The organism is Egicoccus sp. AB-alg2 (assembly GCF_041821065.1).
Taxonomy (GTDB): Bacteria; Actinomycetota; Nitriliruptoria; order Nitriliruptorales; family Nitriliruptoraceae; genus Egicoccus.
Genome location: NZ_JBGUAX010000003.1, coordinates 115,344 through 229,661, shown reverse-complemented (window position 1 = coordinate 229,661; position 114,318 = coordinate 115,344). Strand labels below are relative to the sequence as shown.

Annotated in this window: 110 protein-coding genes and 1 pseudogene (1 of these 111 cut by a window edge); 41 read left to right on the top strand and 70 right to left on the bottom strand. The window is 72.3% G+C overall.

Translation table 11 applies throughout. From position 1 onward, the window contains the following. Positions 1-584: the 3' portion of a TMEM175 family protein gene (locus ACERM0_RS06340; RefSeq protein ID WP_373677705.1), read on the top strand. Its footprint begins 70 nt before the window's first position; only the last 584 of its 654 coding nucleotides appear in the window; its start codon lies beyond the left edge, outside the window; it ends in the stop codon at positions 582-584. On the opposite strand, the gene ACERM0_RS06335 is transcribed toward ACERM0_RS06340, so the two are convergent. From ACERM0_RS06335 to ACERM0_RS06315, 5 genes are all read right to left on the bottom strand, one after another. Continuing rightward, positions 566-847, bottom strand: coding sequence for an MGMT family protein (locus tag ACERM0_RS06335; protein ID WP_373677955.1), 282 nt, complete (start codon positions 845-847; stop codon positions 566-568). The two genes, ACERM0_RS06340 and ACERM0_RS06335, sit on opposite strands and share 19 nt — an antisense overlap. 53 nt (positions 848-900) lie before the next feature. Then, positions 901-1,272: a nitroreductase/quinone reductase family protein gene (locus ACERM0_RS06330; RefSeq protein WP_373677704.1), complete on the bottom strand. Its 372-nt coding sequence runs from the start codon at positions 1,270-1,272 to the stop codon at positions 901-903. A 4-nt stretch (positions 1,273-1,276) separates the two neighbouring features. Continuing rightward, complete coding sequence (locus ACERM0_RS06325; protein WP_373677703.1) at positions 1,277-2,350, bottom strand: endonuclease/exonuclease/phosphatase family protein; 1,074 nt, start codon at positions 2,348-2,350, stop codon at positions 1,277-1,279. A gap of 4 nt (positions 2,351-2,354) precedes the next feature. After that, positions 2,355-3,791 carry a pyruvate kinase gene (gene pyk, locus ACERM0_RS06320; RefSeq protein WP_373677702.1) on the bottom strand — a complete coding sequence of 479 codons (1,437 nt, stop codon included), beginning with the start codon at positions 3,789-3,791 and terminating at the stop codon, positions 2,355-2,357. Positions 3,792-3,900: 109 nt separating this feature from the next. Next, positions 3,901-4,911: a hypothetical protein gene (locus ACERM0_RS06315; RefSeq protein ID WP_373677700.1), complete on the bottom strand. Its 1,011-nt coding sequence runs from the start codon at positions 4,909-4,911 to the stop codon at positions 3,901-3,903. A gap of 113 nt (positions 4,912-5,024) precedes the next feature. Between ACERM0_RS06315 and upp the strand changes: the two genes are divergently transcribed. From upp to ACERM0_RS06295, 4 genes are read left to right on the top strand one after another with little or no spacing between them, the layout of a single operon-like run. Then, positions 5,025-5,651 carry a uracil phosphoribosyltransferase gene (upp, locus tag ACERM0_RS06310; RefSeq protein WP_373677699.1) on the top strand — a complete coding sequence of 209 codons (627 nt, stop codon included), beginning with the start codon at positions 5,025-5,027 and terminating at the stop codon, positions 5,649-5,651. Between the two features lie 29 nt (positions 5,652-5,680). Then, positions 5,681-5,818: a hypothetical protein gene (locus ACERM0_RS06305; RefSeq protein ID WP_373677698.1), complete on the top strand. Its 138-nt coding sequence runs from the start codon at positions 5,681-5,683 to the stop codon at positions 5,816-5,818. 12 nt (positions 5,819-5,830) lie between these two features. After that, positions 5,831-7,339 (top strand): TrkH family potassium uptake protein, encoded by a 1,509-nt coding sequence (locus ACERM0_RS06300; RefSeq protein WP_373677697.1) that lies wholly within the window; start codon positions 5,831-5,833, stop codon positions 7,337-7,339. Further along, the gene (locus ACERM0_RS06295) at positions 7,339-8,031 is read left to right on the top strand and encodes a hypothetical protein (RefSeq protein WP_373677696.1); all 693 of its coding nucleotides are present in this window, start codon (positions 7,339-7,341) and stop codon (positions 8,029-8,031) included. Before ACERM0_RS06300 ends, ACERM0_RS06295 begins: the two co-directional genes overlap by 1 nt. 5 nt (positions 8,032-8,036) lie before the next feature. Here ACERM0_RS06295 and ACERM0_RS06290 read toward each other — a convergent pair whose 3' ends face one another. The 3 genes from ACERM0_RS06290 to mshB are packed head-to-tail and all read right to left on the bottom strand — an operon-like array spanning position 8,037 to position 9,879. After that, positions 8,037-8,441, bottom strand: a complete 405-nt coding sequence (locus ACERM0_RS06290) for a secondary thiamine-phosphate synthase enzyme YjbQ (protein WP_373677695.1) — start codon at positions 8,439-8,441, stop codon at positions 8,037-8,039. A gap of 5 nt (positions 8,442-8,446) precedes the next feature. Continuing rightward, the gene (locus tag ACERM0_RS06285) at positions 8,447-8,962 is read right to left on the bottom strand and encodes a flavin reductase family protein (RefSeq protein WP_373677694.1); all 516 of its coding nucleotides are present in this window, start codon (positions 8,960-8,962) and stop codon (positions 8,447-8,449) included. 41 nt (positions 8,963-9,003) lie between these two features. Next, positions 9,004-9,879, bottom strand: a complete 876-nt coding sequence (mshB, locus tag ACERM0_RS06280; protein ID WP_373677693.1) for an N-acetyl-1-D-myo-inositol-2-amino-2-deoxy-alpha-D-glucopyranoside deacetylase — start codon at positions 9,877-9,879, stop codon at positions 9,004-9,006. A gap of 146 nt (positions 9,880-10,025) precedes the next feature. On the opposite strand from mshB, the gene ACERM0_RS06275 reads away from it, so the two are divergent. After that, positions 10,026-11,192: a ribonuclease D gene (locus ACERM0_RS06275; RefSeq protein ID WP_373677692.1), complete on the top strand. Its 1,167-nt coding sequence runs from the start codon at positions 10,026-10,028 to the stop codon at positions 11,190-11,192. 22 nt (positions 11,193-11,214) lie between these two features. On the opposite strand, the gene ACERM0_RS06270 is transcribed toward ACERM0_RS06275, so the two are convergent. Continuing rightward, positions 11,215-12,168: a 4-hydroxy-3-methylbut-2-enyl diphosphate reductase gene (locus ACERM0_RS06270; protein ID WP_373677691.1), complete on the bottom strand. Its 954-nt coding sequence runs from the start codon at positions 12,166-12,168 to the stop codon at positions 11,215-11,217. A gap of 157 nt (positions 12,169-12,325) precedes the next feature. On the opposite strand from ACERM0_RS06270, the gene ACERM0_RS06265 reads away from it, so the two are divergent. Genes ACERM0_RS06265 through ACERM0_RS06245 form a run of 5 tightly spaced genes read left to right on the top strand, consistent with a single transcriptional unit; the run spans position 12,326 to position 16,074 of the window. After that, a complete protein-coding gene (locus ACERM0_RS06265) occupies positions 12,326-13,045 on the top strand; it encodes a TrkA family potassium uptake protein (protein ID WP_373677690.1) in 720 nt (239 codons plus the stop codon). Positions 13,046-13,049: 4 nt separating this feature from the next. After that, positions 13,050-13,712: a TrkA family potassium uptake protein gene (locus ACERM0_RS06260; protein ID WP_373677689.1), complete on the top strand. Its 663-nt coding sequence runs from the start codon at positions 13,050-13,052 to the stop codon at positions 13,710-13,712. Beyond that, positions 13,709-13,840, top strand: coding sequence for a hypothetical protein (locus ACERM0_RS06255; protein ID WP_373677688.1), 132 nt, complete (start codon positions 13,709-13,711; stop codon positions 13,838-13,840). The genes ACERM0_RS06260 and ACERM0_RS06255 overlap by 4 nt, the downstream gene beginning before the upstream one ends. A 3-nt stretch (positions 13,841-13,843) precedes the next feature. Continuing rightward, positions 13,844-15,358: a TrkH family potassium uptake protein gene (locus ACERM0_RS06250; protein ID WP_373677687.1), complete on the top strand. Its 1,515-nt coding sequence runs from the start codon at positions 13,844-13,846 to the stop codon at positions 15,356-15,358. Then, complete coding sequence (locus tag ACERM0_RS06245; RefSeq protein WP_373677686.1) at positions 15,355-16,074, top strand: hypothetical protein; 720 nt, start codon at positions 15,355-15,357, stop codon at positions 16,072-16,074. The genes ACERM0_RS06250 and ACERM0_RS06245 overlap by 4 nt, the downstream gene beginning before the upstream one ends. Positions 16,075-16,084: 10 nt before the next feature. Here the strand turns inward: ACERM0_RS06245 and nth are convergent, their stop codons facing one another. After that, positions 16,085-16,777: an endonuclease III gene (nth, locus tag ACERM0_RS06240; protein ID WP_373677685.1), complete on the bottom strand. Its 693-nt coding sequence runs from the start codon at positions 16,775-16,777 to the stop codon at positions 16,085-16,087. Positions 16,778-16,941: 164 nt separating this feature from the next. On the opposite strand from nth, the gene ACERM0_RS06235 reads away from it, so the two are divergent. Continuing rightward, on the top strand, positions 16,942-17,790 hold the full coding sequence (locus tag ACERM0_RS06235) for a hypothetical protein (RefSeq protein WP_373677684.1): 849 nt from the start codon (positions 16,942-16,944) through the stop codon (positions 17,788-17,790). Positions 17,791-17,812: 22 nt separating this feature from the next. Here ACERM0_RS06235 and ACERM0_RS06230 read toward each other — a convergent pair whose 3' ends face one another. Then, positions 17,813-19,117 (bottom strand): sensor histidine kinase, encoded by a 1,305-nt coding sequence (locus ACERM0_RS06230; protein ID WP_373677683.1) that lies wholly within the window; start codon positions 19,115-19,117, stop codon positions 17,813-17,815. After that, a complete protein-coding gene (locus ACERM0_RS06225; RefSeq protein WP_373677682.1) occupies positions 19,114-19,800 on the bottom strand; it encodes a response regulator in 687 nt (228 codons plus the stop codon). Before ACERM0_RS06225 ends, ACERM0_RS06230 begins: the two co-directional genes overlap by 4 nt. A 72-nt stretch (positions 19,801-19,872) precedes the next feature. On the opposite strand from ACERM0_RS06225, the gene phoU reads away from it, so the two are divergent. Beyond that, complete coding sequence (gene phoU / locus ACERM0_RS06220) at positions 19,873-20,541, top strand: phosphate signaling complex protein PhoU (RefSeq protein WP_373677681.1); 669 nt, start codon at positions 19,873-19,875, stop codon at positions 20,539-20,541. A 32-nt stretch (positions 20,542-20,573) separates the two neighbouring features. On the opposite strand, the gene ACERM0_RS06215 is transcribed toward phoU, so the two are convergent. The 5 genes from ACERM0_RS06215 to pstB (ACERM0_RS06195) form a co-directional block, all read right to left on the bottom strand. Next, the gene (locus ACERM0_RS06215) at positions 20,574-21,275 is read right to left on the bottom strand and encodes a phosphate uptake regulator PhoU (RefSeq protein WP_373677680.1); all 702 of its coding nucleotides are present in this window, start codon (positions 21,273-21,275) and stop codon (positions 20,574-20,576) included. Positions 21,276-21,295: 20 nt separating this feature from the next. Beyond that, the gene (gene pstA / locus ACERM0_RS06210; protein ID WP_373677679.1) at positions 21,296-22,300 is read right to left on the bottom strand and encodes a phosphate ABC transporter permease PstA; all 1,005 of its coding nucleotides are present in this window, start codon (positions 22,298-22,300) and stop codon (positions 21,296-21,298) included. Then, positions 22,300-23,226 carry a phosphate ABC transporter permease subunit PstC gene (gene pstC / locus ACERM0_RS06205; protein ID WP_373677678.1) on the bottom strand — a complete coding sequence of 309 codons (927 nt, stop codon included), beginning with the start codon at positions 23,224-23,226 and terminating at the stop codon, positions 22,300-22,302. The genes pstA (ACERM0_RS06210) and pstC (ACERM0_RS06205) overlap by 1 nt, the downstream gene beginning before the upstream one ends. A 129-nt stretch (positions 23,227-23,355) precedes the next feature. Beyond that, positions 23,356-24,447 carry a PstS family phosphate ABC transporter substrate-binding protein gene (locus ACERM0_RS06200; protein WP_373677677.1) on the bottom strand — a complete coding sequence of 364 codons (1,092 nt, stop codon included), beginning with the start codon at positions 24,445-24,447 and terminating at the stop codon, positions 23,356-23,358. A gap of 160 nt (positions 24,448-24,607) precedes the next feature. Further along, positions 24,608-25,498 carry a phosphate ABC transporter ATP-binding protein PstB gene (gene pstB / locus ACERM0_RS06195; protein ID WP_373677676.1) on the bottom strand — a complete coding sequence of 297 codons (891 nt, stop codon included), beginning with the start codon at positions 25,496-25,498 and terminating at the stop codon, positions 24,608-24,610. A 199-nt stretch (positions 25,499-25,697) separates the two neighbouring features. On the opposite strand from pstB (ACERM0_RS06195), the gene ACERM0_RS06190 reads away from it, so the two are divergent. Beyond that, positions 25,698-26,726, top strand: coding sequence for an alpha/beta fold hydrolase (locus tag ACERM0_RS06190; RefSeq protein WP_373677675.1), 1,029 nt, complete (start codon positions 25,698-25,700; stop codon positions 26,724-26,726). Positions 26,727-26,730: 4 nt separating this feature from the next. Here ACERM0_RS06190 and ACERM0_RS06185 read toward each other — a convergent pair whose 3' ends face one another. Continuing rightward, positions 26,731-26,916, bottom strand: coding sequence for a hypothetical protein (locus ACERM0_RS06185; RefSeq protein ID WP_373677674.1), 186 nt, complete (start codon positions 26,914-26,916; stop codon positions 26,731-26,733). A gap of 66 nt (positions 26,917-26,982) precedes the next feature. Continuing rightward, complete coding sequence (locus ACERM0_RS06180; RefSeq protein WP_373677673.1) at positions 26,983-27,405, bottom strand: ArsI/CadI family heavy metal resistance metalloenzyme; 423 nt, start codon at positions 27,403-27,405, stop codon at positions 26,983-26,985. A 178-nt stretch (positions 27,406-27,583) separates the two neighbouring features. Between ACERM0_RS06180 and ACERM0_RS06175 the strand changes: the two genes are divergently transcribed. From ACERM0_RS06175 to ACERM0_RS06150, 6 genes and pseudogenes are all read left to right on the top strand, one after another. Next, positions 27,584-27,928: an ArsR/SmtB family transcription factor gene (locus tag ACERM0_RS06175; protein ID WP_373677672.1), complete on the top strand. Its 345-nt coding sequence runs from the start codon at positions 27,584-27,586 to the stop codon at positions 27,926-27,928. Positions 27,929-28,097: 169 nt separating this feature from the next. Further along, complete coding sequence (gene pstS / locus ACERM0_RS06170; RefSeq protein WP_373677671.1) at positions 28,098-29,255, top strand: phosphate ABC transporter substrate-binding protein PstS; 1,158 nt, start codon at positions 28,098-28,100, stop codon at positions 29,253-29,255. 101 nt (positions 29,256-29,356) lie between these two features. Further along, on the top strand, positions 29,357-30,361 hold the full coding sequence (pstC, locus tag ACERM0_RS06165) for a phosphate ABC transporter permease subunit PstC (protein ID WP_373677670.1): 1,005 nt from the start codon (positions 29,357-29,359) through the stop codon (positions 30,359-30,361). Continuing rightward, a complete protein-coding gene (pstA, locus tag ACERM0_RS06160; RefSeq protein WP_373677669.1) occupies positions 30,358-31,254 on the top strand; it encodes a phosphate ABC transporter permease PstA in 897 nt (298 codons plus the stop codon). Before pstC (ACERM0_RS06165) ends, pstA (ACERM0_RS06160) begins: the two co-directional genes overlap by 4 nt. Positions 31,255-31,279: 25 nt before the next feature. After that, positions 31,280-32,177 (top strand): annotated as a pseudogene (gene pstB, locus ACERM0_RS06155) (phosphate ABC transporter ATP-binding protein PstB). A gap of 117 nt (positions 32,178-32,294) precedes the next feature. Then, positions 32,295-33,803: an HD domain-containing protein gene (locus ACERM0_RS06150; protein ID WP_373677668.1), complete on the top strand. Its 1,509-nt coding sequence runs from the start codon at positions 32,295-32,297 to the stop codon at positions 33,801-33,803. A 7-nt stretch (positions 33,804-33,810) separates the two neighbouring features. On the opposite strand, the gene glpX is transcribed toward ACERM0_RS06150, so the two are convergent. Both glpX and ACERM0_RS06140 read right to left on the bottom strand, forming a co-directional pair. Beyond that, positions 33,811-34,800 carry a class II fructose-bisphosphatase gene (glpX, locus tag ACERM0_RS06145; RefSeq protein ID WP_373677667.1) on the bottom strand — a complete coding sequence of 330 codons (990 nt, stop codon included), beginning with the start codon at positions 34,798-34,800 and terminating at the stop codon, positions 33,811-33,813. A 78-nt stretch (positions 34,801-34,878) separates the two neighbouring features. Beyond that, a complete protein-coding gene (locus ACERM0_RS06140; RefSeq protein ID WP_373677665.1) occupies positions 34,879-35,640 on the bottom strand; it encodes an enoyl-CoA hydratase/isomerase family protein in 762 nt (253 codons plus the stop codon). 110 nt (positions 35,641-35,750) lie between these two features. Here ACERM0_RS06140 and ACERM0_RS06135 point away from each other — a divergent pair, with 110 nt between their 5' ends. Beyond that, positions 35,751-36,566: a tetratricopeptide repeat protein gene (locus tag ACERM0_RS06135; protein ID WP_373677664.1), complete on the top strand. Its 816-nt coding sequence runs from the start codon at positions 35,751-35,753 to the stop codon at positions 36,564-36,566. 28 nt (positions 36,567-36,594) lie between these two features. On the opposite strand, the gene ACERM0_RS06130 is transcribed toward ACERM0_RS06135, so the two are convergent. From ACERM0_RS06130 to ACERM0_RS06120, 3 genes are all read right to left on the bottom strand, one after another. Next, entirely contained in the window at positions 36,595-37,440 is an 846-nt protein-coding gene (locus ACERM0_RS06130; RefSeq protein WP_373677663.1) for an ABC transporter permease, read from the bottom strand. After that, positions 37,437-38,456, bottom strand: coding sequence for an ATP-binding cassette domain-containing protein (locus tag ACERM0_RS06125; RefSeq protein WP_373677662.1), 1,020 nt, complete (start codon positions 38,454-38,456; stop codon positions 37,437-37,439). Before ACERM0_RS06125 ends, ACERM0_RS06130 begins: the two co-directional genes overlap by 4 nt. Before the next feature lie 99 nt (positions 38,457-38,555). Continuing rightward, positions 38,556-39,146, bottom strand: coding sequence for a TetR/AcrR family transcriptional regulator (locus ACERM0_RS06120; RefSeq protein ID WP_373677661.1), 591 nt, complete (start codon positions 39,144-39,146; stop codon positions 38,556-38,558). 512 nt (positions 39,147-39,658) lie between these two features. Between ACERM0_RS06120 and ACERM0_RS06115 the strand changes: the two genes are divergently transcribed. After that, on the top strand, positions 39,659-40,054 hold the full coding sequence (locus tag ACERM0_RS06115) for a hypothetical protein (RefSeq protein WP_373677660.1): 396 nt from the start codon (positions 39,659-39,661) through the stop codon (positions 40,052-40,054). Here the strand turns inward: ACERM0_RS06115 and ACERM0_RS06110 are convergent. Beyond that, positions 40,051-41,454: a PhoH family protein gene (locus tag ACERM0_RS06110; RefSeq protein ID WP_373677659.1), complete on the bottom strand. Its 1,404-nt coding sequence runs from the start codon at positions 41,452-41,454 to the stop codon at positions 40,051-40,053. The two genes, ACERM0_RS06115 and ACERM0_RS06110, sit on opposite strands and share 4 nt — an antisense overlap. A gap of 427 nt (positions 41,455-41,881) precedes the next feature. On the opposite strand from ACERM0_RS06110, the gene ACERM0_RS06105 reads away from it, so the two are divergent. Continuing rightward, a complete protein-coding gene (locus tag ACERM0_RS06105; protein ID WP_373677658.1) occupies positions 41,882-42,295 on the top strand; it encodes an arsenate reductase ArsC in 414 nt (137 codons plus the stop codon). Continuing rightward, positions 42,292-43,545 (top strand): APC family permease, encoded by a 1,254-nt coding sequence (locus ACERM0_RS06100; RefSeq protein WP_373677657.1) that lies wholly within the window; start codon positions 42,292-42,294, stop codon positions 43,543-43,545. The genes ACERM0_RS06105 and ACERM0_RS06100 overlap by 4 nt, the downstream gene beginning before the upstream one ends. 76 nt (positions 43,546-43,621) lie before the next feature. On the opposite strand, the gene ACERM0_RS06095 is transcribed toward ACERM0_RS06100, so the two are convergent. Beyond that, complete coding sequence (locus ACERM0_RS06095; RefSeq protein ID WP_373677656.1) at positions 43,622-44,389, bottom strand: isoprenyl transferase; 768 nt, start codon at positions 44,387-44,389, stop codon at positions 43,622-43,624. Between the two features lie 165 nt (positions 44,390-44,554). Between ACERM0_RS06095 and greA the strand changes: the two genes are divergently transcribed. Beyond that, the gene (gene greA, locus ACERM0_RS06090) at positions 44,555-45,055 is read left to right on the top strand and encodes a transcription elongation factor GreA (protein ID WP_373677655.1); all 501 of its coding nucleotides are present in this window, start codon (positions 44,555-44,557) and stop codon (positions 45,053-45,055) included. Between the two features lie 182 nt (positions 45,056-45,237). Further along, a complete protein-coding gene (locus tag ACERM0_RS06085; RefSeq protein ID WP_373677654.1) occupies positions 45,238-45,978 on the top strand; it encodes a DNA-binding response regulator in 741 nt (246 codons plus the stop codon). Here the strand turns inward: ACERM0_RS06085 and ACERM0_RS06080 are convergent. The 5 genes from ACERM0_RS06080 to ACERM0_RS06060 form a co-directional block, all read right to left on the bottom strand. Further along, a complete protein-coding gene (locus ACERM0_RS06080) occupies positions 45,975-46,442 on the bottom strand; it encodes a DUF6027 family protein (RefSeq protein WP_373677653.1) in 468 nt (155 codons plus the stop codon). The two genes, ACERM0_RS06085 and ACERM0_RS06080, sit on opposite strands and share 4 nt — an antisense overlap. Before the next feature lie 17 nt (positions 46,443-46,459). Further along, positions 46,460-47,668 carry an acetyl-CoA C-acetyltransferase gene (locus tag ACERM0_RS06075; protein WP_373677652.1) on the bottom strand — a complete coding sequence of 403 codons (1,209 nt, stop codon included), beginning with the start codon at positions 47,666-47,668 and terminating at the stop codon, positions 46,460-46,462. 75 nt (positions 47,669-47,743) lie between these two features. Continuing rightward, a complete protein-coding gene (bfr, locus tag ACERM0_RS06070) occupies positions 47,744-48,229 on the bottom strand; it encodes a bacterioferritin (protein WP_373677651.1) in 486 nt (161 codons plus the stop codon). A gap of 98 nt (positions 48,230-48,327) precedes the next feature. Beyond that, positions 48,328-48,600 (bottom strand): bacterioferritin-associated ferredoxin, encoded by a 273-nt coding sequence (locus ACERM0_RS06065; protein WP_373677650.1) that lies wholly within the window; start codon positions 48,598-48,600, stop codon positions 48,328-48,330. 87 nt (positions 48,601-48,687) lie between these two features. Continuing rightward, positions 48,688-49,500, bottom strand: a complete 813-nt coding sequence (locus ACERM0_RS06060; RefSeq protein WP_373677649.1) for an ABC transporter ATP-binding protein — start codon at positions 49,498-49,500, stop codon at positions 48,688-48,690. Between the two features lie 262 nt (positions 49,501-49,762). Between ACERM0_RS06060 and ACERM0_RS06055 the strand changes: the two genes are divergently transcribed. Both ACERM0_RS06055 and ACERM0_RS06050 read left to right on the top strand, forming a co-directional pair. Continuing rightward, positions 49,763-51,298: a phosphoenolpyruvate carboxykinase gene (locus ACERM0_RS06055; RefSeq protein ID WP_373677648.1), complete on the top strand. Its 1,536-nt coding sequence runs from the start codon at positions 49,763-49,765 to the stop codon at positions 51,296-51,298. A gap of 110 nt (positions 51,299-51,408) precedes the next feature. Beyond that, positions 51,409-52,452, top strand: coding sequence for a LacI family DNA-binding transcriptional regulator (locus ACERM0_RS06050; RefSeq protein WP_373677647.1), 1,044 nt, complete (start codon positions 51,409-51,411; stop codon positions 52,450-52,452). Between the two features lie 24 nt (positions 52,453-52,476). Here ACERM0_RS06050 and ACERM0_RS06045 read toward each other — a convergent pair whose 3' ends face one another. Both ACERM0_RS06045 and ACERM0_RS06040 read right to left on the bottom strand, forming a co-directional pair. Beyond that, positions 52,477-53,697, bottom strand: coding sequence for an arginine deiminase (locus tag ACERM0_RS06045; protein ID WP_373677646.1), 1,221 nt, complete (start codon positions 53,695-53,697; stop codon positions 52,477-52,479). Between the two features lie 2 nt (positions 53,698-53,699). Continuing rightward, positions 53,700-54,305 carry an NYN domain-containing protein gene (locus ACERM0_RS06040; protein ID WP_373677645.1) on the bottom strand — a complete coding sequence of 202 codons (606 nt, stop codon included), beginning with the start codon at positions 54,303-54,305 and terminating at the stop codon, positions 53,700-53,702. A 156-nt stretch (positions 54,306-54,461) separates the two neighbouring features. On the opposite strand from ACERM0_RS06040, the gene ACERM0_RS06035 reads away from it, so the two are divergent. Continuing rightward, positions 54,462-55,124 carry an O-methyltransferase gene (locus tag ACERM0_RS06035; RefSeq protein ID WP_373677644.1) on the top strand — a complete coding sequence of 221 codons (663 nt, stop codon included), beginning with the start codon at positions 54,462-54,464 and terminating at the stop codon, positions 55,122-55,124. A 59-nt stretch (positions 55,125-55,183) separates the two neighbouring features. Here ACERM0_RS06035 and ACERM0_RS06030 read toward each other — a convergent pair whose 3' ends face one another. Both ACERM0_RS06030 and ACERM0_RS06025 read right to left on the bottom strand, forming a co-directional pair. Next, on the bottom strand, positions 55,184-56,059 hold the full coding sequence (locus tag ACERM0_RS06030) for an META domain-containing protein (protein WP_373677643.1): 876 nt from the start codon (positions 56,057-56,059) through the stop codon (positions 55,184-55,186). Between the two features lie 5 nt (positions 56,060-56,064). Further along, a complete protein-coding gene (locus ACERM0_RS06025; protein WP_373677642.1) occupies positions 56,065-56,499 on the bottom strand; it encodes a DMT family transporter in 435 nt (144 codons plus the stop codon). Between the two features lie 360 nt (positions 56,500-56,859). Here ACERM0_RS06025 and ACERM0_RS06020 point away from each other — a divergent pair, with 360 nt between their 5' ends. Then, on the top strand, positions 56,860-58,806 hold the full coding sequence (locus ACERM0_RS06020; protein ID WP_373677954.1) for a protein meaA: 1,947 nt from the start codon (positions 56,860-56,862) through the stop codon (positions 58,804-58,806). A 72-nt stretch (positions 58,807-58,878) separates the two neighbouring features. On the opposite strand, the gene ACERM0_RS06015 is transcribed toward ACERM0_RS06020, so the two are convergent. Both ACERM0_RS06015 and ACERM0_RS06010 read right to left on the bottom strand, forming a co-directional pair. After that, positions 58,879-59,478, bottom strand: a complete 600-nt coding sequence (locus ACERM0_RS06015; protein WP_373677641.1) for a hypothetical protein — start codon at positions 59,476-59,478, stop codon at positions 58,879-58,881. Positions 59,479-59,933: 455 nt separating this feature from the next. Next, positions 59,934-61,364 (bottom strand): hypothetical protein, encoded by a 1,431-nt coding sequence (locus ACERM0_RS06010; RefSeq protein ID WP_373677640.1) that lies wholly within the window; start codon positions 61,362-61,364, stop codon positions 59,934-59,936. Between the two features lie 241 nt (positions 61,365-61,605). Here ACERM0_RS06010 and ACERM0_RS06005 point away from each other — a divergent pair, with 241 nt between their 5' ends. Beyond that, positions 61,606-63,441, top strand: a complete 1,836-nt coding sequence (locus ACERM0_RS06005) for a S8 family serine peptidase (protein WP_373677639.1) — start codon at positions 61,606-61,608, stop codon at positions 63,439-63,441. A gap of 13 nt (positions 63,442-63,454) precedes the next feature. Here the strand turns inward: ACERM0_RS06005 and ACERM0_RS06000 are convergent, their stop codons facing one another. Further along, positions 63,455-64,279: a hypothetical protein gene (locus ACERM0_RS06000; RefSeq protein ID WP_373677638.1), complete on the bottom strand. Its 825-nt coding sequence runs from the start codon at positions 64,277-64,279 to the stop codon at positions 63,455-63,457. Between the two features lie 89 nt (positions 64,280-64,368). Next, positions 64,369-65,583 carry a threonine ammonia-lyase gene (gene ilvA, locus ACERM0_RS05995; RefSeq protein ID WP_373677637.1) on the bottom strand — a complete coding sequence of 405 codons (1,215 nt, stop codon included), beginning with the start codon at positions 65,581-65,583 and terminating at the stop codon, positions 64,369-64,371. A gap of 232 nt (positions 65,584-65,815) precedes the next feature. Between ilvA and ACERM0_RS05990 the strand changes: the two genes are divergently transcribed. Together ACERM0_RS05990 and ACERM0_RS05985 are read left to right on the top strand one after the other, a co-directional pair. Further along, positions 65,816-67,210: a class II fumarate hydratase gene (locus tag ACERM0_RS05990; protein ID WP_373677636.1), complete on the top strand. Its 1,395-nt coding sequence runs from the start codon at positions 65,816-65,818 to the stop codon at positions 67,208-67,210. 191 nt (positions 67,211-67,401) lie between these two features. Continuing rightward, positions 67,402-68,034, top strand: coding sequence for a dihydrofolate reductase family protein (locus ACERM0_RS05985; RefSeq protein WP_373677635.1), 633 nt, complete (start codon positions 67,402-67,404; stop codon positions 68,032-68,034). 31 nt (positions 68,035-68,065) lie between these two features. Here ACERM0_RS05985 and ACERM0_RS05980 read toward each other — a convergent pair whose 3' ends face one another. From ACERM0_RS05980 to ACERM0_RS05955, 6 genes are all read right to left on the bottom strand, one after another. After that, the gene (locus ACERM0_RS05980; RefSeq protein ID WP_373677634.1) at positions 68,066-68,302 is read right to left on the bottom strand and encodes a hypothetical protein; all 237 of its coding nucleotides are present in this window, start codon (positions 68,300-68,302) and stop codon (positions 68,066-68,068) included. A gap of 201 nt (positions 68,303-68,503) precedes the next feature. Further along, a complete protein-coding gene (locus tag ACERM0_RS05975) occupies positions 68,504-69,424 on the bottom strand; it encodes a type IV toxin-antitoxin system AbiEi family antitoxin domain-containing protein (RefSeq protein WP_373677633.1) in 921 nt (306 codons plus the stop codon). A gap of 241 nt (positions 69,425-69,665) precedes the next feature. Continuing rightward, complete coding sequence (locus tag ACERM0_RS05970; protein ID WP_373677632.1) at positions 69,666-71,036, bottom strand: inositol-3-phosphate synthase; 1,371 nt, start codon at positions 71,034-71,036, stop codon at positions 69,666-69,668. A 151-nt stretch (positions 71,037-71,187) separates the two neighbouring features. After that, positions 71,188-73,890, bottom strand: a complete 2,703-nt coding sequence (gene glnD / locus ACERM0_RS05965) for a [protein-PII] uridylyltransferase (protein ID WP_373677631.1) — start codon at positions 73,888-73,890, stop codon at positions 71,188-71,190. 2 nt (positions 73,891-73,892) lie between these two features. Then, the gene (locus ACERM0_RS05960; protein ID WP_373677630.1) at positions 73,893-74,231 is read right to left on the bottom strand and encodes a P-II family nitrogen regulator; all 339 of its coding nucleotides are present in this window, start codon (positions 74,229-74,231) and stop codon (positions 73,893-73,895) included. A gap of 148 nt (positions 74,232-74,379) precedes the next feature. Continuing rightward, on the bottom strand, positions 74,380-75,537 hold the full coding sequence (locus tag ACERM0_RS05955; RefSeq protein WP_373677629.1) for an FIST N-terminal domain-containing protein: 1,158 nt from the start codon (positions 75,535-75,537) through the stop codon (positions 74,380-74,382). Between the two features lie 515 nt (positions 75,538-76,052). Between ACERM0_RS05955 and ACERM0_RS05950 the strand changes: the two genes are divergently transcribed. Beyond that, positions 76,053-77,279 (top strand): hypothetical protein, encoded by a 1,227-nt coding sequence (locus ACERM0_RS05950; RefSeq protein ID WP_373677628.1) that lies wholly within the window; start codon positions 76,053-76,055, stop codon positions 77,277-77,279. Then, the gene (locus ACERM0_RS05945; RefSeq protein WP_373677627.1) at positions 77,260-78,972 is read left to right on the top strand and encodes a diguanylate cyclase; all 1,713 of its coding nucleotides are present in this window, start codon (positions 77,260-77,262) and stop codon (positions 78,970-78,972) included. The genes ACERM0_RS05950 and ACERM0_RS05945 overlap by 20 nt, the downstream gene beginning before the upstream one ends. 66 nt (positions 78,973-79,038) lie before the next feature. On the opposite strand, the gene sucD is transcribed toward ACERM0_RS05945, so the two are convergent. The 3 genes from sucD to ACERM0_RS05930 form a co-directional block, all read right to left on the bottom strand. Next, complete coding sequence (gene sucD / locus ACERM0_RS05940; RefSeq protein ID WP_373677626.1) at positions 79,039-79,929, bottom strand: succinate--CoA ligase subunit alpha; 891 nt, start codon at positions 79,927-79,929, stop codon at positions 79,039-79,041. Between the two features lie 69 nt (positions 79,930-79,998). Then, the gene (gene sucC / locus ACERM0_RS05935; protein ID WP_373677625.1) at positions 79,999-81,180 is read right to left on the bottom strand and encodes an ADP-forming succinate--CoA ligase subunit beta; all 1,182 of its coding nucleotides are present in this window, start codon (positions 81,178-81,180) and stop codon (positions 79,999-80,001) included. Between the two features lie 85 nt (positions 81,181-81,265). After that, positions 81,266-81,661, bottom strand: coding sequence for a cobalamin B12-binding domain-containing protein (locus ACERM0_RS05930; protein ID WP_373677624.1), 396 nt, complete (start codon positions 81,659-81,661; stop codon positions 81,266-81,268). A 204-nt stretch (positions 81,662-81,865) separates the two neighbouring features. Here ACERM0_RS05930 and ACERM0_RS05925 point away from each other — a divergent pair, with 204 nt between their 5' ends. Then, entirely contained in the window at positions 81,866-82,381 is a 516-nt protein-coding gene (locus ACERM0_RS05925) for a hypothetical protein (RefSeq protein ID WP_373677623.1), read from the top strand. 46 nt (positions 82,382-82,427) lie between these two features. Here ACERM0_RS05925 and ACERM0_RS05920 read toward each other — a convergent pair whose 3' ends face one another. The 3 genes from ACERM0_RS05920 to ACERM0_RS05910 all read right to left on the bottom strand — a co-directional run bounded on the left by ACERM0_RS05920 (position 82,428) and on the right by ACERM0_RS05910 (position 87,860). Continuing rightward, positions 82,428-82,889, bottom strand: a complete 462-nt coding sequence (locus tag ACERM0_RS05920) for an SRPBCC family protein (protein WP_373677622.1) — start codon at positions 82,887-82,889, stop codon at positions 82,428-82,430. A gap of 104 nt (positions 82,890-82,993) precedes the next feature. After that, positions 82,994-86,257, bottom strand: coding sequence for a UvrD-helicase domain-containing protein (locus ACERM0_RS05915; RefSeq protein WP_373677621.1), 3,264 nt, complete (start codon positions 86,255-86,257; stop codon positions 82,994-82,996). Between the two features lie 226 nt (positions 86,258-86,483). Beyond that, positions 86,484-87,860: a S8 family serine peptidase gene (locus tag ACERM0_RS05910; protein ID WP_373677620.1), complete on the bottom strand. Its 1,377-nt coding sequence runs from the start codon at positions 87,858-87,860 to the stop codon at positions 86,484-86,486. A gap of 273 nt (positions 87,861-88,133) precedes the next feature. Here ACERM0_RS05910 and ACERM0_RS05905 point away from each other — a divergent pair, with 273 nt between their 5' ends. Next, positions 88,134-88,847, top strand: a complete 714-nt coding sequence (locus tag ACERM0_RS05905; protein ID WP_373677619.1) for a hypothetical protein — start codon at positions 88,134-88,136, stop codon at positions 88,845-88,847. 64 nt (positions 88,848-88,911) lie between these two features. Here ACERM0_RS05905 and ACERM0_RS05900 read toward each other — a convergent pair whose 3' ends face one another. From ACERM0_RS05900 to ACERM0_RS05870, 7 genes are all read right to left on the bottom strand, one after another. Continuing rightward, entirely contained in the window at positions 88,912-89,538 is a 627-nt protein-coding gene (locus ACERM0_RS05900) for a DUF4870 domain-containing protein (protein WP_373677618.1), read from the bottom strand. Between the two features lie 239 nt (positions 89,539-89,777). Further along, a complete protein-coding gene (locus ACERM0_RS05895; RefSeq protein ID WP_373677617.1) occupies positions 89,778-91,151 on the bottom strand; it encodes an ABC transporter substrate-binding protein in 1,374 nt (457 codons plus the stop codon). 185 nt (positions 91,152-91,336) lie between these two features. Next, a complete protein-coding gene (locus tag ACERM0_RS05890; protein ID WP_373677616.1) occupies positions 91,337-92,503 on the bottom strand; it encodes a branched-chain amino acid ABC transporter permease in 1,167 nt (388 codons plus the stop codon). Between the two features lie 40 nt (positions 92,504-92,543). Further along, positions 92,544-93,443 carry a branched-chain amino acid ABC transporter permease gene (locus ACERM0_RS05885; RefSeq protein ID WP_373677615.1) on the bottom strand — a complete coding sequence of 300 codons (900 nt, stop codon included), beginning with the start codon at positions 93,441-93,443 and terminating at the stop codon, positions 92,544-92,546. Continuing rightward, positions 93,443-95,434: a long-chain fatty acid--CoA ligase gene (locus ACERM0_RS05880; RefSeq protein ID WP_373677614.1), complete on the bottom strand. Its 1,992-nt coding sequence runs from the start codon at positions 95,432-95,434 to the stop codon at positions 93,443-93,445. The genes ACERM0_RS05885 and ACERM0_RS05880 overlap by 1 nt, the downstream gene beginning before the upstream one ends. Continuing rightward, positions 95,431-96,315 (bottom strand): ABC transporter ATP-binding protein, encoded by an 885-nt coding sequence (locus tag ACERM0_RS05875; protein WP_373677953.1) that lies wholly within the window; start codon positions 96,313-96,315, stop codon positions 95,431-95,433. The genes ACERM0_RS05880 and ACERM0_RS05875 overlap by 4 nt, the downstream gene beginning before the upstream one ends. Positions 96,316-96,363: 48 nt before the next feature. Next, positions 96,364-97,146, bottom strand: a complete 783-nt coding sequence (locus ACERM0_RS05870; RefSeq protein ID WP_373677613.1) for an ABC transporter ATP-binding protein — start codon at positions 97,144-97,146, stop codon at positions 96,364-96,366. A 374-nt stretch (positions 97,147-97,520) separates the two neighbouring features. On the opposite strand from ACERM0_RS05870, the gene ACERM0_RS05865 reads away from it, so the two are divergent. Next, positions 97,521-98,825 carry a PucR family transcriptional regulator gene (locus tag ACERM0_RS05865; protein ID WP_373677612.1) on the top strand — a complete coding sequence of 435 codons (1,305 nt, stop codon included), beginning with the start codon at positions 97,521-97,523 and terminating at the stop codon, positions 98,823-98,825. An 86-nt stretch (positions 98,826-98,911) separates the two neighbouring features. Here ACERM0_RS05865 and ACERM0_RS05860 read toward each other — a convergent pair whose 3' ends face one another. The 7 genes from ACERM0_RS05860 to ACERM0_RS05830 form a co-directional block, all read right to left on the bottom strand. Next, positions 98,912-99,484: a hypothetical protein gene (locus tag ACERM0_RS05860; protein WP_373677611.1), complete on the bottom strand. Its 573-nt coding sequence runs from the start codon at positions 99,482-99,484 to the stop codon at positions 98,912-98,914. Beyond that, positions 99,481-99,888 (bottom strand): hypothetical protein, encoded by a 408-nt coding sequence (locus ACERM0_RS05855; protein ID WP_373677610.1) that lies wholly within the window; start codon positions 99,886-99,888, stop codon positions 99,481-99,483. The genes ACERM0_RS05860 and ACERM0_RS05855 overlap by 4 nt, the downstream gene beginning before the upstream one ends. Then, on the bottom strand, positions 99,888-100,454 hold the full coding sequence (locus tag ACERM0_RS05850; protein WP_373677609.1) for a hypothetical protein: 567 nt from the start codon (positions 100,452-100,454) through the stop codon (positions 99,888-99,890). Before ACERM0_RS05850 ends, ACERM0_RS05855 begins: the two co-directional genes overlap by 1 nt. Positions 100,455-100,482: 28 nt before the next feature. Further along, entirely contained in the window at positions 100,483-101,919 is a 1,437-nt protein-coding gene (locus ACERM0_RS05845) for a hypothetical protein (RefSeq protein WP_373677608.1), read from the bottom strand. 263 nt (positions 101,920-102,182) lie between these two features. Then, a complete protein-coding gene (locus ACERM0_RS05840; RefSeq protein ID WP_373677607.1) occupies positions 102,183-103,358 on the bottom strand; it encodes an ATP-grasp fold amidoligase family protein in 1,176 nt (391 codons plus the stop codon). Next, complete coding sequence (locus ACERM0_RS05835; protein ID WP_373677606.1) at positions 103,358-104,536, bottom strand: M48 family metalloprotease; 1,179 nt, start codon at positions 104,534-104,536, stop codon at positions 103,358-103,360. Before ACERM0_RS05835 ends, ACERM0_RS05840 begins: the two co-directional genes overlap by 1 nt. Beyond that, the gene (locus tag ACERM0_RS05830) at positions 104,536-105,090 is read right to left on the bottom strand and encodes a LemA family protein (protein ID WP_373677605.1); all 555 of its coding nucleotides are present in this window, start codon (positions 105,088-105,090) and stop codon (positions 104,536-104,538) included. Before ACERM0_RS05830 ends, ACERM0_RS05835 begins: the two co-directional genes overlap by 1 nt. Before the next feature lie 225 nt (positions 105,091-105,315). On the opposite strand from ACERM0_RS05830, the gene ACERM0_RS05825 reads away from it, so the two are divergent. Next, positions 105,316-106,566: an S-layer homology domain-containing protein gene (locus ACERM0_RS05825; protein WP_373677603.1), complete on the top strand. Its 1,251-nt coding sequence runs from the start codon at positions 105,316-105,318 to the stop codon at positions 106,564-106,566. A 299-nt stretch (positions 106,567-106,865) separates the two neighbouring features. Further along, complete coding sequence (locus tag ACERM0_RS05820) at positions 106,866-107,384, top strand: DUF6328 family protein (RefSeq protein ID WP_373677602.1); 519 nt, start codon at positions 106,866-106,868, stop codon at positions 107,382-107,384. Between the two features lie 32 nt (positions 107,385-107,416). Here the strand turns inward: ACERM0_RS05820 and ACERM0_RS05815 are convergent, their stop codons facing one another. From ACERM0_RS05815 to ACERM0_RS05800, 4 genes are all read right to left on the bottom strand, one after another. Beyond that, on the bottom strand, positions 107,417-108,331 hold the full coding sequence (locus tag ACERM0_RS05815) for a hypothetical protein (RefSeq protein WP_373677601.1): 915 nt from the start codon (positions 108,329-108,331) through the stop codon (positions 107,417-107,419). Between the two features lie 540 nt (positions 108,332-108,871). Then, entirely contained in the window at positions 108,872-110,446 is a 1,575-nt protein-coding gene (gene guaA / locus ACERM0_RS05810; RefSeq protein ID WP_373677600.1) for a glutamine-hydrolyzing GMP synthase, read from the bottom strand. Positions 110,447-110,513: 67 nt separating this feature from the next. Further along, a complete protein-coding gene (locus ACERM0_RS05805) occupies positions 110,514-111,671 on the bottom strand; it encodes an O-antigen ligase family protein (protein WP_373677599.1) in 1,158 nt (385 codons plus the stop codon). Between the two features lie 209 nt (positions 111,672-111,880). Further along, positions 111,881-113,002, bottom strand: coding sequence for a GuaB3 family IMP dehydrogenase-related protein (locus ACERM0_RS05800; protein WP_373677598.1), 1,122 nt, complete (start codon positions 113,000-113,002; stop codon positions 111,881-111,883). Positions 113,003-113,223: 221 nt separating this feature from the next. On the opposite strand from ACERM0_RS05800, the gene ACERM0_RS05795 reads away from it, so the two are divergent. Then, positions 113,224-113,781, top strand: coding sequence for a DUF5319 family protein (locus tag ACERM0_RS05795; protein ID WP_373677597.1), 558 nt, complete (start codon positions 113,224-113,226; stop codon positions 113,779-113,781). A 9-nt stretch (positions 113,782-113,790) separates the two neighbouring features. On the opposite strand, the gene ACERM0_RS05790 is transcribed toward ACERM0_RS05795, so the two are convergent. Next, positions 113,791-114,027 carry a hypothetical protein gene (locus ACERM0_RS05790; RefSeq protein ID WP_373677596.1) on the bottom strand — a complete coding sequence of 79 codons (237 nt, stop codon included), beginning with the start codon at positions 114,025-114,027 and terminating at the stop codon, positions 113,791-113,793. Positions 114,028-114,318 lie beyond the last annotated feature (291 nt).

Sequence of the window (114,318 nt, the reverse complement as noted above, 5' to 3'; positions counted from 1 at the left end):
GGGTGGTCAACCTCAGCGATGCCGTCTTCGCCATCGCGATGACCCTGCTGGTCCTGGGCATCGAGGTGCCCGACGTCCCCGCCGAACGCCTGGGGGCGGAACTCGCCTCGCTCGCACCCCGGATCGCCGTCTTCTTCCTCGCCTTCGCCCTGGTCGCCAACGTCTGGTGGCAGCATCACAAGCTCTTCGCCAGGCTGGCGGCCACGGACCGGACCCTCGTGGCCCTCGACCTCGCGCTGCTGGGCGTCGTCGCACTGGTGCCATTCCCGACCGGCCTGCTCGGTCGCCATCCGACGAACCGGGCGGCCGTGCTGCTGTTCGTGGCCGCGTTCGTCGCGCTCCTCGCCCTGTTCCTGGCGCTGGTCGGCCACGCCCAGCGGGCGCAGCGCTGGCGCCGCCCGCCGCCGCCCGGCCTGTTCCGCTGGGTGGTGGCCGGCTACCTCGTCACCATCGCCGCGATGCTCGGGGCGGGACTGGCGGCGTGGGGCTCGCCGACGGCCGGGCTGGTGGTGCTGGCGACCAGCAACCTGCCAGAGCTGGCCCTCGCCCGTCGGGCGCCGGCCGGTTACCGCGACTGGTCGTGACTCGGGCGGACGCGGCGGTCGTCGACGTCGACCCCCTCGGCCCGGAGCAGGGGCGCCTGGACGGGCGCGTGGGTGCGGTACAGCCGGCCGGTGGATGGCACGACCCGCCACCACGGCAGGCCGGGGACGCGGCGCAGCACGTTGGCGACGGCCTGTGCGCTGCCGGGCCGCCCCACCTCCGCCGCGACATCCGCGTAGGTCAGCACCTCGCCGGGAGCCAGGTGGCGCACGAGCTCGACGACCGCCTGCTGGAACGGCGTCAGCGCCGCGGGCGGCTCGGGGTGTCCGCCCGGCGGCAGCGGCGGCGGGGCGCCGGTCAGGGTTCCAGCTGCCGGGTGAGCACCAGCGTGAGCACGGTGGCGTTGCGCATCCAGGGCTCGAAGCGGTCCTTGCCCGGCGGGTCGTACTTGTCGTGGAACGCGCGCAGGGCCCGCTCGCGCCGCTCGTCGTCACGCTGCAGGAACGACGCGCGGCCGAGCCAGGCGTGGTCGTCGATGCGCAGCACCCCCTGCTCCTCCGACTGCAGGTTGAGACACCACTGGGTCAGGCCGCCGGAGCCGGACATGAGGTAGACGCCGCCTTCGGCCGGGACGAACCACAGCTCGGCCGTGTGCCGCCGGGCGGTCACCCGGCCCTGGGTCGACAGCAGGCAGTAGTGCTCGTCTACCAGTTGGGACGGCACATCCACCGGATCAGTCCTCCTGTGCCGGGAAGGCGACGTCGACGACGACGGGCCGGTGGTCCGAGCCGCGCCCCTCGCCGACCCACGCGGCCACCGGTTCCAGGTCACGTACCAGTATCCAGTCGATGCGAAGCACCGCGGGCACGCTCCGGTCGGCCGGCCAGGTGAACCCCATGCCCTCCCCGACCTCCCGTTGGGGGTCGCGGAAATCGGCCGCGGCCAGACGGCGGTAGGCGACCGACCGCTCGTTGGAGTTGAGGTCGCCGGCCAGCACCACCGGGACGTCGTCGGCCAAGGCGTCCAGGACGTTGCCGATCTCCGCGCGGCGTACGTCGCCCTCCAGCTCCAGACGTTCGAGGATCGAGGCGCCACAGCGCGGGCACGGCGAGATCAGGTGGGCGGGCACGACCTGGACCGGCTCCCCGGCGACGTCCAGCGTCACCACGAAGGTCGTGCGCGACACCTCCGACGCCTCGTCGACCAGGCGGACGTCGGTGATCGGGTGCCGCGACCACACTCCCACCCCGCCGACGCCCGGGCTCTGTTCGACGTGATGGTGGGGCAGCACGTCCGCCAGCGCCTGCTCCAGCACCACCTGTCGCGGCGGGAAGACCTCCTGCAGCACCAGCACGTCGGGGTCCGCTTCCGCGACGAGGTCGAGCACGTGCTGCTCGCCATCGACGTGGACGAACGTGTTGAAGCTCGCGATCCGCAGGTCGGCGGCCAGGTCCGGCGACGCCGAGACGAACGCGGTGCCGTAGGCCCAAACCCACAGTCCCGCGGGTACCGCCAGCCACAGCAACGCCCGCAGGTCGCGCGACACCAGCGCGATCAGCAGCAATCCCACGGCCGGCAGCGCCCACCAGAACGTCGCCAGGTTGACCAGCGCCGTCCACGGGGTGTCACCGACGACGAGCCAGAGGGCGAGCGCGGCGAGCGTGAACAGCGCATAGACCCCGGCCGCGGCGCGCAGCGCCGGGCGACGCCGCGTCCACGACCTCCTGCCGGCGTCGGCCCGCGTGGCAGGCGAGGTCGGCCCCGCGGCCGGGGCTCGGGACGGCGACCCCGGGCCAGGCTTCCCCACCGTGCTAGTCGGGCGCCTGGCCGATGCGGTGGACCATGACGCGGTTGGTGCCCCCGTGACCACCGGGGATGCCGGACACGATCACGATCGTGTCCCCGCGCACGCCGTAGCCGCGTTCCAGGCAGATCTCCTCGGCGGCGAGGATCAGGTCCCGGGAGTGGTCCTTCATCGGCACGACCGCGCCACTGGTGCCCCACATGAGCGCGAGGCGCCGCACCGTCGCATCCTCGGTCGTCAACCCGATGATGGGCTGGGTAGGCCGGAACTTGGAGACCAGCTGCACGGACTGGCCGGAGAAGCTGAACACCAGGATCGCGGTGGCGTCGACGTCGTCCGCGACCTGCTTGGCGGCCTTGGCGACGACGCGGCCCAGCACCTGGCCGGTCACCGGTTCGATGGGGTGCAGCCGCTCGGACGCGGCCTCGGCGACCTCGATGATGCGGGCCATGGTGCGTACCGCCTCGACCGGGAAGCGGCCGGCCGCGGTCTCGCCCGACAGCATCACCGCGTCCGTGCCGTCGAAGATGGCGTTGGCGACGTCCGAGGCCTCCGCACGGGTCGGCCGCGGGTTGCGGATCATGGAGTCGAGCATCTCCGTCGCCGTGATCACCGGCTTGCTGTACCGGTTGGCGAGGTCGATCATCTCCTTCTGGATCGCCGGCACCCGCTCCGGCCCGACCTCCACGCCGAGGTCGCCGCGGGCGACCATGACGGCGTCGGTCTCCTTGATGATGTCCTCGAGGTTGTCGAGCGCCTCGGGACGCTCGAGCTTGGCCACGATCGGCTGCTGGCCGCCGTGACGGCGGATCAGTTCGCGGACCTCGCGGACGTCCTCGGGTCGGCGCACGAACGACAGGGCGACCCAGTCGACGCCGATCTCGACCATGGTCGCGACGTCCTCACGGTCCTTGTCGGTGAGCGACTTCGCCGACACGGCCACGCCCGGCAGGTTCACGCCCTTGCGTGACTTGGCCGGACCGCCGGCCACGACCCGGGCGTGGACCCGGTCGCCGTCGACGCGCGAGACGACCAGGCGCAGCAGGCCGTCGTCCATCAGGATCAGCGCCCCGGGGTCGACGTCCTCGGCGAGGTGCTCGTACACGACCGGCAGGACCGGGGTGCCGTCGCCGTCGTCGTAGCGCTCCAGCGTCTCCACACCGCTGACCAGGACGACCTCGCCGCCGTCGTCGAGCAGGACGCCGTCGTCCGGGACGATGCCCAGCCGGATCTTCGGGCCCTGCAGGTCGCCGAGGCTGCCCACGTTGCGGCCCACCTCGGCCGCCAGCGCGTGGACGCGGTCGAGGCGACGCTGGTGGTCCTCCTTGGTCCCGTGGGAGAAGTTGAGTCGGACCACGTCGACGCCGGCCGCGAGGGCGGCACGCAGACGGTCGGGGTCGTCCAGGGCGGGACCCAGGGTGGCGACGATCTTGGCACGACGCACGAGAGCCTCTAAGAGGTGGGAAGGTGACAGCGGGGAGGCGCATCGTAGAGCCGATCCGGAGTGGCGTCCCCGTGCCCCGGCGGCCAAGGCTCCTCCCCGCGCCGGTTCCTCACTCCTCGCGCGGTGGGACCGCCTGGCGGTCACCGTCCCGCAGCTCCGCGACCGCGCGGTCCAGCGGCCCGCGTGCCCCCTGTGGGCCGGGCGTCAGCACGAAGGCCTCGTCGGCCAGCCCCACGGCGTCCGGCACCTCGACGTCGTCGTCGGCCAGCCGCTGCACGACCGGCCCGAGCGCCAGCTCCCACCGCACGGACCAGGCCAGCACGGTGGCGGCCTGCAGACGGTCGCCGGCCAGGGCGGGCAGGGGTGCCGCCAGCGCCAGACCGGCGTCCTGGGCGACCTCGAGGAGTTCGGCGGGCCGCCAGCCGACGTCCAGCACGAGCACCTCGGCACCCTCGTCGATCGCCGCGGCGACGGCGGCCTGCGCCTCCTCGCTCGACTTCGGGTACGCCTCGAGCAGCTCGGTGTCACCGGCGCCGGCGCGTAGCCCGTCGCGGAAGCGCTGGTAGCCCAGTCGGTCGGGCGCCAGCACGAGCGCGACCGGAGCGTCGCCGGCCGCTTCGGCGGCCGCCACGCCGACCACGTGGCCGAGCTCCTCGAGCCGCACGTCGACGATGCGGACGTTGTCGGGCACCTCGTTGCCCCCGGTGGGGACGGCGCAGAAACGCAGCTCCGGATGCCGTGCGGCCAGCTGGTTGGTGACGCGCACCCCGTCGCTACCGACCACGCAGACCAGGTCGGTGCCACGATCGACGAGCAACCGGGCGACGTCACCGACGAACTCGGGACCGTCGGGCGTGATCGGCCGCAGTTGCGTCACCAGGTCGGGCAGTGCCGCCTGCAGCGGACGCATGGCCGCGGTGATCTGAGCGAGCTGGGGATCGCTGGCGTCACCGGCCGGAGGCAGGACGATCCCGGCCCGGACGCCGGACGGGCCGGTGGCGGCCACCGACGGCTCCGGCGCCGGGGTGGGTGCGGGCGCCGGTTCCTCGGCGGTGCAACCCGCCAGCACGAGCAGCAGGGCGAACACGATCCGCCAGGCGCCCCGAGGCCGCAGCGACATCGACCCCTCCGCGGCAGGTTGGCAGTGCCTCGCGCATGCGTAGGCTACCGCCGGCCGGCGCGCCACCCGCGGCGCACTCCTCCCGGCCGAGCCGTTCGACAAGGAAGTGCGCCGTGTCCGCAGTCACCGTCCTCGACGACCCGGTCGCCGGCATCCAGCTGGCGTCCTTGCGCGACGAACGCACGACGCCCGAACACTTCCGTCACCACGCCCAGCGGCTGGGCTCCATGCTGGCGCTGCGGGCCGTCGCCGACCTGCCGGGGGCCACCTCGACGGTGCAGACCCCGCTCGGCCCGTCCCCCGCGGTCGGGCCGGGGCGCACGATCGTGGCCGTGCCGGTCCTCCGCGCCGGCCTGGGCCTGCTCGCCGGCGTGCACGACGTCCTGCCGACCGCGCTGGTCGGCATGATCGGCCTCGAACGCGACGCCTCGACGCTCCAGGCTCGCCGCTACTACTTCAAGGTGCCACCGCTGGACGGCGCCTGGGTACTGGTGCTCGAGCCGATGCTGGCCACCGGCGGTTCCGCGTCCGACGCGGTCAAGGCCCTGGACGCCGAGGGCGCCGAGCAGGTGACGGTGCTGTCGGTCGTCGCCACCCAACAGGGCGTCGACCGCATCCTCGACGAGAACCCGGGCGTGCGGATCGTGACCGCCGCGATCGACCCGGAACTCGACGACAACGGCTACATCAACCCCGGCCTCGGCGATTTCGGCGACCGGCTGTTCGGTACGCCACACTGACCCCCGTCGTCGCCACCGGGGGTCCGGCCGTGCATCCCGCCACGTCGCGCAACGAGCCGCCCGGCTGGCGGGAGGCGCTGCTCGGCATGGGTCTGGTGGTGGCGGCGACGGCCGTGATCGCGCTCGCCGGCCTGGTGCTGGCGGGGGCGGCGTCCCTGCTGCTCTGACGGGGCGGCCCGATGTTCCTCCGTCCCGACGGCCGCGACCTCAGGATCATCGGCTTCTACCTCGGCAAGGTCGCGATGGCCCTGGCGCTGATGATGGCGCTGCCGCTCGCGGTCGCGGTCCCACTGGGCGAGTGGGACTCGGCGACGGCGCTGCTGACCGGCGCCGGCGTCGCGGCCGCGGTGTGGCAGGCGGCCGAGTGGCGCCTGCGCACGCGCGCCCACCTGACGTGGGCGCACGGAACCGTCGTCGTCGCGCTGGCCTGGCTGCTGGGGTCGGTCCTGGCGGCGGTGCCGCTGTTCCTGTCGGGCCACTTCAGCGACTTCCTCGACGCCTGGTTCGAGGCGATGTCGGGCCTGACCACGTCGGGGCTGTCGGTCGTGCAGGACCTCGACCACCTGTCCTACTCGATGAACCTCTACCGGCATCTCACGCACTTCGCGGGCGGGCAGGGCATCGTCATCGTGGCGCTGTCGCTGTTCTCCGCCGGCGGCGCGAGCATCGGCACCCTCTACGTCGCCGAGGGCCGCGACGAGCGCATCGTCCCCAGCGTGGTGCGTACGGCCCGGTTCATCTACCTCATCGCGACCGCGTACCTCGTGGCCGGGACCGTGGCGCTGCTGGCCAGTCTGTGGGCCTCCGGGATCGGCGGCTGGCGCGGCCTGTGGCATGCCGTCAACCTGTTCTTCGCCGCCTTCGACACCGGCGGCTTCACGCCCATGTCGCCCTCGATCGCGTACTACCACGCGGCGAGCGTCGAGCTGGTGCTGGTCGTGCTGATGGTGGCCGGCACGATGTCGTTCGCGCTGCACTACGCGCTGTGGACCGGGCGCCGCAACGAACTCGTGAAGAACCTCGAGGTCCGCACGCTGATCGCCACCACGGTCGCGCTGACGGCCCTCGCCGTCTACGGGTTGACCCGTTCGGGTGCCTACAGCGGCACGGACGAGCTGTTCCGTAAGGGCTTCTTCACGCTGGTGTCTGCCCATTCCGGGACCGGCTTCGCGGTCAACAACGGGCTCCTCTACGTCACCGACTGGGGTGTGCTGGCGCCCGGGGCGGTCGTCGTCGCCATGGCACTGGGCGGGATGGCCGGGTCCACCGCCGGCGGGATCAAGGCGCTGCGCATCGGGCTCACGGCAAAGGGCCTGCTGCGCGAGGTGCGTCGGCTGCTGCAGCCGGAGTCGGCCGTCACCGTCGCGACCTACCACTCCGGCAAGCGCCGCATCCTGAAACCCCCGGCGCTGATCGCGGCCACCACCATCCTGCTGCTGTACGTGCTGACCTACCTCGGGGGCGCGCTCGTCGGCCTGCTCTACGGGGAGTGGGACGTCACGGAGACGATCTTCGAGTCCGTCTCCGCCACCGCCAACGTCGGCCTGTCCGTCGGGATCACCGGTCCCGACATGCCGAAGCTGCTGCAGGTCGTGTTCATCCTGCAGATGTGGCTCGGCCGCCTCGAGTTCATGGCCGCGTTCGCGTTCGTCGGCTACGGCATCTCCCTGCTGGGACGGCGGCGCTGATGGCCGCCCCTCGCGGCCCGGCCGCCCGCCTGCTGATAGCCCCGGCGATCCTCCTCGCGGTACTGGTCGCCGGGCTGCACGCGCTGCATGCCGCGAGCCTGCGCGACACGGACCCGGCCCTGCTGCTGGACGACCTGCCGCTGATCGCGGGCGAACCGGTCCGGTGCGAGCGCGAACGCGAGGACACCGACCCGGGCGAGGACCTGGCCGAGCGGTTCGACCCCGCCGGCCGGGTGTCGTCCGCGATGATCGTCGCCTGCCCCCGCGCCTTCGACGGCCGGCGCGTGCGCTACGTCGGCGAGCTCGTCGGGGACGTCCTGCACCGTGACGGCGGCGCCTGGACGCAGGTCAACGACGACGACTACGCCCTGGAGGTCGGTCCGCTACCGGCCCACGGCGACCATCGCGGCGCGAACAGCGGCCTGGCGGTCTGGATCCCCGACGCGTTCCTCGACGGCCTGGAGCCGGGGCGCCACGGCCGCCGCGGTGACGTGGTCGAGATCCAGGGCGTCGTGCTGCGCGCCGACCCGGACGACGGCGGCGGGCTGACGGTGCGCACCAACGACCTGCACGTCCTGGCCGAGGCGACCGACGTGCCGATCCCTGTCGACCTGCCACAGGCGGTGCTGGCGGCGGTCGTGTGCCTGCTCGCCGGCGGCATCTGGCTGCTGCGCTGGCGCGAGTCCCGCTGACGCAGTCAGCCGGACAGGAAGGACAGGCGCAGGGTGCGGTCGGGGTTGTCGGCGTTGGTGTCCACCACGACGATCGACTGCCAGGTCCCGAGGGCGAGGCGGCCGTCGTCGACCGGGACGACCAGCGAGGGGCTGACCAACGCCGGCAGGACGTGATCGGCGCCGTGGCCGGGCGAGCCGTGGGCGTGACGCCAGCGGTCGTCGCGTGGCAGCAGGGCGTCGAGGTGTTCGGCCAGGTCGCGGTCGGAGCCGGCGCCGGTCTCCAGCAGGGCGAGTCCGGCGGTCGCGTGCGGGAGGAACACGTGCAGCAGGCCGTCGCCGCCGACCTCGGCCACGAACGCGGCGCAGGTGCCGGTGACGTCGGTGATCCGGCGCTCGCCGGTGCGGAGGGGGACGGTCCGGGTGTGCACGACGATCAGCCCTGCAGGCGGCGGTAGGCCGACGCGTAGTACAGCAACGGGTCGTCGAGTCCGCCCACGCCGAGGTCCAGCACCTCGCCGATGACGACGTCGTGGTCGCCGGCCTCGTGGATCGCGTGGACGCGGCAGTCGAGCCAGGCGACGTTGCGCTCCAGCACGGGTGCCCCCGACGCCTCGGTGCGGCAGGGCACGTCGGCGAACTGGCGTGCGTCCGACGGACGGTCGGGGTCGGCGAACCAGGCCGACAGCGCGGCCTGGTCGGCGGCCAGGAAGCTGAGCGCGAAGACCCCGGAGGTGCGCACCCGCTGCGACATCACCGTCGCCCGCTCGACGCACACGAGCACCAGGTGCGGGTGCAGCGACACCGACGAGACGGCGTTGGCGGTCATGCCGTGCGGGACCCCGTCCGCCACGGTCGTCATGACGCTCACGCCGGTGGCGAAGCGGCCGAGCACCGCCCGGAAGGTGTCGTCGTCCGGGCCCGATGGCGTGAGCGCAGGCGACTCGGCCACCTGGTGACGTCCTTGCCTCGCGTGCGGGTCGGGCACCCACCCTACCCAGCGGCCGGGTGCGCCTCGGCCGCCGTGATACCGGCGAACAGGTCGGTCTCCGGCAGGTCACCGGCCGCCGCGCCGTCCTCGAGGACGAACTGTTCGACCGCGAAGGCCGTCGACGCGATCGCCGGCGGCACGTTGAGGAAGAAGCTGTCCTCGCCGATCTGGCTGCGGTGGGCGGCCATCGCCGCCCGCTTGCGGGGCAGCCAGTCGGCGATGTCGAGGTGTGCGGTGATCGACGCGTCGTCGACACCGAAGGGCAGGTCCGCGGCGGCGACGTCGTCGTCACCGAAGGGCGAGGCGAGCCCGGCGTCGATCAGCGCGTGGTGCATCGCGGCCAGGCGGGAACGGCCGATGACGTTGACGTAGCGCTTCACGACCCGCCACGGCTCGCCCGGCACGTCGGCGCGCGGGTCGGCCGCCAGTGCGACCGCCCGCACCGTGACGTGGTGGGCCTTGACGTGGTCGGGGTGCCCGTAGGTCCCGGTGGCATCGTCGGAGACGACCACGTGTGGCCGCACCCGCCGGACCACGGCCGCCAGCCGCCCGGCCGCTTCCTCGATGTCGGCGCCGTGGAAGCTGTCGGGGTGGTGGTTGGTGGGGCTGCCGACCATGCCGCTGTCGCGGTAGCCGAGGTACTCGTGCTCGGTGACTCCCAGTGCCGCCAGGGCGTCGGCCAGTTCCCGGCGGCGGTGCGTGACCAGGTCGTCGGCGCCCAGGTCGATGCCGGCGAGGTTCTCGCCCTCCTCGCCGCCCGTGCAGGTCACCACGACCGCGCGGCGCCCGGCCGCGACCGTGCTGGCCAGCAGCCCGCCGCAGGCGATCGACTCGTCGTCGGGATGCGGGTGGACGCAGAGCAGGGTCGGGACGGTCATGTCACGCCTCCTGGCGGAGCAGCGGCGGCGGGTTCCGGCGGGTGCGGTCAGCGCGCCGGGCCGTACGTCGGCGACCGCGCATCGTGCCACAGGATGACCTTCCCGGGACACGGGCTAGCCTTGCGGGCTGGCACGCGGGAGGACGCATGGGAAGCGCGGCAGCAGCGCCGACACCCGCCCACGATCAGTTCACGGTGCGTTTCGTCGAGCGCGACGAGGACGTCGTCGGCGCCCTGGACGCCCTGGACGCCGAGGTGGTCGGGGTCGACGTGGAACGGGCCGACGCCGACCGCTACTTCCGGCGCGCCGCGCTGGTGCAGATCGGCGTGGCCGGACACTGCCTGCTGCTGGACGGCGTGACCCTGCACGCCCTGCCGGACGTGGCGGACTTCCTCGACCGGCGGCGCCTGACGGTCCTGCACGCGGTGGAGAACGACCTCGAGCCGTTGGCCGCCAAGGGCGTGGTCCCCCGGCACATGGCGGACACCGCCGTCGCGGCGGCGTTGCTGGGGCTGCCGACCGGGCTGGGCAGCCTGCTCGCCGAGGTGCTCGGCGTCAGCCTGAGCGTCGACAAGGAGGCCTACCAGCGCGCCGACTGGGAGGCCCGGCCGCTGTCGGAGGGGATGGCCGCCTACGCGGCCGGCGACGTCGTCCACCTCCCGGCGCTGTGGCGGGAGCTCGCGGCCCGCCTGGAGGCGACCGGCCGCCGCCACTGGTACGACCAGGAACTCGCGGCGACGATCGAGCGGGCGGGCGAGGACTCGCGCGACTGGACGCGGGTGAAGGGTGCCGGCCGGCTCGCGCCCCACCAGCGCGCCGTGCTGCGTGCCGTCTGGCAGGAGCGCGAACGGCTGGCGCGCGAGCACGACATCGCACCAAACCGGCTGCTGCACGACGACGTGCTCCGTTCGATCGCGACCGAGCCGCCACGCACGGAGGCGCAGCTGGTCCGGCGCAGCCAGCGTCGCCGCAACCTGCTGCGCCGGCACGCCGGCGAGCTGTTCGCCGCCGTCGAGCGTGGCATGGCCGCGCCGCCGGTGCCGCGCGAGACGGCCGGCCGGCGCTGGACCGACGGCGACCGCAACGTCTACGACGAGTTGCGGCGCGCCCGCGCCGAGGTGGCCGAGGACCTCGGGATCGACGCCGGGGTGCTGTGCCCGTCGCGGCCCCTGTGGCGGGCGGTGGCCGGCGAACCGGACGACGGCGCGGAGCTGTGCGCGCTGGTCGAGCTGCGGCCCTGGCAGACCGAGGTGCTGGCCGAGCCGCTGTGGGAGGCCTACGTCAAGGCCCGCCGCAACGGCGGACGCGGCTGACACGGCCGATGCAGCTGATGCGTCAGGCGGGGCGCTCCTGCAGCCGGCGCGCGAGCACCGACGGCATCGCGAAGTGGACGTCCTCGTCGACGACCGTGACGGTGCGCACCTTCTGCAGGCCGCGGTCCCGGAACCAGTCGATGACGCCGTCCACGAGCACTTCCGGGGCCGACGCGCCCGAGGTGAGGCCGACCGTGTCCGCCTCGGCGACCCAGGCGGGATCGATGTCGTCCACCGAGTCGATCAGGTACGCCGGCGTGCCGCGGTCGCGGGACACCTCGACGAGCCGCTTGCTGTTGGACGACGTCTGCGAGCCGACGACGAGGATGACGTCGCAGGCGTCCGCGAGCTCCTTGACCGCGTCCTGGCGGTTCTGGGTCGCGTAGCAGATGTCGTCCTTCTTGGGCTGGTGCAGCAGCGGGAACCGCTGGCGCAACCGGTCCACGACCGCGGACGTCTCGTCCATCGACAGGGTCGTCTGGGTGATGTAGGCGACGTTGGCGTCGTCGCCGTACTCCAGCGCGTCGACGTCGTCGGGCGTCTCCACCAGCCGGATCGAGCGGGGCGCCTGCCCCATCGTGCCGACGACCTCCTGGTGTCCCTCGTGGCCGATCAGCACGATGTCCATCGCCGCGTCGGCGTACCGGCGGGCCTCGTTGTGGACCTTCGTGACGAGTGGGCAGGTCGCGTCGATCAGGGTGTGCCCGAGCCGTTTCGAGTTGGCGAACGCCTCTGGGGGCGACCCGTGCGCGGAGAAGACGATCACCGCGCCTTCGGGGACCTCGGTCTCGTCCTCGACGAAGACCGCGCCCTCACGCCGAAGCGATTCCACCACATGGGTGTTGTGGACGATCTCGTGCCGGACGTAGACGGGCGCGCCGTAGGCCTCGAGGGCCTTCTCGACGATCAGGACGGCGCGGTCGACACCGGCGCAGAAACCGCGCGGTGCCGCGAGCAGGAGCGTGGTGGGAGGCATGCCAGGAGGGTAGCGACGAGGTCCGGGCACGTCCGGGGCCGCCATGCGCCGGCGCGGGCTGCCGCCGACCCGTCGGTTGGCATACTGTGGCCTGGCCCGGTCACCGAGGACCGGGCTGTGGCATGCCCTCGTCGCGCGGGCCCGTCGAGTGAAGAAGGTGGCCGTGCACATCATCATCGGTGGCTGCGGCCGACTGGGAGCGGAGATCGCCGACCGCCTCTCCGAGGACGCCGACACGGACGTCGTCGTCTGTGACGTCGACCCGTTGGCCTTCGACCGGCTCGGCAGTGCGTTCAACGGCGAGACCGTGGTCGGCGACTGCACCGACCGCGACGTGCTGGAACAGGCCGGCGTCCAGCGCGCCGACGGGCTGATCGCCGTGACGCGTTTCGACAACGCGAACCTCATGGCGGTGGAGATCGCGACCCACCTCTACGACGTGCCCCGCACGATCGCACGGCTGTTCAACCCGGAACGCGAAGACGTGTACCGCAAGCTCGGGGTCCGCTACGTGTCGGGCACGGGGCTGATCGCGAAGCTGTTCCTCAACGAGTTCCGTGACGAGAGCTATCCGCTGCACGTCGCCTTCACCGACACGGACGTGTCCGTGGTCGAACTGGAGATCGACACCCGCGGGCACGGCACGACCGTCGAGGAGTTCGAGATCGACGGCCAACTGCGGATCGCCGCCGTCCGCCGGGGCACCCGGGTCTTCATTCCCGACCGCCGCGACCGACTGGAACGCGACGACGTCGTCACGGCCGCGATGAAGCCGGCCGCGCACCGGCGCATCCAGGAACTGGTGCGAGACCCGTTCGACCGCGGGCGCGTGGAGGCGCTGCGGGGTGGACGGGGCCTCACGACGGAAGTGGAGTGAGCACGTGTACGTCGTGATCGCCGGCGGCGGCAAGATCGGCCGCTACATCGCCCGGGACATGGTCGACAAGGGCCACGAGGTGACCGTGGTCGAGCGCATCGGCGCCCGCTGCGAACAGCTGGTCGCGGAGACCGACGTGCTGGTGATCGAGGGTGACGCGTGCGACGTGCGCTACCTCGAGCAGGCACACACCGATCGCGCCGACGTCTTCGTCGCCACGACCCACGAGGACGACGACAACCTCGTGGCCTGCCAGCTCGCCAAGATCGAGTTCGGCGTCAAGCGCGCGATCAGCCGCGTCAACACGCCGAAGAACGTGGAGATCTTCGACCGTCTGGGCATCGAGCCGGTGTCGTCGACGCGCCTGATCTCCGAACTGTTGGAGAACGAGTTCTCCATCGGCGAGCTCATCCACCTCACCAGCCTGAAGGGTGGACGGGTCAGCCTCGTGGAGTTGCGCATCCCCGACGGTCCGGGTGCCCCGAAGCCGCGGCCCATCGAGAAGCTCGACCTGCCGCACGAGGCCGTGCTGGTGGCCATCTTCCGTGGGGACGAGACCGTCATCCCGCGCGGCGGCGCACAGCTGCTGCCGGGCGACGAGGTCGTCATGCTGACCAGCCCGGAGCTGGAGGCGCGGATCACCTCGACGCTGCTGGGTCGACGGTGAGGCCGACGGCCGACCGCAGGCGATCCGGCGGCGCGGCGAAGGGCATCGGCCTGCTGCTGGTGATCTTCCTCGTGGCGATCGGTGGTGCTGCGGCGATCGCCGCCGTCACGCTGCTCCTGGTGGGCTGAGCCGTGCTGCTGCGTCCCGGCGCCGACGACCTGCGCCTGATCGGGTTCTACCTCGGCAAGGTGCTGCTCGGCCTGGGCCTGGTCATGGCCCTGGCGGCCGTCGTCGCCCTCGCCCTACGCGAGTGGAACACCCTCACCGCGTTCGTCATCGGCGCGTCGTTGTGCGGCATCGTCGGTGGCGCGACCGAGGCCAAGCTCGCCACTCGTCAGCAGCTGACCTGGGCCCACGGCATGGTCACCGTCGCGTTGGCCTGGCTGATCGGGGCGGTCTTCGCGGCCGTGCCCTTCCACCTGTCCGGGCACTACGAGGACTGGCTGTCCGCCGTCTTCGAGAGCATGTCGGCGCTGACCACCACCGGCCTGTCCGTCATCAGCGACCTGGACCACACGACGCTCTCGATGGACTTCTATCGCCACCTGCTGCACTTCGCGGGCGGTCAGGGGATCATCATCGTCGTGCTCTCGCTGTTCGCCGCCGGCGGCGGACGGATCGGCACCCTGTACGTCGCCGAGGCCCGCGACGAGCGCATCCTGCCCAACTTCATCCGGACGGCGCGGTTCATCTTCCGGGTCGCGGCGACCTTCCTGGTGGTGGGCACGGCCGCGCTGTTCGTCGCGTTGCTGGTGGCCGGCTTCACCCCCGGGCGGGCGATCTACCACGCGCTGCTGCTGTTCTTCGCCGCCTTCGACACCGGCGGCTTCGCGCCCATGCAGGCGTCCGTGGCGTACTACCACTCGTTCGCGGTGGAGAGCGTCGTCATGGTGCTGCTCCTGGCCGGTTCGTTGTCGTTCGGGCTGCACTTCGCGCTCTGGCACGCCGACTGGCGGCAGGTCCTGCGCCACATCGAGACGAAGACGCTGGCGCTGTCCTCGTCGTTCCTCTTCGCCGTGATCTGCTTCGGCCTCGTGCGCTCGGGCGTCTACGACGGCCTGGAACCGCTCGTGCGCAAGGGCTTCTTCACGCTCCTGTCCGCCGTGTCCAGTGCGGGCGCGCAGGTCAACACCGACGTCACCTACCTCACCGACTGGGGCGTGCTGGCGCCTGCCGCCATCGTGGCCGCCATGGCCGTGGGCGGCATGGCGTCCTCCACGGCGGGCGGCATCAAGGCCCTCCGCGTCGGGATCGCCGCGAAGACCCTGCTGCACGACGTCCGCAAGCTGCTCAACCCGGAGTCCGCCGTCGTGGTGACCACGTACCACGCCGGCCGGCGGCACATCCTGCGCGACCAGACCGCACGGGCCGCCACCTCGGTCCTGCTGCTGTTCGTCGTCACGTACCTGGTCGGCGCGATGATCGGCCTCGCCTACGGCGAGTACGACATCACCCAGACCCTCTTCGAGTCCGTCTCGGCCGCGTCCAACATCGGCCTGTCCATCGGCGTGACCGATCCCGGGATGCCGCGGGGCCTCATGGCGGTCTACCTCGTGCAGATGTGGCTCGGCCGCCTGGAGTTCGTCGCCGTCTTCGCAATGCTGGGCTACCTCGTCTCGCTGGCGCGCGGAAGGGCGTCCGCATGAGCCGCGGCGTCACGACCCCTCCCCGCCGGCGCCCGACCCGCTGGATCCTCGTGGTCGCCGTCGGGCTGCTGGTCGCCGTCCTCGGCGGGACGGAACTGCTGCTTCGCGCCAAGCCGCTCATCGACACCGAGCCGTTCATCGTCGAGGACCTGCCGCTCGTGGCGCTCGAGGCCGACCCAGCCCTGTGCCGCCGCGGCACCGACGACGAGACGCTGGAGACGGCGCGGATGGGGCTGCTCGAAGGTGGCCGCATCACCTCCGAGCACGTCTACGCCTGCCCCGAGGCGTTCGACGGCCTGCGGGTCACGTTCGTCGGCGAGGCCGTCGGCGAGCTCATCCAGCGGCGTGGTGGTGTCTGGGTCCAGGTCAACGACGACGACTACGCGCTCTCGGTCGGACCGATGGGCGCACATCGCCAGCACCGCGGCTTCAACACCGGCCTGGCCGTCTGGCTGCCGGACGGACTGCACGAGCAGATCGACGGCGTCGGCCGCCCCGGGCGCCGCGGCGACATCCTGCTGCTGGAAGGCGTCCTGCTGCGAGCCGATCCCGACGACGGCGGCGGCATCACGTTGCGCGCCGACCGTTTGGAGATCATCGCCCCGACGGTCGCGATCGACGAGCCGCTGCACACGCCACAGGCCGTCGTCGCGGCGATCCTCGCCGTCGCCGCCGGCGCCGCCCTGACCTGGTCACGGGTGGCCAGCCGGCGCTGAGGCCCCGGACCTACCGCTTGTCGGTGAGGCCGGCCTCCTGCGACGAGGGGCACAGCGGCTCGATCACACAGTCCTCGCACCGGGGGCGCCGGGCGAGGCAGGTCCGTCGCCCGTGGTGGATCAGCAGGTCGGAGACGTCGAGCCAGCGCTCGCGGGGGAACAGCCGCATCAGGTCCCGCTCGATCTTCTTCGGGTCCTCCTCGCGCGTGAAGCGCAGCCGGCGGGCGAGGCGGGCGACGTGGGTGTCCACGACGACGCCGACGTGGGTCCCGAAGCCGTTGGACAGCACGACGTTGGCGGTCTTGCGCGCGACGCCGGGCAGCGCCAGGAGCTCCTCCATCGTCCCGGGCACCTCGCCGTCGTGGTGCTCGAGCAGCAGTCGGGCCGTCGCCTGGACGTTCTTGGCCTTCTGTCGGAACAGGCCCAGCGCGCCGACGAGTTCCTCGATGCGCGCCAGCGGCGCCTCCGCGACGGCCTTCGGGTCGGGCAGTTCGCGGAACAGCACCCGGGTGACCTCGTTGACCTTCACGTCGGTCGACTGTGCGGAGAGCATGGTCGCGACGAGCAGCTCCCAACGGTTGGAGAACTCCAGCGCGATGGTCGCGTCCGGCAGTTCCCGCGCGAGCAGGTCGAGGATCACCGGGGCCCGCAGCGTCTTGCCACGGTCGCGGGTCAGGTCGGCGGGGATGTCGGTGCGGCTCATGGCCGCGACCGTAGCCGCCGGATGCGGACCGCCGTGCGCCGCCAGGTCCGGGCCGGGTGGCCGGTAGCGGACCGCAGGACGCACGGTCGGGCTCAAGTGCGCACATCGCCGGTGCCGATACCTCGACGATGTCGTGTTGGGGCCGTGACGCGGAGGGGACGTCCATGCGCAAGACCGCACCCAGTTTCGCCCTGGCCACCGTGCTGGCCGTCACCCTGGCCCTGCCGGTCTCGGCCACCGAGTCCGACGGTTCCACGCTGGGCGGGCTGCTGATCCGCCAGGTGCTCGGTGACACCGATGCCGGCGACCCGTCGGACGAGCCGGACGACGCCGCCCTCGACGAGGGTGACGTCGAAGGCCACGACGAGGACGCGGAGGCGGTCGAGGGTCGCGACGAGGACGGCAGCGCCGAGACCTCGGAAGGCGAGGACGTCGAGGATGCCGATCGCGCCGAGGACCGCGACGACGGCGAGGACGGCGACGACGGCGGGGACGCCGACGAGCGCGAGGACGGTGAGCACGCCGAGGACGACAGGGAGTCGGCGGGCGAGGGCCGTGGCGCCCTGGTGTCGCAGGTGGCCCGGTGTGCGCCGCGTGGCCGGCCCGTCGCGGGACTGCCCAACCACGGCGCCTTCGTGCGCACGGCCGCGCACGGCGGCGTGCTCGACCTCGGTGAGCTCGGCAGCTTCGACCTCGCGGATTCGGCCGGTGTCGAGGCCCTGTGCGCGGCGGTGGCCGACCTGGCACCGTCGCCCGAGGACCACGACGCGTCGGGCGAGGCGACCGGCCGCGGTCGGCCCGAGCACGCCGGTCGGCCCGAGCACGCCGGTCGGCCCGAGCACGCCGGTCGGCCCAGCCACGCCGGTCGGCCCGACCACGCCGGTCGGCCCGACCACGCCGGCAGGCCCACGCACGCCGGCGGGCGGAACGGCGCTGCGAAGGCCGAGAGGCCCGCGAAGGCCGAGCGGTCGGGCAAGCCCGTGAAGCCCGCGAAGGACGACCGCCGCGGCTGACCCCCCGCACAATCGCCGAACCTCAGTCGCGCGGCTCGACCGGCAGCGTCACGGTGAAGGTCGTGCCCTCCCCCAGCAGGCTCTCCACCCGGACCGTCCCACCGTGGCGTTCCACGGCGTGCCGGACGATGGACAGCCCCAGGCCCGTGCCGCCCGTCTCGCGCGAGCGGGCCGTGTCGACCCGGTAGAAGCGCTCGAAGACGCGCGAGAGGTCCTGCTGCGGGATACCGATGCCCGTGTCGTGCACCTTCAGCACGTACGCGCCGTCCGACGAGCCGAGGTGCACCTCGACGAACCCGCCGGGCCGGTTGTACTGCACCGCGTTGCCGACCAGGTTCTTGACGATGACCTCGAGGTCGCCCGGCACGCCGGCGACGTAGGCGCGGTCGGGTGCCTCGACGCCGATCTCGACCTGCCGCTCCTCGGCACGCGGGAGCTGCCCGACGACGACCTGACGGACGAGTTCGGCGAGGTCGACGGGCACGCGCTCGAGCGGTCCGCGCTCCTCGAGGCGGCGCAGGTCGAGCAGGTCGTGGACGAGCCGGGCGAGTCGTTCGGCCTCGTCGCCGAGCTGCTTCACCAGCGACGGCACCCGGTCGGGGTCCTTCTCGATGGTGACGCGCAGGGCCTCGGCCAGCGTCTGGATCCCGGTCACCGGGGTCTTGAGCTCGTGGGAGGCGTTGACGACGAAGTTGCGGCGCAGTTCCTCGACGCGGCGCTCGCGGGTGCGGTCGGTGATGATCATCAGCGTCTCGTCGCCCACCAACGACACCACGGAGCGCAGCTCGTGCTCGCCGTGTTCGGCGTCGACCGTGATCGGCACCCGGGACGACCGCGCCTCGCGCACGGCGCCGGCCAGCGCGGCGCTGCCGACGGCCTGCACGACCGTGATGTCACCGGCGTCGACCGGGATGCCGAGCAGCTCGCGGGCGGTGTCGTTGGCGGCCAGCAGGCGTCCCTCGCCGGAGAACAGCAGCGAGGGCTGGACCAGCGAGTCCACCAGCTCGCGGCGCCAGGGCCGCTCGCGGGCGATCCGCTCGCCGCGCCGCTGGTACGCGGCGCCGAGCGCGTTCAGCACGATGCCCAGCTGCCGCCAGGCGTGGCTGCCGCCGACCTGCACCGGCCGGTGCTCGGCCGCGCTCATCCACGCGTTCACGCGCTCCGCCAGGCGGCTGACCTTGCGGGACTCCGCGGCGTCCACGATCACACCGACCACGACGGCCAGGGCGAGCGTCAGCGCGAGGCCGAGACCGCCGGGCGCGACCCGCGCGAACGCGTAGGCCGCGAGCCCGAGCCCGAGTGCGGCCAGCAGCGGGCGCGCGCTCACGAGTCGGCGAAGCGGTATCCGACGCCTCGTACGGTCTGGATGCGCGAGGGGGTCTCGGGCTCCTTCTCGATCCGGGTCCGCAGACGCCGGATGTGCACGTCGAGCGTCTTGGTGTCACCCACGTAGTCGCTCCCCCAGATCTCGTCGATGAGCTGGCCGCGGGTCAGTACCCGTCCCGCGTGCTCGACGAGGTAGGCAAGCAGCTCGAACTCCTTCGGCGGAAGATCGACCAGCTCCCCATCGACCCTGACCTCGTGACGGACGCGGTCGACCCGCACACCGGAAGCCTCGACCGGTGCCACGTCACCGGCGAGGTCCTGCAGTGGCGCCCGGCGCAGGACCGCCTTGATCCGCGCGACCAGCTCGCGGGTCGAGAACGGCTTGGTGACGTAGTCGTCGGCGCCCAGCTCGAGGCCGACGACGCGGTCGACCTCGGCCTCGCGGGCGGTGAGCATGATGATCGGGACGTCCGAGCGGGCGCGGATGGTCCGGCAGATCTCCGTGCCCGACATCCCGGGCAACATCAGGTCGAGCACGACCAGATCGGGGCGGACCCGCTCCCAGGCGGGGATCGCGTCGAGGCCGTCCTTCACCCACGCGACCTGGAAGCCCTCGGCCTCCAGCGTGATGGCCAGGCCCTCGGCGATCGACTTCTCGTCCTCGACGAGCAGCAGCTTCGGCATGTCTCGGTTCCGTCCTCGTGCGTGTGGGTGGGGCTGACGGTGGGGTTACGCTGCCGCGGCAGGGGGTGCCGCGTGAGAAACGATCTCCAACACCAGCTCGACCAGCTGCTGACGCGCGTGGTCGCCATGGCCGAGCGGGCGGATGCGATGCTGGGCGAGGCGCTGCAGGCGTTCGAGCTCGGCGACCTCCAGGCCGCCCGGCGCGTGGCCGAGGCCGACGCCGAGGTCGACCGTGGCTACGAGCAGGTCCAGCACGGCGTGCTGGCCGCGGTCGCCCTGCACGGCCCGGTCGCGGGTGACCTGCGGCTGCTGACCGCGCTGATCCACGTGAGCCTGCACGTCGAGCGGATGGGTGACTACGCGGTCGGTGTGGCACGCACCGTCGAGCGAGTCAGCGACCTGCCGGCGGACGCGGCGCTGACCGGGCAGCTGCTGGAGATGGGGGCACGGGCCCGCGAGGTCGCGCGGGGCTCCCTGCAGGCATTCGTGCACCGCGACGTCGACGCCGCGAAGGCCTGCTCCCGCCTGGACGACGACGTCGACCGGCTGTACCTCGGCATCTTCCACCGGCTGGTGCGCCTGGCCGCCGAGGACGAGCACCGGTTGCAGTGGGCGACGCACATGATCCAGCTCGTCCGGCAGCTCGAGCGCTACGCCGACCACGGCGTCGACGTGGCCGAGCAGGCCGTCTTCGCCGTCACGGGACAGACCATCGAGCTGTCGTCGTTCGATGCGGGCTGACGCCCCCACGTCGCTGCCCTCCCCGGTCCGGCTCATCGCCCGACGTCGACGCGCTCACCCGTGACCGCGAAGGTCGCGTGCTGGGCGAACGACACCCCGTGGTCCGCGATGCGCTCGTAGTAGCGCGCCAGCAGTCCGAGCACCAGCAGCTCGGCCGCCCCGTCGACCTGCCGCTGCGAGGCGTCGAGCAGGTGCTCCTGGAGGCGGTCGACGGACTCGTCCAGCCGGTCCACCTCGTGCACGGCGAGCCCGTCGCGCTGTCGCCAGGCGTCCACACCGCGCCGGAAGACCTCGGCCGTGTAGGCAGCCAGCTCCTCGATGGTGGTACGGATCTCCGCCGGCAGCATCGGTGCGTCGACCCGTTCGACGGCCTCGCCCACGTGGCGCAAGAGCGCGGCGGAGCGTTCGACGGCCGTCACGAGGCGGAGGATGCCCACCAGGCGGCGCAGGTCACCGGCCACGGGCGACTCGCGGGCGAGGAGCAGGAACCCCTGCTCCTCGACCCGGCGGCAGCGGTCGTTGACGTCCGAGGCCATCGCACGGACCTCGTCCACGACGGTCAGGTCCCGGCCGAGGAAGGCGCGCGCCGAGCGTGGCAGCGCTTCGGCCACCAGCAGCGCACCCCCGATCAGTTCGTCGTCGATCTCGTCGAGCCACTGCTGGAACGCCACCCGGACCGGGGCCTGCGGTTCGTGGATGGGTGGCAGGTCCTGTCGGCGGATCGGGTCGCTCACGCTCGCTCCCTCGGTCGGCGTCATCGTGCCCGCCCCTTGTCGTAGCGGTTGCGCAGCACGATCGCCACCGCGTTCGCCGTCAACGTCACCAGGAGCAGGACCACGATGGCCGCTGCCGACAGTTCGTTGCGGAACGCGGCCTGGGGTTGCCGCGCCAGCGTGTAGATCTGGGCGGGCAACGCCGTGTAGGGACCGTAGAGGCGCTCGAGGAAGCCGCCCTGCGAGACGAGGAAGCCGGTGGTCACGCCGACCACGATCAGCGGGGCGGTCTCACCGATCGCCCGGGAGAGGGAGAGGATCGTGCCCGTGAGGATGCCGGGCATCGCCGACGGGAGCACGAGGCGGCTGGTGACCTGCCACTTGGTGCCGCCGATGCCGTACCCGCCCTCACGCAGGGTGTTCGGGACGGCGCGGATGGACTCGGCCGCCGTGATGATCACGATCGGCAGCACCAGGATCGCGATGGTCAGACCAGCGCTGACGGCGCTGCGACCGCCGGTCATGTTGAGCAGCGAGTCGGTGGTGGCCGTCGACGGGCCGAGCAACCGGACGAACACCGCGAGGCCGAGCAACCCGTAGACGACCGACGGCACGCCCGCGAGGTTGCGGATGTTGACGTCGATGAAGCGGGTGAACCGGTTGTCCGGCGCGTACTCCTCGAGGTAGACGGCCGTCGCGATGCCGATCGGGAACGACAGCAGGATCGTGAAGGCGGCGATCCAGAACGTGCCCCGCAGGCCCTGCCGAATGCCGTACACCTCGGCGTTGGACGACTGCCCACCGGTGAGGAACTCCACCGGGCGTCCCGTGAGCACCGGCAGTGCCTTGGTGGCCACGTCGAAGAGCAGGATCGCCAGCACCGCCAGCGAGATCAGCAGCGTGAGCGACAGGAGCGCCTTGCCCACCCGGTCGTAGACCTTCACCCGTCGGGCGAGACCGGAGGCCTGGCCGACCAGCGGGCGTGGCGCCGTCGCAGCCGCGGAGACGCCGGGCGTTTCGCGTCCGGGGTTCGTGACGACAGCCATCAGTACGCCTTGCGGAAGCGGCGGACGAACCGGTCGCCCGCGACGTTGAGCAGCAGGGTGAAGACGAAGAGCAGCAGGCCGACGAAGAAGAGGGACTCGAAGCTGTAGGTCCCGCCGGCGACCTGGTCGGTACCGGCGGCCAGCGACGCGATCGCGCCCGTGAGCGTCTGACCGCCCCGAAGCGGGTTCAGGCCGAACAGCGCACCGGCCGCGGCGCCGGCGGCCAGGGCGATGACCATCGTCTCGCCGATCGCCCGGGAGACCGAGACGATCGCGGCCGCGACGATGCCGGACACCGCGGCCGGCACCACGACCCGGAACGTGGTGGTGATTCGCCGCGCCCCGAGGCCGGCCGCGGCCTCGCGCAGGCTCATCGGCACCGCCCGCAGCGCGTCCTCGGAGATGGACGCCATCAGCGGCGTGACGAGGATGCCGACGCCGATCCCGGCCGAGACGAGGTTGAACTGCGGCGTGCCGGGCACCACGCTCTGGACGAGGTTCGGGTTGATCCAGGTCAGGGCGAAGTACCCCAGCACGATCGAGGGAACCCCCGCGAGGATCTCCAGGATGGGCTTGAGCAGACGACGCGCGCGCGGCTGGGCGTACTCGGCGAGGTAGATGGCGGCACCGAGGCCGAGGGGCCCGGCGATCGCCATCGCGATCACCGACACCAGCACCGAGCCGACCACCAGCGTCCGCACGTCGAACAGGTCGCGGCGCGGGAACCACCCGGTCGTGAACAGCAGCCCGAGGTCGACCTGACGCAGGAAGCTGAACGCGCCACCGAACAGCGAGTACAGGATCCCGACGCTGACGAGGATCGACACCAGCGCGGCAGCGAACAGGCTGCGGGCGATCACCCGCTCGCGTCGCCGCCGGCCGGGATCCCCGGTCAGCGACGGCGGCACCGTGGTCTGGGCGGCCACAGGACTCCTCCTTCTCGGTCCCGGCGGCTCCCCGCGACGCGGGAAGCGCATGCCGCGTGGCGGGACCGGCCGGGGCCGGTCCCGCCACGACGGCGGGGTGGTGCGATGGTGCTCAGCGGTCGTTCCTCGTCAGCGGTCGTTCCACGCCGCGCCCGCGGCGGCCCACTCTTCGTCGGGCAGCTGGACGTAGCCGGCGTCGGCGACGGCCTGGTTGCCGGCGTCGCTGACGTAGAAGTCCACGAAGGCCTCCAGCGCCGGATTGTCCTCGAGCCGGTTTTGCGACACGTAGATGAACAGCGGGCGCGACAGCGGGTACTCGCCGGACGCGATCGTCTCGTCCGTGGGCGCCACACAGCCCTCGCCGCCGTCGACCTCGAGGGCCTTCAGCGCGTCCTGGTTCTCCTCGTAGAAGGCGTAGCCCACCCAGCCCAGCGAGGTCGGCGAACCGGAGATGCCGTCCACGATGACGTTGTCGTTCGGCGACGCGGTGTAGTCCGGGCGGGCCTCGGCCTCCTGCCCGCGCTCCTCCGCGATGCCGGCGAAGACCAGCTCGACGAAGGTGTCGTAGGTGCCGGATTCCTCACCCGGCGCCGTGACCTGCAGCGGCGCGTCCGGGTAGGGCGAGTTGGTGCCGTCGATCTCACCCGCGAGGTCGTTCGCGTCGCTCCAGTTGGCGAAACCGGTCGACTCGGGGCCGAGCAGGGCGTACAGGTCGCCGTAGGAGACGCACCCCACGGCGTCGTTCTCCGGGCTGGTCAGCACCGACAGGCCGTCGATGGCGATCTTGAGTTCGACGTACTCGATGCCGTTGGACTCACAGGTGGCGGCCTCCTCGTCCTTGATCGGTCGAGAGGCGTCCTGGAGGTCGGTCTCGCCGTTGCAGAAGGCGGCGAACCCGTCGCCCGTTCCGGGGCCGGAGATGTCGAAGCCGACGCCCGGGTTGTCGGTCGCGAAGGCTTCCGCGGCGAGGTTCGTGATCGGTTCCACGGTCGACGAACCGGAGGCCACGATGGTGCCGGACAACTCGCCGCCGGCCGAGGCGTCCTCGTCCGCCGGCTCCGCGGTCGGTTCCTCCTCGGTGCCGGCGTCGCCGCCGGCGGTGGCTTCGTTGGCGGCGGGATCGGTCGAGTCGTCCTGGACCGCGCCCGCGCAGGCGGACAAGAGCAGTGCCGCGGCCAGGACCGGTGCGGTCCGCCGGGCGGCGCGCAGGGAAACACGCACGAATGGATCTCCTCGGGAGTGTGAGCGGCACTCCTACGACTGACGTAGGAGCTGCGGATCACGCTACGAAGCCCGTGGTTACGGCCGTTGAATCGCAGGTGACCGGATCATGAACGCCAACCGAAGCTTTCAGTCGGGACTCAGCTGCCCGTCACCCGGGTCACCCGAACCGCCCCGTGATGTACGCCTCCGTGCGGGGGTCCGACGCCTGCGTGAACAGCTTCTCCGTGCGGTCGAACTCGACCAGTGCGCCGGTGCGGTCGCCCGACGTGTCGTCGATGTCGACCGACAGGAACGCGGTCCAGTCCGAGACGCGGGCGGCCTGCTGCATGTTGTGGGTCACGATGACGATCGTGTAGTCCTCGCGTAGCTGGCGCATGAGGTCCTCGATCTTCAACGTGGCGATCGGGTCCAGTGCCGAGCACGGCTCGTCCATCAGGATCACGTCGGGCGACGTCGCGATGGCGCGGGCGATGCACAGGCGCTGCTGCTGCCCGCCGGACAACGCCAGCCCGGACTGACCCAGCGAGTTCTTGACCTCGTCCCAGAGCGCGGCGCCGCGCAGGGCCTGCTCCACGGTGTCGTCCAGGTTCTTGGTCCGTCCCATCAGTCGCGGGCCGAACGCCACGTTGTCGTAGATCGACTTCGGGAAGGGGTTCGGCTTCTGGAACACCATGCCGATGCGACGCCGCACCTCTACCGGATCCACCTCGGGGGCGTAGAGGTCCTGGCCGTGGTAGGCGACCCGGCCCTCGACCCGCGCACCGTCGATGAGGTCGTTCATCCGGTTCAGGGCCCGCAACAGCGTGGACTTCCCGCAGCCCGAGGGACCGATCAGGGCGGTGATCTCCCGCTCTGGGACGGCGAAGGAGATGTCGGACACCGCGCGGAAGCGGCCGTAGAAGACCTCCACGCCCTCGAGGCGGAAGACCGGGTCCTTGACCGCCGCGGTGGCGCCCGTGCCGTGTCGGCGGAGCACCTCGGCATCGAGGGGTGACGATTCGCTCACGTGGGTTTCCTGGGAGGTGCCGACGCGGATCTCAGGGCTCATGCGCGACTCGAGGAGGACGAGCGACGTCTCGTGTCCCACGGTGGGCGCGCCGAGGACGTCGAGGTGGACGACTCGATGAGGCGAGTGTGCGCCCCTTTGGTGAACGGCGGTTGAACGCCAGGAGAATGCTCGGGTGCGCACGGTGAGCAACGTGCGTGCAACCATGTCGGCTCCGAGGCCGGACCCGACGGAGGGATCGGTGACGAAGCACGAGACCCGCTGGAACGGCGACCGCGGCGGCCACGCGTGGCCCAAGGACCGCGAGGCCGTGACCCCCGACGACGTGCGCATCCGTTACACGGTGCTCGGCGAGGAGCATCGACGGGCCCGGCCGCTGGTGCTGTGCGCGGGGTATCTGTGCCCGGACAACCACTGGGCACCCGTCGCCGAGGCCCTGGCCGAACGCCAGCGCGTGGTCGTGCTGAACTACCGCGGCGTCGGCGCCTCCACCTGCCCGGCAGGGCGCCCCTCCGGGCTGCGGGCCGCCCGTCCCGAGGACTACACGATCGAGCGTCTCGCGGACGACGTGACGGCCGTGATCGAGGCCGAGGGCCTCCGCGACGTCGTCCTGCTCGGCCACTCGATGGGCTGCGAGGTGGCCCTCGCCGTCTGGCGGGCGCGAACCGACCTGGTCGGCGGCCTCGTGCTCGTCACCGGACCGTTCAGTTCCCCGATGCAGACCTTCTACGGGAGCCGGATCGGCGCGCACCTGTTCCCGCTCCTCTACCACGGGCTTCCGCTGGTGCCGGGACCGCTGCGGCGGGCGGCGGCCCGGGCACCCCGGCTGCCCCTGGCGATGCCGGTGGCGCGCGCCATCCGGGCCCTGGGCCCCTACACCCCGGCCGAGGGCATGGACGCCTACTTCCGCCACCTCGGCGCCTGCGACCCGGCCGTCGCGCTGGAGGTGGCTCGCGGGATGCACGAGTTCGACGCCGGTCCGTGGTTGCACGAGGTCGACGTCCCCACGCAGATCCTGGTCGGCTCGGCCGACCCGTGGTCGCCGCCGTCGGTCGGCGAGCAGATGCTGGCGTCGATGCCCGACGCGGAGTTGTCGGTCGTCGCCGACGCCACCCACGGCGCCCTGCTCGAGTTCCCGGACGAGATCGCCGACGCCATCGCCGACTTCCTGCACCGACGGCTGGGCGCCACGCCAGCGGTCCGGCGTGGCGCCCCGGGGCGGGTGTCGCCGCCCCGTCGTCGCGAGGACGGCGAAGCCGGGGCGGCCTGAGACGTCAGCAGGTGGTGCAGGCCGCACGGGCGCCCGGAGCCCGGCGCGCGGTGAACCGGCTGGTCAGTGCCTGCCAGCGTCGGGACCGATGGTCGCGCCGCCGTCGCACCGCGGCGTTGTGGAACGCGGCCCGTTCGCGGGCGATGCCCTGTTCGACGTGGCTGATCCGTAGCAGCGTGATGGGGTCCATGGGACGTCTTCCTCGTGGCGTGGGGGCGGGTCACAGGTGTGGCACCGGGTGCCGGCTTCCACGTTCTCAGTTGCAGCAGGCGGCGGCCGTCGCCCCGTCCGGGCCCTCGCCTTCGGCGAAGAAGGTCGGGGTGTCCCCCAGCACGTTGTAGACCTCCCAGCGCGCGCCGTCGGGGTCGGCGACCCAGACCTTGTCCTGCGTCGCGTAGCAGCAGGTCTCGCTTCGGCGCTCGTCGGTCGCGAGGCCGGCCGCGTCCAACCGTGCGGTCGCGGACGCGACCTCGTCCGAATCCGTGACCTCGATGCCGAGGTGGTTGAGGGTCCCGCCGCGCTCACCCTCGAAGAGCACCAGCTTCAACGGCGGGTCCTCCACGGCGAAGTTGGCGTAGCCGGGCTTGCGCTTGGCCGGCGAGACGCCCAGCAGCGCGCTGTAGAAGTCGACGGCGGCGTCGAGGTCGGTCACGTCGAGAGCCAGTTGCACACGGGACATCGTTTTCTCCTTCGGGCCTCAGCTGGCCGGGTACGTATCGATGGTCATCGATACGGAGAACCGTAGACATCGCATCGACCATTGTCGATGGGTAACGTCACCGTGTGCGCTGAACGCATTGACGCTTATCGATGTGTCGGGCACCCTCTTCCCACACCAGCCGCGACAGGAAGCCTGCATGGACGTCCAGACCATCGAGCCGTGCTGCGCCCCGGTCCTCCAGGAGGCGCTGTCCGTGGACGAGGCCGGGCAGCTGGCCGCCGCCTTCAAACTCCTCGCCGACCCGATCCGGCTGCGGTTGCTCTCGCTCGTCGCCAACAGCCCCGACGGCGAGGCCTGCGTCTGCGACCTGACCGCCCCGCTGGGCCGCTCCCAGCCAACGGTCAGCCACCACCTGTCGGCGCTCACGGCCGCCGGCCTCCTCGAGCGCGAGCAACGCGGGCGCTGGGCCTACTTCCGCGTCGCCGAGCCACGCGTCGCCGTCCTGCGTGACGCCCTGGACCTTCGCGGCGCCGGTCGCTGACCCGACCGTCCGCACGCCCCGTCGGGCAACCGGCCCGTCACCTTCGTACGGAAGCTTTCGCGCCCCGTTCACCCTGCGTTCTGCGTATCCCCAGGGAAGCTCCAGACGGCCTCCGTAGCGTCGGCGGCGTTCGTTTCCCGCTTCCCGCTCCCGCAGGAGTGACATCTCCATGCATACGTTCTCCCGGCGCGCCGCCGCACTGGTGGCCGCCTCCCTGCTCGCCACGGCGTGTGGCGGCGACGCCGACGCCGGCGACCCGACGGCCCAAGGCGCGGTCGACGAGGGCGCGACCGGCACGTCCGACGAGCCCGCGGCCGAGGCCGCCGACGAGCCGGCCACCGAGGACGACGGCGAGGCCGGTGGCGGCCCCTCCGGATCCCTGGACGGCGCCGGCGCGACGTTCCCGACGCCGGTCTTCGAGGAATGGATCTTCGACTACGCCGAGGTCAACCCGGGCGCCAGCATCAACTACCAGTCGATCGGCTCGGGCGGCGGCATCGAGCAGTTCCTGAGCCAGACCGTCGACTTCGGCTCGTCCGAGCGGGTGCTGTCCGAGGACGACCTGCAACTGGCCGCCGACGAGCGCGGCTGCGACCCCATCGAGATCCCCGTCGTGTTCGGCGCCGTCACCATCGCGTACGACGAACCCGAGCTCGAGGAGCTCGTGCTCAGCGGCGAGGTGATCGCCGACATCTTCGAGCGCCGCATCACGATGTGGAACGACCCCGCCATCGCCGAGCTCAACCCGGACGCCGAGTTGCCGGAGAAGGAACTCATCCCGGTCCACCGCTCCGACGGTTCCGGCACCACCTCGGTGTTCACCAAGTACCTCGACGCCGACACCGACACCTGGACCCTCGGCGAGGGCACCGAGGTGCAGTGGCCGTCGGGCACCGTCGGCGGCGAGGGCAACGAGGGCGTCTCGGCCGGCATCACGCAGAACGACGGCGGTATCGGCTACATCAACCAGGCCTACGCGCTCGAATTGGGGCTGCAGACCGCGTCGGTGATCAACGAGGACGGCAACGCGGTCCAACCCACGCTCGAGGCGACCTCCGCGGCACTGGCCACCATCGACATCCCGGACGACTTCCGCTTCGACATCCTCGGCGTCGGCGGCGACGGCTACCCGATCGCCGGCACCAACTGGATCTTCGCCTGGGAGTGCGGCTACGACGTCCAGACCGCCGACCTGCTCAAGGACTTCTGGACCTGGGCGGTCGAGAACGGTGACGACCTGGCCCTGGAGCTCGGGTACGCGCCGCTCGACGAGTCCGTGAAGCCGGACGTGCGCGCCGCCATCGAGCGGATCAACTCGCAGAACTGAGCCACTGCGGCTCGCCCGCGCCCAGCGTGGCGGTGGGTGCTGCCCGGCAGCACCCACCGCCGTGCGTCTCAGCCCGGACGGCCCTCACGAGGAGGCCACCGTTGCAGACGACGTCGACGTCGCCCGACCGGCGCCCGGACCTTCGCGCCACCGGCTCGGGCCGGTGGGCCGACCCCGTGTTCCGCAGCATCACCTGGACCGCCGGGATCTCCGTCCTGGTGATCCTCGGGCTGATGATCGGCTCCACCACCCGCGACGCGTGGCCGGTGTTCCAGTACCAGGGCTTCCTGGACTTCTTCACGAGCGCCGAGTGGAATTCCGGTTTCAGTCGCAGTGAGTACACCGGCGAGTACGGCGCCTTCGCCTTCATCTACGGCACGTTGATCAGTTCCGCGATCGCCATCGCCATCGCGCTGCCGCTGGCGATCGCCATCTCGCTGTACATCAACCGCCTCGCTCCCAAACGCATCCGGCGAACGCTGACCTACACGGTCGAACTCCTCGCGGCCATCCCCTCCGTGGTGTACGGGTTGTGGGGCCTGCTGTTCTTCTCGCCCGCCGTGCTGCAGCCGATCTCGCGCTTCCTCATCTCGACCTTCGGGAACGTCCCGTTCGTCGGTGCCTTCTTCGAGGGACCGACCCGCAACGTCAACTACTTCATCGCCGGCAACGTGCTCGCGATCATGATCCTGCCCATCATCACCGCGATCGCCCGGGAAGTGATGGCCCAGACCCCGGAGGACCAGATCCAGGCCGCCTACGGGATGGGCGCCACGGACTGGGAGGTCATGCGGCGCGTCATCCTCAAGCGCTCGTTCGCCGGCATCGTCGGCGCCACGATGCTGGGCCTCGGTCGCGCGCTCGGCGAGACCATCGCGGTCGCCATGCTGATCGGCGGCCAACAGCGCTGGGGTGCCAGCCTCTTCTTCGCCGGCCAGTCGATGGCCGGCCACATCGCCAGCACGTTCCAGGACGCGGCGCCGGAGACCGTCGACGCACTGATCGCCGTCGGCGTCGGCCTCTTCGTCATCACCGTGATCGTGAACGTCCTCGCCCGTCTGCTGGTCTGGCGGATCGGGCGCGTCGCAGGAGACGCCGCGCTGTGAGCGAGACCCTGACCCGCCCCGAGCGCCACCGGACGAGCCTGCGGGAGATCGACGGCCACACCCGCCGGCGCCGGGCCCGCGGCCGCATCGCGCGTGCGACGCTGACCCTCGGGATGGTCGTCGCCGTCGTCCCGTTGGCGCTCATCCTGCTGGAGGTCACGCGACGCGGCCTGCCCGCCCTCGACTGGGAGTTCCTGACGTCGATCCAGCCGGGTGCGCGGCGACCCGGCGGTGGGTACGTGCACGGACTCATCGGCTCGGCCTACATGGTCACGTTCGCGACCCTCTTCTCCGTGCCGGTCGGCATCCTGGCCGCCGTCTACCTCGTCGAGTACGGCAAGGGCCCGCTGGCCGGGGTGATCCGGTTCTTCACCGACGTCATGACGGGCGTGCCCAGCGTGTTCGTCGGTCTGTTCATCTACGCGCTACTGGTCCGCGGCGGCCTGGGGTTCGGTGCGATCACGGGCGCGGCCGGCCTGGCGGTCCTCATGCTGCCGATCATCGTGCGCTCCAGCGAGGAGATGCTGAAACTGGTTCCCGAGGACCAGCGTGCAGCATCGATCGGGCTCGGGGCGCGCAAGTGGCAGACCATCCTGCGCGTCGTGCTGCCCAGCGCGGCGCCGGGCCTGGTGACGGGATCCATGCTGGCAGTCGCGCGCGCCGCCGGGGAGACGGCTGTGCTTCTGCTGACCGCACTGGGCTCGCTGCAGATCGTGAGTCAACTGCAGGGCACGCCGATCGCCTCCCTGACGCTGCTGATCTACCGGGGCGCCCGCCAGCCGTTCGAGGCCGGCCAGCAGCGCGCCTGGGCTGGGGCGCTGCTGCTGATGATCATCGTGCTGGTGCTCACGCTCGCGGCGCGCCTCGTCTCCGCCCGCTGGGGCCGCCGCTGACGCCCCCGACCGACGAGGTTGCCCCATGACCGAACACTCGCTGCCGGCCGACACCGCCACCTCGCAGCGCGACACGAAGGCAAAGGTCGTCGCCGCCGCGAGCGGCAAGCCCTCGCTGGACGATCGTCAGCAGCCGCCGGTCACGCCCGAGATCCGCGAGGCCGTCTTCGAGATCGAGGGCGTGACGGTCCGCTACGGCGGCAACGCCGCCGTGGCGGACATCGACCTGCGCATACCCACCGGCGAGATCACCGCGCTGATCGGACCGTCCGGCTGCGGCAAGTCGACCCTGCTTCGCACCCTGAACCCTCATCGACGGCTGCACCGTCGAGGGTGCGGTCCGCTACCACGGCGAGAACGTCTACGACGCCGGGATCGACGCGGCCGAGGTGCGTCGTCGCATCGGCATGGTGTTCCAGAAGCCGAACCCGTTCGCCATGTCGATCTACGACAACGTGGCCTTCGGGCCACGCCTCCACGGGATGACGAAGGGACTCGGCGACCGGGTCGAGCGCGCGCTGCGCGGCGCCGCCATCTGGGACGAGGTCAAGGACAAGCTCAACGAGCCGGGCACGTCCCTGTCCGGCGGCCAGCAGCAGCGTCTGTGCATCGCGCGTGCCATCGCCCTGGAGCCCGACGTCATCCTCATGGACGAACCGTGTTCGGCGCTCGACCCGATCGCCACACTGAAGATCGAGGACCTCATGCGCGAACTGCGCGGGGAGTACTCGATCGTCATCGTCACCCACAACATGCAACAGGCGGCCAGGGTGTCGGATCGCACCGCGTTCCTCACGGTCGACGTCGACGACGGGGTCGGGCAGCGCACTGGCCAACTCGTCGAGTTCGACCGGACGGAGACGCTGTTCACCGAGGCTGCCGACCCCCGCACCGAGGCCTACATCACCGGACGCTTCGGCTGAGGGCATGAGCGAACCCCTCCGGGAGCGGTCCACGCGCGCGCCAGCGTTGTCCGCGGCGCTCATCGACGTTCACCTGCAGGACACCGCCGCGTCGCTCGGTCGCCGTAGCGTCCGGCCATGCGCACCGCGGTGATCGAGATCGGCGGCACCACCACGCGAGCCGTGGTCGCCGAGCCGACCCCCGGCGGCTGGTACCGCACCCACCTCGATCGCCGCATCGTGCTCCGGCTCCAGCGTGCCGTCGCGCGTGACGGGGTCGTCGGCGAGGGTCTGCGACTGCTCGTCGCCGAGACGCTGCGGCGCCTGCGGGGCGAGTGCTTCCGTGCTGGCGCGTCGCGCACCGTCGCGGTCGTGGACGCCGCGGTCGCCGGGGCCGGCGACCTGCACGAACTAGTCCGCACGGCCGCCCGCGAACTGGGCGCATCCGTACAGGTGCGCGATGACCACGACGAGGCACGACTGCTGTTGCGCGTGACCCGCCCGCTGCACGGCGGCGAGGCCCCGGTGGTCGTGGCCGAACCCGGTGAACGGGTCACCCGACTGGTCACCCGCCACGTCGACGGCGTGCGGCTCGCGCAGGTGCCGGGCGTGGTCGCCGTGATCGGCGACCCGGCGTGCGTCCCGTCCACGCGCGCCACGCTGGTCGACGCGCTGCACGGCGTACCGCCGCGCTGTCCGGACGGGGCGCCGCCGGTGGTCGTGGGTGAGATCGCCGAGGCCGTGGGCCGGACCCTGCTGCAGCGTCGCTACGGCCCCGTGACGCCACCGGCCGAGCGACTCGAGGTGGGCGTCGACGAACTGGCCCTGCTCGACCGCGAGCTCGCCACGGTCTCGCCGACCCAGCTGCTGCTCCTGCCGGCCGTCGCCCCGGAGGAGGCGGACGTCATCGCGCGTGGGGCGGCGTATCTGGTGGCCCTCGCGACGCGCTGGAACGCCGACCGGCTGGTGCTCTCGCGTGACTCGGCGACCGACGGGCAGCTGCTGGAGGCCCTGCGGCTCGACCCGGCCCCCGACACCCGACGCACCTCCGGCGTCGAAGAGCTCTGCCGCGGCGCCCACGCCCGGACCACCGCACACCTCGCCGCCGACCTGGCACGGGGCCTTGCACCGACCTACCGGTGGGACGACGACGAGGTGGCGCTGGTACGCGACGCCGCACTCCTGCACGACGTGGCCGTCGACCGGGTCGCGGGCGCCGCACACCGGGAAGGCGCCCTGGAGGTGCTGCGGGCGGGCGTGCCGGGCTGCACGCCCCAGCAGGTGGTCGAACTGGCGAGCCTCGTGCGCTTCCACCGCGGCCGCCCGCCCGGGCAGCATTTCCCGCCGTTCGGACGGTTGCCGGCGGCCCGCCGCCGCGTCGTGACGGAGCTCACCGGCATCCTGCGGCTGGCGTGCGCGCTCGACCGCGGCGAGGACGCCAGTGTCGTCGCGGTCGCGGTCGACGTCGATCCGGAGTTGATCTGCGTGCACGCGTTCGGTGCCGTCCCCCTCGACCTGCCGTTGCACGCGGCGCATGCCGATCGCGCCGTCGTGGCGGCGACGCTCGGCCGCCAGGTCGTGGTACGCGACGCCGGACCGGTCCCCCGCTCGTCCGAGGTCCGCGACGTCCGCGTCCTGGGCGGGTGAGCCGGGGTCAGTACTCGACGGAGGCGTAGCGCCGCAGCTTCTCGAAGCGGTGGCGGGCGGTGATCAGGCGCACCGTGCCGGACTTGCCGCGCATCACCAGCGACTGCGTGATGGCACCGTTGCCGCGGAACTGCACGCCGTTGACGAGCTGTCCGGGCGTGATGCCGGTCGCGGAGAAGAAGCAGTCCTCGCTGCGCACCAGGTCGTCGGCGGTCAGGACCGCGTCGAGGTCGTAGCCGCCCTCCAGCGCGGCGCGCTTCTCGTCGTCGTTGCGTGGCCACAGCCGGCCGAGGATCTGCCCGTCCAGGGCCTTGACGGCGCAGGCGGTGACGACGCCCTCCGGCGTACCGCCGATGCCGTAGAGCACGTCGACCTCGGGCCGCTCGTCCCACGCGGCCAGGATGCCGCCGGCGACGTCGCCGTCGGTGATGAGCTGCAGGCGGGCGCCCGCCTCACGGATCTGGCGCTTGGCCTCCTCGTGGCGGTCGCGGTCGAGCATGATCACGGTCAGGTCGCGCATCTCCTTGCCGGAGGCCTTCGCGACGGCCCGCAGGTTGTCGATCAGCGGCCGTTCGAGGTCGACCGTGCCGGCGGCCTCCGACCCGACGACCAGCTTCTCCATGTAGACGCACGGACCCGGGTCGAACATCGTGCCGGTCGGCGCCGCGGCGAGCACCGCCAGCGAGCCGGGTCGGCCCTCGGCGAGCAGCCGGGTGCCGTCGATCGGGTCCACGGCGATGTCGACCTGCGGCAGCGAGCCCGTGCCGACCGACTCCCCGTTGAACAGCATCGGGGCCTCGTCCTTCTCCCCCTCGCCGATGACGACGGTGCCGTCCATCTCGATGGTCTCGAGCATCTTGCGCATGGCGTCGACGGCGGCCTGGTCGCCGTCCTCCTTGCGCCCGAGCCCCTGCCAGCGGGCGGCCGCGAGCGCGGCGGCCTCGGTCACACGCACGATCTCGATCGCGAGGTTGCGATCCGGCTTCTCGGGGTTCACCGCTCCGCCTCCCACTCTCCCCCGCGCGGGGGTCTCCAGCAGCCCGCCGGCGACTCTAGTGAGGACGCGCTCGGCGGGTCACACCCGCCGCGGCCGCACGGTCCGTGGCAGGTCGCGGTCCAGCCCGGGCGGCAGCCCACCGGTCTCCGCGTGGGCGCGCAGGGCGTCGTTCTCGTAGGCGACGCGGTTGCGCAGCCCCCCGTGGTCGTTGAAGAACCGCTTGAGCAGCGCGACCGTGTCCGCGTCCCGGTCGGCCACCTGCGTCAACCAGGCGCGCGCCGCCGCGGCGGTCTCGCCAGGCGGGACCAGCCGCTGGACGAACCCGGCGGCCAGCGCCTCGGCCGCGGTCACGTCCCGGCTCGACAACACCCAGTCCTTCGCCACCGACAGGCCGACCTGGCCGACCGTGCGGGCCGTGCCGACGGGAACACCGTGGATGGCACCCGGGAACCGGAAGACGGCGTCCTCGGCGGCAACCCTCAGGTCGCAGGCCGCGGCCACCTCGGCGCCGCCGCCGACGGCGTACCCCTCGACCGCCGCGGCGGTCGGGGCGCGGAACAGGCTCAGCTGCTCGTAGACGCCGGTGAACAGCTCCATCCGACGGCGGCCGCCGTCCGTCAGCGACTCGCGGACGTCGGCGCCGGCGGAGAACGTGCCGTCGGCACCGGCGACCAGCAGCCCGCGCAGGTCCGGGTCGGCGTCCGCGTCGTGCAGGGCGTCGGACAGCGCGACCAGCAGGCCGGTGTCCATGGCGTTGCGCACGGCCGGACGCGACAGCGTGAGGAGCCGCAGCGTGCCGGTCGGCAGGGTGACGATCTCGACCTCGACGGGTCCGGACACGACAGGCGGCTCCTGGAACGGCGGCGCGGCGGCGACGGTCGCGAGCCTACGACCTCACCAGCCGGGGTCGCCTGCGGGTCGGAAGCTCCCGCGCTCAGTAGCCTCGGCACATGCCGCAGCACACGCGTCGCCGCCTCGTCTCGCTGGTCCGTCGCCACGACGCGGACCTGGCCGAGGCCGCGCTGCTGGTCGGCGCCGAGGCCGACCCGCACCTGGACGTCGACCGTGGGCTGCTGCGGCTGGACGCGCTCGCCGACGGCTTGCGCTCGCAGGGGTTCGCGGCGGGAACTCCCGAAGCCGATGCGCGGGCCCTGGCCGCCTACCTCGCGCAGGAGCAGGGGTTCGGCGCGGCCGACGAGCGCGCCCCGGAGACGGTGCTGCTGCCCGAGGTGCTCGACGGCAAGCGCGGCGTGCCCGTGACGCTGACGATGCTGTACGTGTCGATCGCCCGCCGCCTGCGCGTGCAGGCGTACCCGATCGCCCTGCCGGGCCTGGTGGTGGTGGGCATCGCGGCCGGGGAGCGCCCGCTGGTGCTCGATCCGTCACGCGGCGGGGCCCGGCTCGAGCACGAGCACCTGGCCGAGCACGTGGAGGCGGCGACGGGTGGGCAGCTGGGCTTCCGGCGCTCGATGCTCCGGCCATCGCCCGCCGTCAACGTCGTGCGACGCCAACTCAACGACCTCACCCAGGCCTACCTCGCCGAGCAGCGGCCGTTCGACGCCCGGTGGGTCGTGGAACTCAAGCTGCTGCTGCCCAATCGGATGCCCGACGACCACCGTGTCCACGGCGATCTGCTCACCCAGGTCGGCCAGTTCCACCTCGCCGCGCAGGCCTACGAGACCTACCTCGAGCTGGTCGGCCCCGACGCCCCCGACGCCGAGGAGGTCCGCCGCGCCGCCGTGCGCGCCCGCGCACGCCTGAACTGAAGCACGGCGCGGGCGCGTCGGGCGCCGGTCAGGTGCTCTGCACGCGGCGGTAGACCCGGACCGCGAGCAGCGCGAACACGATCGTGATGCCGGCGATCCATCCGAGCGCGGCGACGACCTCGCCGGCCACGGTCTGGCCCGGCAGCAGCGCCTCCTGGCCCAGCATCAGGCCGCGCAGCGCGTTGGCGACCACGGTGATCGGCTGGTTGTCGGCGAACACGCGCAGCCAGTCCGGCATCGTCTGCGTCGGCAGGAACACCGAGGAGGCGAACACCAGCGGGAAGACCGGCAGGAACACCGCCGACTGCGCGGCCTCGGGGTTGCGCACGAGCAGACCGATGGTGGCCATCACCCACGACAGCGCGTAGCCGAACAGCAGGGCGATGCCGAACCCGGCGAGGAAGCCGAGCAAGCTCGTCTCCCACCGGAATCCGATCAGGAACCCGACGAGCAGCATCAGCGTGAGCACGGCGGCGTTGCGGCCGAGGTCGGCGAACGTCCGGCCCGCCAGCACGGCGGAGCGCGCCATCGGCAGCGACCGGAACCGGTCGATCACGCCCTTGGACAGATCCTCGGTCAGCCCCAGTGCGGTCTGGCCGGCACCGAACGTGGCGATCTGGATGAGCAGGCCCGGCATCAGCCACTGGATGTACTCGTAGCCGGCGGGCAGGGCCCCGCCGATCGCGCCGCCGAACACGTAGTTGAACAGCAGCAGGAACATCACCGGCTGGATCGTGGAGAACAGCAGCAACTGCGGCAGCCGGACGTTGCGCAGCAGATTGCGCCGGGTCAGGACCACCGTGTCGGTGACGACGCGGCGAAGGCCGATGTGGCCTGTAGGGGCGTCGGGGGCAGGGGCAGCGGCGGCGGTCATCGGTGGACCTCCTGTGGCGTGCGGGCGGCGTCGGACGCGGCCGGGTCGACGCTGGCGGGACGGTCACCGGTCAGGGCGAGGAACACGTCGTCGAGGCTGGGCTTGAGCAGCGACACGTCGGTCGGCTCGACGCCCGCCTCGTCGAGCCGGCGGACGGCCTCGAGCAGCGTCTTGGTGCCGGCCCGGGCCGGGACGCGCAGGTGGCCGCGCGACGCGTCGGCCGTCGGCGTCTCGCCGGTGAGCTCCTCGAGCACCCGGGCCACGGCCGTGCGGTCGTCCGGGGCGGCGCCGATCTCCAGCACGGCGGTCTCCAGCGTGTCCTTGAGCTCGTCGGCGGTGCCCTCGGTCACGATCCGACCGCGGTCGATCACGCCGATGCGATTGGCGAGCTGGTCGGCCTCCTCGAGGTACTGCGTGGTCAGCAGCACCGTCGTGCCGTCGCGGACCAGCCCCTCGATCAGCTCCCACAGGTCGAGCCGGTTCCGCGGGTCGATCCCGGTCGTCGGCTCGTCGAGGAACATGACCTGCGGCCGGCCCACGAGCGACGCGGCGAGGTCGAGCCGGCGGCGCATCCCGCCCGAGTACGTGCGGACCAGCCGGCCGGCGTCGTCGGCCAGGCCGACACCCTCGAGCACCTCGCTGGTCCGGCGGCGCGACTCGCGCGCCGACAGACCGTAGAGCCGCCCGACCATCTCGACGTTCTCGCGACCGCTGAGGTACTCGTCGACGGCCGCGAACTGCCCGGCCAGGCCGATGCGGGTGCGGGCCGTCACGGGATCGGCCAGCACGTCCACGCCGGCGACGTGGATCTGGCCCGACGTGGGGCGCAGCAGGGTGGCCAGCACCCGGATGAGCGTGGTCTTGCCGGCACCGTTCGGGCCGAGCAGGCCGTAGACGATGCCGGGCTCGAAGGCGAGGTCGACGCCATCGAGGGCGTGGACGTCCTTGCCGAAGGTGTGGTGCAGACCACGGACGTCGACGATGACGTCGCGCCGGTCCGGCGGTTCGGCGGTCATGGCGGGTTCCTTCGCGGACAGGCGCCGGCGCGGCTCGCGTCGGGCGCGGGTGTCGGGGACGGGGTGGCGGGACAGGGCGCAGGGCCGGCGTCGATCCGGTCAGCCGGCCGGCGCGAGGCCGTGCCAGACGGCGGCCACGGCGCGGTCGACGGCGACCTCGTCGTCGGGCGCACCGAACTCGGCGCCCCAGGTCGCGGAGGTGATGGCGTGGAAGAGCATGGCGCCCAGCAGGGCGGTGACCGCGGCGACGGGATTTGCGCCCGGGTCGACCAGGCCGAGGTCCTGCTCCGCGCGCAGCCAGCGGCTGAGGTCGTCCACGGTGCGCCATGGGCCTCCGCCACGGGCATGGACCTCGCGCACGTGCTGCTGCATGGCGTCGGGGTTGTTGATCATCGCGACGAGGTGGCCGGTCCCTCGGCGGTAGAACGCGAGCGCGAGTTCGGCGATCTCGCGCAGTCGCTCGCGCACGTCGTCGGTGCCGGGCGAGTCCGGGAACTCGGCCGCCCGGGCCGGGAAGGCCGACATGCGCGCCTTCACGACCTCGGCCAGCAGGTCCTCCTTGCTGCCGAAGTGGTTGTAGATCGAACCCTCCGAGCAGCCCGCCTCCTGCGCGATGCGCTTGGTGGTGATGCCCGGCAGGCCGTCGCGTTCGAGCACGCGGGTGGCCGCGTCCAGCAACCGTTCCTCCAACGTCGCCACCTCGCCCCGCCCTTCCTCGACGTCCCCCGGCGGCCAGCGGCCCGGACACGCCTCCGCGGTCCGACCGGCGTTGCTCGGGGTGCTGTCTTGGCCCCGAGTGAGCACTCACTCACCGATGAGTGTGCGCTCACTCAACGCGACCGTCAAGACCCTCGAGGAAGGTTTCCGTCACCCGTGACGGAAACCGCTCTCGATGCGCTGCCGGCCGCGGCCGTGAAGTCAGACTTTTCGTCGCCCGCGACGGAAACCAGTTCGATCCCTTGCCGGGCGCAGTTGCCGCTGCGGGTTCCCGTCACCGGTGACGGAAGACGCTCCCGCTGCGTTGCCGGCCGCGGCCGTGGCGCCGGGGTCTCCTCGCCCGCGAAGGAAACCGCTGGATCGCGCGCGACGGACGGGGCGAGCGTGGCCCGCGCGACTCCCGTCACCTGAAGGCAGCTGAAGGTCGGCGCGGCACGATGCGGGGACGTCCACCTCTCCCCTACTGATCCCGAGGTTCGTCGCCCATGGCCCGCCAGAAGAGCAACGTCGAGCGGATCCGCCAGCCCGTCCCGTGGCGACTCCCGCTGCGCATCGCGCTCGTGCTGGGCGGCGTCGCCGCCGGCATCGCCCTCGCACTCGCGCTGACGCCGCGCGGCGACACGCTCGCCTTCGACGTCGGCCTGGTGCGCGGCGCGCTTCTGGGTCTGCTGCTGGGGGCGGTCGCGGCCGGACTCGTCCCCAACCGCGGCGCCCGTCCGCCGTCGGCGCCGCCCAAGATCCGCCCGAGCGGCTTCGACGCGCTGCGCGTCGAGATGGAGCAACAGCGCGCCACCACCCCCGTCGGCGACGCTGCTGAGGTGCGTGCCGACGGGCGGGCCGTCGCCAAGGACGACGGCCGCGTCCCCGGTGAAGCCGGTTAGAAGATCGTGGCGGCGTGCTCGGCCAGCGGGCTGCGAACGCCCTTGGCGAGCGTGACGTGCCCGAACAACGGGCTGCCCTTCATCTTCTCGATCAGCGCGGCCATGCCGCCGTACGGGGAGATGTAGGGATTGTCGACCTGTCCGAGGTCGCCGCAGAACACGACCTTGGAGCCGGTCGCCATGCGCGTCAGCACGACCTTGAGCGCCGACAGCTCGATGTTCTGGGCCTCGTCGACGATCACGAACTCGTCGGTGATGGAGCGTCCCCGCAGGTAGGTGATGGCCGCGAGCTCGAGCTGGCCCCGGTCGATCAGCGAGTCGATGGTCGACTGGATCTGGCGGTGCTCGCGCGCCCCACGCCCCCCGGCCGCCACACCGGCGCCCGCCGCGTCCCCGCGCCGCAGCAGCGCGTAGAGGTTGTCGTGGACGGCGGCCATCCAGGGGGCGAGCTTCTCGTCGAGGTCACCGGGCAGGTAGCCGATCTCCTGGCGACCGACCGCGATGAGCGGGCGGTAGACCGACAGGCGGCGGTAGGCGGTCGCCTCGAGGACCTGCTCGAGTCCGGCCGCGAGCGCCAGGAAGGTCTTGCCCGTGCCGGCCATGCCCATCAGCGACACGCAGGGCACATCCGGGTCCAGCAGCAGGTCGATCGCGAAGGTCTGACGCACGTCGCGTGGCGCCATGCCGAACACCGAGCGGTGACCGGCCACGCGGTGGATGGTCGCGGCTCCCTCGTCGTCCACGTCGAGCACGCGCCCGAGGCCCGACGACGACCGGCCGGCCTTCAGCACGAGGCAGGCGTTGGGCCACAGCGCCCCGCCGGCCGGTGCGAGATCGACCAGGTCGGCGTCCAGGCGCGCCTTGCCGTCGCGGTGCAGCAGGTCGAGGAAGGCCGCGTCGACCTCCAGCTCCACGAGCCCGTCGTCGTGCTCGCTGGTGCGGGCGGTGTCGCCCCGGTAGTCCTCGACCTCGACGCCGAGCTGGCTGCCCTTGATGCGCAGGCCGGCGTCCTTGGTCACCAGCGTCCCGGCGAGTCCGATCGCGACGCAGAGGATGCGGTGGTCGGCCTTGCCCTTGTCGAGGTAGGGCGGCAGTTCCACGTCGACGTGGTTGGACTCGATCCGTACCGAGCCGCCCGACGGCAGGCTCAGGGCGTCGCGAAGCCCGCCCCCGCTCTGCACCCGCAACTCCTCGATGGCGCGCAACGCCAGCCGCGCGTTGCGCCCCACGTCGTCGAGCGACGTCTTCTTGCGGTCGAGTTCCTCGATGACCACCAGGGGCAGGACGACGTCGTGCTCGTCGAACCGGAACAGCGCGTTCGGGTCGGCCAGCAGGACACAGGTGTCGAGGACGTAGGTCCGCCGAGCGGACGTACCTCGCCGAGTGGTGGTTCGCGTCATCGTCGACATGCGTGGCTCCCAAGGGACGGCCAACGTGGCGTGAGTACGCCGGCGTCGGACCGGAACGAAGAACGCCACCCCATTCGGGGTGGCGCGAGCAGTGCGGTGATGTCGGGCCGGGGCTCCGGGCGTGCGACGGTCCGCGCGTCCGGCAACCGGTCCGGCACCTCGGGAAGTGGATCCCCGGTGGGCGGCAGTCCGGTCAGGAAGTCCCGTGAGAGATGGTCGGGCGGCAGATGCGGCACCGTGGTCGTCTCGGTCGTCGGCGGTGGGCGTGCGACGTCGATGACGGTACCCCCGAGGCCCCCTGGGGCGGCGGAACCTCGACCACCATCCCGGGGACGTTCACCGGCCGGCCACCACCGCGCACCACGTGGCGAAATAGCTCGACTAGCATTGAGCAAACGCGAATCGTCGAGGTGTCTCCATGACCGACCGCCCCACCGTGCTCTTCCTCTGCGTCCACAACGCCGGCCGCTCGCAGATGGCGGCCGGGTGGCTGCGCACCCTCGCCGGCGACCGGGTGCAGGTGCTGTCGGCCGGCTCGGCACCGGTCGACGAGGTCAACCCGGCTGCGGTCGCCGCGATGCGCGAGGTCGGCATCGACATCGCGGACCAGCAGCCGCGCCGGTGGACCGACGAGGAGCTGTCGTCCACGGACGTGGTGGTGACCATGGGCTGCGGCGACGAGTGCCCCTACGTGCCGGGCACGCGCTACCTCGACTGGGAGCTCACCGACCCGGCCGGCAAGGGCGTCGACGACGTGCGCCCGATCCGCGACGAGATCGAGCGTCGCGTGCGTGGCCTGCTGGCCGACCTGGCCGTCGAGCCGACGGCATGACCCGCCCGTCGGAGTCGCTGGCACGGCGCCTGACCCTGGGCGACGCCGTCGTCGTCGGACTCGGCGCCATGATCGGCGCCGGCGTGTTCGCGGCCCCGGGTCCGGCCGCCGCGGCGGCCGGGTCATGGCTGCTGGTGGGCCTGGCCCTAGCGGCGCTGGTGGCCTACGCCAACGCCACCTCGTCGGCCCAGCTCGCCGCGCTGTACCCGGAAGCCGGCGGCACCTACGTCTACGCCCGCGAGCGACTCGGCGAGTACTGGGGGTTCCTGGCCGGCTGGAGCTTCGTCGTCGGCAAGACCGCCAGCCTGTCCGCGATGGCCCTGACGTTCGGCGCCTACGTCGCCCCGTCGCTCGCCCGGCCGATCGCGATCGGCGCGGTGGTGGCGATGGCCACCGTCAACTACCTCGGCGTGGAGAAGACCGCGCGGCTCAGCCGCGCCATCGTCGCGATCGTGCTCGCCGCGCTGGCCGTGACCGCGGCCGCGGCCCTGCTCGGGGGCAACGCGTCGCTGGACCACCTCGACGCGACGCTGCCGGCCGGTCCGTTCGGGGTCCTGCAGGCGGGCGGGCTGCTGTTCTTCGCGTTCGCCGGCTACGCGCGGCTGGCGACGCTGGGCGAGGAGGTGCGTGACCCCACCGAGACGATCCCGCGCGCCATCCCGCTCGCGCTGGGCATCGTGGTCGTGGTGTACACGGTCGTGCTCGGCACCGCACTGCTCGCCGCCGGGCCCGAGTTGCTGGCGGCGTCACCGGCCCCGTTGGTCGCGGCCGTCGAGGCCGGCGGTCTGGCCGGGTTGGCCCCCGTCGTGCAGGTCGGCGCCGCGGTCGCCGCCGCCGGTGTGCTGCTCTCGCTGCTCGCCGGCGTGAGCCGCACGACGCTGTCGATGGCGCGCCGCCGCGAGCTGCCCGGGTTCCTCGACGCCGTCCACCCGACGCGTCGCACGCCGCACCGGGCGGAGATCACCGCGGCGGTGGTCGTGTCGGCGATCGTGCTGGTCGCCGACCTGCGCGGCGCCATCGGGTTCAGCTCGTTCGCGGTGCTGACCTACTACGCCCTGGCGAACGCGTCGGCCGTCACGCTGACGCACACGGAGCGGCGCTGGCCCCGGTGGCTGGCCGCGTTGGGCGTCGGGCTGTGCGTGCTGCTGGCCGTCACGCTGCCGCAGGTGGCGGTCGTGGGCGGGCTGGTGCTGCTGGGCGTCGGCTCGCTGGTGTGGCTCGCCACCCGCACCTCGCGTCAGCGGCCGTAGCGGCGGGATCGGCGTCGCCTCGTGCGCGGGCGCCTCGATATCGCCTCGTGCGCGGGGCGCCCCGACGCGAGGCCGCTCAGCGGCCGTAGCGGCGGGATCGACGCTGGTAGTCGCGCAGGGCGCGGAGGAAGTCGATGCGACGGAAGTCGGGCCAGTACGCGTCGCAGAAGTAGTACTCGCTGTGGGCCGACTGCCACAGCAGGAAGCCCGACAGGCGCACCTCGCCGGAGGTCCGGATGATGAGGTCGGGATCGGGCAGGCCGGTGGTGTAGAGGTGGTCGCCGATGTCCTCCGGGCGCAGCGTGCGGGCGAGGTCCTCCAGCGAGCAGCCCTCGCCGGCCCGGGCCTGCAGCAGTTTGCGCAGCGCGTCGGTGATCTCCTGCCGGCCCCCGTAGCCGACGGCGATCTGGACCCGGAGCCGGTCGTTGGCAGCGGTGGCGCGCTCGACCTCGGCGAGCGCCCGACGGGTGTCGTCCGGCAACAGGTCGAGGGCGCCCACGGCGGTCAGCCGCAGCCCGCGACCGTCGTCGGCCAGCCGCCGCACCGTCTCCTCGATGATCGACAGCAGCCGCGCGACCTCCTGGTCGTCGCGGCCGAGGTTGTCGGTGGACAGCAGCCACAGCGTCACATAGGGGACGCCCATCTCCAGACACCAGCCGAGGAACGGGTCGATCCTGGCGGCGCCCAGCGCGTGACCGGCGCTGGGGTCGTCCAGGCCGCGTTCGCGGGCGAACCGCCGGTTGCCGTCCAGGATCACGCCGACATGGCGAGGCAGCGGCCCGCCGGACAACTCCTCGGCGAGCCGACGCTCGTAGACCCGGTAGGCGACGTCGGCGAGACCCATGACGCCGAACTGTAGTGCCCCGCCCGGGTCGGGCGACCAATGTCGTTGGCGCACGTGTCGACCCGCGTGGTAGGCTCTGCCCTCGTCACGCCCGGACCTGCACGCGGTCCGGGCGTTCGTCGTGGCGGGGGGGCGCCGTTCCGGTCGTGCCCCAGCCGCGGACCCATGTTTGCCGTCGATGTGTTACGAGGTGTTTCCACCGTGGCCGAGACCTGGTTGAGCCAGGAGGCGTACGACCGTCTCCAGGCCGAGCTCGAGACGCTGAAGACCGAGGGTCGTGAGCAGATCTCCGCGGAGATCGAGGTGGCGCGCGCCCATGGTGACCTGCGCGAGAACGCCGAGTACCACGCCGCCAAGGACGAGCAGGGCAAGATGGAGGCCCGCATCCGGCAGCTCGAGGCGCTGCTGCGGGATGCGCGCATCGGCCAGCCGCAGGACACCGACGAGGTCCGGCCGGGCCTGGTCGTGGTGCTCGACGTCGAGGGCGACGAGGAGACCTACCTCGTCGGCTCCCGCGAGGACCAGCACGAGGACCTGGACATCCTCTCGGCCGACTCGCCGATGGGGACCGCGGTGATCGGCGCGCGCGCAGGCGACAAGGTCCACTTCGACACGCCGACCGGGATGACGCTCGAGGTCACGGTCAAGGACATCCGCACCGCCTGACCCTTGTGGGCCGGAAAGGCGTCCTGACGGGCGTTTCGGGCGGTTTCGCGCGTGTTGTCGGCTCTGGCGCGCGGTCTAGGCCCGCCGGACCAGGTGGACTGGACAGCAAGATCACCCCTGCCAAGGGTGCCGAAGACCGTTCCGGGACGGTTTGATACCGCGACCTTCCGGAAGGTTCTGCCGTGCCCACCCGTGGTACCCCTCTCGGCGATACCGGCGCGACCGTCGACGTGCCCGACAGCCCTGGTGCGATGTCCGAGCTCGGTGAGCTGTTGAGCACCGAGGCCGTGGTCGGTGCGCCGGCCACGACGGTGCTCGTGTGCGACGCCCGGCCCGTGGTGCGCGCCGGCCTGCGCGCGATCCTCGCGGAACAGGATCTCGTCGGCGAGTGCGGCCTCGACAACGCCGTCGAATCGGTGCAGGAGCTACGCCCGGCCATCCTCGTGGCCGGCCTGCGCGACGACGACCCGGAGACGTTCCGGATCGTGGCGACGGCGAAGGCCCTGCACGACACGCTGCGGGTCCTCGTCGTGGCCGACGGCGCCACGGTCATCGACCTGCGGGAAGCTGTCATCGCCGGGGTGGACAGCTTCCTGCTGACCAGCGCGCCGGCCGAGGAGCTGCGCGACGCGGTGATGCGCACCGCCAAGGGCGAACGCATCATCTCGCCCTCGATCGCGATGCAGCTGGCCGGGACCTGGCGGCACGAGCCGCGCGAGTCGGGTGCCTCGGCGCTGACGCCCCGCGAGCTCGAGGTGCTGCAGTTGCTGGCGGAGGGGCTGACCAACCAGCAGGTCGGGTCGCGGCTCGGACTGTCGGCCCGCACGGTGAAGACCCACGTGCAGAACCTGCTGGTGAAGCTGGACGTGCCTGACCGCACCGGTGCGGTCGCCCGCGCGTTCCGGCTCGGCCTGATCCGCTAGGTCGGGGACGCGTCCTCGTCCGCGGCGCCCTCGTCCGCGGCGGCCTCGACGCCCGCGCGCAGCCACGCGACCACCTCGCGCATGCCGTGGTAGGCGCTCAGGCGCGCCCGGTCGTCGCCAGCCTGTTCGGCTCGTGCGACCAGGCGGGCCAGGTGGTCCACCCCGGACACGCCCAGCTCCAGGACCGCCTCGTTGCCGCCGGCGGCCCAACGGGCGAGCACGTAACGGACGAGCGCTCCGACCGGTAGGCCGCTGACCTCGCTCAACCCGCGCACGGTCACCAACGGGTCGAGGTGGCCGTAGGCCGCGACGTCGGCGCGCAGGCCGGCGAACGCGTCGTCGCCCGCCGGCCCGTCCCAGCGCTCGAGCCGGACGGTGGGCGCCGCCGGGCCGTCGGCGGCCACCTCGCCGCCGTCGGTGCGGTCGTCGCTTGCCTCGGCGCCCGTGCGACGTTCGTCGGCCACCGCGGTGCCTGCCGCCGTCAGGACAGCCGCTCGACCACCATGGCCATCCCCTGACCGCCGCCGACGCACATCGACTCGATCCCGAAGGTGGCGTCGCGGTGGCGCAGCCCGTTCAGCAGCGTGCCGGTGATGCGCGCGCCCGTCATGCCGAACGGGTGGCCGCAGGCGATCGAGCCGCCGTGCGGGTTGAGCTTGTCGAAGTCGATGCCGAGCTGTCGTGCGGAGGGGATCACCTGGGCGGCGAAGGCCTCGTTGATCTCCACGATGTCGATGTCGTCGATCGTCATGCCGGCGTGGCCGAGGGCCTGCCGGATCGCGCCGACCGGGCCGAGCCCCATGATCTCCGGGTCCAGGGCCGACACGCCGGTGGAGACGATGCGGGCCAGCGGCTGGATGCCCAGCTCCGCGGCCCTGGTGTCGCTCATGATCACGACGGCCGCGGCACCGTCGTTCAGCGGACACGCGTTGCCGGCCGTCACCGTGCCGTCGGGGCGGAACACCGGCTGCAGCTCGGACAGCTTCTCGCGCTCGGTGGTCGGCCGCGGCGAGTCGTCCTTGACCATCGTCTGCCCGTCGGGCAGCTCGATGGGCGTGATCTCGCGCTCCCAGAAGCCTTCCGCATCGGCCTTCGCGTAGCGCATCTGCGACTCGTAGGCGTAGTCGTCCTGCTCGTCGCGGGAGACGCCCTCGAGCAGCGCGACGTTCTCCGCCGTCTGCCCCATCGGGATGTAGATGTCCGACAGCCCGTCAGGGGCCTGCCAGCCGTCGGCGCCCTCCTCGGCCGTCTTCTGGGTGCGGGCCTGCGCCTCGGCGAAGCGCGGGTTCTGCGTGTCGGGCAGCGAGTCGGAGCTGCCCTTGACGAACCGGGAGACCATCTCCACGCCGGCGGAGACGAACACGTCGCCCTCACCGGCCTTGATCGCGTGGAAGGCCATCCGGGTGGTCTGCAGCGACGACGAGCAGTAGCGGGTCACCGTCGTACCGGGGACCTCCCAGCCGAGCAGGGTGGTGACGACCCGCGCCATGTTGAAGCCCTGCTCGCCGCCCGGCAGCCCGCAGCCGAGGTGCAGGTCCACGACGTCGTCCGGCGACAGCTGCGGGACCTGGGCCATGGCGGCCTCGACGATCGTCGCGGTCAGGTCGTCGGGTCGCAGCTCGGTCATCGAGCCCTTGAAGGCCCGGCCGATCGGGGTTCGGGCGGTGGCGACGATCACGGCCTCGGGCATCGGGCGTTCCTCCAGCGCATCACACGGCTTGCGGATCGGTTGGTGCTCCCGCCCGGCAGGCTAACGGCCGGGTGGTCAGGACTCGTCGTTGCCGAGCGTGAACTGCGCGAGCCAGTTCTGCAGCCCGACCAGCTCGATGGCGTCCAGTTGCGTCTCGTAGAAGTCGAGGTGCTCCTCTTCCTCACGCAGGGCCTCGGCCAGCAGCTCGCGGGTGCCGTTGTCGCCGACCTCGAGGCACAGCGCGATGCCGGCGTTGAGCTTGTCGACCGCCTCGGCCTCCCGGGCCTTGGCCAGCTGCAGCATCTCCTGCGCGGTCTCGCCCACCTGCACGGTGTTCATGCGTTGCAGGTTGGGGTGGCCGTCGAGGAAGAGGATGCGGTCGACGTACTTGTCCGCGTCCTCCATCTCCTCCAGCGAGTACTTCTTGAAGACCTCGCCGAGCCCGTACAGGCCCCAGTTGTTCAACATGCGGTAGTTCAACCAGTACTGGTTGATGAGCGTGAGCTCGAACGTGAGGATGTCGTTGAGCAGCTCGATGACGCGCTCGTCGCCACGTGCCATGGGTGTGCTCCTCGTCGGTGCGCCCGCCCGGACGCGATTGCGGGGTGGCCCACCCTAGGACACCGGCGGCGTGCGGGGTGTGGTCGGTGCGCCGCGGCTCAGATCGCGGCGGGGCGCGCCATCGCCGGCACGGGCGTGAACGGCCCGGTGCCGGCCAGACGGCGACGGGCGGCCTGGCGCAACCCCACCAGGTCCGGTTCGCGTACCGCGGCGGCCGCCTCGGCCAGCAGGTCCTCGATGGTGGGGATGCAGCCGCCGCAGGTGTCGCCGGCGTCGCAGTGGTCGGTGACCTCGTCGACGTCACGCGCTCCGGCGGAGATGGCCGCACGAATCGTGCGGTCGCTCACCACGTTGCAGTGACAGACGTACACGGCGCCTACCTCACGGACCGGGCCACCCCGACTGGCGGCGAGGCGAAGGTTAAGTGAACCTCACCTCCGCGTCCAATGCGACGCCCGTCAGGTGGCGACCACCGCGCGCGCGACGAAGCGGCCGTCCGTGGCCTGCACGCGGACCGGGAGCCCGAAGCAGCGCGACACCGGCGCGTCGCGCAGCACCTCGTCGACCCCGCCGCTGGCCACGACCGCGCCCTCGCGCAGCAGCAGCGCGGCGCGGACGCCGCGTGGTAGTTCCTCGAGGTGGTGGGTCACCAGCACGGTCGTGGGCCCGCCGGGCTCGGCCAGGACGGCATCGAGGTCGGCCAGCAGCGACTCGCGCCCGCCGAGGTCGAGCCCCGCGAACGGCTCGTCGAGCAGCAGCAGGTCGGGGTCGCCGACCAACGCCCGGGCGATACGCACACGCTGGCGCTCACCCTGCGAGAGGGTGTCGACCCGCCGCTCGGCGAGGTGCCCGGCACCCACCCGCGCCAGGGCCCACCGGGCCGCGGCGGCCACCTCGGCGTCGTCGAGGACGTGCGGCGGCGGCCACAGCCCGCCGTGCACCGCGGCGGCCACCAGCGGCAGCGCGGCCGCCCGCACGTGCAGCAAGTCGTCGAGCGCGGTGCTGACGAAGCCGATCCGCGGCCGCAGCGCCCGCAGGTCGGCCGCCCCGAACGTGGCGCCCAGCACCCGCGCGGTGCCGCGTGTCGGGAACCGGTAGGTGGACAGCACCCGCAGCAGCGTGGTCTTGCCCGAGCCGTTGGGGCCGAGGACCGCGAGGTGCTCGCCCCGTTCGAGGTCGAGGTCCACGTCGCGCAGCAGGTCGTTGCCGCCGACGCGCACCCCGACGGCGCGCAGCGACGCGACCTCACCGACGGACGCCACCTCAGCCACGACACCACTCCAGGGACGCTCGGCAAGCCGGTGAAACGGCGCACGCGCCCGACCGTTCGGCCAGCCTAGCCACGGTCGCACCGGGAGACGATCGGCCAGGGATCGTCTCGTCAAACCGTCGAATGTGCGCCTTTCCAACGTTTGCAGACGCAATATCCGCCGATCGCACCAATTCGGATGGCGCCGAAACCGACCGCTACGGTGTTTCGCAGAGGGTCACCGCTCGGTGGAGGGCCGGGCACCTTCGCGGGAGGATCGAACAGTGTCGTTCGAGTTGCCGAAAGCCAAGTCCGTCGCCGTCAATCCCACGCAGGCCGAGCTCCGAGAATGGGTGCTCGAATACATGCCGCGTGTCACCGAGACCGAGTTCGGCAACCTCAACTACCAGGCACGGATCCTGGCGCGGCTGACGCCGTCGACCTTCTTCGTCTCCGACGAACCCACCGGCAAGCAGGTCATGCCCCGCGCCGAGGCGCAGGAGTGGGCCGCCAAGCAGGACGCCTACATCGCCGACCAGGACATGGTCCTGATCGAGGGCTACATCGGTCCGGACCCGGCGTTCCGCACCGGATCGCGGGTCTACATGGAGAAGGCCAACAGCAACGTCCCGGCCATGCAGCAGCAGCTGTACTTCCCGCGCGACGAGGACTGGACCCCCGAGTTCACCGTCATCTACACGCCGGGGCTGCGCGTGCCCGAGCACCACGAGGAGTGCCTGATCCTCGTGGACCTCGACAACTACGTCACCCGCGTGTTCGGCTCCGACTACTTCGGCGAGTCGAAGATGGGCGGGCTGCGGATGTGGAACAAACTCGTCTACGACCGGGGCGGGCTGGCCATGCACTCGGGCGCGAAGACCTTCCCCCCGGAGTCCACCCCCGATGGCACGGAGCGGCTCGCGCTGATCATCGGGCTGTCGGGCACCGGCAAGACCACCACGACCTTCCGCAACGTCAAGGGCTCGCTGCCGGTCCAGGACGACTTCATCGCCTTGATGCCCGGCGGCACGGTGTACACGACGGAGAACGGCTGCTTCGCGAAGTCGTTCGGGCTGGACCCCGACGACGAGCCGACCATCCACGGCGGTGCCACGCGTCCCGACGCCTGGCTGGAGTCGGTCGCGGTCGACCCGGAGACCGGCAAGGTCGACTTCTTCGACGACAGCTACACCGCCAACGGCCGGGTGACCTTCCCGCTGGCCAACATCCGCCACCGCGATCCGAAGGACCTGCCCCGGGCGCACTACCTGTTCATCCTCAACCGCAACGAGAACCTCATCCCGGCGGTCGCCAAGCTCAAGCCCGAGCAGGCGGCGTACTACTTCATGCTGGGCGAGACCAAGGGCACCTCCGCCGGCGGTGCGCACGAGGCGGGCAAGAACCTGCGGGTGCCAGGCACCAACCCGTTCTGGTTCGAGGAGGAGTCCTCGATGGGCAACCGGTTCCTCGAACTGCTCGAGACCTGCGACCTCGAGGTCTACCTGTTCAACACCGGCCGGGTCGGTGGCGGCGACGCGGACGAGCGCTCGAAGAAGGTGCGCATCCCCGACTCGGCCGCCGTCCAGGAGGCGATCGTCGACGGCACGATCGAGTGGGAGGAGGACCCGGACTTCGGCTACCTCGTGCCCACCTCGTTGCCGGGCATCGAGGACGACGAGTTGCTGCAGCCCCGCAAGCTCTACGAGCGCCAGGACCGCATGGACGAGTACCGCGCGCTGGTGGAGCGGCTGCACACCGAACGGGCCGAGTACCTCGCCAAGTTCACCTCGCTGGACCAGTCGATCGTGAAGGCCGGCTGACGCCCGCCACGCCAGGACGGTGACGGGGGCGGCCTGCCGAGCGGGCCGTCCCCGTCGCCGTCGCGGCACGACCGACGGCGCACCGGGGGTCACCGATGGCCAGGACGACGATGACGGACGTCGCCCGCCGTGCGGGCGTCGACGTCTCCACGGTGTCGCGCGCACTCAACGAGCGCACCGCCGGGCAGCTGCGCGCGGAGACGGTGCAGCGGGTGATGAGCGCCGCCGACGAGCTCGGCTACCAGCCCAACGTGCTGGCGCGGGGGCTGCGGACCCAGCGCTCGCACGCCGTGGGGATGCTGGTCCCCGACCTGACCAACCCGCTGTTCCCACCCATCGTGCGCGGGCTGGAGGACGCACTGGCCGACGCCGGCTACGTGCTGATCGTGGCCAACACCGACAACGACCCGCAGCGCGAGTCACGTGGCCTGGCCAACCTCGTGCGGCGGCAGGTCGACGGGCTGGTGCTGGCCACCTCGCGGCTACCCGGCCACGACGGCACGGCCGACGGGGGCGCGGAGGGTGCCGCCACGGTCGGCGCCCGGCCCGTCGCCGGCAACCTGCCGGTGGTGCTGGTCAACCGTCACGGCACGGATCCCTCGCTGCCGGCGGTCGCGCCCGACGACGCCGGCGGCACCGAGCTGGTGGTGGACCACCTCGTGAAGCTCGGCCACCGCCACGTCGCGCACGTGGCGGGGCCGGCCGACACCTCGACCGGCCGTCGACGCGCCGACGCGTTTCGGTCCGCGGCCTCGGCCGCGGGCGTGTTCGACCCGCAACTGGTCGAGCACGCGGCGATCTTCGGCGTCACCGAGGGCATGCACGCCTGTCAGCGGCTGCTGGCACGCCGGCCGGGCCTGCAGGCCGTGTTCGCGGCCAGCGACCTGTTGGCGGTCGGCTGCCTGCGCGCGCTGAACGCGGCCGGCCGGCGGGTCCCCGAGGACACCTCGCTGGCGGGCTTCGGCGACCTGCCGCTGATCGACCTGCTCGACCCGCCGCTGACGACGGTGCGCATCCCGCAGTACGCGATGGGCCGGTACGCCGGCCGGCTGCTGCTGGGCATGCTCGAGGACCCCGAGGCGCCGCGCCCGTCGGGCACGGTCACACTGCCGCCGGAACTGGTGGTGCGCCGCTCCACCGCCCCCGTCGACTGAAGCCGTTCGGGGCCGGCGGCCCGCTCAGGCCGGCAGCGGCTCGCGCAGGACCGGGCACGACATGCAGCGCGGGCCACCACGGCCGCGGGGAAGCTCGTACGACGGGATGGTGTGCACCTCGATGCCGGCGGTGTCCAGGATCTCGTTGGTGGCGACGTTGCGCTCGTAGGCGACCACCACGCCCGGCTGCACGGCGAGGGTGTTGTTGGCGTCGTTCCACTGCTCGCGTTCGGCGCGGATCGAGCCCAGCGCGGGTTCGATCGCGCGGGCGTGGTCCAGGCCGGCCGCCCACGCCAGGCCCTGCAGGAAGCTCGCGTGCTCGGCGACGTGTACGCCCCCGCCGGGCCGCGGTGTGACCGCGTAGGCCGTCAGGTTGCTGGTCATCGTCGGGTAGGTGATGAACGCGTCGACGTCGACCTGGGTCACGATCGTGTCGAGGTGCATCGCCGCGCGGACCTTCGGCAGGTCGACGGCCAGGATCCGGTCGACCGCGCCGGCGTCGAAGAGCTTGGTGGCCAGCGTCTCCACGCCCGCCGGGGTGGTGCGCTCGGACATGCCGATCGCCAGGCCGCGGTCGCCGACGACCAGCAGGTCGCCGCCCTCGAACGTGGCCGGGAACCAGTCGGTGACCTCGCCGCCGAACCAGATCGGGCTGTCCGCGAAGCGCGGATGGCGGGTGTAGACGGTGCGCAGCAGGTCGGTCTCGCGGCGCCGCACCAGCCGGTTCATCGGGGAGAGCACGACCCCCTCACCGATCCAGGCCGACGAGTCGCGCATGAACACCGCGTTGGGCAGCGGCTCGAGCAGCATCTCGGACTGGCCGCTGACGGTGGTGACCAGACCGTCGCCGCGGCCGACCTCCTCGACGGTCACGCCGCCGATCAGGTGCTCGACGAGCTGCCTCGGCTCGTTGCCCAGCAGCAGCTCGCGGACCCGGCCGACGGCCTGCGGACCGCAGCTGCGGTCGGTGACGTGGCGCTGCACCACGTCGCGTGCCACCGCCTCGTCCGTGACCACCTCGGTGAGCAGTTCCTCGAGGTAGAGCACCTCCACGTCGAGCTTGCGCAGCACGTCGGCGAAGGCGTCGTGCTCGAGCTGGGCGTGCTCGACCCACAGCAGCTCGTCGAAGAGCAGCTGGTCCATGTTGGTCGGCGTGATGCGCTCGACCTCCGTGCCCGGCCGGTGGAGCAGCACGGTGCGCAGCACCCCGACCTCGGAACGGACCGACGGCGTGGTGTCGGACATCGTCACTCTCCCCATCCGGGCGACGAGGGTGAGGCGCCGAGCCGGCCACGCGGCTCGAACCAGCGGCCCTCGACCGGCAGCAGCTCGAGGGTGAGGCGTGGCAGCGGCTCGCCGAACAGGCCCTCGATCGTCTCCAGGTCGACGAACCGCAGCGGTTCGGACGTGGACAGCCCGCCGGCGTACTCGGAGAAGCCCAGGACGCTGACCGTGACGCCGCGCTCCGCCAGCTCCTCGAGCGGCTCGAGGAAGGCGCGTGCGTCGTTGGACCCGACGTAGACGGCGTCCAGGTCGCCCTCGTCGTAGCGCTCCCACAGGTGGTCGACCATGTCGTCGTCGACGTCGCTGTCGCCGTGCTTGGGCTTGGCGAAGACCCGGTAGCCCTGCTCGAGCAGCCACATCACCCAGCCGCGCATCGGCCCGGCCACGTGCGGGGCGACGTTGACGAAGACGGCCGCCTCCACCTCGTCGCCCTCGACGGCGTGGTCCACCAGCCAGGCGCCGAGGACGGCCAGGTCGGGCCGTTCCTTGGGCGTCGGCTTGCCCTCGATGATGTTGGCCAGCGTCATGTCGACGTTGGGTGCGTCCCACACCAGCACGTGGCGACCCACGAGCGGCTCCTGTCGTCGTTCCGGCGTCGCGCACCCTAGGCCGCGTCGGGTGCCGGCCGGCACCCGCCGTGGCAGGATCCGCGGTGCGTCGCGCCCCGCGCACGAGCCCGGACCCGTCCGGCCACCGCCGCGCCCTCCCACCCACTGGAGACACCGATGCCACCGCTGCTGCCGCCGCAGGTCGACGACTACCTGACCGGTCTGGCCGGAATCGGGCTGCAGGACGTCGTCCTCGACGAGATGGAGGCGCGCGCCCGCGAGCACGGATTCCCGATCGTCGGGCGTGCCGTCGGCCGCCACCTCGAACTCCAGGCCCGGGCGATCGGGGCGCGGCGGGTGATGGAGTTGGGCAGCGGCTACGGCTACTCGGCCTACTGGTTCGCCCGCGCGGTGGGCGAGGACGGCGAGGTGATCTGCACCGACGGTGACGCCGGCAACGCCGCGCTCGCGGAGGGCTACCTCCGTCGCGCCGGCGTCTGGGACCGCGTCGACTACCACGTCGGGGACGCGCTGACGTCCTTCGCCGAGGTCGACGGCGAGTTCGACGTCGTCTACTGCGACATCGACAAGGACGGCTACCCCGACGCCTGGGCCGCCGCCCGCGAGCGCATCCGGGTCGGCGGGCTGTTCGTCTGCGACAACACGCTGTGGCACGGCCGGGTCGCCGGGGTGCCGCAGGAACGATCCTCGCCGGCGCGCGACGCCGTGACCCCGGACATCGTGGCGATGACCCGCGCGGTCGCCGAGGACCAGCGCTACCTCAGCTCCCTCGTCCCACTGCGCGACGGCGTGCTGGTGGCGCTGCGTGTGGAGGCGTAGCGCCCGGCGGTGTGGCGGCAGAGCGGCGTGGCCGTGGCGGCGCGGCGGCGGCGGGCCGGTCAGGAGGCCTGGTACTGCAGGCCGCGCTCGTCGCGCAGCGCCCACACCGTCAGGGTCTGGCCCTCGACCTCGACCGTGAAGCCGTCACCGAGCACCTCCAGGACGTGCTCGTGCTGGAGGTCACCGACGCACCGGTCGGCCTCGCCGTGGGCATAGCGCGACGCGGTCAGACGGATGGCGTCGCCCTCTTGTATCCACGTGCCCGTGAGCCCGCCGCAGCCGGTCGTGGCGTTGATGGTGCCGGTGCCGTCGAGGTACAGCTCCGCCTCGGCCATGATGCTGCTGGCGGTCCCGTCGGGGCCGCCGCCGTCCAGCAACGACTTCAGCTGCCAGGTCGTGTCGGTGAGCTCGGCGGTCGGCACGTCGGGCTGGCGGTCGTACACCAGCTCGATGTCGGAGCCGGTGATGGTCAGCACGTCGGCCTGCAGGTCGAGGCGTGCGGCCTGCCCGAGCGCGTCGAGGTAGTCACGCTCCAGCGCCATGACGGCCGGGTCGCAGCCCATCTCGGTGCCGCCCAGCCCGCCGACCCGGAGCCGGTCGCCGTCCACCTCGGCGTCGCCGAAGTAGTGGTTGCAGGCCGACACGCCGCCGACGCTGCCGTCCTCCTCGACCTGCAGCGTGACGCGCACCCCGTCGGGGACGGCCAGCTCGCCGGCCGGCCCGCTCCCCGAGCGCAGCAGCCAGGTGGGGCCGGCCAGGCCGTCGGGCATCCCGCCCTCCGCCCCGGGCAGCGAGCCGCAGCCGGTGGTGAGGCCGGCGAGCAGCAGGACGAGGACGGCGAGGTAGCGCTTCATGCCGATTGGGACGTCCCGCGGGCGGCGCGGGTTCCCGAGCGCGGCGATCTCCGCAGTGCTGACCTGCGGGGACGTCGGCACGGCGCTCAGCCGGCGACCGGGCCGCGGCTGGCGACGACGTAGACGCCGGCCACGATCAGCAGCGCGCCACCGACGCGGACGGGGTCGAGCGCCACGCTGCGCCCAACGACCCCCGTCACCTCCAGCGCGAACCCGACGATCAGCTGCACGCCCGTCACGACCGCCAGGGTGGAGGCGAGGCCGAGGCCGCCGACGGCCACGGCGATCCCGGTGACCAGCAGCATGCCCGCGACGCCGGCCAGCAGTCCCCACGGCGCCTGACGGACGGCGGTGAGCTCGAAACCGAGCCGGGGCGCCACCAGCACGCCGACGACGCCGAACACCAGCCCGCCGAGGTGGACCCACACGGCCGCGGTGAAGGGGTGCAGGCTCTGGCCCCAGGCGCCGATGATCGCCGACTGGATGGCGATCAGCGTGCCGGCGGCGATGGCGGCGATCACGGCGAGCGACACAAGGACTCCGAGCAGGTGGCGAGCCGACCGAGCCTAGCGGCCACGGCAGTGGCGCCCGACCGCCGCGGCGACGTAGAGCGCGTTCCCGACCGCCGCGGCCGCGCCGAACACGCGAGCGGTGGCGGCGGCATCGGTCGTTCGACGTGCAACGTCATGGGTTGAGGGCGGCGATCGGCGCCGCGTTACGCTCGCGGCCGGGAGCACGGAAGTGGCAGACGACCGAGGCGCCGGCGTGCCGGGGCGCGGTCCGACCACGGGCGGAGGTGCCTCGTGAGCGAGCGGCAAGGTGGTCCCGGGGCCGACGGCGAGGGCGCGGAGCCGGCCCCGCAGCGCGACCGCCCCTGGTTGATGCGCACCTACTCAGGCCACTCGTCCGCAGCCGCGTCGAACGCGCTGTACCGCTCGAACCTCGCCAAGGGCCAGACCGGCCTGTCGGTGGCCTTCGACCTGCCGACGCAGACCGGCTACGACAGCGACCACGTGCTCGCCCGCGGCGAGGTCGGCAAGGTCGGCGTGCCGGTCACCTCCCTCGACGACATGCGCACCTTGTTCGACGGCATCCCGCTCGAGCAGATGAACACCTCGATGACCATCAACGCCACGGCGATGTGGCTGCTGGCGCTGTACGTCGCAGTGGCGGAGGAGCAGGGCGCCGAGGTGTCGCAGTTGGCCGGCACGACCCAGAACGACATCCTCAAGGAGTACCTGTCGCGCGGGACCTACGCATTCCCGCCGCAGCCGTCGATGCGCCTGACCACCGACGTCGTGGCCTACACGGTCAACCACCTGCCGAAGTGGAACCCGATCAACATCTGCAGCTACCACCTGCAGGAGGCGGGGGCGACGCCGGTGCAGGAGTTGGCGTTCGCGCTGGCCAACGCGATCGCGGTGCTGGACGCCGTCCGCGAGCGCGGGCAGGTGCCGGAGGACGACTTCGACAAGGTCGTGGGGCGGATCTCGTTCTTCGTCAACGCCGGCATCCGCTTCGTCGAGGAGGTCGCGAAACTGCGTGCCTTCGTCGAACTGTGGGACCGCATCACCGCTGAGCGCTACGGCGTGCAAGACCCCAAGCTGCGACGGTTCCGCTACGGCGTGCAGGTCAACTCGCTCGGGCTCACGGAGCAGCAGCCGGAGAACAACATCGCCCGCATCCTGATCGAGATGCTGGGCGTGACGCTGTCGAAGACCGCCCGGGCGCGGGCGGTGCAGCTGCCGGCGTGGAACGAGGCGCTCGGGCTGCCGCGGCCGTGGGACCAGCAGCTGTCGCTGCGGATGCAGCAGATCCTCGCCTTCGAGACCGACCTGCTGGAGAACGACGACCTGTTCGACGGCTCGGTCGTGATGGACCGCAAGGTGGCGGCGCTGGTCGAGGGCGCGACGGAGCTGCTCGACGCGGTGCTCGCCCGCGGCGGGGCGATGGAGGCGGTCGACTTCATGAAGGCGGAGCTGGTGCGCTCCAACGCCGAGCGCCTGCGCCGCATCGAGTCCGGCGAGCAACAGGTCGTCGGCGTGAACGTGTTCACCTCCGGCGAGCCGTCGCCGCTGGTCGACGAGGAGGGCGGCATCCTCGTCGTCGACGACGCGGCCGAGGCCGAGCAACTCGCCCGGCTGGAGGCGTGGCGGACGGCGCGAGACGAGGACGCGGTCGTCGCCGCGCTGGCGGAGCTGCGGCGTGTCGCGGCGACCGACCAGAACCTTATGCCGGCCTCGATCGCGTGCGCCCGCGCCGGCGTGACGACCGGCGAGTGGGCCGGCGTGCTGCGCGAGGTGTTCGGCGAGTACCGCGGCCCGACGGGCGTCGGCGAGCAGGCGCTGGCGACCGGCGGCCCGCTGGGCAGCCGCCTCGACCAGGCGCGCCGCCAGGTCCGCGAGATCGAGGCCCGGCTCGGGCGCAAGCTGCGGATCCTCGTTGGCAAGCCCGGGCTGGACGGCCACTCCAACGGTGCTGAGCAGGTCGCCATCCGCGCCCGCGACCTGGGCATGGAGGTCGTGTACGAGGGCATCCGCCTGACGCCGGAGCAGATCGTGCGCGCCGCGGTGGACGAGGACGTCCACGTGGTGGGCCTGTCGATCCTGTCGGGCTCGCACCGGTCGCTGGTGCCCCAGGTGGTGCAGGGCCTCCGAGCCGAGGGCGTCGAGGTGCCCGTGGTGGCCGGCTGGATCATCCCGCCGGCCGACGCCCGCAAGCTGGCAGAGGCCGGGGTCGCCGCGGTCTTCACCCCGAAGGACTACGAGCTGACCGACCTCCTGGTCGAGGTGGCCGAACTCGTCGCCGACCGCCACGTCCCCGCCTGACACGACGAGGGGCGCCCGGTCGAGCGCCCCTCCTCGTGGTTGCGGAACCAAGTGTGGTTCCGCAAGTGCGGCTCAGAAGTCCGGGCACGCGTTCTCGCGGTCGGACGATCCGGGGTTCTCCATGCAGGTCGTCCGAGTTGTGCCGACGAGCTCCGCCACGGGCTCGGTCTCATCAAAGTCGACCTCGACGTCGACCTGCTCGGTGGCGCCGGTGACCTTGCCGCTCGGCAGGTTCCACCGGTCGTTGCCCTGGGCGTGCAGCGTCAGCAACTCGACCCGCGTCGTGACCGTGCGCTCGAGCCGCACCACGTCCTTGAAGAGCTGCCACGACTGGACGTCGTAGGTGACGCGGTAGACGTCCTGTGCCGCGTTGTCGCTGTTGACCCGGTCGCTGGAGACGTACTCATTCGTCGTGAAGACGTCACCGACGGCGACGGACGCGCGGGAGACCTCCTCCCACTCTCCGTACACCGGGGCACCGAGCCGCGGGACGTCGAGGCAGCGGTCGTGCGCCGGCCGCAACTCGCCTGGCTTCGTCGGGTGGTAGCCGAGCGCATACGTGCCACCCAGGGCCTCGCAGTTGGCCGCGCGCGTGGTGTTCGCGGCAGCAGGCATGGCGAGCATGCCCACCAACGTCAGCGCTGCACAGCCGGCAGCGATGGTCTTGCGCATGGTGTGTGTCCTTCCCCGGCGCCGTCGAGCGCCCCTCCGTCGGGAAGGTGTGTCGGTTTCGCCCCTGACTCCCCTGCCGACTCGGCGACCAACTACCGCCGGCAGGATCGGTGCCCCACACCCCTGTCATCGCCGGCCAATGCCCCTGACCGACGCGGGCATGATGGCCCACCAACCCCCCACTCGAGCGATTCGTCGCACCTCGTGCGCTCGGCAACGTTGTTGGGGAAATCAGCATCTAGCACACCGCAATGTGGTATGCGCATCGCGTCATCGATGCGGTGCGCGGTCGTAGGTCCTGGCTGTCTCTGACCGCGGCCGGCCAACACGCGCGCAGGAGAGTGCGTGTGCGCCGCGGTGGCCTGGAAGGCGACATCGCGGGGTTGCCGACCCGTCGGCCAACGGCGGGAGGGGCGCCCCACACGGGACGCCCCTCCAGATGCTGCGTTGGTGACTCAGGCGTTGCAGTTCCAGTCGGCAGCCTTCGCCGTCAGGACCTCGGCGGCCTTGCCCTTGCCGTTGCCCTTCGTGGTCACCTGGACCACCGCGTTCTCGATGCCGTTGCAGCCCGGGTGACGCTCGACGGTCACCGGGGGCACGTAGGCCTCGACGGCGGCGTGTGCCTCGGCAGCGGCGACCTTGGCCGCGGCGAGCTCCTGCTCCTTCGCCTCGATGTCCGCCTCGAGCTGCTTCACGGCGGCGTCGGCGGCGATCTGCTCGGTGATGGCGTCCGCGAGGTCCTCGGCAGCCTTCTTCACGTCGTCGTCAGCGTCCTTGAGCGCGTCGGTCGCATCAGCGACGTCAGCGAGCGCCTCGTCGACGATGTCCTGCTTGGCAGCTACGTCAGCCACGGCGGCCTCGACGGCGGCCTCGGCGGAAGTCACGACGCCCTTAGCGTCCTCGACGTCCTTGGTAGCTTCCTGCAACTCGCCGAACGCGTCGGTCACGTCCTCCTCAAGGTCCGCGAGTAGTGCAAGCGCCGCTTCGAGGTCCGCCTCGGCCTGCTTCAGCTCGCCGTCCTTGGTGACGACATCCGACTCGGCGCCCGGGAGCGCGGCCTTCGCCGCCTCGCAGGTGGCACGCTGCGCCGGGGTCCCAACGCAGCTGCCCTGCGTATTGGTGGTGTTCGCGATGGTCTGCTGGATTGCGCTCCGCGCTGCGATGGCGCCTTCAAGGGCGGACTCGGCGGCTTCGACGTCGTCCTCGAGGTCGCTGATGACCTCGATTTGCGCGTCGCGCGCCTCGACGGCGTCGTCGTAGATGCCCTGGGCAGTCGCTTCGGCGGCCTTCGCCGCGGTCAGGTCGTCCTCGGCGTCCGCGAGGGCGTCCCGCGCCGCTTGCTCGGCACCCTGCGCCGCTGTGAGGTCGCTCTGGGCAGAGGTGAGGGCGGCCTCGGCGTCATGGAGATCCTCAGCCGCCTTGGCCCGGGCCTCCTTCGCCCTGTCCAGCTCCTCCTGCTTCGACGTGACGGCCGTGTCGGCGGCGTCGAGCCGGTCCTTCGCGTCCACGAGGTCGTCCTCGAGGTTGGCCAACTCGCCCTCGAGCGTCGCGACCAGCGCGTCCGCCTGCTCGGCGGCCTCGATGAGTTGCTCGAGGGTCAGCGGCTCGCTGTCCTCGGCAGCTGCCGGGATGGCGAGCATCCCGACCATCAGCGCCATGGCGCTGATCAGTGTTACGAGCTTGCGCATGGTGTGTGCTTCCTTCCCGGATGTGCGTCTGCACGTCCCCGTCGGGAAGGTGTGTCGGTTTCGCCCCTGACTCCCCAGCCGGCTCGGCGACCAACTACCGCCGGCTGGATCGTTGCCCCACACCCCTGTGGTTGCACCGGCCAAGTCCCCAGGCCGGTTCACGCAGATGATCACCGATCGCGCGACCGGCTCGAGCACTTTGGAGACGGTTGTGCGCCCCGTGATGTTGAGTTGCGAACTACGCGCGACACCGAGTGCGCTCTGATATGCGCGAAGCGTGACCCGTTTCACCGCTGACCAAACCGAGGCCACGGCACATCACCAAGAAAATCGGGCGAATCGCTTCAGGCGTCCAGGGCACCTGCCGACAGGGGCAGCAAACCGTCACCGTGGGTTCAGGAAAACGAGCCGACGCGGGCGGGGGTGCCCAAGGAATCGCATGTCCGCGTCACTGCCCCGCGCCCGCCGCACACTCGTCACGCTCACCGTCGCCTCGCTGCTGCTCGCGACCGTCCCGGCGCACGCCTCCGACGGCCCGTCCGGCGACGAGGCCACGGAACGGATCGTGGTCGCCTATGAACCCGGAGCTGTCCGCAACGCCGTCGCAGCGACGTCGGGCTCCGTCGCTGACGACATCGACGAGCTCGGCGTCGAGGTGCTCGAGGTTCCCACATCCGAGGCGGCCAACACCCTTCGTCGCCTCCGTCAGGACCGGCGCGTCCGTTACGTGGAGCCCGACGTCGCCGTGTTCGCCGACACCGTCACGCCCAACGACCCCCTGTGGGCCGAGCAGTGGGGGCAGCAGCGCATCGGCGCCCCGGCCGCCTGGCGACGCACCACCGGGAAGGGCTCGGTGGTCGTGGCCGTGCTCGACAGCGGCGTCGACGCACAACATGCCGATCTTCGTGGCGCCGTGCTCACGGGCCGCTCCTTCGTCAACGGGACGACGTCGACGGCCGACGACAACGGGCACGGCACGGCTGCCGCCGGACTGGTGGCCGCGCGCGGTAACAACCGCATCGGGGTGGCCGGCATGTGCTGGGAGTGCAAGGTGCTGCCGGTCAAGGTCCTCGACCGCACCGGCAGCGGCACGACGTCGTCGGTCGCCAAGGGCCTCGTGTGGGCCGCCGACCAGGGCGCGCAGGTCGCCAGCCTCAGCCTCAGCAGCACGGGCTCGAGCCAGACCCTCAACGACGCGATCACCTACGCCCGCTCCAAGGGGATGCTCGTCGTGGCCTCCGCCGGCAACGCCGGGACCACCGAGGTCCGCTACCCCGCCGGGCACAAGCACGTGCTCGCCGTTGCCGGCTCGACGAACAGCGACGGACGCTACTCCTGGTCCAACTACGGCTCGTGGGTCGACGTGGCGGCGCCTGGCTGCAACGTCACCACGCAGCGCGGTGGCGGCTACAGCACCTTCTGCGGGACCTCCTCGGCGACGCCGCTGGTCGCCGGCACGGCCGCCCTCGCGTTCTCCGCCAACCCCGCGGCGACGCCCGACCAGGTGCGTGACGCCGTGCAGCGAAGCACCGTGAAGGTTTCCTTCTCGCTCGGCGCAGGGCGTATCCGCGCCGATGCCACGCTCGACCGCCTGACCGCGCCGATCGACACGGGCACGCCCGTCAACGAGTCCCCTACCGGCACGGCGAGCCCAGCTGACAGCGGGACGGCCCGCTCCATCGCGAACGCCTGCCCCGGCGACGGCGCCACGTACCACTCCTGGGCCGAGGTGCACGCCCCCGGCATCGAATGCCTCGAGTACTGGGGCATCGGGATCTTTCCCCTCACGAACTACCGGCCGTCCCGAGCACTGACGCGCGGCGAGTTCGCCGCCCTGCTCGACCGCACGCTGAACGCGACCGAGCACTTCGAACAGCCCACGAAGATCACGCGGTTCCCGGACACCCGCGGCCACCGCCACGAGGCGGCGATCGAGCGTCTGAACGGCCTGGGCGTCATCGAGGGCTACAAGGACGGCACGTTCGGTCCCGACCGCCAGATCCGTCGCGACCAGATGGCCACGCTGATGACGCGCGTGGTGGAGCAACGCTACGGGCTCCAGTTGACGGCGCCGAAGGGCATGCGGTTCACCGACATGCCGACCTCCTCACCGCATGCGAGTTCGGTGGCCAAGCTCGCCGGCGTCGGCATCACGAGCGGTGTCGACAGTCATCGGTATCGGCCGGCCGGCATGGTCACCCGTGCCCAGACCGCGACCTTCATCGCCCGCTCGCTCGACCTCCTGGTCGTCGAGGGCGCCATCACGGCCCGGTGACGCCCTCGACCGTTCAAGCCTGGGCGTCGCCGTCGAAGCGGAAGCCGCGGTCGAGCAGGGCACGGACGTAGGCGGTGATCTCGTCCGCCGCGTCGGCCGGCAGCTCCGCCTCGAGGGTGCGGGAGAAGTCCACCGCCGTCGCGTTGATCTCCACGTCGAACCTCGACGCGTCACCGTTCGGCCCGAACAGCGTCGGGTCCTCTGCGGCCGCCTGCATCAACGCCAGCCAGGCGTCGAGGTGGTCGAGGTAGACGGTGCGCACCGTCTCGGCTTCGGGCGTCGCCAACGGGTCGTCGAGGTCGTCGCGCGCCGCCGACAGCTGCTCCGCGCTCGCCTCGGCGATGCTGCGCACGGCGGCGAAGAACGGCGTGAGGTCCTGGCCGTCACCCAGCTGGAAGGCCTGCGCGAGCTCCTCCTGGAACCGCATCATCGACTGCTCGGACGACTCGACACCTGCCAGCAACGCCGCGAAGTCGGCGTCGCTGCCGCTGTAGTCGTCGGGGTCGGGTGGCTCGAGCTCCTGCCTCGGCGCGGGTCCGGCGGGAGGCTCAGGGGTCGGTTCCGTGGGCCCGGCGACCTCGTCGTCTGCGCTCGGCCCGTCGAACACCCCGGCCGCCCACATCCCGAGTGGCAGCACCAAGAGCACGACCGCGGACGCGGACGCGGCGACGATCCGGCGGCGCCGCTCTCGACGCTTGCGCACCCACGGCGGGGGCGGCGGCCCGTCGGCGTCCGGTTCGGGCTGGCCCCAGGCGGCGGGACCCGGCCGCGTCGCCGACGACCAGGCGCCGCTGTCGGGCGCCGCCCACTCGTGGCGCTGCCGTTCGTGCTCGTCCACCCCGTTGCCTCTCGAAGCGCCGATGCGACGAACGGTACCCAGCGCGCCCGTCGGCGGACCGCCGTCCGGGACGCTCGCCCCCGCCCGTGTCAGCTGCGCTGGAGCGGGTAGCCCGCCTCCTCCAGCGCCAACTGCAGGGCCTTGACGTGGTCGTGCCCGCGCGTCTCCAACTCCAGCACCACCTCGACCTGCCCGAGCCGCAGTCGGTGCTCGAGGCGGTGGTGGGACACGCCGATGACGTTCGCGCGCTGGTCGCCGACCAGTCGCAGCAACCTCGACAACTGCCCCGGCGTGTCCGGCACCTGGGTGCGCAACGTGACGTAGCGGCCCTCGGTCGTGAGCCCGCCGGTGACGAGGTGCTGCAGCATCAGCGGGTCGATGTTGCCGCCCGACAGCGTCGCCACCGTCGGGCGGTCCCGGTCCACCGACACCCGCCCGGCCAGCAGCGCGGCGACGGCGGCGGCGCCGGCCGGTTCGACGACCAGCTTGGCCCGCTCGAGAAGCAGCACGACCGCGCGGGCGATCTCCTCGTCGTCGACGGTGACCACCTCGTCGACCAGTGCCTCGACGTGCGCGAGGGTCAGCTCCCCGGGCCGCTTGACCGCGATGCCGTCCGCGATCGTGTCGCAGTCGGGCGCGTCCAGCGGTCGGCCGGCGTCCAGCGAGGCCGGGAAGCTGGCCGACCCGGCCGCCTGCACGCCGATGATCCGCACGTCGGGCCGCAGCTCGCGCAGCGCCACCGCGATGCCGGACAACAGCCCGCCGCCGCCGAGACAGACCAGCACCGTCCCCAGCTCCGGGACCTGGTCGACCAGCTCGAGCCCGATGGTCCCCTGCCCGGCGATGATGTCCGGGTGGTCGAACGGGTGGACGAACACGCAGCCCTGCTCGTCGGCGTACGCGAGCGCGGTCGACAGCGCCTCGTCGAACGTGTCGCCCTCGAGGCGCACCTCGGCGCCGTAGGCCTGGGTCGCGTCGACCTTCGGCAGCGGTGCCTCACGCGGCATGAAGACCGTCGCCTGCACACCCTGCAACTTGGCCGCCAGCGCGACGCCCTGCGCGTGGTTGCCGGCCGAGGCGCACACCACGCCGCAGCGGCGTTCCTCGTCGGTCAGCTGGGCGATGCGGTTGTACGCCCCGCGCAGCTTGAACGAGCCGGTGCGCTGCAGGTTCTCGCACTTCAGCCAGATGTCGCCGTCCGCGATCGTGCCGACGGCGCGGGACCGTTCGACGGGCGTCGTCATGGTGACGCCCTGCAGCAGCTTCTGTGCGGCGCGGATGGCGTCGAGCGTGACGAGCTCCACGGACGCGTACTCCCGGATCGACCGACCGACGAGCCTAACGCCGCCCGGCCCGCCCCGTCGCCGCGCGGCCCGGCGCCGCGCATGCGTTCGTGACGGCGTCCCCGCGGAAGCGCACGACCATCGGCCGGTTCGTGCCGCGTCGTCCGCCCGCTTAGCCTGTCGGCGTCTTCCGCGGGCCCGGCGCACGCCGCCTGCTCCCGCATTCGCCGACGTCGACGACGAGGTCCCTCGAATGGCTGACCAGCAGTTCCGTACGGCCCGCGACACGATGGGTGAGATGCAGATCCCCGTGGAGGCGCTGTGGGGCGCGAGCACCCAGCGCGCCGTGGAGAACTTTCCCGTCTCCGGTCAGCCCGTCCCGCTGGAGGTCGTGCACGCCCACGCCATGCTGAAGTGGGCCGCCGCCACCGCCAACGAGGAGTCGGGGGTCGTCGACGCCGAGGTGGCCGACGCCATCCGCCGCGCCGCCGACGAGGTCATCGACGGCCAACTCGACGAGCACTTCCCGGTCGACGTGTTCCAGACCGGCTCGGGCACCTCGACGAACATGAACGTCAACGAGGTCGTGGCCAACCGCGCCAAGCAGCTGCTGGGCGAGGACCTGTCGTCGGGCAAGGTGCACCCCAACGACCACGTCAACGCCTCGCAGTCGTCCAACGACACCTTCCCGACCTCCGTGCACGTCGCGGTCGCGCGGGTGGCCAAGAACGAGACCATCCCGGCGTTGCAGGAGCTGGCCGCCTCGCTGCGGCGCAAGTCCGACGAGTGGGCCGACGTCGTCAAGTCCGGGCGCACCCACCTCATGGACGCGACCCCGGTCACGCTCGGGCAGGAGTTCGGCGGCTACGCGCGCCAGATCGAGCTGGGCGTGGCCCGCATCGAGAAGTCGCTGGACTCCGTCTACGAGCTCGCGCTGGGCGGCACCGCCGTCGGAACCGGGCTCAACTGCCCGCCCGGGTTCGTCGACCGCGTCATCGAGCTGATGGCCGAGCGAACCGAACTGCCGTTCCGTGAGGCCGAGGACCACTTCGAGGCACAGGGCGCCCGTGACGCGCTGGTGGAGATCTCCGGCGCCCTCAAGACCGTCGCGGTCAGCCTCATCAAGATCGCCAACGACGTGCGCTGGCTCGCGTCCGGGCCGCGCACCGGCCTGTACGAGCTCCAGCTGCCGGAGATCCAGCCGGGCTCGTCGATCATGCCGGGCAAGGTCAACCCGGTGATCCCGGAGTCGGTGCGCCAGGTCGCCGCGCAGGTCATCGGCAACGACGCGGCCGTGACGGTCGGCGGGCTCTCCGGCGAGCTCGAACTCAACGTCATGATCCCGCTGATGGCCCGCAACGTCATCGAGTCCGAGCGGCTGCTCGCGGCGGTCAGCCGGGTCTTCGTCGAGAAGTGCATCGACGGCACGGAGGCCACCGACCAGGGCCCCCGGCTGGTCGAGCGGTCCCTGATGCAGGTCACCGCGCTGGTCCCGGAGATCGGCTACGAGCGCTCCGCCGCCCTGGCCAAGCAGGCCCACAAGGAGGGCAAGACGCTGCGCGAGGTGGCGCAGGAGGACGGCGTGTCCGAGGAGACCCTCGACCGCGTGCTGGACTACAAGCGCATGACCGAGGGCGGCATCCTCTGACGCCGCTCTGACCCACCGTCACCCTCGACGGCCCGCCGGGATCCCGGCGGGCCGTCGTCGTGTGCTCCGGCGCCCAGGAGGCTGACCCCGACCGCGCGGTCGCGACGAGTTCCGGCCCTCCGCGTCGTCTGCCCCACGAGAGTCCCCGCCCCCCGAGCGGCGTCGACCACCGACCACCGAGGAGCACGACCGTGTCTCGAACCCGCGTCCACAACTTCTCCGTCTCACTCGACGGCTTCGGCACCGGTGAGCGCCAGAGCCGTGAGGCCCCGTTCGGACACGCCGGTGAACGGCTGCACGAGTGGATGTTCGCCACGCGGTTCTGGAAGCCGGGCGGGAGCGACGGCGTCGACGACGCCATCGCCCGCGAACACGAGCCGGGGATCGGTGCCGAGATCATGGGCGCCGGCAAGTACGGCTACCCCGGCTGGCACGAGGATCCCGATTGGACGGGCTGGTGGGGCCCCAACCCACCCTTCCACACGCCGGTCTTCGTCCTCACCCACCACCCGCGGGCGCCGCTCGAGATGGAGGGCGGCACGACCTTCCACTTCGTCGACGCCTCGCCGGCCGAGGCACTCGACGCGGCGCGCGAGGCGGCCGACGGTCTGGACGTCCGCATCGGCGGCGGTGTCACGACCGTCCGGGACTTCGTCGCAGCCGGACTCGTCGACCACCTGCACGTCGTGGTGGTGCCGATCGTGCTCGGTCGCGGCGTGCGCCTCTGGTACGGACTCGAGGCCCTCGAACAGGAATACGCCATCGAGGCGACGCCGTCACCGAGCGGCGTCACGCACCTGACGTTCAGCCGCTCGAGCGGGTGAGCGAGCATGGCCTCTCGGGTCCGCTCGGCACTCAGCCGGGCGAGCCGACGTGCCAGCGGCCGCAGAAGCGGCACTGGTAGACGCCCTTCGGCTCGCCGTGCAGGTGCTCGTGCTCCAGCGCCGCCTGCTCGGCGGCGATCCGGTTGGCGTGCGCGACCTTGGTGCCGCACTCCCGTCGACGCGCGAGGGCGGGGTCGGGTCCCGGCCGGTCCGCGCCGGGCTGTTGCCAGGGCCGGGGCTGCCTGCGCTTGCGTCCCTTGCTCGCCACCCCGACCACCTCCCTCACCGGGTCCAAGGTAAGCGATGGCGACTCGGGACCTTGGCCACCCGCGAGGCCGGCCCTAGGCCTGTTCCACTTCACGGCTGGCGGCTCCGCGTGCTCGGCCCTCGGAACAGGGTGCGGTGAAGGCGTCACGGTGACGCCAGACGAGCACGGATGCGAGTCCGACGTCTCCGTGACGTGCTGGCGTCACTGCGCCGCGTGCAGCTCACGGAGTCGCGCGGCGATCTGCGCCGGTCGGGGTCCGTCGAGGTCCTGGAAACGGAGCACCTCGACGGTCCACCCGAGCGCCCGCATCCGATCTCGCGCCGCCTCGTCGTGGGCTCGTGCGGCCGTCGTGTCGTGCCAGGCGCCGCCGTCGAACTCGACGATGGTCCACAGTCGCGGCCAGGCCGCGTCCACCCGCTTGATGACCGAACCGCCGGCGTCGCGCACGCGGTATTGCAGCTTCGGTTGCGGGGCGCCGTTCCGCATGAGGACCGGTACGCCGATCACCTCCAGAGGCGAGCCGAGCTTGGCGACGTCGTCCGGCAGCCGCGAGAGCGCGGTCAGCAGCCGACGCCGGCCTCTGCTCCCTGCGCTGCGCGCCAGCACCGTCCCGAGCTGGCGGAACGCCTGGCGGTCCTTCCGTGCGAGATCGGCCGCGAGCCGCTCGAGCGACTCCAGACCGAACTGCGGGGCGACGTCCAGCAACGTGCGTGCCTTCGTCGTGCAGCGCAGCCCACCCACGACGGTCGTCTCGTCCTCGTCGAGCGCCGTCGTCGTGTGCAGGGTGCTGGTGCCGACGCGCGGATGACGGCCGCGCCGGACGACGACGTCGTGGGTCGGTGGCTCCTCGATGTCGAGGAAGGCGTGCAGGTGCGCAGCCGACAGGTGGGAGACCCACGACTCCGGGCCCGCCGCGAGCAGCAGCTGCTGCAGATGGCGCCGCCACGTGTGCTCATGGGTGCCGAGGTCGATCACGCCGGGGATCTTCTCGGTCCACCGTCCCTTCGACAGACGTCTGGCGATCGTGGACGGGGACACGCCCGCCTCGGCGAGTTGTGACCGCGTCAGCAGTCCGCGCTGCCCGCTGGCCGCTCTGATGGCTCGTTCGTCGACCGTGCTCATGGCACGCATCGTGCGGGCGGGCACGCGCCTTGCCGATTTGGGCGGCCCGAAGCCTGTGGACAACCGTTGCCCGCCTGCCGGGCGAAGTGACGCCTGGATGCCGATGTGACGCCAACCTCGCAACGATGCGACGCTGGCGTCGCACGGAACGGGTGGCGTCACACCGAATGGCTGGCGTCACACCGACGAACGGGTACGGGGCGGCCGGTCGCGCAGCCGTCCCCGCTGCCGGACGGCGCGGTCAGGAGTCGGGGAGGTAGTCGTCGGCGTAGTACTCGACGCCGAGGTGGGTGATCTGCTCCTCGCCCATCAGCCAGCGCAGGGTGTTCTTGAGCTTGGTCTGCTGGATGAACAGGTCGTGCTCGGGATACAGGCCCGGGGCGACCTGCGGCGCCTTGAAGTAGAAGCTGAGCCACTCCTGGATGCCGCTCATCCCGGCCCGCTGGGCGAGGTCGAGGAACAGTGCGAGGTCGAGGCACAGCGGCGCGGCGAGGATCGAGTCACGGCACAGGAAGTCGACCTTCAGCTGCATCGGGTAGCCGAGCCAGCCGAAGAAGTCGATGTTGTCCCAGCCCTCCTTGTTGTCGCCGCGCGGCGGGTAGTAGTTGATCCGCACGACGTGGTGGAGGTCGCCGTAGAGCTGCGGGTACTTCTCCGGCTGCAGGATCGTGTCCAGCACGCCCAGCTTGGACGTCTCCTTGGTCTTGAACGACTCCGGGTCGTCCAGCACCTCGCCGTCGCGGTTGCCGAGGATGTTGGTCGAGTACCAGCCGGCCATCCCGAGCATGCGGGCCTTGAACATCGGCGCCAGCACGGTCTTGACCATCGTCTGGCCGGTCTTGAAGTCCTTGCCGCAGATCGGCACGTCGTTGTCGGACGCGAACTGGCGCAGCACCGGCGTGTCGACGGTCAGGTTCGGGGCACCGTTGGCGAACGGCACGCCCTCCAGCAGCGCCGCGTACGCATACAGCATCGACGGGCTGATCGCGGGGTCGTCCGCGTCGATCGCCGCCTCGAACGCCTCCAGGTCCTGGTGGGCGGCGCCCGGCTCGATGTAGACCTCGGTCGAGCCGCACCAGATCATCACCATGCGGTCGCAGCCGTGCTGCTCGCGGAAGTCGCGCAGGTCGGCGCGCACGCCCTCCAGCAGCGCCCGCTTCGAAGTGTCGGACTTCACGTTCGGGCCGTCGAGCTTCTTCACGTAGGCCGGGTCGAAGGCGGCCTTCATCGGCCGGATCTCGCGCAGCGCGTCGGCGATCGGCTCCAGGTGGCGGGCGACGTCCAGCACGCCGGCGTTGGCGGCCGAGACGTAGGCGTCGTCCTCGAACGGGTCCCAGGCACCGAACACGATGTCGTCGAGGTCGGCGAGCGGCACGAAGTCCTTGATCAGCGGCGCCCGCTCGTCGGTGCGCTTGCCGAGGCGGATCGTGCCCAGCTGGCTGAGCGAGCCGATCGGCTCCGCCATCCCGCGGCGGATGAGCTCCACGCCGGCGATGAAGGTGGTGGCGACGGCGCCGAGCCCGACGCAGATGACGCCGAGCTTGCCCTCGGCGGGAGCGATCCTGGGGGCGTCGAGCGAGCTCGATGCCGGCTGTGACGAGACGTCGGACACGTTCGGCTCCGCACGGGTGAGGGAGGAGGAGGGCAGGTCGCGAACGCGCCCGCACCGTCGCGCAGGGTAGGCGGCCGCCGCCGGCCGGTCAGATCAGCCGATACCGCACGCCGACAGCCGCCGCCGGGCGCCGGCAGGCGTCGGCGGCGGGTCAGATCGCCCCGACCGGGCCGAGCTCCTCTATGGCGGCGTCGACCGCCAGCCGCAGTTCGGCGAGGTGGTGTTCGTCGAGCGGCCTGCCGTCGCCGTCGCGTACCGCGAACACGTCCACGGCCTCGCGCCCGAGCGTCTGGATGCGCGCGACGACGATGTCGAGTTCCAGCTCCGCCAGCGCCGTCGCGATCGAATACAGCACGCCGACACGGTCGAGCGTGTGGACCTCGACCAGCGTGGCCCGCCCGGCCGGGTCCGGCTCCGACGTGATGGTGGTCGGTACCCGGACACCGCGCAGCCGTGCTGAGGCGGCCCGGGCCTGACGCAACACGCGGGCCCGGATGGCGAGCTTGCCGGCGGCGGCCTCGGCCAGGTCGCCTTCCACCGCCGCCCACCAGGCGCCGGCCGCCCCCTCGGGCGGGCGGACCTTGAAGGTGTCGACCGCGAGACCGTCCTCGCGGCTGAAGGCATCCGCCGCCAGGATCGACCCGGCGTGCAGCGCGACGACGCCGGCCACCTTGGCGAACCAGCCGGGGTGGTCCAGCGCCACGACGTCCAGCTCGTCGACGCGGCCCTCGTCCTCGGGCACGTCCTCGCCGGGCGTGACGCGGGTGCGGACCTCGGTCGGCCCGGGCGGCACGGCCGTCATCAACGTGTGGCGCACCACCGCCCGCGGCGACACGGACCGGGCGTAGCGGGTCGGCAGCAGGGCGAGGTGCTCGCGCACGGCCCCCGCGTCGGCGCCCAGCTCCGGTGCCAGACGCTGGGCCTCGCGCACCGTCGCCACGGCGGCCTCCCGTTCGCGGTCCTGGACGCTGACGGCACGGCCGTCCTGCTCCTCGAGCACTGCGCTGACTTTCGTGATGAGGGTGTGCACCAGGCTGGCCGTCCACGTCGTCCAGGCAGTCGGCCCGGTTGCCAGACCGTCCGCTGCGGACAGCAGATGCAAGCACGCGAGCGTGGAGCGGTCCCCCACCTCTGAGGCGAGGCGACGCACCAGTTCCGGGTCGGTGACGTCGCGCTTGCGCGCCGCGTCCGGCAGCAGCAGGTGCAGGCGCACGAGACGCCCGACCAGGCCGATGGTGCCAGCCGAGGCGCCCATACGTGCGGCGATGGCCGTCGCGAGCGGTATGCCGGTCTCGCTGTGCGGTTCGCCGACGGCCTTGCCGACGTCGTGCAGCAGCACGCCCAGCAGCAGCCCTTCGCGGTCGCCGACCAGCCGCCGCGCCTCGGCGGCCCACGGTTCGCGGCGCACGAGGTCGCCGAGGTGGGCGGCGGCGTGCCAGGCGTGCCGGTCGAGGCTGTAGCGGTGGTAGGGGTTGCGCTGGGGGCGTCCGCGCAGCGCCTCCCACTCCGGCAGCAGCGCGCCCAGCACGCCGACGTCGTCGAGCTCCGCCAGCGCCGGCAGCATGATCTGCCCACGCCACAGCACCCGGACGAAGCGTTCCCGCTGCTGGTCGGACCACGGCCACGGCACGGTGACCTCCTCGGCCCGCCGTCGCAGCCGGGCCGCGCTGGCACGGTCCAGGACCGCGCCGGTGTCGGCCAGCGCCGTGAACAGCCGGGACGGCAGCTGCGACTCGGCGAGGTCCTGACCCTCGGGTAGGCGCAGCACCCCGTCGACCAGTTCGAACCCGTCGTGCTCGCGTTGGGTGGGGCGACGTCGCCGGCGCGCGCCGCGGGCTCGGTCGGCGTCGATCAGCGACCAGGCCCGGCGGTGGACGTGGTCGACGGTGCGGGCGGCGAGGAACAGCTCGCGCAGCAGGTCGTGCGCGGCCAGGTCGTTCGCGCCGCGGTCCTCGTAGCCCAACCGGGCCGCCACCGCGTCCTGCAGTTCCAGGCGCAGCACCTCGTTGCGCGTGCCGTTGCCGACGGTGCCCTGCAGCTCGGCGGTCACGAGGTGCAGGGCGACGCGGGCGGCCAGCAGCCGGTCGCGGGCGCGGACCAGGCGGGGACGGTCGGCGGCACCGAGGTAGCCGGCCGGCACGAGCGGGTCGAGCCCGGCCACCCCCACCAGGGCGGCCGCGGCCCACGCCAGCGACTGCACGTCGCGCAGCCCACCGGCACCGTTCTTCAGGTCCGGTTCGAGCGCCTCGGCCGCGTCCCCGGCCTTGCGCCGCCGCGCGACGTCGGCCCGGCGCAGCGCCTCGAGGAACCGGTGCGGGCGCTGTCGCAGCCGCCGCAGCACCTCGACCTGCACCAGATGGGTGAAGTGCCGGTCCCCGGCGACGGTGCGCAGGTCCAACATCGAGGTGGCCGTGTCGACGTCGTCGACCGCGCCGATCGCTTCGCGCCGGTTGCGCACGGCGTAGCCGACGCGCAGCCCGGCGTCCCACAGCGGGTAGACGATCTCGCGGACGGCGAACTCGAGCGCCGGCTGCTCCAGCCGGTCGTGCAGGAGCAGCAGGTCCACGTCCGAGGTGGGACACAGCTCACGCCGGCCGTAGCCGCCCACGGCGACCACGGACAGCCGGTGGCCGTCGACCACGCGGGCGGCCAGCCGGCACAGCGCCTGGTCGACCGCGCCGCTCCACGCCTCGCACCACGCGCGGCCCGGCGGCGGCCCGGCGGCCCGCAGGGCCTCGCCACGCTCGCGCAACCAGTCCGCGACTGCGGCCGCCTCATCGGGAACCGCGGGGGCCGGAGGCGCGTCCCCGTGGTCGGGGGTGGGCGGCGCGGCGGCAGGGCGACGGTCGAGCATCGTCAGATGGCGTCGCCGTCGCGCTCCCCGGTCCGGATCCGCACGACCTGCTCCACCGGGGTGACGAAGACCTTGCCGTCACCCACCTGGCCGGTCTGGGCGTGCTTGACGATGGTCTCCACCACGTCGTCGACCTGCCCGTCGGACGCGAGGATCTCCAGCTTGACCTTCGGTACGAACTCGACCGTGTACTCGGCGCCCCGGTACACCTCGGTGTGACCGCGCTGGCGGCCGTAGCCGCGTACCTCGCCGACGGTCAGGCCCTGGATGCCGAGGTCCTGCAGCGCCTCCTTGACCTGGTCGAGCTTGTGCGGCTTCACGATCGCGGTGACGAGCTTCACGTCGTCCTCCTGTTGCTGGCGCGTCCGTCGCCGGAGCACCGCGCGGCGCCGGCGACGGGCGCTCCCGCCACCGGCCACGGCGTCGCCGTGGTCGCGGCAGCATCGGACAGGGCGGTGTCCCGGCCGTGTCACGACCGTTTCGTGGGCGTTACGTCCCGCGCTGACGGACGTCGTGCGCGTCGAAGACCAGCATGGACGCGGTGTAGCCGTGCAGATGCGAGCGGTCGCCAACCGGCCCGAGCTCGCCGGCGCAGAACGCCCCGCCGACCGTGCCGCCCAGCGCCCCACGGACCAGTTGCACGTCGTGGTCGGGCACGCCGAACAGGCCCTGCCCACGGCCCGTGCACGTGAACAGCAGCGCGCCGGCGGCGGGCCCGACACCGGCCAGCGACGCGGCCAGGTCGTCGTGCGCGGTGCTCGCGTCGCGGACCTGGAACTGCACCGTCTGGCCGACCCGCGGCAGGTCGCCCACGGTGACGCTGCCGTGCTCCGGGTCGACGGCGAGCACGCCGCGGACGAGGAAGTCGCCGGTGGTGTAGCGGTCGCGCACCTCGTCGACGACGAGTCCGACCTGGAGCCCGCCGCGCTCCAGCAGCGCACGTTCGGTGTCGTCCACCTCGTCGAGGAGCTCCTGCAGACGCCGGGTCGCCGGCACACCACCCAGCTCCAGGATGCGGTTGCGGTCGACGGCCGTGACGGTCAACGGCTCCCCGATCGGCCGGCAGCCCTGGGACACGACCGGTCGCGTCGCCACGCCGCGCAGGACGACGCCGACGGCACCGTCGTCGTGCACCTGGCCGTCGAGGAGGAAGCGGCTCAGCCCCGCGCCGCCCGTGACCAGCCCGCCGATCAGGGTCGGCCCCCGGCCACGCTCGCCGATGCGGATCGCGACTTCGGCGGCGGGAAACGACAGCGGGTCCGCGAGCACGAGCACGGTGTCGTCCGGATGGGGGTCGGGCCAGCCGGCGACGGCCATTCCGCCCTCGGGTGTGCGGATCGCCCAGGACCGGAACGGCTGCAACCGTCCGCCGGGCATGCTGGCGCCCCAGACGACCACGCCGGGTCCGGATTCCACCTCGGCGTCGGGGCCCACCACGCCCTGGGACACGGCGCCGACGAGGACGCCCGGTTCCAGCCGGGTCTCCACGGCGACGCCGATCGCCTCGAGCTCCTCGGCGTGCTCGGGCCGGACGAACACGACGGCGAGATCGCAGGTGCCGCCGAGGCCGACGGCGACGGCGTCGGCCGCTTCGGCGGCTGCCAGGGCTCCCTCGGCGGTGCGCGACAGCGACGCGGCGACGTCCATGGCAGGCACCTCGTTCCCGGTCGTCTCCGAGCGTAGAGGGCGCCAGGAGTCGAACCACGCGCCCACTTGTGCGAACGACGCACGGACGGGCACCCTCGCCGCGGGAGACGCGTTGAATCACGTGTAGGCGGTCCGCCCCTGACCGCCAGTGCGCGCCGATCATTCCCGACGCCCCATCGGGTGGCGCGCCAGTGAGCACACCCTTCCCCCAAGGGCGCTCACAGCCGGTCGACGCCGTGCCCCGCGCGTCCCGGTTTGAACGGACCCCCGGCCCCCCAGCCGGGGGTCCGTTTCGTTCCGGCCGTCGAGGCGGAGGTGCCCGCGCTGCCGCTGCCGCACCGCGGCGGAGCCGATGCGCCGCGGTGTCATGCCCGCGCTTCCGCTCGCATCTGGCGATGCGTGGCGCCCATCGCGATTGCGCTTCGGAGGCCGGGCTAGAGTTCCGAAATTCATCGATCGTGCGCATCTCGCACGGACGCTCAAGTGGGTCTCGCAGGTGCCGATTGCGAGGCCACGTGCCGACCACGGGGGCCCTCGAGCCGATGCTGCCTTCACGACCCGGATTCCGGACGGCGAGACTTCTCTCGCTGGCCCTGCTGGTCGTGCTGCTCGTCGGCTTCCCCGTCGCCGGCCACGCCGACAACGGCAACGGCCGAGCGGCCGTGCAGTCGTCCCACGACGAGCTCACACGCGCGGCCCTGCGCGCACTTGCCGACCTGGGCGTCGACGGGCAGATCGACAAGCTGCTCGCGGACGCGCCGTCGAACGCGCAGGTTCGCATCAAGGACAACGGCAACGGCCGGGTCGAGGTGCGCATCGAGGTCGACGGCAAGGTGCGCACCCGTGTCGAGGTACGGACCGACAACGGCAAGGGCAACGCCGGCAAGGCCGCGGCCAAGGGCGCCGCGAACGGAAAGGCCAACGGCAACGGCAAGGCCAAGGGCAACGGCAAGGGGAACGACCAGGTCGGCGCGGACTCGGTCAAGGTGTCGGTGAAGACGAAGACCCAGGTCACCGGACCCGACGGGAAGAAGACCACCACGCAGACGCGTGGGAACGCCGTCGCCGATGCCGCGAAGGGCACCGTGAAGGCCGACGCGCGCACCAACACCTCCGGCCCCGGCGGCGCGCAGCAGCGCAGCAGCTCGGAGACGCCGCTGACCCGCAGTCGGACGCCGGTCGGCGGTGACGGGACGCCGCCCGCCACCGAGCAGCCCACGCGCCCCTCGCCGTCGGACCGGCCGAGCTCGCCGGCGCCACGCCCATCGGAGACGCCCGCGGAGCGCGCCGGGACGCGTGTGCCCCCGCCGGCCCTGCCGCCCGAGGACCTCGCCGCTGGCCCGGACACGACCCCGCCGTCGCCCAGTCCCGCCCCCGCCGCGGTGTCGGAAGCCGCCGACGCCGCCGACGCCGCGGACACGGCGGACGGCAACGACGCTGAATCCGACCAGGGGACCCCGGTCGCGGCCGCGGGAACGCCTCAGTCGCCAGACGTGCTGAGTGGCGGTATCGGGGAACGGCTGTCGCGCGCCGGCGAGGCCGGCGGTGCGCTGCTGAACGAGGCGCGGCGAGCGATCGAGACGCTGCCGGCGCCGGTGCGCAACTTCGGTGTCCCGATCGGTCTGGTCCTGGCACTGGCCAGCTACCTGGCGCTTCAGCGCCGCTTCCGTCCTGGTCTGCTACCCATGTCGGTGTCCGGGGAGCCCGGCCAGGAGGGAGTCCGTGAGCGCCACCGCCTCTGACGACGTCACTCGCGGAGCGCGGTTGCGCGCGGTCACGGTCGGTCGGCTGCTGGCCCTGGCGGTCTTCGCCCTGTACCTCGCCACGCTGGGTCGCGACCTCGTCGATCCCGCCGGCGCCTCGCTACTGGTGGCCGTCGCCGTCGGTCACCTCGTCGTCAACGCCGTCAGCCTGATCGCCTCGCAGCGCCGGGACGCCCTGCCCGCGGTCATCGAACTGACCGCGCTGATGGACGCCGCCGCGATCGCGGTGGTGCTGGCGGTGACCGGCGGTATCGCGAGCCCGCTGGCCTGGCTGGTGCTGGCCGAGGCCGTCGCCGTCACGCTCGTGTTCGGGTGGGGCGGTGGCGTGCGGATCGCTGCCGTGCTCAGTATCGCGTTGCTGTGGGTGCGCTCGGTCGACCCGCCGACCCTGCCGCAGGCGGTCGACGCCGTGCGGCCCGTCGACGGCAGCCTCGCGCTGGCGCTGGACCCGGACCTGCGCGCCGTCTGGTTGCTGCTGGGGCTGTGGGCGGTCACCGGCCTGGTGGGGGTGCTCAACGGCGTCACCGAGCGCGACCTGCGCCGCTGGCTGACCGACCTCACGATGCTGCGCCAGGTCACCCGGCAACTCGACCCGCGACGTGGCGTTGACCGCGTCTGCGAGGCGTTGGCGACCACCATGGTCGACCAGCTCGACTACCGCGGTGCGGTCGTCTGGCTGACCCACGAGGGACGCCTGAAGCCGGTGGCGCAGGCCGGGCACGGCGGCGGCGACGCCGTCGAGGAAGCCGCCCTGCTCTCCCCTTCCGAGCATCCCATCGCCACCGCCGTGGAGCGCGACACGCCGACGCTGGTCAAGCGCAACGACGTGCGCCCGGGCGTCCTGCAGCGTGCGCACGGACCCGACGCCCCGCTGGCCCTACTGCCGTTGCGAATCGACGGCCGGCTCCTGGCCGTCATCAGCGCCGAGGTGAACAAGCCGCTGCTGGGTGCCCCGTCGCTGCGCGGCGGGGACCTGCGGCGGCTGAGCCTGCTCGCCGACGAGGCGTCGCTGCTGCTGGACAACGCCCGGTTGCAGGCCGACCTGCGGTCCATGGCGACCACGGACGGGCTGACTGGCCTGCCCAATCACCGCTACCTGCAGCAGCGGCTGACCGCCGAGCTGTCACGCGTGTCGCGCAGCTCCGACCTCGGCGAACAGCGCGTGCTGTCCGTCGCCCTGTTCGACCTCGACTTCTTCAAGCGGATCAACGACACCTACGGACATCCCACCGGTGACGCGGTGCTGGTCGGGGTGTCGCGGCGGGCGCAGGACCTGCTGCGCACCAGCGACGTCGTGTGCCGCTACGGCGGCGAGGAGTTCGCGGTCATCCTGGTCGACACCTCGGCACCCGAGGCCCGCCGCGCCTGCGAGCGGCTGGGCGACGCCATCCGGGCCCTGGAGTTCGAGTCGGAGGACGGCCGCGACCTCGGCACCGTGACCGCGTCGTTCGGGATCGCGACCACCGTCGGGACGGCGCTGGACCGCGCCGAACTGATCGCCGGCGCCGACCGCGCCCTGTACGCCGCCAAGCGCGCCGGCCGTGACCGCGTCGTTCACCTCGAGGACCTCGACGAGGACGACGAGGACGAGGGCACGCGCACGCAGCCACGCACCGAGGCGGACCTGCCCGGCATGCCGGTGTCCGACGACGCGCGGCTCGGCACCGCGTGACATGCCGGCGCCCCGGCCGAGCATCGACCGGGGCGCGGGTGCAGCAGGGCGGCGAAGGCCCGGGAGCTAGGCGTTCAGGCGCTGGATCATCAGCTGGGCGGCCTCGGAGGGGTTCATGGCGACGGCGATGCCGTAGCCCTCGAGGATCTCCTTCTTCTCCGCCGCGGACTCGCCGCTCGGCCCGCCTTCCTTGACGATCGCGCCGGCGTGGCCCATCTGCTTGCCCGGAGGCGCCTCGAAACCGGCGATGTAGCCGACCACCGGCGTGTCGGGGATGTTGTCGCGGATCCACTCGCCGGCGATCTGTTCCTCGGAGCCGCCGATCTCGCCGACGAACGCGATCGCCTCGGTCTCCGGGTCGTCCGCGAAGGCCTTGATGACATCGAGGAACTGCGTGCCGATGACCGGGTCGCCGCCGATGCCGACACAGGTGGAGATGCCGATGCCGGCCTCGTTCAGCTCGTGCATGATCTGATAGGTCAGCGTCCCCGAGCGCGACACGAGCCCGACCTTGCCCGGCTGGGTGATGTCGGTCGGGATGATGCCGACGTTGGACTTGCCGGGGCTGATCAGGCCCGGGCAGTTGGGGCCGATCAGCCGGACGCCGCCGCGGCGCACGACCACGTCGAACACCTCGGTCATGTCGTGGACCGGCACCCCCTCGGTGATGGCGACGATGGTCTGGATACCGGCCTCGTAGGCCTCCAGGATCGCGTCCTTGGTGAAGGGTGCGGGGACCATCACCATCGAGGTGTTGGCGCCGGCCTCGGACACGGCCTCCTTGACGGTGGCGAAGACCGGGACGTCGAGGCCCTCCCAGGTCGTGCCGCCCTTCTTCGGGTGCGTGCCGGCGACGACCTTGGTGCCGTAGGCCTGGTTGCGCTTGGCGTGGAACGTGCCCTGGGACCCGATGCCCTGGACGACGACCTTCGTGTTCTCGTCGATGAAGATGCTCACGAGTTGCTCCTCACGCCGCTGGTGGGCGTTGTCGGCACCCCGTGCCCGGGGTGCGGCTCGTCGGTCGGCTCAGGCCTCGCTCGCCAGTCGGACGGCCTCGGCGGCGGCTTCCTGCATCGTCGGCCTCGACACGACGCTGGGCAGGTCCGCCTCCTCGAGGATCCGGCGGCCCTCCTCGGCGTTGGTGCCGTCGAGGCGCACGACGAGCTTCTGTGGGAAGTCCCCGAGGCGCTTGGTGGCCTCCACGATGCCGTTGGCGACCTCTTCGCCGCGCGTGATCCCACCGAAGATGTTGACGAACACGCTCTTGACGTCGGGGTCCTTGAGCACGAGGCCGAGGGACTCGGCCATCGCGTCGGCCGACGCGCCACCGCCGACGTCGAGGAAGTTCGCGGCCCGCCCGCCGTTCTGCGCCACGACGTCGAGGGTGGCCATCACCAGGCCGGCGCCGTTGCCGAGCACGCCGACGTTGCCGTCGAGCTTGACGTACTGGATGCCCTTGGCCTTGGCCTCGGCCTCCAGCGGGTCGTCGTTGTCGATGCCCTCGATCTGCCACTCCTCGTAGCCGTCGTGGCGGAACGCGGCGTTGTTGTCGAGCGTGACCTTGGCGTCCAGCGCGATGATGCGCCCGTCTTCGGTCTTGATGAGCGGGTTGATCTCCGTGAGGGTGGCGTCCTCGGCGAGGTAGGCGTCGAAGAGCTGCACCAGCAGGTCCGCGGCCTCATCACGGACGTCCTCGGGCATCTTCGCCTCGGACATGATCTCCCGCGCGAGCTCGCGGGGCAGCCCGTTCTCGCGCTCGGAGGGCAGCACGGTGCGCTTGACCACCGCCTCGGGGTTGGTGCGGTTGACCTCCTCGATCTCCACACCGCCTTCCTTCGAGCAGATGATCAGCTCGCCCTTGTTGACGCGGTCGTGCATCACTGACAGGTAGTACTCCTCGGCGATGTCCGACGCGGGCTCGATGTAGACCACGTTGACGGTGTGGCCCTTGATGTCGAGCCCGAGGATGTTGCCGGCGTGCTCGCGGGCGGCGTCGACCGAGGGGGCGTACTTGACCCCGCCGGCCTTGCCGCGACCGCCGGTCTTGACCTGGGCCTTGACCATGACGGCCGAGGCCCCGTCCTGCTCGATGTAGCGGCGTGCGGCCGCCTCGACCTCGTCGACGGTGCGGCAGGCGGTGCCCTCCGGCGGCACGGGCACCCCGTTGCGCCGGAACAGCTGCTTGCCCTGGAACTCCACGAGGTCCACGGAGGGCCTCCTCGATCAGGTGTACGGAAAGGGGCGGGAAGAACGAAGCGCCGCGTCCCTGGCGGGCGCGGCGCGTCAGGCGGGCTCAGACACGTTCGGGGACGTTGCCCTTCACCCAGTCGGTGATGGTCTTCATGGGCGTGCCGGGCGTGAAGATCGCCGCGATCCCCTGCTCCTTCAGCAGCGGGATGTCCTCCTCGGGGATGATGCCGCCACCGAAGACGACGACGTCGTCGGCGCCGGCCTCGCGCAGGAGCCGGGCCACCTTCGGGAACAGCGTCATGTGCGCACCCGAGTGGATCGACAGGCCGACGGCCTGCGCGTCCTCCTGGAGGGTGGCGCTGACGATCTGTTCGGGGGTCTGGTGGAGGCCGGTGTAGATGACCTCCATCCCCGCGTCGCGCAGCGCTCGCGCGACGACCTTGGCACCTCGGTCGTGACCGTCCAGCCCGGGCTTGGCCACGACGACTCGGATCGCCATCGTCGACTCTTTCTGTTCGCGTCTGCGCGGGCCCTGGAGGGATCGCCACCGCGGCGCCGCGAGCTCGTGGGTGTGGCGCCTCGTCCCGCGCGCCGCACGTCCCGGCGAGGATAGTCGGCACCTGGCAGGACCATCCAAGCCGCCCCGGGCGAGCGTCCACCCCGCACCGGGCCCCGGTGCTGCGGCGGTACCGTTCGCCGCAGCATGGGCGACCCGAGGCAGACCGGCCAGCGGCCGGAGTTCGGCCCCTCCGGCTACCTGCCGGAGCGGGCGTCGAAGCGTGCGCGCAAGATCGTGCTGCGCGCGCCGCTCGGCCTGCAGTGGGTGGTCGCGTCCGTCCTGGCGGGGCTGGTCGTCGTCGCCGCCGGCGTGCTGTTCCTCCAGCGCAGCGGCGAGCCGCCACCGGCCCCGTGGACACCGGTGGGCGAGATCGACGAGCTGGCGGCGAGCCAGCCGCTGGACGACCTCGACGCGGTGCTGGTGGCCGCCGGCGGGCGGATCCGGGTCTTCGCCGACGCAGCCGGGGTCGCCTACTGCGAGCCGTCCAACCGGCTCGAGGACGGCGCGCGGGTCTGGAACCTGACCGGCCGCGGTCTGGGCGGCGCGGCGTCGCTGGCGGAGTACCCGACGATCGTGCACGACGGCACCGTCTACGTGGACGCGACCCGGACCGTGGCAGGTCCGGCGCCCTCCTCGGATGCCGCCGAGCCGGCCTGCTGACCCGGCCGGCTGGCCTGGCCGGGCCGTCGTCGCCGGGTCGGACGCGTCAGACGCGGGCGCGCACGTGGTCGTCCAGTCGCGCGAGGGTCTTCTTGATGCCCTGGAGGTTGTGCCGCGGGTAGCTCGACAGGTCGAGCCAGACCTTGGTCAGCGCGCGCGACCAGTCGAAGGTCTCCGTGACGAGCGTGGCCGGCCTGCCGTCGTCGGTGGTGGTGTCCTCGAGTTCATAGCGCCACCGGTGGCCGTGGAAGTGGCGCCAGGCGATGCGGCGGCCCTCCTCGAACTCCACGACGGTGTTGAGGATTCGGTAGGGCACGCCCACCTTCATCGACATCCCGAACCTGGCGCCGAGGTGGAGACGCTCCGGCCCGCCCGACTGCACGTCCCGGACCGTGCCGGATCCGTCGATGACCGGATGCATCGCCGGGTCGGCCAGGACGTCGAAGATCGCCTGCCGGTCGGCCTCGATCACCCGACTCGCCGACACCTTCCGCGTGCGCTTCGACACCCGCTGCTCCTGCCTGTTCCGACGTCCGTCGCCTGCGGGTTCGGCACCGTAGCCAGTGACGGTTCGGTGTCCGACGCCGACGTTCGGCACGAGGCCGGTGTGGGTCAGGTCTTCACGAGTGGGGCGTAGGCCAACATGAGGTGCTTGCGGCCGGCCTTGTCGAAGTCGACGGTGGCCTCGGCGCGTTCGCCCTCGCCGGTCAGCGAGGCGATGGTTCCCGGACCGAATTTGGTGTGCAGCACCCGGTCGCCCGGCCGGAACTCCTCGCCGGCGACCTCGAGGAGCTCCTTGTCGCGGCGACGCGACGCGGCCGACGTCGCGCGGGTGGCGCCGCGACGTTCGACGAGGTTGCCCGGCAGCTCGTCGAGGAACCGCGACGGCGGGTTGTACGAGGTGCCGCCCCACAGCGTGCGGTGGTCGGCGTGCGTGACGTACAGCCGCTGCTGCGCGCGGGTGAGCCCGACGTAGCAGAGCCGGCGCTCCTCTTCCAACTCCGCGGTGTCGTCCAGCGAGCGGACGTGCGGGAAGACCCCGTCCTCCATGCCGACCAGGAACACGACCGGGAACTCCAACCCCTTGGCGGTGTGCAGCGTCATGAGTGTGACGGTGCCGTCCTCGGCGTCCTCGAGCTCGTCCTGGTCGCTGACCAGGGTGACGGACTCCAGGAACGTCTCCAGCCCGGCGATGCCGGTCGCCCCGTGCCCGGGGCGCGAGGGATCGGAGCCGCCGCCGCGCTCGTGCACCTCGGTGGCGACCGACTTGAGCTCGCGCAGGTTCTCCTCGCGACCCAGTGCCTCGACGGTGCGTTCGGCCTGCAGCTCGCGCAGGTAGCCGGTCCGGTTCCAGATCTCCTCGATGAGGTCCGGGACGGCGAGGTCGTGCTCAAGCGCGGTGCGCAGCCCGTCCAGCAGGTCGACGAACGAGGTCACCGCGCCGATCGCCCGGGTGGCCAGGCCCTGTACGTGCTCGGCCTGGCGGCACGCCTCGAGGAAGCTGATGCCCTCGCGCCTGGCGTGCCAGTCGACGGCCTCGACGGTGCGGTCGCCGACCCCGCGGCGGGGGGTGTTGACGACGCGCCGCGCCGACACGTCGTCGTCGGGGTTGACCAGCAGGCGCGCGTAGGCGAGGACGTCCTTGATCTCCTTGCGCTCGTAGAAGCGCACCCCGCCGATCACCCGGTACGGGATGCCGACGCGGATGAACACGTCCTCCAGCACACGGGACTGGGCGTTGGTCCGGTAGAAGACCGCCGCGTCGTCGAACGTGAAGCCCTCGGCCCGGAGCTTCTCCAGCTCTTCGGCGACGAACGCGGCCTCGTCGTGCTCGTCGTCGGCGTGGTAGCGCACGACCGGTTCGCCGAGCCCCTGGTCGGTCCACAGGTCCTTGGGGTAGCGCGAGGCGTTGTTGCGGATGACCGCGTTGGCGGCGTCCAGGATCGTCTGCGTCGACCGGTAGTTCTGCACCAGCGGGATGACGGTCGCGTCCGGGTAGTCCCGCTCGAAGTCGAGCAGGTTCTGCACCGTCGCACCGCGGAAGGCATAGATGGAGTTGTGCACCAGCATGCTGTTGGCCACGTACGTGTGCGTGTCCGCCACCTCGAGGTCGTAGACGGGCCCGTCGTGGAACCCGACGTCGACGTGGTCGACCGTTGCCTCGACGAACTCTTCCTCGCGCTCGAGGAGCACTTTCATGCCGGGATGCACGTGCGACAACGGCACGACCGGCCACCTGACGCCGTCGATCTGTGCGCGGCGCACCACGTCGATGCCGCCGTCCGCGGCGATCTGTCGCGCGAGGGTCAACGCCGCCTCGTACGACTTGCGGCTGGTCTCGATCTTCCAGCCGCCCTTGCCGTTGTCGCGGACCCGGTGCCCGGCCGCCCGGAGACGGTCGGCCATTTCCTGGCGGTTGGAGCCCCATGTGACGCGGTGCATGCCCACTTCGCCGTAGCGGTGGTCCTGGTACATGACGACGTTGACCGTCTGACGTCGCCTGCCCCCGCCTGGCCGATAGTGCGGAAAGTCGGGATGCAGGCACAAGTCGGCCATGAGGTCCTTGGCACGACGTTCGGTGTCGACGCGCCCGAAGAGCTCCGCCAGCCGTTCGTCGCTGATGGACAGATTGCGGCCCTCGGAGTGGAAGCACATCGTCGGCAGTCCGTACTCCGCGGCGAAGTACGACTCCCAGAAGGTGGCCTCACCGACGTCGTCACAGACCTTCAACACCCAGGCAGCGTCGGCGCGTTCCTGATTGACGCGGACGCGCAGGCCGACCTCGACCTGCTTCGACGTCGCCGGTCGCACGGCCTTCGTACGGCCGATCCGGTAGCCGCGGTCGGCGCGATACATCAGATAGACGAGATGCCGGTCGTGCAGGTCGTTGGTGAATCGTGCCAGGACCATGTGGTGCGGGGTGCCGACCAACAGCTGGCCGCCGACGTGCACCCGCCAGACCGGTCCGAGATAGCTGCCCTGCATCACCTTGGTGACCGGGCGAGCGACGGCTTCGTGCGTACCGCCCGTGCCGAGGACGACATCGCCCTCCTGCACCTCCTCGACGGGTACGGGTCCGCGAATCGTGGAGATCGGCGTGCCCGGCACGAGACACTGGTCGTGGTCACCGACGACCATGATGTTGCGGTTCGCGGCCGCGAGCAGGTTGACGAGGTGGTACTGGGCGCGGTTGGTGTCCTGGTACTCGTCGACCATCAGGTACTGGAAGCGCTGCTGCCAGTGCTCGAGCACGGGGTCGAACAGCTGGAAGATCTCCACCGTCTTGACGATGAGGTCGTCGAAGTCCAGGGCGTTGGCCCGCAGCAGCCGGTCCTGGTAGGCCTTGTAGACGTCGGCGATCTGGATCTCCGGCCACGCGCCGGCACGTGACGCGTAGGTCTCGTGGTCGACCAGCTCGTCCTTGGCGTTGCTGATCGCGTGCTGGATCGCCCGGGGCGACAGCCGCTTGTCGTCGACGCCGAGGTCCTTGGCGATCTGCCCGATCAGTCGCTGGCTGTCCTGCGCGTCGTAGATCGTGAACCCGCTGCGGTAGCCCAGCCGGGTCAGCTCGCGCCGCAGGATCCGCACGCACGACTTGTGGAACGTGGTGACCCACATCCGGTCCGACAGCCGGTCGCCGACGAGCCCACCGACCCGCTGGGCCATCTCGCCGGCGGCCTTGTTGGTGAACGTGATAGCCAGCAGCTCGAACGGGCTCACGTGCCGGTCGCGGATCAGGTGCGCGATGCGGTGGGTCAGCACGCGGGTCTTGCCGGACCCCGCTCCGGCGACCACCAACACGGGGCCGTCGACGGTCTCCACGGCGTCGCGTTGCGCCGGGTTCAGACCTTCGAGCAGACGGGGATCGGCGGACACGGTGAGCCTCGGACGACGACGGCACGGCAGCCCCGACGGCGTGCCGGGGTCGAACCACCGAGGGTAGTGCAGGCCTCCGACATCCCGGCCGCGTGTCTACAGCCCGCACCACGGTCCACCGAGCCGCGAAGGGGTACGGCGGCGACGCGAGAACGGCCCGGGACGGCGGAGTCCCGGGCCGTTCTCCCCCCGCGTGGGAGGTCCTTGCCGTGCGTGGCGCTGCGGTTCAGCCGCGCCCGCGCCCGGGTGCCTGGCCGGAGCGGCCGGGGTGGCCACTGCTGCGGGCCGGTTCCCCGGCGGCGGTGCGGACGGCGGCGACGGCGTCGACGAGTCCGGCGCCCTGCTCGAAGCCCGAGTCGCCGTAGCTGGTGGCGGTGGCGACGAGGATCTGCTCGACCTCGGCCGGCGTCAGCTCCGGCGCGACCTGCAGGACCTGGGCGGCGATGCCGGCGATGTGCGGGGCAGCCATCGAGGTGCCCGACAGGCTGCTGTAGTACAGCGGGTCCGGCGACGCGGTCGCGCCGGTGGCGCAGACCGGCAGGGTGAGCCGGCACGCCGCGATGATGTCGACGCCGGGGGCGGCGAGGTCCGGCCAGGTCTCCGGACGCGTGGCGTCACCGCGTGACGAGAAGCTGGCCGTCTCGCCGTCGCGGGTACCGGTGCCCTGGTCGTCGTAGGCGGCGACACAGATCATGCCTGGGGTCGGGTCGACGCACTGGATGCTGGTCGACTGCGTGGAGCCGTCACCGCCCGAGTTGCCGGCGGCGAACACCACCACGACGCCTTCGTCGATCAGCGCCCGCACGACCCGCGGGATCGCACCGTCGGGGTTGTAGTCGCCGGCGCTGCCGCCCCAGGAGTTGTTGACGACGCGGATGGTCGGCGTGACCGTTTCGTGGTTCTCCAGCACCCAGTACAGCCCCTCGAGCCCGGAGTGCATGGAGATCAGCGTCCCACCGCTCACGCCGTGGATGGTGGCGCCGGTGGCGGCGCCGTGGAACCTCCCGGACGACGCGGTCCCGTCCCCGGCGACGATCCCGGCAACGTGCGTGCCGTGGCCGCCGAGGCTGAGCGTGTCGGACTCCGGGAACGGGATCGCGGTGCCGCCCAGCACGCCGAGCGACGGCACGACCTTCACGTTCTCGCCCGTGCGAGCCTCCAGGTCCGGGTGCCAGCCGTCCACGCCGGTGTCGACGACGGCGACGCCCACGCCGGTGCCGTCGACGACCTGACCGCCGATGGTGACCTCGCCGTCCAGGAGTTGCTGACCGCGGGTGGCGACGTGGGAGGAGTCGGTGAAGGTCTCGATCGGGGCGTCGTGCTCCAACCGGATGACGCCGGGTACGTCCGCCAGCCCCCGCAGCGCGTCGGCCGGCCCCTTCGCAAGCAGGACGTGGATCCGGTCGTAGCGGCTGACGAGATCGACGCGGGCGTCGACGGCCTGGGCCGCGGCGTCCACGTCGGCGTCCTCGTCGAGGATGACCAGCACGGTGGCCGTGCCGGTCAACTGCCGTACGGCGTCGTCGACGATCGTGGTGGTGACACCGGTCACGGTGCCGACGCCGCCGAGCATCGGGCCGAGGAGGCCCCCGACGGCGAACAACGAACCAGCGGAAAGGGAAGCGAGTCTCCGGCGCACGTGGGGCTCCAGGCGTTGGTGGCAGCGGATCTGCCGGGCTCAACGCCGGTGCGTGCGTCCGGTGACGCGCGCGGACTAGTCCCGACGCCACCGTGCGCTGCTCGCAACCTCGACGGCGCTCGGCCGCGCGATCTGGGCATAAGTCCGGCTTTCGCTTCGTGGGTCGCCGCCCAGGGCGTCGGGCCGGCCCTTGCGTCGTGACCGACGTGGCGGTTGCACATGACGACAGGACCGGGGTTGAACCGAAGGTCGTGGTCCCGACGGGTCGGGCTGCTCGCGCTCGCCGTGCTGACGCTGAACGCGTGCGACAGCGGCCCGGACCCGTCCCGTGCGGTGACCGAGCCGGCGACTGCTGCCACGGCACCGCTGTCCGACGCCGGTCGCCCGGCCACGAGGCCGGACACCGATGCCGGCACCTCGGACGCGGCACCGCAACCCGATGCCGGCGCCTCGGACGCGGCACCGCAGCCCGACCTCGCCGTCCTCGAGGAGGCCGCTGACCTCGAAGTCGGACGCGAGTTCCAGCAGCGGTTGCTCGCTGCCAGCGAGATCGGCGAAGACGACCTCGACGAGGCGATGCGCGCCGCGACCGACTGCATGCGCCAGGCCGGTGTCGACGCGCGCTACCCCGATCCGGACGGCGTGGGCATCACCTCGCTGACGCGGCCACCGGATCCGGGCTACGCCCTCAGGGTGTATCCCGGCGTCGACGAACAGGCGATGTACGACATCGTCAGGCGGTGCGAGCGGGCGTGGTCGTCGCGGGTGAAGGCACGCTGGGAGGCCCAGACGTCCGCCAGCCACTCGGCCGCCGACGAGGCGGTCGCCTTCGACGCCGCGATCGCCTGCGCCCGGGAGCAGGGCCTGGTTCGCGACGACCCGCCGAGCCTGGCGGACGCGTACCGGGGTATCGCAAGGGGCGGCTGCCGGCCGTGGGAGGCGATCGAGTAGCCGACGTCAGTCCGCCGCGCGACCCTGTGGGCCGCGCGGCGGAGCGGGTCGGCGGCGGGCGCCGTCAGCGCACGAAGCGGATCGTCATCGGGTAGCGGTAGCCCTCGCCGTTGGAGGCCTTGATGCAGCCGACGATCGGCAGGATCAGCCAGAGCAGGCCGAGCGCCGCACCGAGCAGGCCGATCGGGATCAGGCCGATCCCGACGGTGAGCAGGCCGATGGGGAAGGCCGCCACCACCAGGATCACCCCGTAGAGCGCCACCGACAGGTTGAAGTTCAGCGACTCCTTGCCGTGGTGGTCCACGAACGGGTGCTCGCGCTTCAGCAGCCACACCAGCAGCGGCCCGATGATCGGCAGCCCGACGAAGGCGAGGTAGGCCGAGGCGTGGGCGCCGATGCCCCAGCCCCGGATGTCACCGGGCAGCCCGGACGGGTGCGGCTGCGGCTGGCCCCAGGCAGCACCGTAGGGGCCACCCGGCTGCTGCCACCCGCCGGCCGTGCTGCCGGTCGGCGCGCCGGCGCCCAGTTCACCGGGTCCGCGGCCGGCGTCCTGCCAGGCCGGCTCGCCGGTGCCCGAGTCCCAGACGGGGCGTTCCTGCCCGGCCGTCGGCCCGGCGGCAACGGCCGTCCCGCAGACCGGGCAGGTGGTCGCGGTCGACTCCAGGCTCGCACCGCAGTTCTGGCAGGTCACCGTGATTCCTTCTCGAGGGAGGCCGGCACGCGCCGGCCCGGGGGGTTCTTGGGTCGAGTCCTACTGTCCCAGTGTGCGCCGGCCCCGACCATCGGGGAGCACCCTTGGACGGCCCTGACCTCGCCGCCGGGCGCTCAGGGCCGACGCCGGCGTCCGACACGCCGCTGGGGCGGCCCGAAGGCCGCCCCAGCGTTGCGCTCCGTCGGGTCCCGCGTCACGGGCACCCGACGTGCCTCGACTCAGGTGCCCGAGCAGGGGGCGCTGTAGTCGTACTCGTCGGCGGTCGGGCCGGTCACGCCGGTCTCGACCGTGCGCAGACGCAACGGCTCGTCCGCGTCGGGCTGCGAGATGACGGCCGTTCGCACGGCGGTCTCGTTGGCGTCGCCACCGAGGGTCCGCTCGGGCAGGGCGCCCTCGTAATCGACGGTCAGTCCGTCAACGGCCGCCCGCAGGCCCTCGCGGGTCAGGTCGCCGTTGGCGGCCGCCTGCTCGAGCAGCGCCTTCATCGGGTACGACCAGATCCAGCCGAAGGTGAACCCGTCGTTGCCCGGCAGGTTGCCCTCACCGAGGAACTCCTGCATCGCCTGGTGCGCCTCGGACTCGCCGGTGAAGGCCTCCCACGGACCGACGTGGGTGAAGGCAGCCTCCAGGGCCTGTGCGGCCGCCGACTCCATCAGCGCCGGGTTCCAGGTCGGCACGGAGCCGATGAACCGGCCGTCGAAGCCGTTGGCCATCGCCCCACCGACGATCTCCGCGGTCTCGGCCGGGCCGGTGGCGATCACCACACGGTCGGCGCCGCCGCTGACGACCTGGCCGACGGCGGCGTCCTGCGAGCCGACGACGGCGTTGGGAGCGGTCTCCACGAAGCCGAGGTACTCGATGTCGTTGGCCTCGGCCCAGGCCTGCACGCCAGCCGCCGAGTCGCCGCCGTAGTCACCCGGGTAGCCCACGGCCATGACCGAGCTGATCTCGCCCTCGTTCTCGCTCGACCAGTCGAGCGCGATCTGCGACTCGATGCAGTACGAGTAGCCGGAGTTCAGGATCAGCCCGTAGTCGGCGGACTCGTGGTCCCAACCCGACCACCACGACGCCGGGACGCCGAGGACGTTGTCCTCGTCCATGTCGGGCAGGATCGCCTCGGTCGGCGGGGTGCCCAGCGTCTGCGCGAGCGCGAGGACGTCGGGCTCGATCTCGCGGTACAGCTGCGACTGGGTCTGCGGGTTGTACTCGTTGTCGCGGGTGTACTCGGTCACGTTGACGTCGTAGCCGGCGATGCCGCCCTGCTCGTTGACCCGCTGCCAGAAGGCCTCCTGGCCCTCGACGATCTGCACGCCGAGCGCCGCGAACGGGCCCACCGTCAGGTCCGAGAGGATGCCGAGGTAGATGCACCCGTTGTCGGGGTTGATGCCCTCCGGGCACGGCTCCTCGGTCACACCGATGTCCGTGGCGACCTCGCCGGTCTCCTCGCCGTCACCGGTCTCCTCACCCGTCTGCTCGCCGCCGTCACCGGCCGGTGCGGCGCCGTCGTCGTCCCCTCCGCCGCACGCCGTCGCCACCAGTGCCACGGCACACAGCACGGCGGCCGAACGCCGCCATCGCCTTGTCTCCCGCATCCCTTCGTCCTCTCGTCTCGGAAGGGTCTCCCGCCGCCCACGCCGGACGGGTGGGCGGAGTCTTCGTTCGTCGCCGGTCGGGCTCGCGACTACTACGTCGATCGTAGATGCTGGTGCCCCTGCGTCACCGCTCTTTTCGTGCCCCGTTTCGTGCCGCGCTCGCCGCTCGCGTCCACGCGCCCGCCTCAGTACGAGAACGGCCACGCCTTCCAGTAGTTGCGTACCCGCAGCCACAGCCCGTAGAGGCCGCGTGGTTCGAGGACGATGAACGCCACGATCAGCACGCCGAACAGCAGCGCCTCGAGCTGGAACACGGTCAGGATCCCACCGCCGGTCGAGCCGCGGCTGATACCCGGCATGTAGTGGGCGTAGGTCTGCACGATCCGGGGCAGCAGCACGACGAACGCCGCGCCGGCCAGCGAACCCGAGACGGTCGCCACGCCACCGATGAGGATCATGGCCAGGAAGTCGACCGACAGCAGCAGGTTGAAGCTGGCCGGCTCGATGACGCCGTAGGTGATCGCCAGCAGGCCGCCGCAGATGCCGGCGTAGAACGACGAGATCGTGAACGCCAGGACCTTGGTCCGGGTGAGCGGCACACCCATGACCTCGGCCGCGATGTCCCGGTCGCGAACGGCCGCGAAGGCGCGGCCCGCCTTGGAACGCGCCAGATTGCGGGCAGCGACGGCCATCACGACCAGCAGCGCGAAGCACAACAGGTAGAACAGGTCGGCACCCTCGAACGTGATGCCGAAGAACTCCTGGCGGCGGGAGAGGTCGAGACCCCCCACGATCGGCGCCGCCGCCCGACGGCCGACACCCGGACCGCCCGTGAACGTGCGGGCCTCCTTGAAGACGTGGTCGCCGATGAACACCAGGCCCAGGGTCAGGATGGCGAGGTACAGCCCGCGCACGCGCGCCGCGATGGGCGCGACCAGGAACCCGACGACGGCGGGCACCAGCCCCGCCAGCGGCAGCCAGACCCACAGCTCCAGCCCGAGGCCGCGCAGCGACTCGGTCGCCTCGCTGCCCACGAACGCGGCGGTGTAGGCGCCGAGGCCGACGAAGAACGCGTGCCCCAGCGACACCTGCCCGGCGTACCCGGTCACGAGGTTCAGGCCGATCGCCCCGATCGCGTAGATGAACACCGTGGTCAGCAGCGTCGTCAGGTCGCGGCCGAGGAGGAAGGGGGTCGCCAGCAGCGCCGCCACCAACAGCAAGGTGAACCGCCGCTTGGCCGGGGTGTTGAGCAGCGCCTGGTCCGCCGCGTAGTCGGTGTACAGCTCCGGACGTCCGCGCAGCGTCACCTGCCGCCGGCTGCCCAGATCCAGTCCACTCCGCCGCTCGGTCATGCGCGCGCCTCCGCCGCCGTCGCTCCCGGGTGTCCGCTGCTCATACGCGCTGGACCTCCGGGGTGCCGAACAGCCCGTACGGGCGCACCATCAGCACGAGGATCATGATCACGTAGGGCACGACGACGTCGACGTTGGCCCCGACGTAGCCGGTCAGCGCGGCCGAGTTGGCCCGGGTGAACGCCTCGGCGACCCCGATGATCAGCCCGGCGATGTAGGCGCCCTTCAGCGAGTCGAGGCCGCCGAGGATGATCACCGGCAGGGCCTTGAGGGCGATGAAGGCGGTGGTGTTGTCCACGCCCATGCCGCCGCTGCCGACCATCATGCCGGCCAGCCCGGCCAGGCCGCCGGCCAGCGCCCACGACAGGCCGAACATGCGGCCGACGTTGACCCCCTGCGCCAACGCGACCTCCTGGTCCAGCGAGGTGGCCCGCATGGCCAGCCCCACGCGCGAGCGGGCCAGGAACAACCCCACGCCGGCGAACGCGGCCGCGGTGAGTCCGATGCGCCAGCCGTCGGCGACGCGCATGCGCACGTTGCCGGCGAACACGGCCGTGTCCAGACCCCACGGGTCCCCGACGGAGAGCACGTTGGAGCCGATGAGCCGGTTGGCCACGATCGTCAGCACCAGAAACAACCCGACGGTGACCATCGCGGCCGAGAACGGTGGCTCGCCCACCATCGGCCGCAGCGCGATCCGCTCGGTCACGGCGGCGATCAGCGCCACGGCCCCGATCGCGAGCAGCACCGCGATCGGGAACGGCACCCCCAGCGGTCGCACGAACAGGTAGGTGAAGTAGGCGCCGAGCACCATCAGTGCCGGCTGCGCGAAGTTGACCACGTCGGTCGCGCGGTAGATCACCACGAAACCGGCCGCGAGCAACGCGTACACGCTGCCCTGCGCGATGCCGCGCAACAGGACCGTGAGCAGATCGTCCACTACGCCACTCCCATGCCGCGGCCGGCTTCGGTGCCGAGTTCCGCGTCCACGCCGTCGTCGGTCGTCGTGCCCCGGGCCGGCGTGTGGACGTCGACGAGGTCGCCGCCGGCGTGCTCGGTCCGGTTCTCGTACATGTCGTCCACGAGGTGGCCGAACATGTCGTGCAGCGACGCGCGCTTGACCTTCTGCGTCGCGGTGAGCTCGCCGTCCTCGTGGTCGAGCTCCTTGGGGATCACCCGGAACTTGCGGATGTTCTCCACGCGGGCGAACTTCTCGTTGGTCTTCGCGATGGTCTTCTGGACCAGCTCCAGGACCTCGCGCTTCTCCGACAGGTCGCGATAGGTCGTGTACGGGAGCTTGCGGCGCTGTGCCCAGTCCCCGACCGTGTCGAACTCGATGCCGACCAGGGCGGTGAGGTAGGGCTTCTGGTCGCCGATGACGACCGCCTCCTTCACGAACGGCGAGGTCTTGAGCGAGTTCTCGATCTCCGACGGGGAGATGTTCTTGCCCCCGGCCGTGATGATGATGTCCTTGATGCGGTCGACGATCTTCACGTGCGTGCCGTCGACCCACTCGCCGACGTCACCGGTGTGCAGCCAGCCGTCCGCGTCGATCGTCTCCGCGGTCTTGTCGGGCCGGTTCCAGTAGCCGGCGAAGACACCCGGGTGCCGGGTCAGGATCTCGCCCGTCTGCTCGTCGATCTTCAGTTCGATGCCGGGCTGCGGCTCGCCGACCGTGCCGAGCTTGACGCGCCCCGGCCGGTTCACGGTGGCGACGGCGGCGTTCTCCGTCATCCCGTAGATCTCGTAGATGATGACGCCGATGCCGTAGAAGAACTTGAGCACCTCGGGCGCGATCGGCGCGGCGCCCGAGCCGGCGGAGCGGACCTTGCGCAGCCCGATGCGGTCGCGCAGGGCCCGGAACACGAACGGGTAGCCGAGCGCGTACAGCAGCCGGGTCTTGAAGGTGTGGTTGCCGTCGTTGGCGACGAGTTCGTCGCCGATCCGGTTCGCGATCCGCATCCAGAACCCGAACACGGCCCGCTTCAGCGGCGAGGCGGCGTTCATCTTGATGTGGATGCCGGCGTGCAGCTTCTCCCAGATCCGCGGCACCGCGAAGAACAGGGTCGGCTGCACCTCCTTCAGGTTGGCCTGCACCGTCTCGATCGACTCGGCGAAGTGCACGGTCACGCCGGCCTCGGCGTTGACCCATTCCGTCGCGGCCCGTTCGGCCACGTGGCACAGCGGCAGGTAGCTGAGGATGACGTCCTTCGGGCTGGCCGGCGGGTTGTAGAACCCGCCGCCCGACACCAGCGTCTGGATCGCGAACTCCACGTTGGCGACCGTCAGCATGGCGCCCTTCGGCGGCCCGGTCGTGCCCGAGGTGTAGATCAGCGTGACGACGTCCTCGTCGGTCGCCTCGTTCGCGAGCCGGTCGAGCAGGTCGGGGTGCTGCTCGCGGTGGGCGCGACCGCGGGCGAGGAAGTCGTCCCAGGCGATCAGCTTGGGATGGTCGTACTCGCGTACGCCACGCGGTTCGAGGTAGACGATGTGCTGCAACTCCGGACAGTCGGCCTCCACCTCGAGGGCCTTGTCGACCTGCTCCTGGTCCTCGGCCACCAACACCTTGCTGCCCGAGTCGCGTAGCAGGTACGACACCTCGGCGGCCGGGTTGGTGGGATACAGCCCCATGGCGATGGCTCGCAGCGCCACCGTCCCGACGTCGGCGTAGAGCCACTCGGGCCGGTTCTCCGAGTGGATGGCGACGCGGTCGCCGACGCCGACCCCCAGCGAGGCGAGCGCGTGGGCGACCAGCGACGCCTGCTCCCAGTAGTCGGCCCAGGTGATGTCCTGCCAGATGCCGTAGCGCTTCTCGCGCATGCAGACCCGCCCGGGGTCGGCTTCGGCGTGCTCACGGATCCGCGCCGGGATCGTGCGGGCGCCACGTGGCGCGCTGGCCTGCTCCGGACGGTGTTCCAGGGTCGCGCTCATCGACCCACCTCCTCTGCGGCCACGGCCTCGGCGGCGGCCGCCTCTTCCTGCAGCGTCGGCCCCTGGTCGCCCTCGCCGAGGTAGGCGCGGATCACCTCGGGGTCGTTCTGGACGTGCTCCGGCGTCCCCAGCGCGATCGGCTTGCCGAAGTCGACCACCAGCACCCGGTCGGCGAGGTCCATGACCAGGCCCATGTCGTGCTCGACCATGATCATGGCCAGGTCCAGCTCCGTGCGGATGTCGAGGATGAAGCGGGCCATGTCCTCGGTCTCCTCGACGTTCATGCCGGCGACCGGCTCGTCGAGCAGCAGCAGCTTGGGCTCCATGGCCAGGGCGCGGCCGAGCTCCACGCGCTTCTTCACCCCGTAGGGCAGCATCCCAACCGGGAACTTGCGGAACGCCTCGATCTCCAGGAAGTCGATGATGTCCTCGACGATGCGGCGGTTCTCCAGCTCCGCGTGCTTGGCCCGGCCGCGGTAGACCATCCCGGCCAGCATCCCGTAGCGCAGGTGCTGGTGGCGGCCCAGCATCAGGTTGTCCAGCACCGTGAGGTTGTCGAACAGCTCGATGTTCTGGAACATCCGCGCGACGCCCTTGTCGGCGACGACGTCGGGCTTGTTGCCCAACAGGTCCTCGCCGAGGAACCGCACGCTGCCCTCCTGCGGCCGGTACACGCCGGACAGGCAGTTGAAGATCGAGGTCTTGCCGGCGCCGTTGGGACCGATGATCGCGAACAGCTCGCCACGCTCGACGTCGAAGCTGACGCCGCCGACGGCGGTGGTGCCGCCGAAACGCAGCACGAGGTCGTGCACCTCGAGGATCGGCTGACCTTCGGCCACGTCGACCGACGTCCCCGTCAATGCCTCCGACAGTGGTCGGATCTGTGCCACGCTCGCTCTCCCGTCGCCTGCGTGCCGGTGCGTGGATGCCTATGACAGCCAGCGCTTGCGGCGCTTGTAGTGCTTGACGTCACGGAACGACGTCGCCTCGCCGTGGCGGCCGAGGTAGAACTCGCGGACGTCCTCGTCCTCGCGCAGCACGGCGGCCGGCTTGTCCATGACGACCTTGCCGGTCTCCATGATGTAGCCGTGCGAGGCGATCGACAGTGCCATGTTGGCGTTCTGCTCGACCAACAGCACCGAGGTGCCCTGCTGGTTGATGTCGACGATGAGGTCGCGAATCTGCTGCACGATCAGCGGCGCGAGACCCAGCGAGGGTTCGTCGAGCAGCAGCAGCCGCGGCTCGGCCATCAGCGCGCGGCCGATGACCAGCATCTGCTGCTCGCCGCCCGACAGATAGCCGGCCATCTGCTTGCGCCGCTCGGCCAGGCGCGGGAACAGGGTGAAGACGCGATCGAGGCTGGCGCTGATCGTGCCGCGGTCCGCCGTGTGCGCCCCAACGCGCAGGTTCTCCTCGACGGTGAACTCCGCGAACGCGCGGCGGCCCTCCATGACCTGGCCGATGCCCGTGGCCACCGTCGACGGCGCGTCCAGGCGGTGGATCGGCTTGCCGTCGAAGGTGATCGATCCCTTCGTGATCTCGCCCCGGTGGACGTCGAGCAGGCCCGTGACGGCGCGCAGCACCGTCGTCTTGCCGGCCCCGTTGGCCCCTAGCAGGGCCACGATGGCCCCCTGTGGCACCTCGAGGCTGACGCCCTTGAGCACGAGGATCACGTCCTCGTAGACCACCTCGAGGTTCTGCACCGTCAGCACAGGCGCTCCCAAGTTCCCGACCACGACGCACATCCGGGCGACGTCTGGCCGCCCGGCCGCGTTCGTGGTTCCCACGAATGCTCTCCCGGTGCGGATTGGTACCTGTTCGACGACACCGATGTCAACGCTTCTCGCCTGAAACCTCGGGACAGGTCTGGACGGGCGTCCTATCCGCCTCGTAGGATCACCGACCGTCGGTCGGGTGACCTCGTGCAATCCACGAAGCTTCGACGTCAGGGAGCGGCATGGGAGACGGTGCTCGCGCGTCCTCGCGCACACCTGGGGCACGCCGCACGAGCCCCCGTGCCGCGCCGGGTGGCCGCGCCGGGAAGCGCGCGTCGGACGGTGCCACCGGGCCGGGCGGCGAGGGCGCGGTGAACGACGGGCCGGCCGTCGATGCTGCGGCGAACGACGGCGACGCGGGCACAGCCGACCGGCTCCCCGAGGACCGCGATGTCGAGGCGGAAGCCGACGCGCACCTACCCCTGGACCTGCGGCCGTCGGCGTCACGGCCCAGCCGGCCGGTGAACGTGCCACCGGGCTGGGAGCCGATCGCCGAGTTGGCCGCGATCGTCGAGCGCCACCTCGACGCCCTGGTCGAGCGCATCACCGACTGCATCCACGACGAGATCCCGACCTACCGCACCGGCCTCGTCCCACGCGAGGACCTGCGCCACTCGGTGCGCCGCAACCTCGAGGGCATCCTGTTCGGGCTCGCCGAACACCGCCCGCCGCATCCGGAGGAGGTCGCGGTCCGCCGCGAGCTCGGCAGCCGCCGCGCCCTGCAGGGCATGCCGGTGGACGCTCTGATCCAGGCCTACCACGTCGGCTACCGCGAGCTGTGGCTCGCGCTCGTCGACGCGGTGCCCGGCGACGAACCGCAGACGGCCACGCAACTGCTGACCACGGCCACGTTGGTGTGGCAGTGGGTCCACGAGGTGGCCGACGCACTGGCGGAGTCGCACGCCTCCACGGTGCGTTCGTTGGAGGCCCGCGCGGTCGGTGCCCGGCAGCGGTTCGTGGAGTTGCTGGTCGGCGGCGACCTCGACGGCGAGGAGGTGCCCCGCCTGGCCGGTTCGCTCGGGTTCGATCCGGCCGGGGAGTTCACGGTGATGGTGTTGCGGGTGGGCGGGGACGACCTCGACGCCGTCGAACTGCAGCACACCGTCGACCGGCTGGCCGGGCGGCACGCGGTGGTGGCGCGCGGCACCCAGGTCGTGTGCGTGTCGCAGGGTGGCGAGGAGCGTGCCCTGACCACGGCGGCGCGCAACGTGTTCGCGGCGGCGGCGGTGGCGCTCGGCTCCCGGCGACCGGGACTGCGCGGCGCGCGTGCCAGCCTGACCGACGCGGAGCTGACGCTGGCCGTCACCGACGACGGCGACACCTCGACGTTCGAGGACGCCTGGCTGTGGGCGACGCTGACGGGCGCCGACGAGCGGCTGCGACCGCTGCTGGCGGACGGCGCCGACGCCGCCGGCCGCCACCCGCATCTCGCGGAGGCCGTGCGCGCGTTCGCGGACGCGGGCTTCTCCGTCAGCCAGGCCGGCCGCCGGCTGGGCCTGCACGCCAACACGGTCGCCTACCGGCTCGACCGGTGGGCCGAGCTGACCGGCTGGGACCCGCGCAGCTTCCCCGGCCTCACCCGCTCGCTGGCCGCGCTCCGGCTCGCCGGCAGCTGAACGCGCGCGGCGCCGGACCGCGCAGCCCCGGTCCAGGCATCGCGGCGATGTGCGGCGGGAGCGGCGTCGTGGCGGGTGGCGGCGGGTCAGCTGCGTCGTTCGACGAACTGCACGTGCAGTGGGACGACGCCCGCCGCACGGGCGGCGGTGAACACCGCGCGCAGGCGATGGTCGTCGTTCTCCTCCGGGAGGCGCAGCAGCGGCCGCCCGTCGCGGTCGAGCGCCGTGACGTCGACCAGCCGCAGCCAGGCACCGACGCCGGCGCCCGGCCCACGCGGGCGGCGCTGCCCCCGCTCGCGCAGCTCGAGCACCGCCACGTCCGACCAGGCGACCACGTGTCGTCGTCGACCACCGCCGACGACGAGCCCGCCCGGCTCCACCCGCCAGGCCGCGGCACGTCGCTGACGCCGCGCGAGCGACACGACCACGACGGGGCCCGCGAACAGGCACAGCCCCGCCACCACGAAGACGGCCGGCACGGGCTCGCCGAGCCGCTGTAGCAGCAGCCCGAACCCCACGCCGCCCGACCCGAGCACCACGAACGCGGCGACCAGACCGACGGCGAGCCACCGGCTGCTGCGGCGCATCCGCACCTCGAAGCCGCCGTCGGCGGTGCGGTGCACGTCCGGGCCGATCCCGCTCCCACCGATGCCGCTCACGGGGGCGACGGCCGGTCCGTGGCGTGACGCACGCGCGGTGCCGCCGCGGCCACGACGGCGCCGGTCAGCGCGGCCACCCCGCCCGCCGACAGCACCGCAGCTCCGAGCCCGGCGGCCCCGGACCCGACGGCGAGCAGGCCCTGGAGCACGCCATGGGCGGCGGCGCCGCCCGCCGCGACCTTCACGCCGGACCGGCGCGGCAGCCGGCGCCGAGCCAGGTGCCCCCCGACCAGTCCGCCCAGCAGACCCGCCAGCGCGGCGACCAGCGAGGAGCCCGCGACGAGCGAGCCGGCACGGTCGAAGCCGAACTCGGTGGCCGTCCACACCCCGGTCACGACCGCCGACACGGCGGCAGCCACGAGGAACGCCACCCCGCCGACGGTCACCGCGGCCTTCGGTCGCATCAGTCGCCGTCGAACCGGAGGGTCTGGATGATCTGCTCGATCGTCGGCTCCTCCTCCGTCAGGTGCTCCGCCGGCCCGCCGATGCGCATCTGGGCCTGGCCGTCGTCGCCGTACCAGGCGACCACGAAGCGCTCCTCGAGGGTCACGGGCTGCCCGTCGGCCTGCGTCTCGTATCGGAACGTGCCGACCTGGGCCTGGTCGGCACCGGGCAACTCCACGGAACGGGACTCCCCCGGTTCCACGTCGGGGAACTGCAGGTTGAGTTGCGCCGACACGAGTTGCAGCAGCTGGTCGAACGGCGTGCCGTCGCGCTCGGTCACCTGGAGGCGGGCGATCGGCGGCAGGCCGTCGCCGGGGTCCGGACCCTGCAGGGTCAGGTCGTCGGTGTCGATCGGCGCCACCTCCGACCAGTCGGGTGGCGCCGCCACGGCGCCGCCCTCGAAGGTGTGCTCCTCCCAGCCGTCCGGGATCGAGGCGGCCGGCGTGGTCGTCGCCGCCTCCCCCCCGCCGGTGCACGACAGGGCCAGCACGGTCGCCACGGCCAGGACCGCCCGACGGGTTCGCAAGGTCATTTCCTCGGAGCGCATGGTGGGGTCAGGAACAATAGCCACGCTGGAAGTGGCCACCGGCCGGGCGCATCCACGCGCCGGCGAGCTGAAGCGAGGACTCTTCGTGGGAGAGGCCGAACCCGAAGGCGAGTCCCTTGCCGCCGGACGCACCGAGGTCGAACTGGTCCCGCGAGCCGCGGTGCAGCTGCGCCTCCAGCGGCGCCTCCCGAACGAGGTGGTCGGCCAGGCGGGTGCCGGCCGTGGCCAGCGCCACACGGTCGCGGGTCGCGATCGCCGCCAGCACGTCGGTCCCGAGCTCGCGGACGCCGGGCTGCGTGAGATCGAGCGTGGCGGTGGCCGACAGCCCGAGGGACCGCTCCGTGCGCGCGTCGAGTTCCAGCGCCGCCACGGCCGAGTCGAGGTCGGGTCCGATGGCCGTGAACGGGCTGGCAGGCAGCAACAGGCCCTCGAGGCCGAGGTCCAGACCCGCGTACCCGGCCGCCGCCGCGCCGAACGCCAGGGTCGTCGGGTGCCCGGCCGCGTCGACGGTCAGGGCGACGGTGACGTCGCCGGCGAGCTCGCCGGAACCGGAGACGCCGCCCCCGACCGGCACCGTGCTGGGGCCGAGCTGCAACTCCGCGGCCACGGAGGCGTCCAGGGCGACGTAGTAGGTCGTCTCGCCGGTCTCGAAGTCGAAGTCGGCGCCCAGCGACTGTCCGGCCGAGAGCACGCCAGCCGCGCCGTACGCGTTGCCGTACAGGTCGCCGCTGGCCGTCGTGGTGATCTCGCCCTGCACGCGCAGGCCCGACGGCGGCGGGGCCTGGAAGTCACGGATGCGCTGGTACTGGTTGACCGGGATACGGCCCGGCCCGTACACCGGGATCAGGGTCCGCCAGTCCCACAGGTCGTCGACCGGGCCGGCCACCAGGTCGCGGGCCTGCTCGGCGAAGGCGACGGCCGCCTCCCGGGAGGAGAAGGAGAACGCGGGCGCGACCGTGACGTCCGCTCCCAGCTCCACGGCGCCCTCGCGGCCCTGTCGTACCCCGAGCGCGTCCGCCGACAGGCTGCCACCCGTGGCCAGCTTGCCGGCCAGTCCCCCCGACAGCTCGAGGGTGACCTCGTGCCGGCCGTCGGAGGTGCGGTCGATCTGGTAGGACAGGTCGCTGCTGACCTTGGCCGAGAAGACCGTGACGTTGCCGCCGACGCCCTCCCGGTCGCTGGCCTCGAGGCACACCATGCTGACGGGTGCGAACTCCGGCGCTGCTGGTCGGGCCTGCGGGGCGTCGCAGTCGTCGCCGAACAGGCTGCACACGGCGTAGCGGGCCCAGTCGGCCACGTACGGCGCGAACGGGGCCAGCGTGAGCGTCCCCACGAGCGCGCCGATCACGACAAGGACCCCGACGTACTCGCCCGAGACGCCACCGTGCTCGCGTCGGCAGCGGACGCGGCGAAGCCGCCCGTCGGGCCGCCGCGGTTCGCCCATGCCCCTGCCTCGACGTGTCGTCGCTGGCCCACACGCCGGTCTTGGCCCGTGGGCTCCGTGGCACGTGGTCCGTGCACGTCGGGTCAGACTCGCGATCCGAGGGGACCGCGCCGAGGGTCCCCGGGCCTCAAATCCGCGACGCGACGGGCGGGTGGTCCCGGATCGGGGCCCGGGCCCGACCCGCGGTCCGGCGTCGGGCGGGGCGCTGGTCAGGCCGGGGCGGCCGGTCAGGCCGGGGCGGCCGGTCAGGCCGGGGCGGCTGGTCAGGCCGGGGCGGGCCCGTCGCCGCGGACCCGGGCGGCGAAGTCCGCCGCCTCGGCGCGGTCCCATGCCTCGCCCAGCTGCCGGTCGAGATCGTCCCGGAACAGCTGCTGGCCACCCGGCTGAGGGGTGATCTCGCCGAACACGACCCCGTCGGGCGCGTCGTAGAGGTCGACGCGGACGAAGTGGCCGGGCAGCGCGGCGGCGATGCGCTCGGCGACGGCGACCAGCTCGCCCGGGTGGTGCGGGCGTGCCATCTCCTGGTCGCGGTCCTGCAGCAGACGGGCCTGGCCCAGGTCGGTGAACTCGCGGGTCCAGAAGCGCATGCCGGCCTGCCGGCCGGCGCGCTGGTTGCGGGCGTCGCGCTGCAGGACGAGCTGGACCCGGCCGCCGACGCAGTACAGCTTCCAGTCGTAGGGCAACGCCAGCGGCCCGGGCCCCGGGATGAGCTCCTCGACGATGAAGCGGCTGGAGATCTTGCCCTCGGCGACGGCGTCGCGCAGCAGATCGACGATCTGCTCCCAGGTGTAGGTGCGCGACAGGTCGAACAGCAGGTGCCAGGCACCGTCGTCGGCGGCCACCAGCGGCATCACGCCGCGGGCGGTCGAGCCCTCCACGGGCTTGACCACGACCCGGGCCCGGGTGGGCCGGGCGAGTTCGTCCAGCTCCGTGGGGCCGGCCACCAGCTCCGGGACGCGGACGCCCAGGGAACGCGCCAGCTCGTAGCCGGCGGACTTGCTGTTGTGCGCCCAGATCGGGTCCGTGACGCCGAATTCGTCCTGTGCGAGCGCTCGGACGCGGCGCAGCGTCTCCAGGCGGGCGAAGAAGCTCGGCTGGCTCAGGCGGGCCTCCAGCGCCCGCTGCTCCGCCGGGGAGCGCAGCCCGTTCGCCGTCGACGGCGAACGCGTCGCGTCGCCCGTCGCCGCGGCGGGGTACGGGCTCGTAGCGGCGCCCTTCCGCGAGTGCCCCGACTCGGCCTGCAGCCGTGCGTGCCGGTCCTGCAGCTCGGCATGCTCCTCGCGAAGGGCGGCCTGCGCGTCACGGAGGGCGGCGTTCTCCTCGCGCAGCCGGTCGCGCTGGCGGCGCAGCCGGTCACGCTCGTCGCGGGTGGCGTCGAGCGTGCGGACCAGGCGCCCGACACCCGGGAGGGCCGTCACGGCGCGGCGGGAGGTGCCCATCAACGTCCCCGTGGTGGCGGCGGCGGTGGTGGCGGTGTCGTACCCGGGATCGGACCCCAGGGCGGCATCCCGCCCCAGGGCGAATCCCCGGTCGACGGCTGCCCTTCCGGCGCGCTGGCGGGTCCGCCGCCGGCGTCGGGCCGCGGACCGCGACCGGGCGGCGGTGGCAGCGGGTCGTCGAGGCGGACCGTGCCGGCGTTCAGGCGCGCCAGCCGCTGGATGCGTTCCTGGATGCTGGGGTGGGTCGCGAACCGCCGGGCCATCTTCGCCCCGCGGTCCCGGCCCTTGGTCTCGTTCGGCTCCTCGAACCACAGGTGCGCCGTCGCCACCTCGAACTGGCGCAGCTCGGTCTTGTCGGCCTCCAGCCGCCGCAGCGCGTTGACCATCGACTGCGGGTCACGCAGCAGGTCGGCCGCGGTCGCGTCGGCGAGGTACTCCCGCTGGCGCGACACCGCGAACCTGATCAGCTGGGCCGCGATCGGCGCCAGCACCACCGCCAGCAGGCCGAGCACGAGGAAGATCACCTGGGCTGCGCCGGCGTTGCCGCCACCCCCGCGGTTTCCGCCGCGGTTGCCGCCGCGGGCACCGCCGAACCACAGCGCCCGCACCAGCACGTCGGCGAGCAGGGCGACCAGGCCGGCGGTCGCGACCGCGACGGTGACCGCGCGGATGTCGTCGTTGAGGACGTGGGCGACCTCGTGGGCGAGCACGGCCCGCAGCTCGTAGCGCGGCAGCTGTTCGACCAGGCCGGTCGTGACGGCGACGTGGCTGTCCTCGAGCTTCAGGCCCGTCGCGAAGGCGTTGGGCGCCGGGTCGTCGACGATGTACAGCTTGGGCTTCGTGCCGGAGATGCCGGCCGAGACGCACACCTCGTCGAAGACGTTGTGCAGCTGCGGATACGCCTCACGGCTGGCCGGTCTGGCCTTGGCCGCGCGCAGGGCCAATGCTGGACCGCCGCGGTAGGCGAGGTAGGTGCCGCCGAGGCCCAGCGTCGCCGCACCCAGCGTGACGGGGACAGCCGTCAGGGGGTCGAGCGCGGCCTGTGGCGCGAACCAGCCGACCACGATCCATACCAGCACGACCGCGAGGAACACGCTGCCGGCGAGCAGCACGCGCGTGGCCCGACGGTTGGCGCGTTGCAGCTCGTCGTAGACCGCGGGTTCGGACGTGTGACTCACTACTCGAACGAGACGTCGGGCACCGAGCGGACCTCGACGGTCTCCACCTCGAAGTACTCGCGGGGCTCGAAGTTGAACGCGCCGGCGATGACCGATGTCGGGAACACCTGGCGGGTCTCGTCGTAGCTGCGCACGGAGGCGTTGTAGTGCCCGCGGGCGCCGGCGACGAGATTCTCCGTGTGGGCGAGCTCCTCCTGCAGCTGGCGGAAGTTCGCGTCGGCGCGCAGCTGGGGGTAGTTCTCGCTGATCGCGAGCAGCCGACCCAGCGCCTGGGTCAGCTGGTTCTCCGCGTCGGCGAGCTCGCCCGGCGAGGCGACCTGCAGCGCTCGCGCGCGGGCCGCCGTCACCTCCTCGAACGTCTGCCGCTCGTGCGCCGCGTAGCCCTTGATCGTCTCCACCAGGTTGGGGATCAGGTCGTGCCGGCGCTGCAGCTGCGTGTCGATCTGGGCCCAGGCCTCGTCCACGCGCACCCGGGCGCGCACGAGCCGGTTGTACATCGCCACGAGCCCGATGCCGAGTACCAGGACGACGGCGAGAACGATCAACCACTCCATCGCGTGCCCTTCGACGGACGAGGAGTTCCCCTCACGGGTGTGCGCCGCGTTCTGCGCACGCGACCTCAACGTAGCGCAGCACCGGTCGACCATCAGTGAGTCGGCGCCTCATGGGCCGACCTCCAAGGGGCAAGCACCACCTGCATGTGCAGACGCTCACCGGCGTCCGCCTGCTCACGCGTGCGTCCTGCCCCTGTCCCTCGTGCCCCGAGTGTCAGGTACCTCGTGACGTTCGCCACCCCGCCGCACCTCGGCCTGCCCGACCCCGCCCCCGCGCCCGTGACCTACTCGCGGCAGCTGCCGACGCGGCGGCTACGCGCCGCGGTGCTGGCCACGCTGGTGATCCTGTCGTCGGTGACGGCCGCGGTGACGGCACCACCGGCTGCCGACGCGTCGACGCAGACGCCGGTCATGCAGCGCGACCGCGTCAGTGCGGCCCAGATCGCGGCCTGGTTCCGCGCGTCGCAGCCCACCGGCTCGGCATACCGCGCCACCGTGTCGCCCGAGACCCTGGCGCAGCTGTTCATCGAGGAGGGGCGGGCCGAAGGCGTGGCCGGCGACATCGCCTTCGCCCAGTCGGTGCTGGAGACCGGCTGGTTCCGGTGGCCCTCGCACGGCCAGGTCCACGCCACCTACAACAACTTCTCCGGCATCGGCGCCTGCGACGGCGGCACCTGCACGGTCGCGCGGTTCCGCAACGCCCGCATCGGTGTGCGGGCCCAGATCCAGCACCTGCGGGCCTACGCGGACCCGAACGTGACCGTGGCCAGGCTCGCCCACCCGTTGGAGAGCCCGCGCTTCCACCTCGTCAGCCCGAAGGGCAAGGCGCGGCTGTGGGAACAGATGGGCAACGGCAACTGGGCGACCGACCCGCAGTACGCGACCAAGATCCTCTCGATCCACCGGTCCATGATCGTGCACGCCGAGCGCAACGGCGGCGTCGCCGCGCCGCGTGAGGCCGTCGCGAAGCCCGCCGCCCGCTTCACCGACGTGCCCTTGCACCACGCGCACCGCACCGGCATCGAACGGCTGGCCGACCGTGGTGTCGTGCGCGGCTGCACGACCACGGCCTACTGCCCCACCGCCGGCGTGACCCGCGCGCAGCTGGCCACGATCCTGAGCAAGGCGCTGGACCTGCCGCCGGCGGCCAACCGGTTCCGCGACGTCTCCGGCACCCACGCCGCCGGGGTCGGCGCCCTGACCGCTGCCGGCATCACCAAGGGCTGCGCGCCGAACCGCTTCTGCCCCGACCAGAAGGTGACCCGCGAGCAGTTGGCTTCCATGCTGCAGCGGGGGCTGAAGCTGCCGGCCGCCACCCCGCCGTTCCGCGACGTGCAGCGCTCCGTGCACCGCGACGCGATCGGTGCGGTGTCCAAGGCCGGCATCGCCAGCGGCTTCCCGGACAACACCTTCCGCCCGCGCGACGTCGTCAACCGCGGGCAGGTGGCGACCCTGGTCGACAACGCCACGAGCTGACCGAGTCTCCGGCGGCGCGCCCCCGGTCGGCGGCCGCGCCGCACCGTCGGTAGGGCACCGCACGGTCGAGCCAGCGGCGCACCGTCGGCGGGACGTTGCACGGTCGGCGGAGTGCTGCACGGTCGAGCCACCGCCGCACCGGCGCGCCATCTGCCCGACCCCGCGTCACCACCTCGACATCGAGGCCTCCCGCAGTCGACCCACCTCCGCACCGTCGACGCTCCTCACCACCGTGCCGAAGGGACCGGAGGTCGGCGCAGGTCGACGTGCCGGTGGGGTGACGTCCGTATGCTCCTCGGATGACCGAGACGCACGAGACGGGCGGTGGCCTCGCCGACCAGCGAGAGATCCGCGAAGACACGCTCGACGAAGTCGAGGAGGAGCGCGAGCGGTATCGCGAACTCCTCGAGGAGCTGCGCACCATCCTGCCAGGCGTGCAGGTGCTCTTCGGCTTCCTGCTGATCGCCCCGTTCAGCCAGCGCTTCGGTGACCTGGACGCTTTCGGCCGCGACCTCTACGCCTGGGTGATCGCCGGGACCGGCCTCGCCACCGCGCTGTTCCTCGCACCGGCCTCGTACCACCGCATCGCCAACCGACGCCGGCGGCGAGAGCGGCTGCACACCGCCATCCGTCTGGTCGTCGTCGGCATGTCTCTGCTGGCCGTTTCCATGGTGTTGGCCGTGTTCACCGTCATGCGGTTCATCTACCAGGGCAGCGTGATCGCAGCGGTCACCGCCGCAGGGCTCGCCGCCGTGATCCTGGTGGTGTGGTACGTCGTCCCGTTGGCCCGTCGCGTCACGAACGACGAGCCGACCTGACGCGGGGTCGTCGGCGCGACGCTTCCTCAGGCTCAGGCGCCGCGGCGGAGGTCCCGGACGAGTTCCGGCAGCACGTGACCGCCGAGGTCGGCGCGCCGGACCACGACGACGCGCCAACCGAGAGCGCGGAGGCGGTCGCGGATGCGCTCGTCCTCGGCGCGGGCGTCGGTGAGGTCGTGGTAGGCGGCTCCGTCGAACTCGAGGAGGACCCGCAACTCCGGCCAGGCGACGTCGACACGCTTGATCCGTGCTCCCGACGGGTCCCGCACCGTGTACTGCACCACGAACGCCGGTGCGCCCAACTCCTGGATCTCCAGGATCCCGAGGACCTCCAGGGGGGAGCCGACGAGCTCCACGCCGTCTGGCAGGCGGAGCACGACCTCCAAGAGTCGGCGACGCCCAGGGACGGCACGGTGCCGGTCGAGGAGATCGCGGAGATCCGTCAGGATCGACGCGTCCTTGCGGGCGAGGTCGACGATCCAGCGTTCCAGCGTGCCCGGCGACGTCGTCGCGGCCAGGTCGAGCAACGTCCGTGCCGGGGTCGTGCACCGGATGTCGTGGCGCTCGGTGATCTCGTCGGCGCCCAGCGACCGGGTGGTGTGGACACGGTGATCACCGATGGACCGCCGCCGCGGCCGCAGCACGAGCAGGTCGAGCTCTTCCGGGCGGCCCAGGTCGAGGAAGCGGTGCAGGTGTCCGGCGGTGAGGTGTGACGCCCAGGCTTCCTGACCACCTGCCAGGACCAGTTCGGCCACCTGCGACCGCCACGACGGCTGGTGTGAGCCGAGGTCGATCACGCCGGGCAGTGGTTCCGACCACACCTTGGCCTCGAGGCGACGGGTGATGGTCGCCCGTGACACGCCGGCGGCCTTGATCAACTGCCGCCGAGTAGCCCGGCCGTACTGTTTGCGCGCCACCACTCCGGCGCGGAGATCCACGGTGTCCATGCCGGCAGCCTGCCGGACGCGACGATGGACACCCGGATGGATCCGCGGAGGCCTGTGGACGACTCGCGGCGGATCCCGCCTGCCGGCGCCACGGCCACCTCGATGTCGAGGCAGCGACGCACCGTCGAACAGACGACGCACCGGCGCAACGCTGGCCCGACCGCGCGGCGCTGCGCCGACCGTGGGGCGCTGCGCCGACCACGCGCCGGCGGCTCGACCGGCGGCCACCTCGATGTCGAGGCAGCGACGCACGGTCGAACAGACGACGCACCGGCGCAACGCTGGCCCGACCGCGCGGCGCAGGACCGACCGTGGGGCGCTGAGCCGACCACGCGCCGGCGGCTCGACCGGCGGCCACCTCGATGTCGAGGCAGCGACGCACGGTCGAACAGACGACGCACCGGCGCAGCACTGGACCGACCATGCGGCACTGGACCGACCGTGGGGCGCTGCGCCGACCATGCGGCGCTGAGCCGACCATGCGGCGCAGGGCCGACGACCTGTGGCGAGGCGCCGGGCAGGTCTAGGGGCGTGCGGGGGTCATTCCCACTCGATGGTTCCGGGGGGCTTCGAGGTGACGTCGAGCACGACGCGGTTGACCTCGCGGACCTCGTTGGTGACGCGGGTGGAGATCCGGGCCAGCACGTCGTAGGGCACCCGGGCCCAGTCGGCGGTCATGGCGTCCTCGCTGGCGACCGGGCGCAGCACCACCGGGTGACCGTAGGTGCGACCGTCGCCCTGCACGCCGACGGAGTTGACCTCGGCGAGCAGCACCACCGGGCACTGCCAGATGTCGCGGTCGAGGCCGGCCGCGGTCAGCTCCTGGCGGGCGATCGCGTCGGCGTGGCGTAGCAGCTCCAGCCGGTCGCGGGTCACCTCGCCGACGATCCGGATCGCCAGGCCGGGCCCCGGGAACGGCTGCCGCCACACGATCGACTCCGGCAGCCCGAGCTGCAGGCCGACGCGGCGGACCTCGTCCTTGAAGAGGGTCCGCAGCGGCTCGACGAGGTCGAACTGAAGGTCCTCGGGCAGCCCGCCGACGTTGTGGTGGCTCTTGATGTTGGCCGCGCCCGCGCCGCCGCCGGACTCCACCACGTCCGGGTAGAGCGTGCCCTGGACGAGGAAGCGGACCTCCTCGCCGTGGGCGCCGGCGTCGGCGACGACCTCGCGGGCGGCGTGCTCGAAGACGCGGATGAACTCGCGCCCGATGATCTTGCGCTTCTCCTCGGGGTCGCGGACGCTGGCAAGGGCGTCGAGGAAGCGGTCGGCGGCCTCGACCACCTTCAGCGACACGCCGGTGGCCGCCACGAAGTCGCGTTCGACCTGTTCGGCCTCGCCCTGGCGCAGCAGCCCGTGGTCGACGAACACGCAGGTCAGCTGGTCGCCCACGGCCTTCTGCACGAGCGCGGCCGCGACCGCGGAGTCGACGCCGCCGGAGAGCCCGCACACGACACGGGCGTCGCCGACCTGCTCCCGGATGCGCTCGACCTGCTCGTCGATGACGTTGCCGGTGGTCCAAGTCGGCTGGCAGCCGGCCACCTCGTAGAGGAAGTGTTCGAGGACGGCCTGGCCATGCTCGGAGTGCAGCACCTCGGGGTGGAACTGGACGCCGGCCAGCCGGCGGGCCGTGTCCTCGAAGGCCGCCACGGGGGTCTCGGACGTGCGGGCGACGACCTCGAAGCCGGGCGGCGCCTGGGTCACGGTGTCCCCGTGGGACATCCACACCGACTGCTGTGCCGGCAGGCCGTGGAACAGCGTCGAGTCCGGTGCCACCACCTGCAACGGCGTGCCGCCGAACTCCGCGATGCCGGTCGGCTCCACGCGTCCGCCCAGCGTCGACGCCATCGCCTGGAACCCGTAACAGATACCGAAGGCGGGCACCCCGGCGTCGAACAGGCCCGGATCGACCGACGGGGCACCCTCGGCGTAGACCGACGAGGGGCCGCCCGAGAGGACGATCGCGGCGGGCTTGCGCGCCAGGATCTCCTCGAGCGGCGTCGTGTGCGGCACGAGCTCCGAGTAGACCCGCGCCTCGCGGACGCGGCGGGCGATCAGCTGCGCGTACTGGGCGCCGAAGTCGACGACGATGACGACGTCGCGATGCGGGCTGGTCACGGGCGGACTCCTGCCGGTGCTGGCTCACGACCGTGCCGACACCACGTCGCGCGGCCGTGCCGGCAGGCTATCCGCCGGCCGGGCCGGACCCCGGCGCGTCCAGCGCGGGCCCGGCCGGGTCGGACCCCCGCGGGTCCACCGCGGGCCCGGCTGGCCCGCGCTCCGCCGCGCCACCCGCGTCGCCCGCCGCTGCGCCCGCCAGTCCGACCAGCAGCGCCAGCAGCACCTCGTAGCCGAGGCGGCCGGCGAGGATCTCCACCTGGGCGTGCGCGACGAGGCCGGCTCCACCGAGCAGCACCAGGTCACGTCGCGGACCGCTCGGCGAGGTCAGGGCGCGCCACGCCAGCGTCGCCACCACGACCAGTGCGGCTGCCAGCAGCAGCACGCCGCCCTCGGCGAACGCGTGCGCGAACGCCTGGTGGGCGTGGTCGTTGGGCTGCGGCAGGTCGTCGGCCACCTCGGCGAAGCGCCCGAGCCCGATCCCGACGACCGGGTGGTCGCGGCCCACCTCGACCCCGCGGACTGCGAGGTCGACGCGACCGAGCACCGACGTACCGAACGGCCCCGCTCCGGCCTGACTCGCGGGACCCGGTGCGGCGGTGCCGGGCGGCGCGGCGGTGTCCAGGCCCACGCTGGCCGCCGTGAGGCCGACGACCACCACCACGAACGCCGCCACCAGCACCCCGGCGACGCGACGGCGAGAAGCCGTGACCGCGGCCAGCAGGACCGTGCCCGCCAGCACGACGGCGACTCCGCGCGAGAGCGTGGCGGTCGTGCCCAGCGCGAGCACGGCGACGCCCATCAGCCAGCGACGGTTACGGGCGGCCAGCACCGCGGCCGCCACCAGCGGCGGCAGCAGCAGGCCGGCGGCGGTGTTGTGGTCGCCGAGCGGGCTCGTGATCTGCAGCTTCAGCCGGTAGAAGCCGTAGGGGGCGCCACTGGCGCCGGGCAGCGCCACGGCGAAGCGGACCAGCAGCCAGGCCGCCAGCGCGACGCCGGCGAGAGCCAGACCGGTGGCCCAGACGTCGAGGGAATACCTGGCCAGGCGTCGATCGTGACGGCGCAGGGCGACGACCACCGCCAGCGCGGTCGCGTACGGCACGGTGGCCACGAGGATCCGGCTCGCGGACACCGCCGCGTCCTCGGCCGCAACCGACGTCCCGGGCACGCCGCCGGTGGTCCAGGTCAGAAGCGCCTGGCCGAGCCCCAGCACCGCGGCGAGCACGTAGGCCGCGACCGCCGGGTCAGGCCGGCGTCGCCGACCTGCGTGGCGGGGACGGCGCGGATGGCCCGCCCGACCGGCGCGGCCCGTCCGACCGGCGCGGCCCGCCCGACCGGCGCGGCCCGCCCGACCGGCGCGGCCCGTCCGACCGGCGCGGCCGGTGTGTCCTGCCTCGGCGTCCACGGTCCCGCGCCCCGGCCGGTCCGGGCCCGTCAGTGGCGGCAGGCGCTGACGCTGAGCTCGGCGTCCTTCAGTCGCGCGAGCGACTCGTAGCCGGTGATCCCCATCACCCGCCGCAGCCCGCCGACGAGGTTGACCGTCCCGTCGGCGCGGTGGCCCGGACCGTTCAGGATCACCTGCATCGGCCCGAGCGGTTCCACGCGGTCGTAGCGGCCACGCGGCAGCTCGTGGTGGGCGGCCGCCAAGCCCCAGTAGGCGCCGCGGCCGGGTGCCTCGTCGGCCGACGCGAGCGCGCGGCCGAGCATGACCGCGTCCGCGCCGCAGGCGATGGCCTTGGCGAGGTCACCGCCCGTGCGGATGCCGCCGGCGGCGATGACGTGGACGTAGCGGCCGGACTCCTCGAGGTAGCGCATCCGGGCGGCAGCAACCTCGGCGATCGCGGTGGCCAGCGGCACGTGGATGCCCAGGGCGCCGCGGGTGGTCTCCACCGACGACGAGCCGGTGCCGACGAGCACGCCGACGGCACCGGTGCGCATCAGGTGCAGCGCCGACTTGGCCGAGCCGACACCACCGACGACGACCGGGATGTCGTAGCGGGCCGTGAACGACTTGAGGTCGAGCGGGTCGGTGCCCGGCAGTCCGACGTGCTGCGCCGTGACGGTGACGCCGTTGACCAGCAGCAGGTCCAGGCCGGCCTCGAGCGCGGCGCGGTGGTAGCGCTCGACCTTCTGCGGGGTCACGCTGCCGGCCGCGAGCTGACCGGACGCCTTGAGCTGCTCGACGCGACGGCCGATCAGCTCCTCGCGCACGGGCTCGTGGTACAGCTGCTGCAACCGGACGGTGGCGTCGGGCCCGGGCGCGAGGCCGGCGATCTCCGCCAGCACCTCCTCGGGGTCCTCGTAGCGGGTCCACAGCCCCTCGAGCGCGAGGACGCCCAGGCCGCCGAGCTCGCCGAGCAGGCCGGCGGTCGTGGGCGACATCACCGCGTCCAGCGGGGCGCCGAGGATCGGCAGGTCGAAGCGGTAGGCGTCCAGCGACCAGCCGACGTCCACCAGCTCGGCGTCGCGGGTCCGCCGGCTGGGCACCAGCGACACGTCGGCGAGCTCGTAGCCGACACGTGCCTGCTTGGCGCCACCGATCGTGGTCGTTTGCACGGCGAGGTACCCCTGGTCGCTTCAGGCGGGCGGCCCGGAGCCTACTGGCCGGACCCGGATCCCTCGTGCGTGCGGTCGGGCGGCGTGCCGGAGGTCGGCGCGCCGGTCCGCACCGACCGTTCCGGGCCGACTGCGCCGGGTGTGGGTACCACTCCCCGACGTCAGCCCGCACGCGTACGCTGGACGGCCACGCCCGGATCGCTGCGTCCGAAAGGCTCCCCGTGGCGGACGACGACTTCGACGACGAGCGCTTCGACGACGAAGGGTTCGACGACGACGACCTCGACGACTTCGACGACGAACCGCTCGACGAGCACGAGACCGCACTCGTGCAGCAGGACCTGCACGACCTGGCCGACTTCGAGGCGACCTTCCGCCCCGAGGGCTACCGCGGCGTGGCCGTGTGGTGTCACGACTGCGCCGAGGAGCACTATTACCCGTGGGACATGCTGCGCGAGAACCTGCAGCTGCTGATCGACACCGGTGAGACGCCGGTCCACGAGCCCGCCTACGCGCCCGAGCCGGACCGCTACATCCAGTGGGAATACGCGCGCGGCTACGTGGACGCGCTGCGCGACGCGGGCGTGCAGGAGCGGATGGACCTGTCGGTCTGCAACCGGTGCGGCTTCCGGCTGCCGGACGCGCTGGCGCAGGGCAACTTCTGCCCCCGCTGCGGCAACGCGCTGCTGGCCGGCCGGCTGGCCAAGGCGCTCGAGGAGGCCGGCTTCGGCGGGGACGACCTGCTGCAGGTGCTGCGCCGGATCGGGCTGCCGGGCTGAGCAACCGGGTCACCGGTCACCCGAACCGCCGCCCGGTCGACCTCGGACCTCGCGGGCCGGTTCGCCGGCGGGACGCGTCGACCCGGCCCGCGCGCGGGCGGCCTGGCGGACCAGGTGGTCGCGCTCGGCCAGGTTGGTGGCCCGCCGGGCGGCCTCGGCATAGGCCGTCGCGGCGGCCGTCAGGTCACCGTCGAGTTCGTGCAGGTGTCCCCGTACGGCGTGCCAGCGGTGCCGCTCGCCGATCACCTCGCGCAGTCGGTCCGTCTCGCGGAGGCCGGCCGCGGCACCATCGTCTCTTCGCGGCGGTGGCGGGCGGCGTCGCTCCGGCGGGCGTCGACGAGCCGCCGCGTCGCGACCGCGTCAGCCACCCGTGCGGGTCGCGTGGCGGGTGCTCGGGCCAGACCCGGAGCGCCGCCGTCAGCGCACCCCGCGGCCAGGTCGCTGGTCTCGGGCAGCGGCCGTCGGTGGTGACGGGCGCCGCGTCGGGACCCCCGAAGCGCACCCAGGTCCGCGACGGCGCGAGCGCCTGCGCGTCGA

Coding starts and splice junctions, on each gene's coding strand:
- ACERM0_RS06315 (WP_373677700.1), bottom strand. CDS start 4,911: ATGTCGCTGCGGCCTCGGGGCGCCTGGCGGATCGTGTTCGCCCTGCTG.
- ACERM0_RS06300 (WP_373677697.1), top strand. CDS start 5,831: ATGTTCCTCCGTCCCGACGGCCGCGACCTCAGGATCATCGGCTTCTAC.
- ACERM0_RS06295 (WP_373677696.1), top strand. CDS start 7,339: ATGGCCGCCCCTCGCGGCCCGGCCGCCCGCCTGCTGATAGCCCCGGCG.
- mshB (WP_373677693.1), bottom strand. CDS start 9,879: ATGACCGTCCCGACCCTGCTCTGCGTCCACCCGCATCCCGACGACGAG.
- ACERM0_RS06275 (WP_373677692.1), top strand. CDS start 10,026: ATGGGAAGCGCGGCAGCAGCGCCGACACCCGCCCACGATCAGTTCACG.
- ACERM0_RS06270 (WP_373677691.1), bottom strand. CDS start 12,168: ATGCCTCCCACCACGCTCCTGCTCGCGGCACCGCGCGGTTTCTGCGCC.
- ACERM0_RS06245 (WP_373677686.1), top strand. CDS start 15,355: ATGAGCCGCGGCGTCACGACCCCTCCCCGCCGGCGCCCGACCCGCTGG.
- nth (WP_373677685.1), bottom strand. CDS start 16,777: ATGAGCCGCACCGACATCCCCGCCGACCTGACCCGCGACCGTGGCAAG.
- ACERM0_RS06235 (WP_373677684.1), top strand. CDS start 16,942: ATGCGCAAGACCGCACCCAGTTTCGCCCTGGCCACCGTGCTGGCCGTC.
- ACERM0_RS06225 (WP_373677682.1), bottom strand. CDS start 19,800: ATGCCGAAGCTGCTGCTCGTCGAGGACGAGAAGTCGATCGCCGAGGGC.
- pstA (WP_373677679.1), bottom strand. CDS start 22,300: ATGGCTGTCGTCACGAACCCCGGACGCGAAACGCCCGGCGTCTCCGCG.
- pstB (WP_373677676.1), bottom strand. CDS start 25,498: ATGAGCCCTGAGATCCGCGTCGGCACCTCCCAGGAAACCCACGTGAGC.
- ACERM0_RS06185 (WP_373677674.1), bottom strand. CDS start 26,916: ATGGACCCCATCACGCTGCTACGGATCAGCCACGTCGAACAGGGCATC.
- ACERM0_RS06180 (WP_373677673.1), bottom strand. CDS start 27,405: ATGTCCCGTGTGCAACTGGCTCTCGACGTGACCGACCTCGACGCCGCC.
- ACERM0_RS06175 (WP_373677672.1), top strand. CDS start 27,584: ATGGACGTCCAGACCATCGAGCCGTGCTGCGCCCCGGTCCTCCAGGAG.
- pstS (WP_373677671.1), top strand. CDS start 28,098: ATGCATACGTTCTCCCGGCGCGCCGCCGCACTGGTGGCCGCCTCCCTG.
- ACERM0_RS06150 (WP_373677668.1), top strand. CDS start 32,295: ATGCGCACCGCGGTGATCGAGATCGGCGGCACCACCACGCGAGCCGTG.
- ACERM0_RS06135 (WP_373677664.1), top strand. CDS start 35,751: ATGCCGCAGCACACGCGTCGCCGCCTCGTCTCGCTGGTCCGTCGCCAC.
- ACERM0_RS06130 (WP_373677663.1), bottom strand. CDS start 37,440: ATGACCGCCGCCGCTGCCCCTGCCCCCGACGCCCCTACAGGCCACATC.
- ACERM0_RS06125 (WP_373677662.1), bottom strand. CDS start 38,456: ATGACCGCCGAACCGCCGGACCGGCGCGACGTCATCGTCGACGTCCGT.
- ACERM0_RS06115 (WP_373677660.1), top strand. CDS start 39,659: ATGGCCCGCCAGAAGAGCAACGTCGAGCGGATCCGCCAGCCCGTCCCG.
- ACERM0_RS06110 (WP_373677659.1), bottom strand. CDS start 41,454: ATGACGCGAACCACCACTCGGCGAGGTACGTCCGCTCGGCGGACCTAC.
- ACERM0_RS06105 (WP_373677658.1), top strand. CDS start 41,882: ATGACCGACCGCCCCACCGTGCTCTTCCTCTGCGTCCACAACGCCGGC.
- ACERM0_RS06100 (WP_373677657.1), top strand. CDS start 42,292: ATGACCCGCCCGTCGGAGTCGCTGGCACGGCGCCTGACCCTGGGCGAC.
- ACERM0_RS06095 (WP_373677656.1), bottom strand. CDS start 44,389: ATGGGTCTCGCCGACGTCGCCTACCGGGTCTACGAGCGTCGGCTCGCC.
- greA (WP_373677655.1), top strand. CDS start 44,555: ATGTTTGCCGTCGATGTGTTACGAGGTGTTTCCACCGTGGCCGAGACC.
- ACERM0_RS06075 (WP_373677652.1), bottom strand. CDS start 47,668: ATGCCCGAGGCCGTGATCGTCGCCACCGCCCGAACCCCGATCGGCCGG.
- bfr (WP_373677651.1), bottom strand. CDS start 48,229: ATGGCACGTGGCGACGAGCGCGTCATCGAGCTGCTCAACGACATCCTC.
- ACERM0_RS06050 (WP_373677647.1), top strand. CDS start 51,409: ATGACGGACGTCGCCCGCCGTGCGGGCGTCGACGTCTCCACGGTGTCG.
- ACERM0_RS06045 (WP_373677646.1), bottom strand. CDS start 53,697: ATGTCCGACACCACGCCGTCGGTCCGTTCCGAGGTCGGGGTGCTGCGC.
- ACERM0_RS06035 (WP_373677644.1), top strand. CDS start 54,462: ATGCCACCGCTGCTGCCGCCGCAGGTCGACGACTACCTGACCGGTCTG.
- ACERM0_RS06020 (WP_373677954.1), top strand. CDS start 56,860: ATGCGCACCTACTCAGGCCACTCGTCCGCAGCCGCGTCGAACGCGCTG.
- ACERM0_RS06015 (WP_373677641.1), bottom strand. CDS start 59,478: ATGCGCAAGACCATCGCTGCCGGCTGTGCAGCGCTGACGTTGGTGGGC.
- ACERM0_RS06005 (WP_373677639.1), top strand. CDS start 61,606: ATGTCCGCGTCACTGCCCCGCGCCCGCCGCACACTCGTCACGCTCACC.
- ACERM0_RS05990 (WP_373677636.1), top strand. CDS start 65,816: ATGGCTGACCAGCAGTTCCGTACGGCCCGCGACACGATGGGTGAGATG.
- ACERM0_RS05975 (WP_373677633.1), bottom strand. CDS start 69,424: ATGAGCACGGTCGACGAACGAGCCATCAGAGCGGCCAGCGGGCAGCGC.
- glnD (WP_373677631.1), bottom strand. CDS start 73,890: ATGCTCGACCGTCGCCCTGCCGCCGCGCCGCCCACCCCCGACCACGGG.
- ACERM0_RS05955 (WP_373677629.1), bottom strand. CDS start 75,537: ATGGACGTCGCCGCGTCGCTGTCGCGCACCGCCGAGGGAGCCCTGGCA.
- ACERM0_RS05930 (WP_373677624.1), bottom strand. CDS start 81,661: ATGGCGATCCGAGTCGTCGTGGCCAAGCCCGGGCTGGACGGTCACGAC.
- ACERM0_RS05925 (WP_373677623.1), top strand. CDS start 81,866: ATGGGCGACCCGAGGCAGACCGGCCAGCGGCCGGAGTTCGGCCCCTCC.
- ACERM0_RS05895 (WP_373677617.1), bottom strand. CDS start 91,151: ATGCGGGAGACAAGGCGATGGCGGCGTTCGGCCGCCGTGCTGTGTGCC.
- ACERM0_RS05890 (WP_373677616.1), bottom strand. CDS start 92,503: ATGACCGAGCGGCGGAGTGGACTGGATCTGGGCAGCCGGCGGCAGGTG.
- ACERM0_RS05880 (WP_373677614.1), bottom strand. CDS start 95,434: ATGAGCGCGACCCTGGAACACCGTCCGGAGCAGGCCAGCGCGCCACGT.
- ACERM0_RS05855 (WP_373677610.1), bottom strand. CDS start 99,888: ATGCGACCGAAGGCCGCGGTGACCGTCGGCGGGGTGGCGTTCCTCGTG.
- ACERM0_RS05845 (WP_373677608.1), bottom strand. CDS start 101,919: ATGGGCGAACCGCGGCGGCCCGACGGGCGGCTTCGCCGCGTCCGCTGC.
- ACERM0_RS05840 (WP_373677607.1), bottom strand. CDS start 103,358: ATGGGCACCTCCCGCCGCGCCGTGACGGCCCTCCCGGGTGTCGGGCGC.
- ACERM0_RS05830 (WP_373677605.1), bottom strand. CDS start 105,090: ATGGAGTGGTTGATCGTTCTCGCCGTCGTCCTGGTACTCGGCATCGGG.
- ACERM0_RS05820 (WP_373677602.1), top strand. CDS start 106,866: ATGACCGAGACGCACGAGACGGGCGGTGGCCTCGCCGACCAGCGAGAG.
- ACERM0_RS05815 (WP_373677601.1), bottom strand. CDS start 108,331: ATGGACACCGTGGATCTCCGCGCCGGAGTGGTGGCGCGCAAACAGTAC.